This is a genomic window from Virgibacillus sp. LDC1 (assembly GCF_025792345.1).
GTDB classification, from domain to species: domain Bacteria; phylum Bacillota; class Bacilli; order Paenibacillales; family Paenibacillaceae; genus Paenibacillus_AQ; species Paenibacillus_AQ lautus.
The window spans coordinates 692,059-807,401 of record NZ_JAOXLZ010000001.1 but is presented as its reverse complement, the minus strand read 5'-3'; the positions used below and the strand labels follow the sequence as shown (position 1 = coordinate 807,401).

118 protein-coding genes (2 of these 118 only partly in view) are annotated in these 115,343 nt (G+C 49.7%); 14 read left to right on the top strand and 104 right to left on the bottom strand.

Annotation, left to right across the window (positions count from 1 at the left end):
* The 3 genes from OHJ21_RS03825 to OHJ21_RS03815 all read left to right on the top strand — a co-directional run.
* Positions 1-185 carry the final stretch of a class I SAM-dependent methyltransferase gene (locus OHJ21_RS03825; RefSeq protein WP_100536387.1) on the top strand. 679 nt of this gene lie to the left of the window's left edge, so only the last 185 of its 864 coding nucleotides appear in the window; the start codon falls outside the window, past its left edge; its stop codon occupies positions 183-185.
* A gap of 4 nt (positions 186-189) precedes the next feature.
* Positions 190-924: an RluA family pseudouridine synthase gene (locus OHJ21_RS03820; protein WP_100536386.1), complete on the top strand. Its 735-nt coding sequence runs from the start codon at positions 190-192 to the stop codon at positions 922-924.
* A 379-nt stretch (positions 925-1,303) separates the two neighbouring features.
* A complete protein-coding gene (locus tag OHJ21_RS03815; protein ID WP_486019316.1) occupies positions 1,304-2,665 on the top strand; it encodes a lytic polysaccharide monooxygenase in 1,362 nt (453 codons plus the stop codon).
* Between the two features lie 144 nt (positions 2,666-2,809).
* Here OHJ21_RS03815 and OHJ21_RS03810 read toward each other — a convergent pair whose 3' ends face one another.
* The 20 genes from OHJ21_RS03810 to leuC all read right to left on the bottom strand — a co-directional run bounded on the left by OHJ21_RS03810 (position 2,810) and on the right by leuC (position 31,813).
* Positions 2,810-3,241: a MarR family transcriptional regulator gene (locus OHJ21_RS03810; RefSeq protein ID WP_100536384.1), complete on the bottom strand. Its 432-nt coding sequence runs from the start codon at positions 3,239-3,241 to the stop codon at positions 2,810-2,812.
* A 422-nt stretch (positions 3,242-3,663) separates the two neighbouring features.
* Entirely contained in the window at positions 3,664-6,123 is a 2,460-nt protein-coding gene (gyrA, locus tag OHJ21_RS03805) for a DNA gyrase subunit A (protein WP_394056779.1), read from the bottom strand.
* 11 nt (positions 6,124-6,134) lie between these two features.
* Positions 6,135-8,114 carry a DNA topoisomerase IV subunit B gene (gene parE / locus OHJ21_RS03800; protein WP_100536382.1) on the bottom strand — a complete coding sequence of 660 codons (1,980 nt, stop codon included), beginning with the start codon at positions 8,112-8,114 and terminating at the stop codon, positions 6,135-6,137.
* Between the two features lie 115 nt (positions 8,115-8,229).
* Positions 8,230-9,219 (bottom strand): ABC transporter permease, encoded by a 990-nt coding sequence (locus OHJ21_RS03795; RefSeq protein WP_098743120.1) that lies wholly within the window; start codon positions 9,217-9,219, stop codon positions 8,230-8,232.
* Positions 9,212-10,180, bottom strand: a complete 969-nt coding sequence (locus OHJ21_RS03790) for an ABC transporter ATP-binding protein (RefSeq protein ID WP_100539316.1) — start codon at positions 10,178-10,180, stop codon at positions 9,212-9,214. Before OHJ21_RS03790 ends, OHJ21_RS03795 begins: the two co-directional genes overlap by 8 nt.
* A 36-nt stretch (positions 10,181-10,216) precedes the next feature.
* A complete protein-coding gene (locus OHJ21_RS03785) occupies positions 10,217-11,071 on the bottom strand; it encodes a GDSL-type esterase/lipase family protein (RefSeq protein WP_486019315.1) in 855 nt (284 codons plus the stop codon).
* Positions 11,072-11,220: 149 nt separating this feature from the next.
* Entirely contained in the window at positions 11,221-11,982 is a 762-nt protein-coding gene (locus OHJ21_RS03780) for a CAP domain-containing protein (protein ID WP_100536380.1), read from the bottom strand.
* Positions 11,983-12,331: 349 nt separating this feature from the next.
* Positions 12,332-12,793 (bottom strand): GNAT family N-acetyltransferase, encoded by a 462-nt coding sequence (locus OHJ21_RS03775; RefSeq protein ID WP_071218337.1) that lies wholly within the window; start codon positions 12,791-12,793, stop codon positions 12,332-12,334.
* Between the two features lie 141 nt (positions 12,794-12,934).
* A complete protein-coding gene (locus OHJ21_RS03770; RefSeq protein WP_486019314.1) occupies positions 12,935-14,800 on the bottom strand; it encodes an ABC transporter ATP-binding protein in 1,866 nt (621 codons plus the stop codon).
* Entirely contained in the window at positions 14,797-16,575 is a 1,779-nt protein-coding gene (locus tag OHJ21_RS03765; protein WP_100536378.1) for an ABC transporter ATP-binding protein, read from the bottom strand. Before OHJ21_RS03765 ends, OHJ21_RS03770 begins: the two co-directional genes overlap by 4 nt.
* Before the next feature lie 528 nt (positions 16,576-17,103).
* Entirely contained in the window at positions 17,104-20,751 is a 3,648-nt protein-coding gene (locus OHJ21_RS03760) for a dynamin family protein (RefSeq protein ID WP_486019313.1), read from the bottom strand.
* A gap of 298 nt (positions 20,752-21,049) precedes the next feature.
* Positions 21,050-21,331: a hypothetical protein gene (locus tag OHJ21_RS03755; RefSeq protein WP_006209564.1), complete on the bottom strand. Its 282-nt coding sequence runs from the start codon at positions 21,329-21,331 to the stop codon at positions 21,050-21,052.
* Between the two features lie 251 nt (positions 21,332-21,582).
* The gene (gene nth, locus OHJ21_RS03750; protein ID WP_076321029.1) at positions 21,583-22,254 is read right to left on the bottom strand and encodes an endonuclease III; all 672 of its coding nucleotides are present in this window, start codon (positions 22,252-22,254) and stop codon (positions 21,583-21,585) included.
* 85 nt (positions 22,255-22,339) lie between these two features.
* Positions 22,340-25,069 (bottom strand): S-layer homology domain-containing protein, encoded by a 2,730-nt coding sequence (locus OHJ21_RS03745; protein WP_100536375.1) that lies wholly within the window; start codon positions 25,067-25,069, stop codon positions 22,340-22,342.
* 78 nt (positions 25,070-25,147) lie between these two features.
* Positions 25,148-25,747, bottom strand: coding sequence for a GerMN domain-containing protein (locus OHJ21_RS03740; protein ID WP_486019312.1), 600 nt, complete (start codon positions 25,745-25,747; stop codon positions 25,148-25,150).
* 38 nt (positions 25,748-25,785) lie between these two features.
* The gene (locus OHJ21_RS03735) at positions 25,786-27,165 is read right to left on the bottom strand and encodes an N-acetylmuramoyl-L-alanine amidase family protein (protein ID WP_100536373.1); all 1,380 of its coding nucleotides are present in this window, start codon (positions 27,163-27,165) and stop codon (positions 25,786-25,788) included.
* Between the two features lie 201 nt (positions 27,166-27,366).
* Positions 27,367-28,053 carry a GerMN domain-containing protein gene (locus OHJ21_RS03730; protein ID WP_100536372.1) on the bottom strand — a complete coding sequence of 229 codons (687 nt, stop codon included), beginning with the start codon at positions 28,051-28,053 and terminating at the stop codon, positions 27,367-27,369.
* Between the two features lie 40 nt (positions 28,054-28,093).
* Positions 28,094-29,530, bottom strand: a complete 1,437-nt coding sequence (locus tag OHJ21_RS03725) for an N-acetylmuramoyl-L-alanine amidase family protein (RefSeq protein WP_326112104.1) — start codon at positions 29,528-29,530, stop codon at positions 28,094-28,096.
* A 235-nt stretch (positions 29,531-29,765) separates the two neighbouring features.
* On the bottom strand, positions 29,766-30,368 hold the full coding sequence (gene leuD, locus OHJ21_RS03720) for a 3-isopropylmalate dehydratase small subunit (RefSeq protein WP_100536371.1): 603 nt from the start codon (positions 30,366-30,368) through the stop codon (positions 29,766-29,768).
* A 20-nt stretch (positions 30,369-30,388) separates the two neighbouring features.
* The gene (gene leuC, locus OHJ21_RS03715) at positions 30,389-31,813 is read right to left on the bottom strand and encodes a 3-isopropylmalate dehydratase large subunit (protein WP_164817497.1); all 1,425 of its coding nucleotides are present in this window, start codon (positions 31,811-31,813) and stop codon (positions 30,389-30,391) included.
* Positions 31,814-31,998: 185 nt separating this feature from the next.
* On the opposite strand from leuC, the gene OHJ21_RS03710 reads away from it, so the two are divergent.
* Positions 31,999-32,931: a LysR family transcriptional regulator gene (locus tag OHJ21_RS03710; protein WP_486019311.1), complete on the top strand. Its 933-nt coding sequence runs from the start codon at positions 31,999-32,001 to the stop codon at positions 32,929-32,931.
* Between the two features lie 113 nt (positions 32,932-33,044).
* Here the strand turns inward: OHJ21_RS03710 and OHJ21_RS03705 are convergent, their stop codons facing one another.
* The 3 genes from OHJ21_RS03705 to OHJ21_RS03695 form a co-directional block, all read right to left on the bottom strand.
* Positions 33,045-33,230, bottom strand: a complete 186-nt coding sequence (locus tag OHJ21_RS03705) for a hypothetical protein (protein WP_100539313.1) — start codon at positions 33,228-33,230, stop codon at positions 33,045-33,047.
* A 94-nt stretch (positions 33,231-33,324) separates the two neighbouring features.
* Positions 33,325-34,137: a carbon-nitrogen family hydrolase gene (locus OHJ21_RS03700; protein WP_100536369.1), complete on the bottom strand. Its 813-nt coding sequence runs from the start codon at positions 34,135-34,137 to the stop codon at positions 33,325-33,327.
* Between the two features lie 14 nt (positions 34,138-34,151).
* The gene (locus OHJ21_RS03695; protein ID WP_279300440.1) at positions 34,152-34,277 is read right to left on the bottom strand and encodes a hypothetical protein; all 126 of its coding nucleotides are present in this window, start codon (positions 34,275-34,277) and stop codon (positions 34,152-34,154) included.
* Positions 34,278-34,390: 113 nt separating this feature from the next.
* Here OHJ21_RS03695 and OHJ21_RS03690 point away from each other — a divergent pair, with 113 nt between their 5' ends.
* From OHJ21_RS03690 to OHJ21_RS03655, 8 genes are all read left to right on the top strand, one after another.
* The gene (locus tag OHJ21_RS03690; RefSeq protein ID WP_486019310.1) at positions 34,391-35,581 is read left to right on the top strand and encodes an aminotransferase class I/II-fold pyridoxal phosphate-dependent enzyme; all 1,191 of its coding nucleotides are present in this window, start codon (positions 34,391-34,393) and stop codon (positions 35,579-35,581) included.
* Between the two features lie 369 nt (positions 35,582-35,950).
* Positions 35,951-37,054 (top strand): glutamate 5-kinase, encoded by a 1,104-nt coding sequence (proB, locus tag OHJ21_RS03685; protein WP_486019309.1) that lies wholly within the window; start codon positions 35,951-35,953, stop codon positions 37,052-37,054.
* Positions 37,055-37,113: 59 nt separating this feature from the next.
* Complete coding sequence (locus tag OHJ21_RS03680) at positions 37,114-38,361, top strand: glutamate-5-semialdehyde dehydrogenase (RefSeq protein WP_486019308.1); 1,248 nt, start codon at positions 37,114-37,116, stop codon at positions 38,359-38,361.
* A 36-nt stretch (positions 38,362-38,397) separates the two neighbouring features.
* A complete protein-coding gene (gene proC, locus OHJ21_RS03675; protein ID WP_100536366.1) occupies positions 38,398-39,267 on the top strand; it encodes a pyrroline-5-carboxylate reductase in 870 nt (289 codons plus the stop codon).
* Positions 39,264-40,478, top strand: coding sequence for a 2,3-diketo-5-methylthiopentyl-1-phosphate enolase (locus OHJ21_RS03670; protein WP_100536365.1), 1,215 nt, complete (start codon positions 39,264-39,266; stop codon positions 40,476-40,478). Before proC ends, OHJ21_RS03670 begins: the two co-directional genes overlap by 4 nt.
* Entirely contained in the window at positions 40,475-41,155 is a 681-nt protein-coding gene (locus tag OHJ21_RS03665) for a 2-hydroxy-3-keto-5-methylthiopentenyl-1-phosphate phosphatase (protein WP_486019307.1), read from the top strand. The genes OHJ21_RS03670 and OHJ21_RS03665 overlap by 4 nt, the downstream gene beginning before the upstream one ends.
* Positions 41,156-41,812 (top strand): methylthioribulose 1-phosphate dehydratase, encoded by a 657-nt coding sequence (locus OHJ21_RS03660; protein WP_100536363.1) that lies wholly within the window; start codon positions 41,156-41,158, stop codon positions 41,810-41,812.
* 105 nt (positions 41,813-41,917) lie between these two features.
* Complete coding sequence (locus OHJ21_RS03655) at positions 41,918-42,211, top strand: SdpI family protein (RefSeq protein WP_100536362.1); 294 nt, start codon at positions 41,918-41,920, stop codon at positions 42,209-42,211.
* A gap of 40 nt (positions 42,212-42,251) precedes the next feature.
* On the opposite strand, the gene OHJ21_RS03650 is transcribed toward OHJ21_RS03655, so the two are convergent.
* The 32 genes from OHJ21_RS03650 to OHJ21_RS03495 form a co-directional block, all read right to left on the bottom strand.
* The gene (locus OHJ21_RS03650; protein ID WP_164817498.1) at positions 42,252-42,392 is read right to left on the bottom strand and encodes a hypothetical protein; all 141 of its coding nucleotides are present in this window, start codon (positions 42,390-42,392) and stop codon (positions 42,252-42,254) included.
* Positions 42,393-42,497: 105 nt separating this feature from the next.
* The gene (locus OHJ21_RS03645) at positions 42,498-43,199 is read right to left on the bottom strand and encodes a hypothetical protein (protein ID WP_133120296.1); all 702 of its coding nucleotides are present in this window, start codon (positions 43,197-43,199) and stop codon (positions 42,498-42,500) included.
* Positions 43,180-44,295 carry a hypothetical protein gene (locus OHJ21_RS03640; RefSeq protein ID WP_486019306.1) on the bottom strand — a complete coding sequence of 372 codons (1,116 nt, stop codon included), beginning with the start codon at positions 44,293-44,295 and terminating at the stop codon, positions 43,180-43,182. The genes OHJ21_RS03645 and OHJ21_RS03640 overlap by 20 nt, the downstream gene beginning before the upstream one ends.
* Positions 44,296-44,318: 23 nt before the next feature.
* On the bottom strand, positions 44,319-44,777 hold the full coding sequence (locus tag OHJ21_RS03635; protein ID WP_486019305.1) for a hypothetical protein: 459 nt from the start codon (positions 44,775-44,777) through the stop codon (positions 44,319-44,321).
* Positions 44,774-45,451, bottom strand: a complete 678-nt coding sequence (locus OHJ21_RS03630; protein WP_326112132.1) for an RNA polymerase sigma factor — start codon at positions 45,449-45,451, stop codon at positions 44,774-44,776. Before OHJ21_RS03630 ends, OHJ21_RS03635 begins: the two co-directional genes overlap by 4 nt.
* 46 nt (positions 45,452-45,497) lie before the next feature.
* The gene (locus tag OHJ21_RS03625; protein ID WP_394056815.1) at positions 45,498-46,337 is read right to left on the bottom strand and encodes a CPBP family intramembrane glutamic endopeptidase; all 840 of its coding nucleotides are present in this window, start codon (positions 46,335-46,337) and stop codon (positions 45,498-45,500) included.
* A gap of 48 nt (positions 46,338-46,385) precedes the next feature.
* Positions 46,386-47,420, bottom strand: a complete 1,035-nt coding sequence (locus OHJ21_RS03620) for a phosphotransferase enzyme family protein (RefSeq protein WP_486019304.1) — start codon at positions 47,418-47,420, stop codon at positions 46,386-46,388.
* Positions 47,421-47,564: 144 nt separating this feature from the next.
* Positions 47,565-47,834, bottom strand: a complete 270-nt coding sequence (locus tag OHJ21_RS03615) for a CD3324 family protein (protein WP_100536357.1) — start codon at positions 47,832-47,834, stop codon at positions 47,565-47,567.
* A gap of 282 nt (positions 47,835-48,116) precedes the next feature.
* The gene (locus OHJ21_RS03610; RefSeq protein WP_486019303.1) at positions 48,117-48,773 is read right to left on the bottom strand and encodes an HAD family hydrolase; all 657 of its coding nucleotides are present in this window, start codon (positions 48,771-48,773) and stop codon (positions 48,117-48,119) included.
* Complete coding sequence (locus OHJ21_RS03605; RefSeq protein WP_243390618.1) at positions 48,773-49,486, bottom strand: HAD family hydrolase; 714 nt, start codon at positions 49,484-49,486, stop codon at positions 48,773-48,775. The genes OHJ21_RS03610 and OHJ21_RS03605 overlap by 1 nt, the downstream gene beginning before the upstream one ends.
* Positions 49,487-49,672: 186 nt before the next feature.
* Positions 49,673-50,422, bottom strand: coding sequence for a DnaD domain-containing protein (locus tag OHJ21_RS03600; protein ID WP_326112140.1), 750 nt, complete (start codon positions 50,420-50,422; stop codon positions 49,673-49,675).
* 18 nt (positions 50,423-50,440) lie between these two features.
* Entirely contained in the window at positions 50,441-51,736 is a 1,296-nt protein-coding gene (gene asnS / locus OHJ21_RS03595; protein ID WP_076321005.1) for an asparagine--tRNA ligase, read from the bottom strand.
* Positions 51,737-51,766: 30 nt separating this feature from the next.
* Positions 51,767-52,975, bottom strand: a complete 1,209-nt coding sequence (locus OHJ21_RS03590) for an acetate/propionate family kinase (protein WP_100536354.1) — start codon at positions 52,973-52,975, stop codon at positions 51,767-51,769.
* Entirely contained in the window at positions 52,972-53,844 is an 873-nt protein-coding gene (locus OHJ21_RS03585) for a 3-hydroxyacyl-CoA dehydrogenase family protein (protein ID WP_100536353.1), read from the bottom strand. The genes OHJ21_RS03590 and OHJ21_RS03585 overlap by 4 nt, the downstream gene beginning before the upstream one ends.
* A gap of 134 nt (positions 53,845-53,978) precedes the next feature.
* Positions 53,979-55,481: an AAA family ATPase gene (locus OHJ21_RS03580; protein WP_100536352.1), complete on the bottom strand. Its 1,503-nt coding sequence runs from the start codon at positions 55,479-55,481 to the stop codon at positions 53,979-53,981.
* Positions 55,474-56,007 carry a hypothetical protein gene (locus OHJ21_RS03575; protein WP_100536351.1) on the bottom strand — a complete coding sequence of 178 codons (534 nt, stop codon included), beginning with the start codon at positions 56,005-56,007 and terminating at the stop codon, positions 55,474-55,476. Before OHJ21_RS03575 ends, OHJ21_RS03580 begins: the two co-directional genes overlap by 8 nt.
* A gap of 268 nt (positions 56,008-56,275) precedes the next feature.
* Entirely contained in the window at positions 56,276-56,794 is a 519-nt protein-coding gene (locus tag OHJ21_RS03570) for a cell wall elongation regulator TseB-like domain-containing protein (RefSeq protein WP_326112145.1), read from the bottom strand.
* A 31-nt stretch (positions 56,795-56,825) separates the two neighbouring features.
* Complete coding sequence (locus OHJ21_RS03565) at positions 56,826-58,127, bottom strand: amidohydrolase (RefSeq protein ID WP_486019302.1); 1,302 nt, start codon at positions 58,125-58,127, stop codon at positions 56,826-56,828.
* The gene (locus tag OHJ21_RS03560; RefSeq protein WP_100536348.1) at positions 58,102-58,767 is read right to left on the bottom strand and encodes a redox-sensing transcriptional repressor Rex; all 666 of its coding nucleotides are present in this window, start codon (positions 58,765-58,767) and stop codon (positions 58,102-58,104) included. The genes OHJ21_RS03565 and OHJ21_RS03560 overlap by 26 nt, the downstream gene beginning before the upstream one ends.
* A gap of 62 nt (positions 58,768-58,829) precedes the next feature.
* On the bottom strand, positions 58,830-61,706 hold the full coding sequence (gene dinG, locus OHJ21_RS03555; RefSeq protein ID WP_394057453.1) for an ATP-dependent DNA helicase DinG: 2,877 nt from the start codon (positions 61,704-61,706) through the stop codon (positions 58,830-58,832).
* Positions 61,707-61,877: 171 nt separating this feature from the next.
* Positions 61,878-62,483, bottom strand: coding sequence for a hypothetical protein (locus OHJ21_RS03550; RefSeq protein WP_246059775.1), 606 nt, complete (start codon positions 62,481-62,483; stop codon positions 61,878-61,880).
* A gap of 145 nt (positions 62,484-62,628) precedes the next feature.
* Complete coding sequence (gene panD, locus OHJ21_RS03545) at positions 62,629-63,012, bottom strand: aspartate 1-decarboxylase (protein WP_100536345.1); 384 nt, start codon at positions 63,010-63,012, stop codon at positions 62,629-62,631.
* Complete coding sequence (gene panC, locus OHJ21_RS03540) at positions 63,005-63,895, bottom strand: pantoate--beta-alanine ligase (RefSeq protein ID WP_326112148.1); 891 nt, start codon at positions 63,893-63,895, stop codon at positions 63,005-63,007. The genes panD and panC overlap by 8 nt, the downstream gene beginning before the upstream one ends.
* On the bottom strand, positions 63,892-64,776 hold the full coding sequence (gene panB, locus OHJ21_RS03535) for a 3-methyl-2-oxobutanoate hydroxymethyltransferase (RefSeq protein WP_326117896.1): 885 nt from the start codon (positions 64,774-64,776) through the stop codon (positions 63,892-63,894). The genes panC and panB overlap by 4 nt, the downstream gene beginning before the upstream one ends.
* 292 nt (positions 64,777-65,068) lie before the next feature.
* Positions 65,069-66,058, bottom strand: a complete 990-nt coding sequence (locus tag OHJ21_RS03530) for a biotin--[acetyl-CoA-carboxylase] ligase (protein ID WP_100536342.1) — start codon at positions 66,056-66,058, stop codon at positions 65,069-65,071.
* Positions 66,045-67,343, bottom strand: a complete 1,299-nt coding sequence (locus OHJ21_RS03525) for a CCA tRNA nucleotidyltransferase (protein ID WP_486019301.1) — start codon at positions 67,341-67,343, stop codon at positions 66,045-66,047. The genes OHJ21_RS03530 and OHJ21_RS03525 overlap by 14 nt, the downstream gene beginning before the upstream one ends.
* Before the next feature lie 43 nt (positions 67,344-67,386).
* A complete protein-coding gene (gene bshA, locus OHJ21_RS03520) occupies positions 67,387-68,550 on the bottom strand; it encodes an N-acetyl-alpha-D-glucosaminyl L-malate synthase BshA (protein ID WP_100536340.1) in 1,164 nt (387 codons plus the stop codon).
* A gap of 31 nt (positions 68,551-68,581) precedes the next feature.
* Positions 68,582-69,289 carry a bacillithiol biosynthesis deacetylase BshB1 gene (gene bshB1 / locus OHJ21_RS03515; protein ID WP_100536339.1) on the bottom strand — a complete coding sequence of 236 codons (708 nt, stop codon included), beginning with the start codon at positions 69,287-69,289 and terminating at the stop codon, positions 68,582-68,584.
* Positions 69,289-69,708 carry a methylglyoxal synthase gene (mgsA, locus tag OHJ21_RS03510; protein WP_071218384.1) on the bottom strand — a complete coding sequence of 140 codons (420 nt, stop codon included), beginning with the start codon at positions 69,706-69,708 and terminating at the stop codon, positions 69,289-69,291. Before mgsA ends, bshB1 begins: the two co-directional genes overlap by 1 nt.
* An 18-nt stretch (positions 69,709-69,726) precedes the next feature.
* Positions 69,727-70,530, bottom strand: coding sequence for a 4-hydroxy-tetrahydrodipicolinate reductase (gene dapB / locus OHJ21_RS03505; RefSeq protein ID WP_100536338.1), 804 nt, complete (start codon positions 70,528-70,530; stop codon positions 69,727-69,729).
* Positions 70,531-70,548: 18 nt separating this feature from the next.
* The gene (locus tag OHJ21_RS03500; protein WP_100536337.1) at positions 70,549-71,088 is read right to left on the bottom strand and encodes a tetratricopeptide repeat protein; all 540 of its coding nucleotides are present in this window, start codon (positions 71,086-71,088) and stop codon (positions 70,549-70,551) included.
* A 48-nt stretch (positions 71,089-71,136) separates the two neighbouring features.
* Entirely contained in the window at positions 71,137-71,466 is a 330-nt protein-coding gene (locus OHJ21_RS03495; protein WP_071218387.1) for a nucleotide pyrophosphohydrolase, read from the bottom strand.
* 227 nt (positions 71,467-71,693) lie between these two features.
* On the opposite strand from OHJ21_RS03495, the gene OHJ21_RS03490 reads away from it, so the two are divergent.
* Positions 71,694-72,563 (top strand): YitT family protein, encoded by an 870-nt coding sequence (locus OHJ21_RS03490; protein WP_100536336.1) that lies wholly within the window; start codon positions 71,694-71,696, stop codon positions 72,561-72,563.
* A gap of 45 nt (positions 72,564-72,608) precedes the next feature.
* Here the strand turns inward: OHJ21_RS03490 and OHJ21_RS03485 are convergent, their stop codons facing one another.
* The 8 genes from OHJ21_RS03485 to OHJ21_RS03450 all read right to left on the bottom strand — a co-directional run bounded on the left by OHJ21_RS03485 (position 72,609) and on the right by OHJ21_RS03450 (position 78,597).
* On the bottom strand, positions 72,609-73,466 hold the full coding sequence (locus tag OHJ21_RS03485; RefSeq protein WP_100536335.1) for a sporulation protein YpjB: 858 nt from the start codon (positions 73,464-73,466) through the stop codon (positions 72,609-72,611).
* Between the two features lie 66 nt (positions 73,467-73,532).
* Positions 73,533-74,165: a DUF1405 domain-containing protein gene (locus OHJ21_RS03480; protein WP_326117891.1), complete on the bottom strand. Its 633-nt coding sequence runs from the start codon at positions 74,163-74,165 to the stop codon at positions 73,533-73,535.
* A 140-nt stretch (positions 74,166-74,305) separates the two neighbouring features.
* Complete coding sequence (locus OHJ21_RS03475) at positions 74,306-75,193, bottom strand: menaquinol-cytochrome c reductase cytochrome b/c subunit (RefSeq protein ID WP_127594131.1); 888 nt, start codon at positions 75,191-75,193, stop codon at positions 74,306-74,308.
* A gap of 21 nt (positions 75,194-75,214) precedes the next feature.
* Positions 75,215-75,886 (bottom strand): menaquinol-cytochrome c reductase cytochrome b subunit, encoded by a 672-nt coding sequence (gene qcrB, locus OHJ21_RS03470; RefSeq protein ID WP_006209500.1) that lies wholly within the window; start codon positions 75,884-75,886, stop codon positions 75,215-75,217.
* Positions 75,887-75,901: 15 nt separating this feature from the next.
* Positions 75,902-76,447, bottom strand: a complete 546-nt coding sequence (locus OHJ21_RS03465; RefSeq protein ID WP_015734548.1) for a Rieske (2Fe-2S) protein — start codon at positions 76,445-76,447, stop codon at positions 75,902-75,904.
* A gap of 181 nt (positions 76,448-76,628) precedes the next feature.
* Positions 76,629-77,054: a DUF2487 family protein gene (locus OHJ21_RS03460; RefSeq protein WP_486019300.1), complete on the bottom strand. Its 426-nt coding sequence runs from the start codon at positions 77,052-77,054 to the stop codon at positions 76,629-76,631.
* Between the two features lie 103 nt (positions 77,055-77,157).
* A complete protein-coding gene (locus tag OHJ21_RS03455) occupies positions 77,158-77,337 on the bottom strand; it encodes an IDEAL domain-containing protein (protein ID WP_006209497.1) in 180 nt (59 codons plus the stop codon).
* Positions 77,338-77,445: 108 nt separating this feature from the next.
* Positions 77,446-78,597: a hypothetical protein gene (locus tag OHJ21_RS03450; RefSeq protein WP_326117889.1), complete on the bottom strand. Its 1,152-nt coding sequence runs from the start codon at positions 78,595-78,597 to the stop codon at positions 77,446-77,448.
* A gap of 364 nt (positions 78,598-78,961) precedes the next feature.
* Between OHJ21_RS03450 and OHJ21_RS03445 the strand changes: the two genes are divergently transcribed.
* The gene (locus tag OHJ21_RS03445) at positions 78,962-79,720 is read left to right on the top strand and encodes a methyltransferase domain-containing protein (RefSeq protein WP_486019299.1); all 759 of its coding nucleotides are present in this window, start codon (positions 78,962-78,964) and stop codon (positions 79,718-79,720) included.
* Between the two features lie 69 nt (positions 79,721-79,789).
* Here the strand turns inward: OHJ21_RS03445 and OHJ21_RS03440 are convergent, their stop codons facing one another.
* The 41 genes from OHJ21_RS03440 to ypeB form a co-directional block, all read right to left on the bottom strand.
* Positions 79,790-80,377 carry a histidine phosphatase family protein gene (locus OHJ21_RS03440; protein ID WP_100536329.1) on the bottom strand — a complete coding sequence of 196 codons (588 nt, stop codon included), beginning with the start codon at positions 80,375-80,377 and terminating at the stop codon, positions 79,790-79,792.
* Between the two features lie 28 nt (positions 80,378-80,405).
* Positions 80,406-81,008: an anti-sigma factor family protein gene (locus OHJ21_RS03435; RefSeq protein WP_100536328.1), complete on the bottom strand. Its 603-nt coding sequence runs from the start codon at positions 81,006-81,008 to the stop codon at positions 80,406-80,408.
* Complete coding sequence (locus OHJ21_RS03430) at positions 81,005-81,598, bottom strand: RNA polymerase sigma factor (RefSeq protein WP_015734542.1); 594 nt, start codon at positions 81,596-81,598, stop codon at positions 81,005-81,007. The genes OHJ21_RS03435 and OHJ21_RS03430 overlap by 4 nt, the downstream gene beginning before the upstream one ends.
* Positions 81,599-82,008: 410 nt before the next feature.
* Positions 82,009-83,097, bottom strand: coding sequence for a prephenate dehydrogenase (locus OHJ21_RS03425; protein ID WP_326097558.1), 1,089 nt, complete (start codon positions 83,095-83,097; stop codon positions 82,009-82,011).
* A 53-nt stretch (positions 83,098-83,150) separates the two neighbouring features.
* Positions 83,151-84,248 (bottom strand): histidinol-phosphate transaminase, encoded by a 1,098-nt coding sequence (gene hisC / locus OHJ21_RS03420; RefSeq protein ID WP_100536326.1) that lies wholly within the window; start codon positions 84,246-84,248, stop codon positions 83,151-83,153.
* A 40-nt stretch (positions 84,249-84,288) separates the two neighbouring features.
* Positions 84,289-85,095 carry a tryptophan synthase subunit alpha gene (gene trpA / locus OHJ21_RS03415; protein ID WP_100536325.1) on the bottom strand — a complete coding sequence of 269 codons (807 nt, stop codon included), beginning with the start codon at positions 85,093-85,095 and terminating at the stop codon, positions 84,289-84,291.
* Entirely contained in the window at positions 85,092-86,288 is a 1,197-nt protein-coding gene (gene trpB, locus OHJ21_RS03410; protein WP_100536324.1) for a tryptophan synthase subunit beta, read from the bottom strand. Before trpB ends, trpA begins: the two co-directional genes overlap by 4 nt.
* On the bottom strand, positions 86,285-86,959 hold the full coding sequence (locus OHJ21_RS03405; RefSeq protein WP_100536323.1) for a phosphoribosylanthranilate isomerase: 675 nt from the start codon (positions 86,957-86,959) through the stop codon (positions 86,285-86,287). Before OHJ21_RS03405 ends, trpB begins: the two co-directional genes overlap by 4 nt.
* Positions 86,960-86,971: 12 nt before the next feature.
* The gene (gene trpC / locus OHJ21_RS03400; protein WP_100536322.1) at positions 86,972-87,781 is read right to left on the bottom strand and encodes an indole-3-glycerol phosphate synthase TrpC; all 810 of its coding nucleotides are present in this window, start codon (positions 87,779-87,781) and stop codon (positions 86,972-86,974) included.
* Positions 87,771-88,811: an anthranilate phosphoribosyltransferase gene (gene trpD, locus OHJ21_RS03395; protein WP_100536321.1), complete on the bottom strand. Its 1,041-nt coding sequence runs from the start codon at positions 88,809-88,811 to the stop codon at positions 87,771-87,773. The genes trpC and trpD overlap by 11 nt, the downstream gene beginning before the upstream one ends.
* Positions 88,812-88,830: 19 nt before the next feature.
* Positions 88,831-90,384 carry an anthranilate synthase component I gene (trpE, locus tag OHJ21_RS03390; protein WP_326112167.1) on the bottom strand — a complete coding sequence of 518 codons (1,554 nt, stop codon included), beginning with the start codon at positions 90,382-90,384 and terminating at the stop codon, positions 88,831-88,833.
* A 358-nt stretch (positions 90,385-90,742) separates the two neighbouring features.
* Positions 90,743-91,117: a chorismate mutase gene (gene aroH, locus OHJ21_RS03385; RefSeq protein ID WP_009595253.1), complete on the bottom strand. Its 375-nt coding sequence runs from the start codon at positions 91,115-91,117 to the stop codon at positions 90,743-90,745.
* Positions 91,118-91,120: 3 nt separating this feature from the next.
* The gene (aroB, locus tag OHJ21_RS03380; protein WP_486019298.1) at positions 91,121-92,215 is read right to left on the bottom strand and encodes a 3-dehydroquinate synthase; all 1,095 of its coding nucleotides are present in this window, start codon (positions 92,213-92,215) and stop codon (positions 91,121-91,123) included.
* A gap of 1 nt (position 92,216) precedes the next feature.
* On the bottom strand, positions 92,217-93,386 hold the full coding sequence (aroC, locus tag OHJ21_RS03375) for a chorismate synthase (protein WP_486019297.1): 1,170 nt from the start codon (positions 93,384-93,386) through the stop codon (positions 92,217-92,219).
* Between the two features lie 168 nt (positions 93,387-93,554).
* Positions 93,555-94,358 (bottom strand): CheR family methyltransferase, encoded by an 804-nt coding sequence (locus tag OHJ21_RS03370; RefSeq protein ID WP_100536317.1) that lies wholly within the window; start codon positions 94,356-94,358, stop codon positions 93,555-93,557.
* A gap of 40 nt (positions 94,359-94,398) precedes the next feature.
* Positions 94,399-94,842, bottom strand: a complete 444-nt coding sequence (ndk, locus tag OHJ21_RS03365) for a nucleoside-diphosphate kinase (protein WP_098743022.1) — start codon at positions 94,840-94,842, stop codon at positions 94,399-94,401.
* Between the two features lie 111 nt (positions 94,843-94,953).
* Positions 94,954-95,928 (bottom strand): polyprenyl synthetase family protein, encoded by a 975-nt coding sequence (locus tag OHJ21_RS03360; RefSeq protein ID WP_100539309.1) that lies wholly within the window; start codon positions 95,926-95,928, stop codon positions 94,954-94,956.
* A 188-nt stretch (positions 95,929-96,116) separates the two neighbouring features.
* Positions 96,117-96,719 (bottom strand): UbiX family flavin prenyltransferase, encoded by a 603-nt coding sequence (locus OHJ21_RS03355; RefSeq protein ID WP_326097476.1) that lies wholly within the window; start codon positions 96,717-96,719, stop codon positions 96,117-96,119.
* A complete protein-coding gene (locus OHJ21_RS03350) occupies positions 96,719-97,591 on the bottom strand; it encodes a UbiA-like polyprenyltransferase (protein ID WP_100536315.1) in 873 nt (290 codons plus the stop codon). The genes OHJ21_RS03355 and OHJ21_RS03350 overlap by 1 nt, the downstream gene beginning before the upstream one ends.
* Positions 97,584-98,315, bottom strand: coding sequence for a demethylmenaquinone methyltransferase (locus OHJ21_RS03345; RefSeq protein ID WP_165789699.1), 732 nt, complete (start codon positions 98,313-98,315; stop codon positions 97,584-97,586). The genes OHJ21_RS03350 and OHJ21_RS03345 overlap by 8 nt, the downstream gene beginning before the upstream one ends.
* Before the next feature lie 36 nt (positions 98,316-98,351).
* A complete protein-coding gene (locus OHJ21_RS03340; RefSeq protein WP_486019296.1) occupies positions 98,352-99,212 on the bottom strand; it encodes a heptaprenyl diphosphate synthase component 1 in 861 nt (286 codons plus the stop codon).
* 112 nt (positions 99,213-99,324) lie between these two features.
* Positions 99,325-99,867 (bottom strand): hypothetical protein, encoded by a 543-nt coding sequence (locus OHJ21_RS03335; protein ID WP_326112172.1) that lies wholly within the window; start codon positions 99,865-99,867, stop codon positions 99,325-99,327.
* Between the two features lie 113 nt (positions 99,868-99,980).
* A complete protein-coding gene (locus OHJ21_RS03330; protein ID WP_486019295.1) occupies positions 99,981-100,943 on the bottom strand; it encodes a 1,4-dihydroxy-2-naphthoate polyprenyltransferase in 963 nt (320 codons plus the stop codon).
* A gap of 128 nt (positions 100,944-101,071) precedes the next feature.
* Positions 101,072-101,644 (bottom strand): DoxX family membrane protein, encoded by a 573-nt coding sequence (locus OHJ21_RS03325; RefSeq protein WP_100536310.1) that lies wholly within the window; start codon positions 101,642-101,644, stop codon positions 101,072-101,074.
* Positions 101,645-101,818: 174 nt separating this feature from the next.
* Positions 101,819-102,043 carry a trp RNA-binding attenuation protein MtrB gene (mtrB, locus tag OHJ21_RS03320; protein ID WP_071223937.1) on the bottom strand — a complete coding sequence of 75 codons (225 nt, stop codon included), beginning with the start codon at positions 102,041-102,043 and terminating at the stop codon, positions 101,819-101,821.
* An 84-nt stretch (positions 102,044-102,127) separates the two neighbouring features.
* Entirely contained in the window at positions 102,128-102,400 is a 273-nt protein-coding gene (locus tag OHJ21_RS03315; RefSeq protein ID WP_006209463.1) for an HU family DNA-binding protein, read from the bottom strand.
* Positions 102,401-102,659: 259 nt separating this feature from the next.
* Positions 102,660-104,138: a stage IV sporulation protein A gene (gene spoIVA / locus OHJ21_RS03310; protein WP_071223935.1), complete on the bottom strand. Its 1,479-nt coding sequence runs from the start codon at positions 104,136-104,138 to the stop codon at positions 102,660-102,662.
* A gap of 606 nt (positions 104,139-104,744) precedes the next feature.
* The gene (locus OHJ21_RS03305) at positions 104,745-105,497 is read right to left on the bottom strand and encodes a hypothetical protein (protein WP_100536309.1); all 753 of its coding nucleotides are present in this window, start codon (positions 105,495-105,497) and stop codon (positions 104,745-104,747) included.
* 24 nt (positions 105,498-105,521) lie between these two features.
* A complete protein-coding gene (locus OHJ21_RS03300) occupies positions 105,522-105,881 on the bottom strand; it encodes a 2Fe-2S iron-sulfur cluster-binding protein (RefSeq protein ID WP_100536308.1) in 360 nt (119 codons plus the stop codon).
* Positions 105,882-105,942: 61 nt separating this feature from the next.
* On the bottom strand, positions 105,943-106,533 hold the full coding sequence (locus OHJ21_RS03295) for a hypothetical protein (RefSeq protein ID WP_486019294.1): 591 nt from the start codon (positions 106,531-106,533) through the stop codon (positions 105,943-105,945).
* A 42-nt stretch (positions 106,534-106,575) separates the two neighbouring features.
* Positions 106,576-106,755 carry a DUF2768 family protein gene (locus tag OHJ21_RS03290; protein ID WP_071223929.1) on the bottom strand — a complete coding sequence of 60 codons (180 nt, stop codon included), beginning with the start codon at positions 106,753-106,755 and terminating at the stop codon, positions 106,576-106,578.
* Positions 106,756-106,897: 142 nt separating this feature from the next.
* Positions 106,898-107,173: a stage VI sporulation protein F gene (locus OHJ21_RS03285; RefSeq protein ID WP_006209456.1), complete on the bottom strand. Its 276-nt coding sequence runs from the start codon at positions 107,171-107,173 to the stop codon at positions 106,898-106,900.
* A 63-nt stretch (positions 107,174-107,236) separates the two neighbouring features.
* Positions 107,237-108,277: an NAD(P)H-dependent glycerol-3-phosphate dehydrogenase gene (locus OHJ21_RS03280; protein WP_326112180.1), complete on the bottom strand. Its 1,041-nt coding sequence runs from the start codon at positions 108,275-108,277 to the stop codon at positions 107,237-107,239.
* On the bottom strand, positions 108,270-108,896 hold the full coding sequence (gene plsY / locus OHJ21_RS03275; protein WP_100536305.1) for a glycerol-3-phosphate 1-O-acyltransferase PlsY: 627 nt from the start codon (positions 108,894-108,896) through the stop codon (positions 108,270-108,272). Before plsY ends, OHJ21_RS03280 begins: the two co-directional genes overlap by 8 nt.
* Positions 108,897-108,907: 11 nt before the next feature.
* Entirely contained in the window at positions 108,908-110,230 is a 1,323-nt protein-coding gene (gene der / locus OHJ21_RS03270; protein WP_071223925.1) for a ribosome biogenesis GTPase Der, read from the bottom strand.
* Between the two features lie 211 nt (positions 110,231-110,441).
* Positions 110,442-111,659 carry a 30S ribosomal protein S1 gene (gene rpsA, locus OHJ21_RS03265; protein WP_486019293.1) on the bottom strand — a complete coding sequence of 406 codons (1,218 nt, stop codon included), beginning with the start codon at positions 111,657-111,659 and terminating at the stop codon, positions 110,442-110,444.
* Between the two features lie 120 nt (positions 111,660-111,779).
* On the bottom strand, positions 111,780-112,370 hold the full coding sequence (locus OHJ21_RS03260) for a lysophospholipid acyltransferase family protein (RefSeq protein ID WP_127594155.1): 591 nt from the start codon (positions 112,368-112,370) through the stop codon (positions 111,780-111,782).
* A 21-nt stretch (positions 112,371-112,391) separates the two neighbouring features.
* A complete protein-coding gene (gene cmk, locus OHJ21_RS03255) occupies positions 112,392-113,072 on the bottom strand; it encodes a (d)CMP kinase (RefSeq protein ID WP_100536302.1) in 681 nt (226 codons plus the stop codon).
* Between the two features lie 176 nt (positions 113,073-113,248).
* On the bottom strand, positions 113,249-113,536 hold the full coding sequence (locus tag OHJ21_RS03250) for a DUF5359 family protein (protein WP_100536301.1): 288 nt from the start codon (positions 113,534-113,536) through the stop codon (positions 113,249-113,251).
* 64 nt (positions 113,537-113,600) lie between these two features.
* Positions 113,601-114,263, bottom strand: coding sequence for a flagellar brake protein (locus tag OHJ21_RS03245; RefSeq protein WP_100536300.1), 663 nt, complete (start codon positions 114,261-114,263; stop codon positions 113,601-113,603).
* Positions 114,264-114,462: 199 nt separating this feature from the next.
* Positions 114,463-115,343: the 3' portion of a germination protein YpeB gene (ypeB, locus tag OHJ21_RS03240; protein WP_100536299.1), read on the bottom strand. It continues 469 nt past the right edge of the window; 881 of the gene's 1,350 nt are visible here — the last part of the coding sequence; its start codon lies beyond the right edge, outside the window — the gene reads right to left on this strand; its stop codon occupies positions 114,463-114,465.

The window sequence follows — 115,343 nt, the reverse complement described above, 5'->3', positions numbered from 1 at the left end:
ATCCGCTGTTCATGCTGATTAACTCCTATACAACCGGCATCTCTCCTACTGTTCTGAATAACATGCTGACCATGACCATGAAGCCGAAATACGGCGGCACCATCAGTGCGGGAGAAATCGGATTGCCGATTACCCGCTCCGGCATGAACCTGCCATGCGGCATCCTGGGTCGATGGGAGTCCTGATTCGATGAGCAAGCGGGAACCTGCAGCATATCCGGTTGTGCCGATTCTTTTCGAGGATAATCATGTGTTAGGTGTAACCAAGCCGGTAAACATCCCCTCCCAGGAGGATGCTACCGGCGATCCCGACATGCTGACCATTCTGAAACAGGACATCAAGGAGCGCTACAATAAACCGGGCAATGTATTTTTGGGATTGGTGCACCGTCTGGACCGTCCGGTTGGTGGAGCGATGGTCTTTGCCAAGACCTCCAAAGCCGCTTCCCGATTATCGGAAGCCGTCCGCAGTCGCAGCTTCCGCAAGCAGTATGTAGCGGTCGTTCACGGGATTCCTTCGAAAACTTCGGGTCGGCTCGTGAATATGCTGTATAAGGATGTAAAAACCAATACTGTCCATGTCACCTCTAAAGGTGCGGACGGGGCCAAGGAGGCCATTCTGGATTACACCGTGCTCCAAACGGCGGAAGGCTTCAGCCTCGTCCTGATCGAGCTGCACACGGGCAGGCCGCACCAAATCCGCGTACAGCTCAGCCATGCGGGACATCCGCTGTTCGGAGATCAGAAGTATGGAAGCAAGGTGAACAAAGCCGGCCAGCAGATTGCCTTATGGTCCGTATTGGTCGGATTTCCGCACCCCGTTACCAAAGAGGAGATCTCCATTCGTTCCATGCCGCCCTCAGTCTATCCCTGGAGCCTCTTCTCCATGGACAAGCTGGAGTCCACACTACGATCCTATCAATAGAACTCAAAAAAACGAAATCCAATCTTGGATTTCGTTTTTTATATGCCTCTTTCACAGTGGCAAATATTGTAATATTTTATCCCTCTTCGATAATATATTATCCCTTTACTTTTATCAAAGAATGCCGAAAAATAGTAACTAGATTAATTTAACATTTTTTAGATGATTTGTACAATCATGGTATAAACTCTAGTTTTGAGTTTATATAAACCAACGGCTGCCAAGGAGGAGGATGATCAAAGCTGTTCATGAATGGTAACACTGTCGGCTCGGTTGTTCATGATGTTTAACGAAGCAAGGAAACTCACAGTTCAGGGAGGTTTGATCAGCAACAAGTGTCCGCTGAATTTCAAATTAAATATTCAAGGAGGAATTTGTTATGGACCAAGTTCGATGTCAAACAAATCACCGCTTGCATTTGAAACCGCTGTGGATTTTTTTAGGAAGCACACTGTTGTTCTTCACCATCATGATCATCACAGCAAGCAGCGTCTCCGCTCATGGTTATGTCGAATCACCAGCCAGTCGTGGTTATAAGTGTAAGCTCGGAGAGAACACCAACTGCGGCAGAATCATATATGAACCGCATTCCCTGGAGGGAAAAGGAAACTTCCCGATCGGTGGACCGGCGGATGGTCAGATTGCTGGTGCTGGAATTTTTCACGAGCTCAATGAACAATCACCTACCCGCTGGAGTAAAGTGAACATGAACGGCGGACCGAATACGTTTAAGTGGGTGCTGACCGCTGCTCACGCCACATCCGATTGGAAATATTATATTACGAAAAAAGGCTGGGATTCCAGCAAACCCCTCGCACGCGCAGATCTCGAATTGTTCTGCTCCTTCAATGACGGTGGTAAACAACCGCCGAACACCGTAACCCACACTTGTAACGTACCTACCGACCGTACCGGCTACTATCTGATCCTCGCCGTATGGGAAATCGCCGATACAGGCAACGCCTTCTATAACGTAATCGACGTGAACCTGAATAACGGCAGCGGGAATCAAGACACGCAAGCTCCAACCGTACCGGGTAACTTGAGATCCACAGGCGTCACCAGCAGCAGCATAACGCTCTCATGGAACGCTTCCACGGATAACGTAGGAGTAACCGGCTATGAAATCTATCAAGGGTCCAATCTCGTAACCACCGTATCCGGATCAACCTTAAGCCACACTGTAACCGGTCTGCAAGCGGCAACCTCCTATACCTTTACGGTAAAAGCACGTGATGGAGCAGGCAACGTTTCACCAGCGAGCAGTCCGTTAACTATTGCCACATCGAATCCCGTCCCGGACACTCAAGCCCCGACGGCTCCTGCCAATTTACGATCTGTAGGTTCTACATCGACCAGCGTATCACTAGCCTGGAACAATGCCACGGATAACGTCGGGGTCACCGGTTATGAAGTATATCGGGGCACAACGCTGGTGACCACGGTATCCGGCAGCACGCTTTCCTATACGGTCAGCGGGTTGACGCCAAACACATCTTATAACTTCACCGTGAAAGCTCGTGATGCGGCTGGCAACGTCTCTCCTGCAAGCAATCAGCTGCAGGTCACCACGACGGACGGCTCCACACCGGAAACTCCGGCCTGGGCACCTAACACTTCATACCAGCAGGGAGCTTTAGTCACATATGGAGGCAACACCTATGAGTGCCGCCAAGCCCACACGTCCCTGCCTGGTTGGGAACCCTCCAACGTCCCGGCTTTATGGTTGCTTAAGTCATAATTTCATGACGTCTTGTAAAAAGTTCGAAATCATGGATTGACCATGATGTTTCATGCGTATGAAGATATGTAACAGCCCCTAGGGTGAGCTGCCGTATGCAGCCGCCCTGGGGGCTCTCTACGTTTACAACGTTTGCTTCAGAACTTAGACCTCAACCAGAGCTTCCTTTGGAGCTGTATTAATCTTTCCTAACAGATAGACAAGCAGCTGTTGATTATGCGAGGATATGCGGTTCAAAATCTGGGAAAGGTACTCATCCCTAACCTGTAATCCGCGTGTATACTCCTCACGTCCTTTATAGGATATCGTTACCCAGACGATCCGTCTGTCATTTGCGTCACGTTCCCGTTTGATCAGTCCATTCTTCTCCATCCGGTCCAATAGCATGGTTACGGCTGCCGGACTTGTGGCCAGGTAAGGAATGAAATCGGAAGGTTTCATTCGCTTCTGTTCAGCCAGCACCTCCAGCACCATCAGTTGCGATTCCGTCAATGTCGGTGCTAATCCGGCTTCCATATGGAGCTTATAATCCTTGGCCAGCTTGGACCACACCTTGGCGAATTCGGCAGTATGCATGTTTTATCCCGTCCCTTCAATTATGTCTGTCATGATCAAACCTCGGATACCATCCGTGGATGTTGCACTGTACTTCGTTGAATGGATTTCGTTTGAATCCAAGTCATGATTCCATAATAGTTTATAGGATTAACTTTTCGCGGGCGAGCTCCCAATATCCTTCTTTTTTCGTTAAAAAATATAATTTCCAATCAAGCGACAAAACCCGTCAACCCTTATATGACGGCGTTTTTCAAGGTTCACCTTGCTTCGACATAGCCGGACATATGTCAAATAGTATAAACAAAAGCTCTAATGTTGTGCAAACGCAAAATATAGCAAAAGCACCTCGACAAATATCATCGAAGGTGCTTTTTCGTCCATCTATCTCACCTGTACTTCGAACATTTCTTGCTAAACAAAGGAAGTACCTACATCCTTGTTTAACTTTCTTTGCCTAACTCTGCATGCGGAATACTTACCAAATCAACAATCTGTCCTTGCTTGCCAACATCCGCAAGCAGTTTGCCTATCGATTTACGTTCCGCGATCGGTACTTTCTCCGTATGAATCGGATAAGCTTGCCCGTCTTCGCTGTACGCCATAATCTGCAGCGGTTCACGGCAATAGAAAGCACCGACAATGGCGCTGCCGTTCGGCTTCACCCGCTTGCCTTCCTTAAACTCAAACGTAGCTATTCCTTTTCCGCCGCGGCTTTGCGTCTGGTAATCCAACAGCAAGCTGCGCTTACCATAACCAAGATCCGTGATGGTCAAAATTTCACCCTCATCGTTCTCCACCCATAACGCTGCAACGACTTCATCCCCGTCACGGAGTTGGATTCCCCGGACTCCGCCGGAAACGCGTCCCATGGCGTTGACTTCCTGCTCATTAAACCGGATGCTCATCCCTTCTTTCGAGATCAGCACAATATCTTTATTGCTATCACTTACGACGACCTGGATAATACTGTCTTCCGGAGCAACCTTGGCGGCCGCAACGGCGCCAGTTCGCTTGGTTACATACTCCTTGAGCTCTGTACGCTTCACTTGACCTTTGCGGCTGACGAACACAAGTGATTTGCCCTCTTCTTCAAAATTCGAAACCGGAATGACCGATACGATGTGATCCTCTTTCGGCACCTGAATCACGTTAACGATAGCCGTACCGGCATCTTTCCATTTGTATTCCGGAATTTGGTGAACCGGCAATAAGAAATACTGTCCACGGCTCGTGAATATGAGCAGATTCTCCAGCGTATTGACTTCAAACAGACGGGTGATGTAATCCCCTTCCTTAACGCCGGAGCTTTCCAGCTCACCGCCGCTTCGGGTGAAGGATAACATGCTGGTACGCTTGATGTAGCCTTCATTAGACAGCGTTACGAGCACGTCCTCTGCGTTAACCAGCACTTCAAGATTCACCTTGATCTCTTCCACTTCTTCCTGAATGACAGAACGCCGGTCGATACCGTACTTCTCGCGAATTTCAAGCAGCTCTTTGCGAATGACGGCAATCAGCTTCTTATCGCTGTCCAGTATCGCACGCAAGCCCTCGATTTTCTTCGTTAACTCGTCCAGCTCTTTTTGCAGGGAATGAATTTCAAGGTTCGTAAGGCGGTATAATTGCAATGTCAATATGGAATCGGCTTGTCTCTCCGTGAAACCGAACATCCATTGCAGATTGTTCTGGGCATCCTGACGATTCTTGGACGCTTTGATCGCCGAAATAACCTCGTCCAGGATATTTAAAGCCTTAACCAGGCCTTCCAATACATGCGCCCGATCCTCTGCTTTCTCCAGCTCATACTGCGTCCGGTGCGTGACGACTTCACGCTGATGCCCGATATAAGCGGATAACATGTCTTTAAGCCCCAGCTGTTGAGGGGTTTTATTCACAATCGCAACCATATTGAAGTTGTACGTAATTTGCAGATCGGTTTTCTTGAACAAATAAGCAAGAATCCCGTTTGCGTCGGCATCCTTCTTCAGCTCAACGACGATGCGAAGTCCTTCCCGTCCGCTCTCATCGCGAACCTCGGCGATGCCTTCGACTTTTTTCTCGAGCCGTATGTTCTCCATGGCGGTAACAAGCCGGGACTTAACGACCTGGTAAGGGATTTCCGTGATGACAATCTGCTGCTTGCCGCCGCGAAGCGATTCAATGTCCGTCTTCGACCGTAGATATACGCGGCCTTTGCCTGTACGATAGGCATCCAAAATGCCTTCGCCGCCCATGATGATTCCGCTGGTAGGGAAATCCGGACCTTTGATAAAGGTCATAATCTCGGCCAGCTCAATCTCCGGCTTCTGCATGACGGCAATACAAGCATCAATCACTTCCCGTAGATTGTGAGGCGGAATTTCAGTGGCGAAGCCTGCGGAAATTCCGCTAGCTCCGTTCACAAGCAGGTTGGGGTACCGTGAGGGCAGCACAACCGGTTCCTTGGCCGTGTTATCAAAATTATCCTTAAACAGCACGGTCCGCTTCTCGATATCCCGAAGCAATTCCATGGCAATCGGCGATAGCCTTGCCTCAGTATAACGCATCGCTGCTGCGGGATCATCATCCTGTGAACCCCAGTTTCCGTGGCCGTCCACGAGCACATGTCCCATCTTCCATGGCTGGGCCATCCGAACCATACCTTCATAAATCGATGAGTCCCCGTGCGGATGGTAGTTACCCATAACATCCCCGACAGTTTTGGCTGATTTCCGGTATGGTTTATCCGGTGTGTTACCCGAATCGTACATGGCATACAGAATCCGGCGCTGAACGGGCTTCAGGCCGTCACGGACGTCCGGGATCGCCCGGTCCTGAATAATATACTTGGAATACCGGCCAAATCGATCACCTACGACCTCTTCCAGAAAAGCCGGCAAAAATTGCTCCGATAAACTCATTCCTTCACCTTCTATTCCTCAAACTCCGCGAAGTTGACATTTTCTACGATCCACCGCTTGCGGGGATCTACTTTATCTCCCATCAGCGTAGACACGCGACGCTCCGCCTTGGCAGCATCATCGATTTGTACCTGCAGCAATGTCCGTGTTTCCGGGTTCATCGTTGTTTCCCATAATTGCTCCGGGTTCATCTCGCCAAGACCTTTGTAGCGTTGCAGCTCAAAGTTCTTGAATTCCTTCAAATAATTAGCCAGCTGCTCATCCGTCCAGGCATACCGTATGGTTTCCAGCTTCCCGGATTTGCTGGCGATTTTATACAGTGGAGGCTGTGCAAGATAGACGCGGCCTTCATCAATTAACGGTTTCATGTATCTGTAGAAGAACGTAAGCAGCAGCACCTGAATGTGAGCGCCATCCGTGTCCGCATCCGTCATGATAATGATTTTCGAATAATTGCTGTCCCCGGCGGTGAACTCCGTACCGATTCCTGCTCCGATGGCAGATACAATCGCTCGGTATTCATCATTCTTCAGGATGTCGGCCAGCTTCGACTTTTCCGGATTCATCGGTTTCCCTTTAAGAGGCAGTATAGCCTGGATTTTCGAATCCCGTCCCTGCTTCGCAGAGCCTCCGGCGGAGTCTCCTTCGACAATAAACAATTCGGTTCTCGAAAAATCCTTGGACTGCGCCGGCGTCAGCTTGCCGCCTAGATTGGAGCTCTCGCTGCGTTTCTTGCCGCTGCGCATTTCATCCCTTGCTTTACGGGCCGCTTCACGGGCTTTGGAAGCCTGGATGGCCTTCTTCAAGAGCGTTTGCGCGATCTGTGGATTCTCCTCGAGGAAGATTTGCATCTTCTCGGTGACAATGCTGTCAACCGCACTGCGTGCAGAGGCGCTCCCCAGCTGGTCCTTGGTCTGGCCGACAAATTCGACCTCAGCCATCTTGACGCTGATCACGGTCATCATGCCTTCCCGGAGATCATTCCCCTCCAGGTTCTTGTCCTTTTCCTTCAAGAGATTGTTCTTACGGGCATAATCATTCATGACACGGGTATACGCTGTCTTAAAGCCCGTCTCATGCGTACCGCCCCCGCGCGTCGGGATGGAGTTAACGAAAGAAGCCAGCGTTTCCGTGTATCCCGCATTATACTGAAGGGCGATTTCGACTTCGATATCATCCTTCTCCGCATAAAAATGGATCACATCATGCAGCACGTCCTTGCCTTCATTCAGGAACTGCACAAACTGGCTTGCGCCGCCTTCGTAGAAAAACTCTTCACCGTTGCCGCTGCGCTCGTCTTTCAGAACAATCCGGAGTCCGGAGTTCAGGAAGGCAATTTCCTGTAAGCGCTCTGCAAGCGTGTCGTAGTTGAGATGCGTTCCCGCGGTAAACACGCGCGCATCCGGTTTAAACGTAATCTTCGTGCCTGTTTTGTTCGTATTACCAAGCACCTCAAGGCCCGTTACCGGTTCCCCGACATGCTCTTTTCCTTTTTTGTCCTGCCAATATTCAAAACGTTGGCGGTGAATTTTACCATCGCGGTAAATTTCCACCTCCAGCCACTCGGAGAGCGCATTGGTTACCGAGGCTCCGACGCCATGAAGACCGCCGGACTTCTTATATCCGGAACCACCGAATTTACCGCCGGCATGCAAAATCGTAAATACAACCTGCGGGGTGGGGATGCCTGTCTTGTGCATTCCGGTTGGAATACCGCGTCCGTTATCGTATACCGTCGCGGACCCGTCTTTATGCAATGTAATTTCAATTCTCGAGCAGTACTTGGCCAAATGCTCGTCTACGGCGTTGTCCACTATTTCCCATACCAGATGATGCAAGCCTGACGAGCTTGTGCTCCCTATGTACATGCCTGGCCGTTTGCGAACCGCAACGAGGCCTTCGAGCACTTGAATGTCGTCAGCATCGTATCCTGAACGGTTGTTACCGCCGTTCTTCGATGACTCTGCAAACATATCGATCTGTTCGACCATTCATGCTCCTCCTTCAAATTCACGTATCTCGTGTATTTCTATTTCTACATTTCAATATTTTAGAAGAACGCTGTTCCCTAAAAAATGCAAACAAATGTTTCATGCTTTGTCCATTTTAATTCAAGATATCCCTTCTCGTAAAGACACTGAATGAAACAATAACCGCACAAATTGCCCAGAGGGCCAATACGGCAAGGGAAAAATTCAAAGTCATCCCCTCAATTGGCGGTAAATTGCCGGCTAAATAGTTGGTCAAATTCAGGTTTACCATAAACAAATATTTCGCGCTGCTCCATGCCGATGCCATATTCGTCAGAATATTTCCGGCAATCAATGCGGCCATCATAATCACAATGCTCGCCGCCGTACTTCGAACCAGCACGGACACCATAAAGGCCAGCATACCGACACATACGCCGACAAACCACACCAAGCCGCCCTGCATCAGCAAGTACTTCCACTGTGGAACAGCATGAACGCCGGACATATCCACATCAGACCCAACAATTTGAAATCCCGTGAATACTGGTATGTCAAACCCCTTGTATCCGAAAGCAAGACCGGAGATCAGATAGGCAATGACAAAGGTGGAAACTACGATAAGAGACGTAAACATGATCAGGGCGATCAGTTTGCTCAGCAGCACCTTCCATCGCTTCACAGGCCTTGTCAGCAGCATCTTGATGGTACCGGTCGTCCGTTCGCCGGAGACGATATCCGAAGCAATGGCCATAATGAGCAGCGGGATAAACAGGGATATCGCATTATTCAAAAACTCCCGTGTGAACGTAACCCCGTTTGGTTGATTAGGATTCACATCATGCTGCAAATAATACTGCATTTGCTGAATAAAGATTTGCCTATATCGTTTCCATTCATCCGGTACTCTATCACTACTAAGCGAATTCTCATTATCCGTGATTCGCTGCTGAAGCTCAAGCCGCCAGTCACTATTGAACTTCTCCCGGCTCCGTTCAGCCGATTTCATCTGGGCATAGGTAAACATGGGAACCAGAACAAGAAGAACCAGCAGGACAACATAGAACCGCTTTCGTTTGATAATTTTGATGCACTCGTTCTTGATCAGGGGCAACAGGTTACTCAATGCTCTCACCCTCCGTCATCTGCAGGAACAGCTGCTCCAGCGTAGGATTGATCCGATGAACCTCCCGGACCTGTACACCAGCGGCCACCAGCCGTTCCACAGCTCTAGACGTGTAAGTCGTGCTCATACGGGTCACAACAGCGTCCGGAGACATGCCTGCAAGCAAATTATCATCGAGCACCTCCTCGGGGCGGTCGACGATTTGGCAATAATCCAGCTTTTGCAATATTCGTTTCCCTTGCACGGCGGGATTCAGATCCCAGATCACATGATCACTGCTGCCGGCAATCAATTCATCGACCTCACCAACCGCAAGCACTCTTCCGCTGCTGATGATCGCCACGCGATCGCATAGCAGCTGAATTTCGCTCAGCAGATGGCTGGAGACAAAAACAGCCAATCCTTCTTCGGCTAATCGATGGATGAACTGCCGCATCTCTTTGATCCCTTTCGGATCAAGACCGTTGGTCGGCTCATCCAGAATGAGCAGCCTCGGTCTGCCGAGCAGGGCCTGGGCTATTCCAAGCCGCTGCCGCATTCCCAGTGAATATGTACTCACCTTGTCATGAATTCTTCGATCCAGTCTTACCGTATCCACAACTTCCTGAATTCGCTGCTGGTTAATGCCGGGCTGCATTCGTGCAAAATGCTCAAGATTTTCCCATCCCGTCATATACGAATACATTTCCGGATTCTCCACGATGGACCCAATATAACGCAGCGCCTGCTCCTGCTGGCGGTTCACATCATAACCGCAGACCTCAATCCTGCCGGAGGACGGTTTAATCAGGTCCACAAGCATGCGGATTGTGGTCGTCTTTCCTGCCCCGTTCGGCCCCAAGAACCCGAAAATTTCCCCTGCGCGCACGTCGAACGACACATCATGTATAATCCATTTTCGACCGATTTTCTTTTTTACATGCTGGACAGATAGTACGATTTCTTGAGCTTGATCATTCATCAAATTCCAACTCCCCATATGACATCCTCATCATGCCTACAGCATACCCTCTACAATTCGATCCGCTATAGCCTGATATCCTGCCCCGTTCGGATGAAAATGGTCCGAGGACAGATACTCGCCCAGCTTATGCTGAAACAGATCGAACGTGGGGACCAATGTCATATTGGGATCCCGGTTCACGATCTCCATAACCGCATGATTCCATGCAGAGACCACGATATTGCCGGGTATGAGCAAGTCTTCCAAATCGGAAAAAGGATGATACAGACCGATATAAACGATTCTCGCATCCGGATTAATGTCACGAATCTTCTCCAGAATCGCCTGCAGGCGTTCAGATGCTTGCGGCAATGCACCCATCAGCTTAGCAGGTTCGAGCTCTAACTCATCGGAATCCGCCGCCCCTTCCATCAGCCCGCTGCCTTGAAAGATATCATTGCCTCCTATCGATAGCATAATGACATTGGCTTGCTTCAAGGCATACTGTATTCCTTTGTCGTCCAGCTTGGGAAGGAGTCCTTCGGTCGTCATTCCGTTTATGGCCAGATTCGCCAGCAGGCTCGCTGTTCGGCCATCGCCATTTAATTGATCCACGCTTCGACGGACAAAACCGTTCCCGGTATTGTCCCCCGTTCCCTTGGCCAGTGAATCTCCAATCGCAGTTACATTTAAATCATTGGGCAAAATCGGATGTGACGGAGCACTCTCCGGCTCTTCCGGCGCTGTCTCTTCTTCGGACGCCTCGGATCCACCACCACCAGTCAGCAAGGGCTGTCCTTGCGGATCATTAATATCCTTAAATGCATACACAAAGCCAAGAATAAGCACAATCGTTACAATAACCGACACGGAGGCAGTAATTCGCCATATCCATGCAGATGATTTCATGACATTCCCCCTACAAAATTCCTCATGTACATTACCTTAAGACTTCTATTAAAAATTTGCAAATCAAAACACGCAAAAAAGACTGCCCCGAACGCAGTCTTTCGATGCGCGACCGGGGCAGCCCTGTTCATATGAAACAAGATAAGTGCTTATTCACTGATGAATTCTTGAACCCAATATCCGTTGTAGTATCCAACACCGATCATGGTGAAGTTCGGAGACAGGATATTTTCACGATGACCTTGACTATTCATCCAGGAGTTCATAACTTCTTGTGGTGTACGTTGCCCTTTAGCAATATTCTCACCGGCATAGCCGTAAGAAATACCGTAGGCTTTCATCATATCGAATGGAGAACCATGCGTTGGCGAAGTGTGGCTGAAATAATTGTTATTGCTCATGTCCTTCGCTTTATCGAGTGCCACGGTTGTCAGCTTAGCATGGACCGTAAGCGGCTTCAGGCCTGCATTCGCACGTTCTTTGTTCACCAACTTTACAACCTCGGAAGCAAAGTTCGATTGTTCCGTTGTACCCGCAGACTCGGAAGGCTGAGACGGTGTTGTAGATGGAGCGCTGGTCTCAGGCTTGCTTGTTTCCGGTTTGCTGGTTTCTGGTTGAGTCGTTTCTGGTTTGCTGGTTTCTGGTTTGCTGGTTTCCGGCTTGCTTGCTTGCGGAGTTTCAGCAGGCTGGTTCGCCTGAGGTTTTTCCGTTTGCGGCTTCTGAACGACCACCCATTTAAACTGTGATTCCAAGCCTTGGCTCTCCAGGAATTTCTGGATCTTTTGTTGCCAGTTTACATAATTATTGCTTTCAGCAGGTGCAGCAGACGCCGTCGTTGGCAGCATGATGCCGACAGCCAGCACAGCAGCAATGCTGCCGCCTGCGATTTTCTTTATCCAATGGTTGTTCATGAATGCTCATCTCCTATGCTCATAGTTGTGGAGTTTGCTTGACCGCCCTTCTAAGATGAATTTCTAGGGTGCCGGACGATCAAACAATGGTTACATTTTTGTAATCTCGTACGAACACATTGTAACACATTTGATACCTTCGGCAATCCTACAATTGTTGGAAAAGCGTCCTTGAATTCCTACCTATATACCGGAAACCAAGTCGTCTATAGTCCCAGACATGATGTAGGGATCGATGCTTATTCAAGCGAAGAACTCTTCTTATATCGGTGGTCTTCCCATCGAGTTTTAGGGAGAAACAAGAAAAAACCCACCCCAAAATTGGGATGGGTTTATGAAAAGACGAAGACTACAGCTTTTTACTAAACTGGTATCCAGCCTTTTCAAATCCAATATGCTCATAAAATGCATGTGCGGGAGCAAGTTCTTCCCGGTTGCCGCTTGTGAGAAACAAGAGGTGGCTACCATGCTGTCTTCCCCATGTCTCTGCACCGCGAATCAATCTTTTGCCAATTCCTTGGCCGCGGTAGCTTGAGGTTACAATAACCGAAGTAATTTGAGTGACCGGTTCGGTCATAGTGAAGGATTTGACTTGACGAAGCATGATCATACCAACAACAACACCATCAACCTCAGCAATCAGATTGCCGTATAAAGGATTGTCGTTCATGGCTTCCATCCGTTCACGCATCACATTAAGCGTGGTCGGATAATTCAGTTCGCGCATCAAGGATGTGACAGCTTCCAAATCATTCTTCTCAAAGTTTCGAATCAGCAGTGCAGGCGCAGATAATACGCTTTCGATGCTCATTATACCCTCATGCTTCCCTTCTTCTATGAATTCTGAGTAAACTCTACTTCTATTTTGTAAGTTTACGAAGAAGATTGCAAGTATCAAGCGACATTTTTTTTACATTTGTGTCGGTTTTGTTAAACCTTTGTTAAGCCGTTTTTACAAAAATCGGTATTGTGCTTCAATCAACCCTTGGTACGTACCCTGCTTCTGCATAAGCTGGCTGTGATTTCCTTCTTCGATTATCTTGCCATGATCAAGCACAACGATATGATCGGCGTGGCGGATCGTTGACAAACGGTGCGCCACGATGAAGGAGGTTCGACCCTGAAGCAGCACTTTAAGAGCTTCCTGAATTTTTAATTCCGTCTCGGTATCGATACTCGCCGTTGCTTCATCCAGAATCAGAATCCGCGGATCGGCAAGGAGCGCCCTGGCAAAGGACAGCAGCTGCCGCTGACCCATGGACAGCATATTCCCGCGTTCTTCAACCTCGGTATCGTAGCCGCCCGGCATTTGGACGATAAAATCATGTGCGCCTACCGCCTTCGCTACATCCTCTATCTCCTCATTGGTTGCATCCAGACGGCCAAACCGGATATTATCCCGAATTGTACCGGAGAATATAAAGGTATCCTGCAGCACGATGCCAATCTGATTTCGAAGACTTTCAACCGTTACCGATTGGATATCGTATCCGTCGATGGTTAATTTACCTTCGGTAATATCATAGAATCGGCTGAGCAGATTAATGATGGTACTCTTGCCTGATCCGGTATGACCGACAAGCGCAATCGACTGGCCTGCCTTCACGTCCAGATTGATCCCTTTGAGAGCCTGGCGTCCTTTTTCGTATTCAAACACCACATTCTCCAGCTTGATATCCCCTTTAATCGTCGGCAATTTCTTCGCCCCAGGCTGATCATCAATGCTCGGCTTCTCGTCAATAAACTCAAAAATACGTTCAGAGGAAGCCATGGCGACAAGCAATTGGTTATACATTTGGCCAAGCCGATTGATCGGCTCCCAGAAGTTCCCTACATATTGGGTGAAGGCAATGAGCAGACCGATGGTGAGCTCGCCTTGTTGGATCAACACGGCACCAAGCCAGAACAAGATCAATGAACCGAAGCCACCGGTAATTTCGATAAGAGGTCCAAATCCTTGGTTCATGGCAGACGCCTTATCCCAGGACTTTTTGCTGTCCATGTTCATGTTGTCAAAGAATTTCATATTCTCTTCTTCTTGCGTGTAAGCTTGGGTCACGCGGATCCCTTGAATCGATTCATTCAAGTGGGAGTTAATCCGCGAGTTCCGAATCCGTACATCCTGCCATGCACGCCGGATGCGTACACGGAGTTTGGTCGAGATGAAGAACATGATCGGTACCGTGACAATAACAGCAAGACCAAGCTTCCAGTTTATTAAGAGAAGGATGACCACAATACCTACTAGCTGCACGCAGTCGATGATCAGATTGACAACCCCGTTAGTAAACAAATCTTGCAGGGAGTTAACATCATTCGTAACGCGGACCAGCACGGATCCAGCCGGACGCTTGTCGAAGAAATTAAAGGACAAGCGCTGAATATGCTGGAACAGATCCGCTCGAAGGTCATATATCACTCGCTGACCGATGATATTCGTAAACTTGATACGAAATATTCCGGCAACCCATTGAATGATATACATCGCCAGGACGGCTATCGTAATCTGATACAGCAAGGTCAGGCTGGGATTCCCACTCTTCGGTTCGATGGCCTGGTCAATGGCCAAACTGGTCAAGAACGGTATGGCAAGCTTCGTAATGGTACCGATGACCATCATAAGTCCGATTAGCGGGAGAATCTGTTTGGCATAAGGTTTCATATACGAAATCAGCCGTGTCAGCTGCATCCAGTTAAACGGTTTCTCAATCGCATCGTCGTCCTTGTATACAAAACGTTCATTGGGTTCTTCCGAGGACTTCCGCGGCCTCGGAATCTTTTGCTTTTGATGCGGTTCAGTATTTACATTGGCGTTCATGCTTGCACCTGCCCTTGCGTGCCTCCTGCTTGAGCTTGCTTCGCAATAAGGTCCGCATATTGTATTTTGTACACATCCTGATAAGGTCCTGGCACTGCAATCAAATCATTATGCTTGCCGCGCTGCACGACTCTTCCCTCATCCAGAACGAGAATTTCATCCGCATGACGTAAAGAGGAAATCCGGTGAGCGATGATAAACGTCGTTCTACCGTTCATGACTTCCTGGAAGCCGGATTGAATTTCATGCTCGGTTTCCATATCCACTGCACTGGTGGCATCATCCAGGATCAGAATTTTCGGATCCTTCAACAGAGCCCGGGCAATCGCGATCCGCTGCTTCTGTCCGCCGGACAGTCCCATTCCCCGTTCGCCAACGATGGTATCATAGCCATCCTTCATCTCCATGATGAATTCATGAGCCTTGGCCAGCTTGGCTACCCGGATGATCTCTTCCATACTGACGTTCTTCATCCCGTAAGAAATGTTATTTCGTATACTGGATGAGAACAGGAAGGTCTCTTGGAATACCGTGGCGATCTGGCTGCGTAAACTCCGCACCTTAATGTCATTAATGTTGACTCCGTCTAATTTAATACTGCCTTGGTTGACATTGTAAGCATGCATCAAGAGCTGTATTATAGTGGACTTACCAGAGCCCGTTCCGCCAAGCAAACCGATAACAGAGCCGGGACGCGCATCCAAATTAATATCTTTAACTGCGGCCATCTTATTGCCGTAAGCAAAGGTGACGTTGTCAAATACAACGTGTCCTTTCACTTCGCTTGGCACCAAATCTACAGCACGTTCGCGGTCTTCCACATCAATTGGCTGATTTAGCAGCTCCAACACACGTTCACCGGAAGCCTTGGACTGCGTATAGTTGTTAATATGGAAACCAATTCCCCAGAGAGGGCCGATTATGTACCAGATCAAGGTAAAGAATGCTGCTAACTCCCCAACCGTCATTGAACCTTTGATAACCATGGCACCGCCGACTGCAAGGAGAATGACGACACTGATATTCGCGAATAGTTCCATCATCGGGAAGTAGCGTGCCCACAGTGAAGAGGCAAAAATTTGGTTGGTTTTGTAGCGCTCATTCCGTTCGGAGAACTTCTCCACTTCGTGAGGCTCACGCGCAAAAGATTTTACGGTTCGAACACCCGTAATATTCTCCTGAACCGCGGTTGTCAGCGAGCTCAGCGCAAGACGCATTTCCTGGAAAGCCGGATGGATCTTGGATTCGAACTTCAGAGCTGCCACAACCAAGAATGGCATCGCTACCAAAGTAACCAGCGTTAATTGCCAGCTGATGGTGAACATCATGATGGAACCAAAGGTTATCATCAGTACTAAATTGAGAAGTTGGGCAAAACCGAAGCCGATAAACATCCGGATTGCTTCCAAATCCCCGGTAAGCCGCGACATCAAATCCCCTGTCCGTGCCGTGTCATAATAGCGGAACGATAGAAATTGCAATTTTTCATAGCAGGCGTTTCGTAACGAGTATGCCAGGTAGTTGCCTAGCCTCCCCCCAAAAAAACCGTGCAGAAACTGCATTGAAGCTTTCAGAATTACCACACCCAGCACAGTGAGTGCGAGCTGCGGCACGATGCCGTAATTCTCCAGCTTGATTGCATCGTCAATCAGCACTTTCAACAGCTGCGGATAGACAAGTCCTAAAGCGGTTGCAATCGCCAGACACAGAATGGAAAGAAAAAGATAACTTCGTTTCTCCCAAAAGAAGCCCTGCAGTTGCCTGAGAACATTCATGTTTATCCTCCTTTGGATTATTTTCGTTCAGGTTATGTAGCATTTATGAAGTTTATCATCGACCTGAACCCGCGGCAAAGAGGGAAAACCGTCATAAATGAGCCAAAAGGACCTAAAGGGGGCAAATAGTATAACTTATCTTTGTTTCATAATGAAATCATCGAAAATTCTCATTAATACTAGGGGATATAATCACATTGTCAGTCCCTTCAACCATCAGGCTTCATCCACGATTTCCGACTTTTTTGAACATGCTTGAAAAAGGGTAATATCCTAAGCCGTTTTCATCCTAGTGCGAACGCTGTAGCGGATTAAAATACGTCATACCATCCTATTAACCTTCATCAGCCCACGGTGAACATAGGAAAAAAGACGCCCCGCCATGTGGCAAATGGGACGCCTTTTGATTGAGAAGTATAGGTTTGGAGTTTAAGCTGCATATCATCGTTATGCGTTTGGGAGCTTCTGACACCAACAATAACTATGCTATTACGTTGGGTACTGCTCTTGATCGCATAAGAACCGTCATTACTGTGCTCCCTGAATCATAACTTCCAGCTCATCCGCCAGCTTACTCCACATCAACGGGGATTGGCCGTCCTGCAGCGAACCGAGAATGGCAGCCATGGATTCCTTCAGCTGTTCCTCCAACACCGAGACATGATGGTGCAATGAACGCTCGCTCATCCGAACATAGTGGTCCGTCAGCTGTTCTTCCCGAATGCTCACCACACTCGCCACGGCTTCCTTCACCTTCGGCTCAGCCGCTTCACGAAGCTTGGAGCTTCCGCTTCCCTCAAAGAAATGCTTCGGGTTCTTAAAGGACGACCAGAAGGACAACCAATCCCCCTGGATTTGCAGATCCGTTTCTTCCAGCTCCGGCGGTGACCAGTCCTTATCTGCCCGTATGGAAAGGGACAAACCCTCGGCCATACCGTTGATATCCGCTGCTGCTTTAAGCGCTGCGTCTTCAGCTAATTTGCGGCCGGCCATCTCTAATCGAAGCGTTGTCGCCCATAACTCCTGATCTAGCTCCATGGACATCGTCCGCATCAAATCACGTCCGCAAGCCGCAAAGGCCGATTTCAGGTGACCTGCATCCTCCCGGAGCACGGAAGGATTAAACGACTCCTGAAAGAAACGGTTCATGGCATAATCCAGCCGCTGCCGTACATGAAACAGCAGCTCGCTGCTTTCCTGCGCGATGTCGCGGGACATGTTAAACTCCGTTAAAGCCTCAAGGCGAGATAAGGCTTGTTGATGAACCTCTTCCAGCTCCACGATTTTACGCTCACGCGTGGTCTCATCCTGGGCTGCCATTTCGGCCCATGCCCTGATCCGGTCCCTAACCGAAGCCAGTTCATCATAAGCAGCGCGCTGTGAAAGCCTTGGCAGCTCTTCAACCGCAAATCGACTAAGCGCTCCTTCGAATACCGGAAACCCCGATTCCTTCAATTTTGCTTCATCCCCATCCAGCTTACTATCCAGCGCAGCCAGACTGGAAACGGGGAAGATATGCGGGCTGCCTACCCCGCTGGATGTCAGATTGGTACGAACATGCTTCACGACCTCATCCAGTTCCTCTTCGGATTGTGCAAGGTCTGCGGCATTGACGATAAAAAACATTTTATCCAGGGCAAAACTGTCTTTAACCCTGCCCAGTTGGGACAGGAATTGCCGATCCGCTTTGGAGAAGGCATGGTTGTAATACGTTACGTAAACGATGGCGTCCGCATTCTTAATATAATTGAACGTGACGCCCGTATGCCGGGCATGCAGGGAATCCGCTCCCGGCGTATCCACCAGCACAATCCCCTGCTCTGTCATCGGACAGCTGTAATATAGATCAATTCCGTCGACAAAACAGGATTTGGTTTCGTCCGCCACATAGCCCCGATATTCCGCCAGCTCTACCGTTTCCGTCGTACCAAGTTTGGATTCCATCACATCCCAACCGGCGGCGGCGGCCTTCAGAAACCCGTAATGCGGCAAGCCTGCCGGGTGAATACCGGCTGGATTCAATCCTTCTGCCGCGCTCCGCCAATTGCCCGGATTCGGTTCCTGGAGACCCAGCACGCTGAAGGAGTACTTCAGATCGTCCCACCACATCTCGCGGCTCTTCATCCGCACGGCTGCGGTCCCATGGGATTTCCCTTCAACCGGTGCCAGAATCCGGTTCACCGCCGCCGTTGTCGGGTGCGGTGACACCGGTAGGACCGACTCGCCTAGCAGTGCATTGGCGAAGGAGGACTTCCCGGCGCTGAACGCACCGAACAGCGCCAAAGTGAACGAGCCGCCCGCAAGCGCATCCGCGCGGGCGGTCAAATCCCGCGCGGCCGAGACAAGCGCGGGATGCGGCGCCAGCAGCGCTGCTGCTGCGCGCAGCTCGGATGCCGCGGCATCCAGCCGCTGGCGCCGCTGCGGTGCCGCCGCCTGCGCAGCGGCGGGGCGGGGCGCCGTGCGCCCTAGCCCCGGCTGCGCCGCCGGGGCGCCGCCCTGGGCAGCCCCTTGCGCGGGCTGCCCTTCCGGCTCCCTCACCTCCGGCAGGAGGCCGGGGGTGAGGGAGGTGCGCGGCGGGAGCAGCTGCGCCAGCTCAGCCGCGCGGGCGGCTTCCGCCTGCTGCAGGGCTGCGTAGCTGGCGGAAGCCGCAGATTGCGCCAGGAGCTCGGCGCCCTGGCGCTCCAGCTCCTCCAAACGGACGGCCGCAGCGTCCGTCAATACCGCCTTCAGCCGGTCGGCAAGCACCAACGCGGCCCGGCGGTAGCTGCCCTTGATTTCCTCGGCCAGCTCCCGGTTATAGTTCAATACATATTCGCCGGACACCGTCGCTTCCGGATTCACGGTCCGCGTGATCATATCCTCCCGCACGCCGGGAAGCTCAGCGTCCATCAAACTCTCCCATTCCGTATTCCACTCCGTATGCTGTTCCACGCTTTTGCGGAACAGCGAACGCAGATGCCAGTCGATCTGCGCTGTCGTCTGTTCCTCCAATCGATGATGGAAAGCCTCCAGACGGCGCCGACGCTCCTCCTCCGTTTTGCCGCCTGTGAACAGAAACCCGACTTTAAAACCGCTCTTCCGGCTTTCCAGAAAGGCCAAACTTAAATCCCGAACATCCGCCGGCGTCAGATTGGCATTTGCCAGAAGGGTATCCGCTTCTTTGCGAAGTTCCGTGCGGACGGATTCCGGCAGCAGCTGCGCGGATCTTTTTTGATCCTCCAGCTCCTGCAGCCGCGCTTTCATCGCCGCAGCGGCCTCCTCGCCGCCCATTTCCTCCAGCAGCCGCTCCTTCTCTTCCTGATGGCTGCGGGTATAGGCTTCCACATGCTGATCGGCAGCATGACGAATGGAGCAGGATACGCTGTAGCGCAGCAACGGTTCCTTATGGGATATGAGTTCGCCCATCAAAGACTTCAGCGTCCCCCATTGATTATAGGGATGGTCCTGAACTTTAAGCGAAGTGCACAGCAATCCTTTATACGTGATCTTCCACTGGGCGAACGCCTTCTTCACGTCGTTCAGATAAGAAGTCAGCGTCAATTCGTCATCACGATGCTTGTCGATCTGATTGACGATCAGGTACAGCGGCTTCCCCCAATCCGACAAACTCTTGGCAAACATCAAATTGCTCTCCGACTGCACATGATTATAATCCATGACGTAAAAAACGATGTCAGCCATATGCAGGGCGGAATGCGTGGCAAGCCGGTGCCCGTCATCGGTTGAATCGACCCCGGGCGTATCCATCAAGACGCCGTCTTCGCCAAGCAGCGGCACATCATCCCACACCTCAATCGCGGAATACTCCCGGCCCTCCTTGCAGTATTCGGCAAGCTCGTCAATCGTTACCGTTAAAGGCTCGCCAGGCTCCGCAGCAGATCGGTGAATCAACGCCCGTGGCTCACCGCTTCGGATTGTAACCACATTCGCACTTGTCGGTACCGGACCCGAGGGCAGCACCTTTTTGCCGCAAAGCGCATTAATCATGCTCGACTTCCCTGCGGAAAAATGTCCGCAGAAGGCAAGCGTCAGTTCGCCGCCTGTACCCTTGCGTATTAAATCCTCAGTCAAAGCGGAGGAAGACTCGTCATTCCATTCCAAGAAACGGTCCCGAACTCTCGTGAGTTCCGTAACACTGTATCCGATTTCATGCTCAGCCATCAACTTCAATGTCATTTCTCGCTCCTGTCCATTGATCTCTCTCAATTTCTGACACAATCTATTCACATCGTTTTATTTTATCACCGCTTGCGCCGTAAAGGAATCATTGCATTTTATTTTCGACCGTTGCCTTGATATGACAGTCCTTGATCTATGCAAAATGGCAGGCCAAGGAAGTGATCTTCCTTGCCTGCCATGGATCCAAAGCTTCATGAAGCTGGAACATACAGGAGGAATGAGGTGAGAATTCACACTCGATTACCCTGTAAGAACCAGGTTTATCTCATTTTTTAAAACATCAAATTTAAAGAACTTAAGATACAACGGTGTTTTCTTCTGCCGGTATCAAAATTTCGAACACATTTCCATGCTGCAGAATGGTTAAACCGCGTGATTTATCACGCATAACAACCACTTCGGGCTTTTGTGACATGCGCTCCAAATAATGCTCGGGAGCATCCCCGGAATGACTGAACGTCACGCCTTCGACTTCCTGCTCTTCATTTTCACTCAGTTGGCTTTGGCTCTCCACCACATGTTCAAAAATATCTGAGAACAATTCAAAATTGTCGGTGTAAACAGAGATGCATTTCATGTGTAATCCCATCCTCTTTTAAATTTAGCTCATGCCGATCCAGGATACGTCCTCTTACACCTTGCGAAAAGCGACTTTTGATCACTGTTGTTTCCAGATTTCCATTCTCCCATGCGGCTAAAGATAGAAATCCGGAGACAAAGGCAAGCCCAGCGCTTGCTTGCAATTATGTCCATTTCGCTAGCTATTCATTAGAGTGCCGTATTCCCAATGAATCTGATGAACCTCTTTTTTGTCTATTCTTGCTGGTATTACAGTTGTTCCTTATTCTTCCTGACTGCTAAGGTTTTCATACGTTTCTTTCCTTCACGGCAAACATCGAGCAAGGGGCATACCGGGCATTGCGGATTTTGAGCCTTACAGTGATACCGTCCGAAAAAAATGATTCGATGATGGGTCAGCGTCCATTCTTCACGCGGTACCCGCTTCATCAGCTTTTTCTCCACTTCCAGCACGGAATCTTTCCAGGCGGCCAGTCCAAGTCGCTTGGAAACCCGCTCCACATGCGTGTCAACCGCGATGGCAGGCACACCAAAGGCATTAGAAACCACGACATTGGCGGTCTTGCGTCCAACCCCAGGTAATTTAACCAGCTCATCATGAGCTTCCGGCACCTCACCGCCATACTGCTCGATCAGAATCCTGCACAAATTCTGAATATGTTTGGCCTTGTTCCGGTATAATCCGATCCGTCTGATATCCTGCTCAAGTTCCTCGATCGGTACCGATACATAATCCAAAGGCGTTTTGTATTTCTGAAACAGATCCTTTGTCACTTTATTAACCGTTTCATCCGTGCACTGGGCGGACAGCAGCACGGCGATGGTCAGCTCAAACGCATTGCTGTGATTCAGTTCGCAATGTGCATCCGGAAACATGCTCTCCATCGTGTCCAAAATATGCCGTACCGTTGCCGCATTCATATGATTTCCCTCCCGCAAAAAAAAATCTTGATGCGGAAATCCCCGCATCAAGACGGTGTTTCTCGAGCAATCCCAGGTCGATAATTTACTGTTTTACGATCTCAACAACGACACCGTTGTTTAAGTACAGTACAATATTATCATTTTCCTTAAGGGATTGCACGGACAAAGTAGTGTCACCTTGATGAACAAATACTTTATCGGATAATGTATACCGGTAATTATCATTAATCGATTTACGCTTAACTTGAATTTCCGTATTGCTCGCCTGCCAGAATGCGCGTTCAACCTTCTCCAGAACCTGGACAATGGTTACGCCTTGAATATCCTTTCGAATCTCCACGCGATCTCCCGGAGTCAATGTGGTTAAGTTCGAAGCCGTTGAACCATTCTTCACGACTTTAACTCCACCGCTTACTCCTATCGTCTGGCTATTGCCCGCATGATCCTTCACGGTCAGTGCATTTGCGGATGCATCAACGCTAGTCACTTCGCCAAGCGTTAATTTAACTTCAGCGATCGCGACAGCCATCACACCTTGCAGCGTAATGTTAACGAGTGTCCCGGGACGCAGGTCCGCAAGCAGAATCGCTTGTCCGCTATCACCGGTCAATGTTGCTTTGTCGGTATAAATATCGCTTGTGGAGCCGTTCGCTTTCACTCGAATCCGGTTTTTCGCAGGTTCAGTAAAAACCACCTCGAATTGCGCGGAAGTTTTGAGCTTCAAGCTCTGCAAGTAATCTTGATTGGTTGACAGCTGGGCTGACACTTCGTCACCGACCCGTACATCGGCCAGCGACGCGCTCGATTTGCCGAAGATTTCCACAATCAAAGTGCTGTTGTATGGAATTTCCTCCACTTTTCCAGTGGCGTCCACAATCGATATCACTTTCTTGGATGTGTTAATGCTGCTGATTTTACCTTCAACTTTATACACCACTTCCAATGAAAGTGCACGGGTACCAATCAGCGACACGCTTACTTTACGTCCTGCGCCTAGCAGTGGTTCTACCTTATCCAGCGTCGTTCCATTGCTTGATTCCAGCTTCGTCTTATCATCCAGGATGATGACCCGAGGCTGGTTGTTGGCATCCTTAACGGTCAGCCAGTGCGTCTTCGAATCGTAGTTTACAATGGTGACGCCGTCGAGCTGCTCCATTTGACGACCCGTTACTTCGATCTTCGTGATTTTTTCTTCCCCGTTGATGGTCAATGTCACTTGATCGCCGGATACCGCGTCAGCGAGCAAATCGGACAGAACAGGTTTCACCACACCGCTCATAATGATTTCCGGCTTCTCAGCCAAAAACTTTGTTTCGAGCTGTGTGCTTCCACTGCGTTTGTAGGTGATGGTCTTTCCGTTTTCTTCAACGGAGTACAGCATCGCCTGCACGGTACGATCAACGCTTTGCGTGACTTCCAACGACTGAAGGATGCTGTTTTTTACCGTAAAATTGACGGTATAGCCGTTCTTCAACTCGGCCGGAGCCATTATCTGGTTCTGATAGCGAATGACGGTGGCATCATCCCATGTGTACGTATCCTCATAACCGGTGCTATCTTTAAGGGTTACTCTTTTGTTTACCGTATCCACGTTCTGGACGACGCCCGCCCCCGTCTTGTTAACCAAGCCGCTCTTTACGCGGATGGACACAATTTTCTTCTGCGGACTGTACGTTTCGCGCTCAATCGTAAGCAGACTGCCGGCAGCCAGTGTCTTCGGATCGATCTTGGTCCCGTTCTGATCCAGGAACACCGTGCTTGGCTCGTAACTCAGCTCTTCAAAGGTGCTGCCTGTATCCAGCCAAATGACGTTGTTCGGCGACAAGCGTGCGTACGTGCGGTCAAACCGCTCCACTTGCTGGGTTGGATCGGTAATTTCCACGTAAGCAGCCGTTCCGTTATTCACAACGACTACCGCTTGGGTGTATGGATTAATCTCCGAGAATTGCAATCTCTTCTCCGAATCGGATGTGAAATACGCTGTGGAATTATCCAGCTTAAATGAATTCAGCTTGCCATCGGCATACAAATCCAGTTTTCCATTCTCAATTGAAGCAATAGAGCCTTTGTATTGGTTCTCATAATTTGTGGTGATGTAGGCTTGAGCCCGGCTAAGGAACGTTGCAAGCTGGGCACGGGTAACGGCCCCTTGCGGATCGAACTTGTTGCCGTTCACACCTTTTGCAAGTCCCAGCTCAACCGCAACATTGACATAGCCCAGACGATCCGGGGATATCTTGGCGTTATCCGCAAAGCCTGTCGCTTTATTTTTGGCTGCATTGGCCTCCGCGGTTCGTCCAATGGAACGGACAAGCACTTCGGTTATCCATTCCCGGGATGCTTTCTGCGCGCCCCAAATAACTTTCTCATCCGTATATCCGGATTCTTTTTGCTTGTCGAGCAGGTTTTGCTGAAAAGCCAGTTCAACATATTTCGTAAAATAATCATTCACTTTAACATTTGTCGGTAATGTCGCAGCGCCGCTGCTTAATTGATCCTGCATGCTTAAGAACCGGATCGCCATCGTTACAGCTTCCTGCTGCGTTACGGGATCGTTCGGACGAAACTTTCCGTTATTCCCGGTCACGATCCCCTGTGCTGCTAACTGATAAATGTACTTTTCTCCCCAATATCCGGCATTAACATCACTGAATGCGTTAATGGGCGTTTGGGCTGCATTTGCCGTTGTCGCATTTGCCGCTTCTTCATCTGCCGAGACGATCGAAGCCCCGCCTCCGAATGCTATAAGTCCGGCCATGACGGCGGAGACCACTTTTTTGGAATGAACATGTTTGCTGTGTCTAAGTACCATTTTCTTTCCCCTCTCAATAACTACTGCTTCATCATATACTAATATTCGACAGCAGATCGTGATCTCCTTCAACCATCATTACCGAGTCATTGGATTTTCCAAATCGACATGACCCATTAACGATTCGGTCTGCTGACCATCCACCAGAATTTGAAGTGATTTCACCTCGTCAAACTGGAAAAAAGTTTTTTTGATCGCATCGACGGCAAACGACTCCCCGCCTGCACCCAGGTTGGCTTCGTCCGGAACCGTCACATCGAGCGTCAATGCCCCGTTATCAAATGTCAGTGAATTCAGCCCGATTTTGTCCCACAGAGGAATCATTTCGGCATGATTACTCTTCTGCAATGCTTGATAAGCCGCTTCGTATTTTTCTTGATCTTCCTTATACGAAATTTCTGCCGTGCTTTCTACCAGCTCCATCAAATCAGGATCCGTGTAGTAGGCTTTGATGCTCTCTGTTTTCGCTTCCGGCGTCGTCACTTCGCTGCCATTCCCGGTAGACGATCCACCTGATCCATTCGACGTTCCGCTATTACTCTGTCCTGTCTGATCATCAGGCTTAGGCGTTACTTGCTCCGGCGTATTGTCCGGAGCTGCTCCGGGTTTCTGTCCACAACCGGCGCCAATCAGCATTACGGCTGCCAATAGACCAGTCGACCATATTTTTTTATTCAAAAGTAGCCACCTCCTGCAATCACGATCACTGTCGTATCTTAATCAACCTTTAAATAATTTTTGATGCCTCTGACAATAGCCTCGGCTACTCGATCCTGTGTTGCCGGATCAAACAGCTTGCTCTCATCGGTCTTGTTACTCAGGAACCCGACTTCCAGCAGGGCGCCAGGCATTTTCGTCTCGCGAATGACATGGAAATTGCCATATCTCACTCCGCGGTCCTTTAAACCCATGGCCTTAACGATCTCTTTATGGAGTGCATTCGCCAGGGCTTTGTCAGATTCATTGTAGTAATACGTTTCGGTTCCGCTTGCAGTGGAAGGGCCGCTATTAGCATGTATCGATATGAAAACATCAGCCTTCAGATCATTCGCAATCTTCGCGCGATCCTTCAGCTCGAGGAAAGTATCGTTACTGCGAGTCAAAACGACTTCGATATTTTGTTCTTTGGCCAACAGTTTCTCAACTTTCAGAGCCATTGCGAGGTTGAAATCTTTCTCCCTCTTCTTCGTTACACCAATTGCTCCAGGGTCGTGATCTCCATGACCCGCATCAATGACCACGAGTTTCTTTCCGCCTGTACCAGGTGTCGGGTTAGAACCCGTATTCAAATCCACAATGAACAAGCCCGATCCGTTCTCAAGGCCTGAAATGGTGTAATTCTTGGCGTAGTTGAGATCAATGACAATTCGCACGGTCATTGGGTTGCTGTTGTAAAGGGAGTAACGGACGGCTTTGACATCCGGGTAACCCGTTACCGCCATCTGACCGCTTTTCGTCACGTCATCAAAGCTGGCATTGCTGCTGAATGTATCCGAGAAATTCGTGTTCACCATATCAATGACGATACGGTCCGGACTGCTAAGTTTGGATACATTCGGCTTCGTATTGCCCGTAACGGCTACCATCAGCCTGTTTTCGCTGAAACTGATACCGTCCACGGTCGACGTAGCTACGCCAGGTTCTTCACCAGGGTTATTCCCCTCGTAAGACGAGGTCAGATAGACTGCCTTCTGCGCGTTATCCCATCTTACTTGAAGGCCCATCTGCTCACTTACAAAACGGATGGGAACCAGTGTTGTTCCGCCACGAAGAACAGGTGCTTTGGTCATTTGAACGCGCTGACCGTTGATGTCAGCTTGCTGACTTCCAATCACCATTGTTACAGTCTGCGAGCCGTCTTGGACAGTTACCGTCTTGGTTGCCTTGTTCCAGTACACGTCAAATCCCAAATTCTCGGAAATGACACGGATCGGAACCATGACTGTACCGTTATTATTCTCGACCTTCACGCCAGATGACAGATTGATTTGTTGGCCATCCAGGTAAATCTTTGCGCTGTACGAACTCGCATCCGCCATTTTAGGAAACGCAATCATGATGACAACCAGAAACATTAAAAAACCGAACTTCTTCATCCTTCACCCCTACCATCCTATTATTTTGCCATAGATTGGCGTTTCTGCACTCGGCCTGTCCGACATTACCTGACAACCTATAGACGCAAAGTCACAATGAAAGTTGCGAAAATGTTCCCTTTTTACCAAAAAAACACCTATTTCAAAAACCGAAATAGGTGTTTGGTCCTTCATATGAAATTCAACATTGGTTCTTTTGCTCTATTTTCGAGTCATAGGATGCTCAAGCTCAACATGTCCCATTAAACTTTCGATCTGATTACCGTCTACTAGCAATTCCAGAGACTGCACTTCATCGAACTGGAAGAAGGTTTTCTGTAACGCATCAATCGCAAACATTTCCCCTCCGGCTCCAAGGTTGGCTTCGGCTGGTTTAGTGATATCCAGCGTCAGAGCTCCTTTATCAAACTTGAGAGACTTCAGCGTAATCTTATCCGACCATAGTGGACTTAGTTCGGCATCACTGCTTGTTTGAAGTCCTTCAAAAGCCTTTTTATATTTATCCTCTTCACCCGAGTATGTAATCTCTTTGCTTGCCTCTTTCAGATCCATGATTTCGGGGTCCGTATAATAGAGTTTAATATTAGCCTTCTTCGCTTGATCCTCCGTAGCATTCACATCCTTTGTATCCACAGGGGTTCCAGCACTTTCACCGGTTGTGTTCTGCGGTGGTGTACTTGCTCCCTCGCCTGCGTTTACTGGTGTTGCGTCATCTTGCTTATGATCATCAGCCGCCGTTTCTTCCGGATGATCCTGAGGCGTTTGCACTTCTCCTGTTGCGGTCTCCGGATTTGTCTCGGCAGGGGCTGCAGTCGGCTTCTGTCCACAGCCGGCACTAAATGCAAGCAGCAGCGCCAGCAATCCTGTCATCCAATATTTTTTGTTCATGACTTTCGTCCCCCTCTAAGTTCATCAAATCTTGTACACGTTATTGTACTTTAAGATATTCTTTAATACCCGCTACAATACCTTGTGCAACACGATTTTGGAAATCGTCTTCAAACAACTGGGCTTCGTCACCCTGGTTGCTCAAAAAACCAATCTCGAGCAGGACAGCCGGCATCGTCGTTTCTCTCGTAACATGAAGGCTGCTATATTTAACTCCCCGATCCATGAGTTCAGTTGCCTTGACGAGATGTTTATGTATTACATTCGCCAAAGGTTTGCTGGCATCTCTCGTGTAGTAAGTCTCTGTACCGTGCGGACTACTGGAAGTGCTGCTGTTTCCGTGAATCGATACAAAAATATCAGCCTTTAAAGAGTTGGCAACTTTCACGCGATTACTTAGACCCAGTGTTGAATCATCGCTCCGCGTCATAACAACGTTGATATTCTTTTCTTTTCTCAGCAAGGCTTCCACTTTTAATGCAATATCAAGATTAAGAACCTTCTCTTGGTTGCCGTTAGCGCTGATCGCACCCGGCTGGCTGCCGCCGTGACCGGCGTCAATAACAACCGTCTTCTTGCCATTGCCGGTAACTGGCGGTACCGGCGGAACGAGGATTTCGCCCTCTGCGTTCAGATCCACGATGATGATGCCCGATTCCTGGGTCACCGCATAATTCTTAGGTCCGGTCAAATCCAATACGATACGCACGGTTGGCGGGTTGTCGCTGAACACGGCATATCTAATATTCGTAACGTCAGAGTAATCCGTAACTTCCATATTGCCGCCGTTTTGAGCATTCAGGACATGTCCGCTTAAAAACGAAGCAGAGTACACGGTGTCCGGAAGATCGATAACAATCCGATCAGGCCCCGTCATGCTGAACACTTTCGGCGTCACGGCGCCTTCCGTTGCAATCATAAGACGGTTATCGCTAAAGCTAAGCCCCGTCAACGAAGTCTTGTTTCCAGATTCCGCAGGCGGAGGCGTTTGATTCCCTGGATTGGTTCCGGCACCTGGATCAATCTCGACTTCGGTGGCAGGCGGGGCCGTGCTGGAGAGGAACACAGCCTTCGATTGGTTGTCCCATTTCACGTCAAGACCCATCTGTTCGCTAACAAAACGGAGCGGCACAAGCGTGGTCGGTCCATTCAAGACAGGCGCCAAATTCAGATCTACCTGGGCCCCGTTCAATTCTGCCTGCTGGCTGCCGACCACCATGCGGACCGTCTTCTCGCTATTTTCAACCGTTACGGTTTGGCTTGCCTTCTCCCAGCCTACCTTGAAACCGAGATTCTCGGATACTACGCGGATCGGAATCATCACGTTGCCTTTCATGTTGGCTACCTGGACGCCAGAAGACAAATTCAATGGTTCCCCGTCAAGAAAAATGCTCGCACTTGAAGAACTGGCTTCACCACTTTTCGGAAACGCCAGCAAGAAGACTATCAACATCATTACAAACCCTAACTTCTTCATGAATCCACCTCGATCATCCCATGATTGAATTTGAAAAGCAAATCTAGCAAAAACTAAAAATATGTAAATCAGCACATTCCCGACTACATGCTGCCGGACAAATACTGACATAAAACAAGGGTCCCTCTTGGCTGCCGCTGCATATTAATTCCATAATACCAAAAAAAACTTCCATTTCCTACACAGGAAATGGAAGTTTAATAATCTTGTAACCTTTTGCTGCGTGATTGCGAGATTAAGCGAACAGACGCTCCCCATGCTTCTTCTCGTAAGCATCGATCGCACTTTCATGCTGCAGCGTCAAACCGATGTCATCCAGTCCTTGAAGCAGGAATTGACGACGGTGCTCGTCAAGATCAAAGTCAATACGGAGTCCTTGATCATCTGTAATCGTTTTGCTCTCCAGATCGACGTTCAGCTTATAGCCTTCTTGGGCTTCCGTCCGCTGGAACAACTCTTCCACCTGCTCCTCCGACAATTTGATCGGCAGAATCCCGTTCTTAAAGCAGTTATTGTAGAAAATATCAGCGAACGATGGAGCGATGACCACCCGGAATCCGTAGTCCAGAATCGCCCAAGGCGCATGCTCACGGGAAGAACCACAGCCAAAGTTGGCACGGGAAATCAGGATGGTTGAGCCCTGGTATCGGGGCTGATTCAGCGAGAAGCTGTCGATATTGCCGCCCTCTTCATCAAACCGCCATTCGTAAAACAGAAACTGTCCAAAACCTGTACGTTCAATCCGTTTCAAGAACTGCTTCGGAATTATTGCGTCCGTATCTACATTCACCCGGTCCACAGGTGCGACGATACCGTGTAATTTCGTAAATGCTTGCATAAACTTCTCCTCCGTCCTTCTTAGCTCACAACTTCTTCGGCTGCAAAGTTCCAGTCACGTACATCCACGAAGCGTCCTTTTACCGCAGCTGCCGCTGCCATTGCCGGCGATACGAGGTGCGTTCTGCCGCCGCGGCCTTGGCGTCCTTCGAAGTTACGGTTGGACGTGGATGCGCAGCGCTGTCCCGGCTTCAATACATCCGGGTTCATCGCGAGACACATGCTGCAGCCTGCTTCACGCCATTCGAAACCCGCTTCAACAAAAATTTTGTCGAGCCCCTCTTGTTCAGCCTGAATCTTCACTCGGCCCGATCCGGGAACAACGATAGCTGTTACATTGCTTGACACTTTATGTCCCTTCGCTACAGCAGCCGCTGCACGCAAATCTTCAATGCGTCCATTCGTGCAAGAACCGATAAAGACATAATCGATCGGAATCTCGGATATTGGAGTCCCTGGCACAAGCGCCATATACTCCAGGGCTTTCTCCGCTGCCTTGCGCTCATTCTCGGTCTTAAAATCCGCAGGGTTAGGAACCGTCGAGGAAATGTCAGTACCCATTCCCGGGCTCGTTCCCCAGGTTACTTGTGGGATCAGAGATTCTACATCGAACTCAACCACCACGTCGAACTCGGCGCCTTCGTCTGTCACAAGCTCTTTCCAAGCTGCTACTGCAGCATCAAAAGCTTCGCCCTGCGGAACATATTGACGTCCGCGCAAGTATTCAAACGTTGTTTCATCCGGAGCGATCATGCCCGCTCTGGCTCCGCCTTCGATGGACATGTTGCACACGGTCATGCGCTCTTCCATCGACAGCTCGCGGATCGCTTCACCCGTATACTCAATAACATAGCCTGTTGCAAAATCAGTTCCGTATTTCGCGATGACGCCGAGGATCATGTCCTTAGCCGTTACGCCCGGATTGCGGCGGCCGACAAATCGCACTTCCATGGTCTTCGCTTTCGCCTGCTGCAAACATTGGGTAGCCAGTACATGCTCAACCTCGCTCGTGCCGATACCAAACGCAAGCGCGCCGAACGCACCGTGAGTGGATGTATGGCTGTCGCCGCACACAATCGTTTTGCCTGGATGTGTTAAGCCCAGTTCCGGCCCCATGACGTGCACAACGCCTTGATCAATCGTATCGAGATCATACAGGGTAACGCCAAAATCCTGACAGTTCTTGGTCAGGGTATCGATTTGCTGCTTCGAAATCGGATCCGTAATGTTAAAACGGTCTTTCGTTGGAACATTGTGATCCATCGTTGCGAAGGTCAGTTCAGGACGGCGTACTTTACGGCCGCTGAGACGCAAACCCTCAAATGCTTGCGGGGAAGTTACCTCGTGAACCAAATGCAGGTCGATGTACAAAATACCCGGTTTGCCTTCTTCTTGATGAATAACGTGGTTATCCCAAATTTTCTCGAACATTGTCTTCTTACTCATCATCATCACCCCATTGTTCTTTACGTCCATGAGAAGATAATTGCTTGTTATCTTCTTTACATATAAGGAAGATCTACAACGCATCATCTTTACGTTGATAGTAATATATCATTTCCTTCTTCATTGTTCCAAGATATAATATCTATAGATGTAATAGGATTCAGCTATAACGGAGTGATGCCTAAATGGAACTGAGACAACTGCAATATACGCTGCAAATCGCGGCGGATAAAAATTTTTCGCGTGCCGCGGAGAAGCTTCATATCGCCCAGCCTTCCTTGAGCCAGCAGCTCTCCAAGCTGGAGAAAGAGCTCGGCGTGCTGCTGTTCCAGCGGAATACGAGCAACGTTGAGCTTACCCATGCCGGGGCAAGCTTTGTCGAGCATGCCCAGAAGATCATGGACGCCGTCGAGCAGCTGAAGCAGGAGATGTCGGACATCTCCCAGCTACGGAAGGGTAAAGTCGTAGTCGGCAGCATGCCGATTACGGGTTCTCACCTGCTGCCACGGGTTTTGCCTGCCTTTAAAAAGGGATATCCGGATATTGAGATCACCCTGTTGGAAGACTCCTCCATGAACCTGGAGAAGCTGACGGCCAGCGGCAAGGCCGATCTCAGCCTCCTAGCGCTGCCGCTGTCCGAGCCGTCACTGTCCTGGATTCCGATCGGTGAGGAAATGATCGATTTGGCCGTTCCTCCGCTGCACCCGCTTGCGCTGCGGGCAGCCTCTGATCCCGTCCGGCCCATCACGATCGACGAAATTCGGAACGAAGCGTTTGTTGTCCTCAAAAAAGGACAGGGCTTCCGGAAGCTTACTTTTGACATATGTCGGGAGGCCGGCTTTGAACCGAACGTTGTATTCGAGAGCAACAATATCGAAACGCTCCAATCTCTGGTCGCTACCGGAATGGGCATAACGCTGGTGCCTCGTTTTATCGCCCGTGCAAAACGCAGCGAGTTTATACCGGTCTACTTGCCGCTTGCTGATCCGGTTCCGAGCCGCACACTGGTTGTGGCTTTCCGTAATGGCCGGTATTTGTCCAAAGCGGCGGATGCGTTCATCGATACGTTCAAGCAGGTTATGGATAAACTCGTTGTGGAGAGTGTTCAGGATTCATGAGTGCTGCCCCATAAATAAAAAAAGAAGCTCAGCTAAGGTCAATTTGACAAGACCAAGCTGAGCTTCTTTTCAACCTGAAGTTATAACACACCCATTTCATCATAATCGGAGGTTTATTTGCGCAAATTATGCTGGTCAATCAATCGGTTCTGTTCATCCGCAGTACGGGACTGATCCTGAATCGATTCATTCTTCCCGTTGCCACCTCCGGCAACATTCTCAACAAAGTTGCGGAACTGTTGTTTTTGTACTTCTTCCTGCTCATGGTTTTGGCTGTCGAATTGGTTGTTCTCTGCCATCATTCCAAGCCTCCTCTCTGACGGATTACCCATAGTATACCCGCCACTGACCAGATGAAACTTCATTTTTCAGAGGAGTTTAACCATAAACGATTTATTGAAAATACAAATTCGGACGACGGTCTTCAAAAACCGGAATACGTCCTCTGACTTCATCCGTAAGATCACAATCCAGCGTACCTGTCAGGATCATTTCCTGCTCATCCCCTTCGGCAATGACCTCCCCCCACGGATCGATGATCATGGAGTGGCCGAAAAAGTCCGTATCTCCGCTAGTTCCTACACGATTACACGCAATGACATACATTTGATTCTCGATCGCTCTGGCCATGAGCAGCGTTCTCCAATGATGCCGCCGCGGATGCGGCCACTCCGCGGGCACAAACAGCACTTGGGCGCCGCTGAGCGCGAGGGTGCGGGACAATTCTGGGAACCGTATATCATAACAGATCGAAGCGCCCGCTTTCAATTGTTCCAGCTCGAAGGTTACGGTATGCTGTCCGGCTTGCAGAAACTTCTCTTCATCCATCAGGCGGAACAGGTGAATTTTGGAATATTTGGCGATCTGCTCCCCGCTCCGGTTAAACACATACATGCTGTTATAAATCCGATCTTCGATTCGTTCGGCTACAGATCCGCCAACGACTTGGATGCGGTGTTTTCGCGCAAACTCGCTCAGCATCCGAGAGGTTTCCTGTCCCATGGGATCGGCAAGCTCTTGAATCCGGTCAAGCGCATACCCCGTATTCCACATTTCCGGCAGTACGATGACGTCCGGCTTCATATCAGCCGCTGCGGCCTGCTCCATCATACCGAGCATTTTATTCATATTGGCATTCACGTTTCCTATTTCAATATCGGCTTGGATAAGTGCGATATTCAATTGAGCCTTTGCTTCACCAGTCATCTTGCAGCCTCCTGTTATTGGGTTGAATTCAGCATCAGCGCCGCTGTGATCATGAAATCCATGTTCGGGCTCTTATTCAGGAATTCATCCATTCTCTTGATGTCATCATCATAGCCTCCTCCGCCCTGCTGCTGCAACACCCAAGCACCATTTCCCTCTATACACCCCTGATAAATCGTGTTAAATTAATCCTAATTGTTTTCAAAATCAGCTGCATTCGAGTGTAATTAGATAACGGAGTGATGAAACTGCAATGAACAAATTAAACGAATTCCAAATAGAGCCGGCCGAGATGATGTCCCAGCTGCCCACACAATTTTTCGCGACCTTGGTCTCCAAGGTAAACCGCCAAGTGGCACAGGGACATGATGTGATCAATCTCGGGCAGGGAAATCCCGATCAGCCCACGCCGCCTCATATCGTATCCAGCTTGAAGGAAGCGGCCGACAATCCGCAGTTTCACAAATATTCGCCTTTTACCGGCTTTTCCTTTCTTAAAGAAGCCATTGCGCATCGATATAAGGAAGACTACAACGTTGATCTGGATCCGGAGACGGAGGTATCCATTCTGTTTGGAGGAAAAACAGGGCTCGTACAGCTGCCGCAAGTGCTTCTGAACCCGGGTGATGTATGTCTTGTCCCGGACCCCGGTTATCCGGATTACTGGTCAGGTGTTGCACTGGCCCGTGCCCAAATGAAGTTCATGCCGTTAACCGCAGCTAACCGGTTTCTTCCCGACTATGGTGCGATCACACCTGCAGACAGAGAAAAAGCGAAGCTGATGTTCTTGAATTACCCGAATAATCCGACATCCGCCGTCGCTCCCCTGTCCTTCTACGAGGATACGGTGGCATTCGCCGCCGAACACGGGATTGTGGTGGCCAGTGATTTTGCTTATGGAGCGATCGGATTTGACGGAGACCGTCCGGTCAGCTTTTTGCAGGCAGAAGGCGCCAAAGAGGTTGGCGTAGAATTCTACACCCTCTCCAAAACCTACAATATGGCCGGATGGCGCGTTGGTTTTGCCTTGGGGAACCAAAAAATCATCTCGCTGATCAATATGCTGCAGGACCATATCTACGTCAGCCTGTTCGGCGGCATTCAGGCTGCAGCGGCCACAGCGCTCACTTCGCCGCAAGACTGCGTTGAGGAGCTGGTGGCACGCTACCAATCGAGAAGGGACGCCTTCTATGGCGCCCTGTCCGAAATCGGCTGGCAAGCCCAGAAACCTGCAGGCTCCTTCTTTAGCTGGCTGCCCGTACCGAAGGGCTTTACCTCGGTATCCTTTGCCGACCTGCTGCTTGAGGAGGCCAAGGTAGCGGTTGCTCCTGGTATCGGCTTTGGCGATCACGGCGAAGGATATGTCCGCGTCGGCCTGTTAAGCAGCGAAGAACGAATGCGGGAAGCCGCCTACCGAATCGGCAAGCTGAACCTGTTCGGTTAATCTAATTCCTTTTGAAAAAACAAAAACGATGTGCTATTCTTGCAGTAACAATTGAATGCCATTTTCAAAAACGCAAAGACGGGACCAGTACGAAAGCATATGGCACGATGACCAGAGAGCAAATTCCATGGGCTGAAAGAATTTGCCGTGACCCCCTTTCCGAATCCTACCCCCGAGCGGCCTGGCTTGCCAGGACAGTGCCTTCTGTTACAGGGCTAAAGCCGGATGAGCTGCGCTCATCAACAAAGGTGGTACCGCGGAAGTCAAACTTTCGTCCTTTTTCATACAGGACGAAAGTTTTTTTGTTTTCTGAGAAAAGGATTCATTACAGCTATACCTACTAATCATAAATACAAGGAAGTGATCACGATGCTATCACGCATCGTCGTAAAAATCGGAAGCAGCTCCCTTACGACAGATGAAGGCGGACTTAATCTTGATTCCGTCGCCTTCTTTGCCGGAGAACTTGCCGCGCTCCGCAAGGCCGGTCATGAGGTTTTGCTCGTGACATCCGGCGCTGTCGCAGCAGGCTTTCGGGAGATCGGCTACGAGACGAGACCCAAATTACTGCATGAAAAGCAAGCATCCGCCGCACTGGGGCAGGCGCTGCTGATGCGTGCTTACCAGAATGCGCTCGCCTCCCATCAATTGAAGGCTGCGCAAATTCTGTTGACAAGAACGGACTTTGCGAATCGCAAACGCATGAACAATGCCAACATGACGATTACGGAGCTTCTGAAGCAAGGCGTTATTCCGATTATTAATGAGAACGATACCGTTTCGATTGACGAACTGAAATTTGGTGATAACGATACGTTATCCGCGCTGGTCGCCAATTTGGTCCGCGCCCAGCAACTAATCATCCTGACCGATACGGATGGTTTGTACACGGCAGATCCACGCAAGTCGCCGGATGCAACAAAATATGAGGAAATTGATGAAATTACCGATGAGATTTACAGCATGGCAGGAGGCGCTGGCTCCAGCGTAGGTACAGGCGGCATGCGATCAAAAATCGACGCTGCCAAAATCGCCACCCGCGGCGGTGTCCCCGTCTTCATCGGCAAAGCCAACGAGACCGGGGATTTGCTTCAGGCGCTTAAGCGTGCAGGCAAAGGAACATATTTTGCTACCCACCTATCCTCCCTGCCTATGAAAAAACAATGGCTCGGCTTTATGTCCTCGCCGCTAGGCCGGATCGTTGTCGATCCGGGCGCCGAGAAAGCGCTGATTCACGGAGGCCACAGCCTCCTTCCCGTTGGCATAAAACGGATCGAAGGCAGCTTCCATGCAGGGGACGTGGTGGAGGTCGTTAATATGAACAACGAAAGGCTTGGCAGAGGCATCGTCAATTACGATGAGGACCAGCTGCAGGCCGTGCTCGGTTTGCCGAGCAGTCAAGTCATCGGCATCATCGGAGAAATCCATCGACTCGAGGTTATTCACCGCGATGAATGGATCACATTAAAATAATCCGGATTGCCATAAACCAATAAGGGATTTCCTGATAACTCAAACAAGGAGGAATTATCATGAGTGAGGTACGCAATAAAGCCCAGCTCGCCAAACAGGCTGCATTTCGTCTTGGGAGGCTGAGCACGGAGGAGAAAAACCAGGCTTTGCTGATCATGGCAGACGCCCTGATCCAACGGACGGCAGATATTATGGAAGCGAACGCGGAGGATCTTCGCCGCGGGAAGGAACTCGGCACCTCAGCCTCCCTGCTGGACCGGCTGGCACTGAATGAGGCCAGAATCGAGGGCATTGCCGAAGGATTGCGCCAAATCGTTAAGCTGCCGGATCCGATCGGCGACACCTTGGAAACGATCGACCGCCCCAACGGGCTGAACATCGTCAAGAAACGCGTTCCTCTTGGCGTGATCGGCATCATTTATGAAGCTCGTCCCAACGTGACCGTTGATGCAGCCGGGCTGTGCTTGAAGACAGGCAACGCGGTCGTACTGCGCGGCGGTTCATCCGCCCTCTCCTCCAACCGCAAAATCATCGAGGTGCTTCACGAAGCTATGGAACGCACCGCACTGCCTAAGGATGCGCTACAGCTTATCGAGGACCCGAACCGTTCCTCCGTGGATGAAATGCTGAAGCTCAACGGACTGTTGGATGTCATCATCCCGCGCGGCGGCAGCTCGCTGATCCAGAACGTCGTGATGAACGCCACGGTACCGGTGATCGAAACCGGAGCCGGAATATGCCATACCTATCTGGATGCATCGGCAGCGCCGGACATGGCGGTTGCCATCAGCCTCAATGCCAAGGTGCAGCGCCCTTCGGTCTGCAATTCCATGGAGACCCTGCTCGTCCATGCTGATTATGCCAAATCGCATCTGGCTGCGCTGGCCGAAGCATTCCGTGAGCGCAATGTTGAGCTGCGCGGATGCCAGCGTACCCTGGATTACGTTCCATGGGCTGTAAAAGCTACGTCTGAGGATTACGCGACCGAGTATAACGACTATATTTTGAACCTTAAAATCGTGGATCACCTGGATGAGGCCATTGAGCATATTTCGATTTATGGCACAAAGCATTCGGAATGTATCGTTACCGAAAATAAGGATCATGCAGGGCGCTTCTTGCAGGAAGTAGACGCGGCGGCTGTCTATCATAATGCTTCGACCCGCTTCACCGACGGCTTTGAATTTGGCTTCGGCGCCGAAATCGGGATCAGCACCCAGAAGCTGCATGCCCGGGGACCTATGGGGTTACCCGCGCTTACTTCCTCCAAATATGTTATTATCGGTAGTGGTCAAATACGCGAATAAATCATTCATCTAAAGCCCATGAAGGAGGAAATAACGATGTGCCAATCCCCGCAGAACCGACCTTTAATAGATAAAGCAATCACCTTCTACGGCGCCGGCTCGATGGCCGAAGCGATCGTACGAGGATTAGTGAGCCGTTCTGTCGTGCTTCCGGAGAATATTACGATGCTCAACCGAAGCAACGTTCAGCGCCTTCAGGAACTGAGTGAGCGGTACGGTGTCCAGATCAATAACGACGAAGCCGCTAAAATCGAAATTCTGAAAACTTCGCCGGTGATCGTGCTTGCCATGAAACCGAAGGATGCTGCTAAAGTATTGAAAGAACTGGGTCCGAAGCTCTCAAGCGACCAATTGATTATCTCCGTGATCGCCGGATTATCGATTTATACGACACAGACGCTGCTTGGAACCCATCAACCCATTGCACGCACGATGCCGAATACATCCGCCTCCATCGGACTGGGTTCCACAGGAATCGCTTTCTCGAAGGAAATCAGCGAAGAACAGCGCCGGCTGGTCATGACCTTGTTCGAAGCTGTTGGCAATGTAACCGTCATTGAAGAAGAGAAGATGGATATCCTGACCGGCATCTCCGGCAGTGGCCCCGCTTACTTCTATTACATGATGGAAGCCATGACTGCCGCAGGGATCCGCGGCGGCCTGACGCCGGAGCAAAGCCGCGAGTTGACGCTCCAAACCATTCTGGGCGCGGCCCGGATGGTGCAGCAGACCGGAGAACAGCCTTCATCGCTTCGCGCGAAGATTACATCGCCGAACGGTTCCACGCAAGCGGCCCTCGAAACGCTAGACAAAGGCGATTTCTTCGAAACCGTCATTGCCGCCGTAAACCGCTGCGCTGAGCGCTCCAAAGAAATGGGCGCCATGCTGAAGGAGCAGATCTCATGAGCCGCTGTATTGCAACGTACCGAATTTATGACGACCAGGCGGATTTTCGTAAGAAAGCGACTTCCATTGCCGTTGGCATGACGGTCGGCAGCTGGACCGAGCTGCCGCAAGCCAAGCGTGAAGCGATGCAGAAACATCTCGGCGAAGTCGTTGACATTCAGGTTCACGAGGGCTGGGAGCCCGGCAGTCGTTATGCGGATGTCAGCATTGCTTATCCGGACATTAATTTCAGCCGGGATATTCCCGCTCTGCTGGTGACGGTGTTCGGCAAGATTTCCATGGACGGACGCATCAAGCTGACTTCCCTGGATTTGTCTCCCGACTTCCTGAGTGCATTTCCAGGACCGAAATATGGCATCGACGGAGTCCGCAATCTTCTCGGCGTCCATGATCGTCCGCTGCTGATGAGCATATTCAAATCGGTTATCGGCCTGAATGCGGACGAGCTTAGAGCCCAATTTATCCGTCAGGCGCTGGGTGGCGTAGATCTCATCAAAGATGATGAAATCCTGTTCGAGAATGACCTCACCCCGATTGAAAAACGGGTAAGCATGTGCATCCAGGCTGCTGCCGATGTGGAACAACAAACAGGTAAAAAGCTGCTCTATGCCGCTAATCTAACCGGACGGACGTCGCAGCTGCGTGAGCAAGCGCTGCGTGCGATTGATGCCGGCGCCAACGCCCTGCTCTTTAATGTGCTGTCCTACGGGTATGACGTTTTGCATGAGCTAAGCAGCGATCCGGATATCACCGTTCCTATCGCGGCTCACCCTGCACTTGCCGGCGCCATTTATCCTTCTCCATACTATGGGATAACGGCTCCGGTGCTGCTCGGCCAGCTGATGCGGATCGCCGGTGCGGATCTGGTGCTCTTCCCTTCGCCTTACGGATCTGTAACGATGCCGAGAGAAGAGAATCTGGCCATTCGCGACGAACTGCATAGCGCTAAACTTGGTGTGAAACGAAGCATGCCGGTACCGTCCGCAGGAATTCATCCGGGACTCGTTCCCCGCATCATCCGGGACTTTGGCACCGATGTGGTCGTTAACGCAGGCGGCGGGATCCACGGTCATCCGATGGGTACCGAAGCGGGCGGCAAAGCCTTTGTGCAAGCGATTGAGGCGACGATGAAATCCGTTCCGCTCGCACACTTTGCCGAAGAGCACGAAGAGTTGAAAGCCGCACTGGACATCTGGGGAGGAGAAGTATGACATCTGGAGTAAAACAACCGATCATTTTTTGTGATTTCGACGGAACCATCACGAACAACGATAATATTGTCGCCATCATGAAGCACTTCAAACCGGAAGGCTTCGAGTCGATCATGCAGGATACGCTTGACCGCACCATTTCCATACGGGAGGGCGTTGGCCGCATGTTTGCCCTCTTCCCTTCCTCGATGCGAGAAGAGATTACCGATTTTGTTCTTAACCATGCAGGAATCCGTGAAGGCTTCAGTGCATTCCTTGACTATTTAAAATCGGAACGGATTGAGTTTTATGTCACAAGCGGCGGTATCGATTTCTTTGTCGATCCCCTGCTGAAACCCTTCGGCATTCCGGCAGACCATATCTTCTGCAACGGTTCGAATTTTGAAGGAGATCACATCGAGATTACTTGGCCTCATCCTTGCAAGGAATCCTGCCATAACGACTGCGGTATGTGCAAGGTCACGGTGATGGACCGTTTTCCGGCCGATCAATATTACCGAATTCTGATCGGTGACAGCCTTACCGATTTCGAAGGCGCCAAGCAAGCCGACCTGGTTTATTCCCGTTCTTCGCTCACCGAGCAGTGCAAGAAGCTTGGCGTGTTTCATGTACCCTTCGAGACATTTACCGATATCCAGAACGATATGAAAGACAAGTTTAAACAGGAGGTGCTGTAAGTGGCATTTTCAGATATCCGGCTTGAACAGAAACAGGCTGCCCTGCAGGATCTTAGAGGGATCAAGGAACTGTTCGCTTCTAGAAACTGGTTCCCTGGCACCAGCGGCAATCTATCTGTCCGTGTTGGCGAGTTCAACCCGGAGCAGTTTTATTTTGCGGTGACAGCCAGTGGAAAAGATAAGTCGGTACATACGCCCGAAGATTATCTTTTTGTGGATCAGAACGGCTTACCTTGTGAAGCAACCGGCTTAAAGCCTAGTGCGGAAACCTTGATTCACTGCGAAATTTATCGCAAAACCGGCTGCGGCGCCATTTTCCATGTGCACACCATCGATAACAATCTGATCAGCGACTGGTATGGTGAACAAGGCTATGTCCCTGCCCAAGGAATCGAGCTGATCAAAGCCTTTAACATTTGGGAAGAGGACGCGGCGATTCGCATTCCGATCCTGCCGAACTATGCGGACATCCCGCGGATTGCGGAACTCGTTCCGGATGCGCTCGATCCGGCGGTACCCGGCATTTTGCTGCGCAACCACGGCATCTATGCGTGGGGCAAGAATGCTTTCGAAGCGAAGAAACATCTGGAGGCTTTTGAATTTATATTCGAATACTCTTACCGTCGTCTACTCCTGAATGCAGCCGGATCCAAGTAAAGTAAAGCCATATTTGCATGTACAGGGCTTAAACAGCCGGATGCACCTACATCCAACGTTTTCGGGGTGCATCCGGCGTTATATTTCCGTTAGGAGTGTATAGGGATGCTCGAAAGTTTAGCCATTGGCATCGTGTTTATTTTGTATGGTTTGGTCCTCTTTTTGATTCCGCCTAAAAGTTCCAAGAGCATTTATGCTTATAAAACGACGTCATCTCTCAAAAATGAACGGAACTTTAAAGCTGCGAATGCCTATGTCAGTTTGCTGCTGATGATCTTCGGGGTCGTCCTGCTGCTTATCGCCAGGCTTACCGGCCATTTCATGACAACCGGTATTGCGACCGTGATCGTCTTTATCCTGATTTATATTCTCGTTGAACGAAAACTAAAAAACCTGTAAAACGATTCCGATCGTTTACAGGTTTTTTTCTTTATATAAATTATAGCCGATTCTGCTCATGCTCCGTCAAAGAGATCGAAGGCGCCGGTACCTGATCCGGTGACGAATAGGCATTGAAGATAAACAAACAAGTCACAACAAATAGTGCGATATACAACAGGTAATACAGATTCTTGGCCACGATATCTCCCTCCATATCTCGTTCATATCATTTCATTGATTAGATCGCGATCCTCTTAATCCAATGGATGTTATTAACACCCATATGTACGACAGACAGCCTAGCCTAACTGCTGCGATCTCTAATGATCACTTTGACTGCAGAAGGCACGGACAGCGTCACATCAAGTTGTGAGAACGATCCTCGAAAAGCATAGCGCGGGGGATCATTCAGCTGGACATATAGAATGTTTCCCGACTGTTTAACCTGAATCATCGACGGCAGCTCGGTCGTACTCCACATTTTGATGTCTTCCATACGCAGGCTGCCGAAGATCAGCATTTCATCCGAGCTGGAAGCATCCTGATGGATATTGTGGTTGTAACTGCCCTGGACAATGACTTTTTTAACCCCGTCCGGGATCGTTATTTTCTGATCCGGTAACGGAATCGTTTGCTGCACGGACATCGTCTCACGGCGAATCTGATCCAGTAAACCTGTCGCGTTCAGCGCTCCCATGCCGATACAGCAGAAGGTCAGAAAACCGATGAGAAGAATGCTGAAAAGATCATACTTGACCGAACCGCCTCTCCGAAAAATCAGTGTATAGCACACAATCTCGGCGCCTAACAGAACCCATACGATCGGCCACCATCTTGCGGCGGAGCTGTACACCTCTGCGCCTTTCCAGGCGGAGGACAAGACAAGCAAACCGAGCACGAGCAAGGATAGTCCCATGGAGAGTGTACCCACTCTCCATGGCCGTGCAGACTTCGATGGAGGGCTTCCCAGACCATGAATGGACATCTCATTCGTTGTCGGTATCATAATATGAACGCTCTCCCCTTAATGTATCCTTTTTCGAGCCGGTCATCAGCTTGATTCCTCCTCCGATGAGAAGAACAGCGATAATCGCGGTTTTCAAATAGGAACGAATGCGGTAATCCAGCTGTAAATGAGGGAAAAGCGTATCAATATAAGGCATCACAACACTGGTGAATACGAAATAAATACCGAGTACGATCAGTCCAAGCCCGAGCCAGCGCTGCTGATTCCCAAGTCCCGAGATGATCGGTCGATCGCGCAGCGGCTCCCTGCCGTAACGGCTTACTTGCTGCAGGCCGTCAAAGAATGCATAGAACCAGATCAGCGGAATCAAGAACAGGAACAGCGACAGCTTGAGTACATCCAACACATAAATGCTGCCAAGAAATAGGACCATGAGCTGCAGTCCGCGTTTTTGCAATCCCAAATACATTTGACCCGCTCCAGGAAACGCCGATAACAAGGTAGCAAACACTTTACTTCGGCGTCCGCTCTCCCTTCCGCTCTCTAACTCATCAAACAGCGTGCGATCGATAAGTAATTCCCCAGCTTGCTTGCGGTTAACCAGCTGAACCACATCAAACATGCAGTAAAGCCAAATGATAGGCAGCATGCCCAGAAACAGCAGGAATACCGATTCGTGAGTCAAGCCCGTTAAGAACAGCAGAATCGTCCCCAGCCCGAAGAATGCGATCAGGAATGACAACCCCCGCTGCATCAATCCCAGTTGAAAATGACCCAAACCGGGAATGAAGGACAGCAGTATGGTATAAAAGCGTTCAGACTCATCACTCTTTTCCTGGCGAATCTCCATCGGCCGTCCATACTCATCGTGGATAATCATTACAGGCGTATATCGGATCAAAGCAACTAGCAGGTCGAGCATGCTGATCCCCCAGATCATGAAGGCTCCGAGAATTCCCAGCCCAAAGACCGCATCGGAATGGGACATAATCCCGAGCACAAATCCGCCGAAGAGGCTTCCGAAGAACAAGAGCGGATATAGCAGGGCGCGTCCCTTTCTCCCCCAATAATAATGGCCGAGGCCGGGAAGGATATTTAATATAAAGGCAAACCCTTTACTTTTTTGCGGTTGCACTAGGCATCTTCCTTTCATTTTTCTTATCTGGATAATAGCTGGTCAAGCCAGCCCGTTGTTTTTTCCACCCATTGTTCACTGTAAGAAGGTGTTTCGGATAATGGAGCATCACCGTTCATTTCTCCAGGAAGAAGTCGGTCAAATGCCCCGGTGAAGAGGAACAGCATGGTAATGGAGGCGGCAATGGTGTAATGAACGATCGCGCGTTCGTACCATCGCTTCGGACGTTCCTGAATCCGCAGCGGTGCTTTATGGGTGTATGGCTTAATTTGTTCGTGTTCCACCACCTGCTGCGTAAATGTTTCCGGGTCTGACAAGCCAGGGAGTTCGGAATCAAGCTCCGCCAGTATCTGCATATATAACTCCAGCACGGAGTCATCCGATAACATGAGCTCTTCATAAGAAGATCGTTCTTCTGGCGAGCCTTCTCCTCTAACATATCGTTCTGTCCGCATTGTAAGCTCGTTGCCCTTAACGTTCATTTCCATTCCTCCTCCTTCCACGATTTCCGAATCCATTGTCTGGCCCGGTATAATTTCGATTCAACCGTCTTGACCGTGACATCCAGCTCGGCTGCGATTTGCTCGTAATTTTTCTCTTCCAAATAAAAAGCCGTTATAATGGCGCGGTGGTTGTCCGGCAATTGTTTGATTTTCTCGCGAAGTTCCTCTCTTCTCTCCTTATGTATGAGCAGAGAAACCACGTCCTCGTCCCGGGAAGGGAGTTTATCCAGCACTTCAGCATGTTCGCCGGGCAGCTGCTCCGGCGGTTTACGGGAAAGCTTCCTCTTCATATCAATCGCTTTATTTAGCGTGATGCGTGTAATCCAGGTTTTGAACCCTTCAGATCGGTACTGGGGGAGAGCTTTGTATACTTGAATAAACACTTCCTGCGACGCATCTTCCGCTTCCTTGGCATCCCGCAGGACCGAGTATGCCGTATGGAACACGTGCTGGCTGTAATGGCTCACCAGTTCCCGAAAGGCTTCCTGATCACCTTGCAGGATGCGCGTGATTAACGTTTCAGCATCAATAACTCTCCCCTCCTTCCCAAATACATAGACGTCAGCTTCGAAAGCTGCCCCTGCACTTTTTTCAAAAAAATTTGGATCATCTAAAAACAAGACCAGAACAGCTTGTCCGCATAGTCTGCCCATACCGGTCAAAACAAAAAAGAACGTCCATCGACGCCCTTTCAGGATGTTACAGGATCATGCCGCTAAGTACAAAAAGAACATTCATCACAAAATGCATGACCATCACGGGAACCAAACCTTTCGAACGAATAGCCACGCCGCCCATCATGATACCAAAGATTGAAAACAGCAGACAAACCGGCCATGAAAAACCTAGGTGGTAATGGTATAAACCAAAGGTAGCTCCAGCGATGATGAGCCCTTTCAGCTCCCCAAATCTACCTACAATATGACTAAGTATGTATCCCCGCCACAACAGCTCCTCAAGGACGGCATTGATCAGCGCGAAGGAAAGTGCATAACCGATTAGAACGAGAAATTGCGGCTGTCCCCAGTCCATAAAAAAAGAAAATATGCCACAAACGACAACCAGGAAAATAAGCATGAAACGCCAGATCGGATCCTTAATTGGTCCTTTGAATATCCATGGAAAATAGATCGTTTTCCCCCATGAACCTGTGGCGAGGTATAAAGGCTTTTCTTTCGTTAATGCGGCCGCGAGCGCAAACGGAAGTACAAATAGAATCAGGCTTAACCTCGATAGGATGATGGCCCAGGCATCATGCCCCGCGAATCCATTTTTGATGATTTCACCGAAAGCATGATAGAGCGTATAGCCTATCACCATGATAAGCGCGACTATGGCCGTGTCTCTGATTTGAATCGATATCTTGCGTAAGCTTCTTAGCTTGCACAAACGATATATCAACAGGATCAGCCCGATTCCCCACGCCATGGATAAAAGGATTGAGGTCCATTGAACCCATACGATGGTAGCGATCATGATGATCAAGCAGGTGATAAATTCACCTGGGCGGTTCGTTACTTGCAAGCTTTTCTCTCCCATTCTGTAACGCGTATGATGATATCATGATACCCTTCTATCCTGACCGGATCAACTAGAGATTGGGACATCGTCTTTTTCTAACGGCTTCACCACAGTTAGCAGAAACGGGCGTCCGTGCAAATATTCACGGATATAGGCTAGTGCATAGATTTGCTCACTCTTCAGACTTTCTGTCTCTCTTGGATTAGAGGCATGGTGGCTATAATTCTCCATCATGATCATGATGAAAAAACACTCCAGAGACTGAATATAATCCGAGTCCAACTTCCGCACACTTTCATATCCTTGGAGCACTTTAAATCGCTGCTTCGGATCAAGTGACAACATAACCGCGGCCAGATCGTAAAGATAAAAACCGTAACCGCATCTACCGAAATCAATCGGATGTGGAATTCCCCCTTCAAATACAACATTCCCCAGATGTAAATCGGCATGAATGAGGCCATAGTTGCAATCATCCGCGTTCATAAGCTCAAGCTGGGATAGAACCTTTTCAGCTGCGAGTTGATACAGTGACCATGAGCCTTCCGATAAAAAAGTTCCTGCATATCGTTCCAGTTTGGCTAGCGCTTCTCTATAACTGTTCATCCCCCATACGGGCCTCCGGAAATCAGAAGAACTTTCGAAGCCAAGTGCAACTTCATGCAATCTCGCAATCAAGGCACCTACCTGATAAGCCTGATCTTCTGTAAGTCTTTCATGGGCATGCACACCATCCACCCATCTCATCACGGTGACATGAGGTGATCTGAATCCATTGTCCGTAACGATTGTCAACAATCTTAAACCACTTGGTGTGGTTATACTTGTCGGCACTTTGATACCTGCGGTAATAAGGGCATCCAGGAATTGAAGCTCCAGGTCTATTTCATTACTGCGCCGTCGATGCGAATGAATTCTCAACAAGTATGTTTCATCTAAGTTTGTCTTAATTTGATATGTAATCGTGTCCGAAATACCGATAAATTCAATCTCAACCCATCTCAGGTTATATTGCTGAAGTGCCGATATCGCAACCTTCTTGGCTCTTGCGAGCAGCGCACACCGTTGTTCTTCTGTTTCAAATTGAAAAAAATCATTCATGAACTCACCTCTGCTCTATCATTTGAACGTTCTTGAATGATTATAATTGCTCAGTATCTGCACTTCCTATATAACGATTGGTTTAAAATGACTTTTATCCATAAGAAAAAGCCACATCAGAATCAGGTCCAATGTGACTTTGCATTACTTGTTTTTGGTATACACGATTTTCTTGATGGAATCGCAGGATAAACAAAATTGAGAAGAAAGCTGATCAATACTTGCGCCCGACGCAAACAACTGCCGGATTTCCAGGTTTCTTTTTTTCAAATACACCCGGCTGCCCGAGTTTTCTCCCCATTTCTTGCGTAACCCTTCAGGTTTAGGGATGTACACCATCCCGCCCTGTACATATTTTTGCACTTCCTTCAACAATTCCTCTGGAAGTATAATATCCGCGTTTATATATTTCATGGTATCTCTGCTCCTTAAAATTAAAATAAAGGTTTTAAGGATGCAAAGTCCATTAGATAAACGGCCTCTTTTATGCGAGGTAATCAGGCGGTAACTTTCTCATCGCTCCATGCAAACAACCGCCGTTGTTCATCATATAGACTTTGCATAGAGCTCATCGTCAATCTTCCCATCATGATCATGCCCCCCCCTTCAAAATAATGACATTCCGACTGGTTATGACCATTATAACCGATGTTACGCGAAAAATCGAAGTGCTCTGTCTCATCGTTCAAGCCGATTTTAAACCGCTAAGCTTGCAAACGACCGGAGCATCTCCTCCACGGTTTTGAAATAATAGGTTGGCTGGCATGCCCTCAGCTCTTCCTCCGAACCGTAACCATAACCTGCAGCAATGCTGTGTATCCCGCAGTTCCCGGCTCCAATTAGATCAAACTTCCGATCTCCAATCATGACGGCTTCCGAAGTATGAATGCGGCACGTATCCAGAACATGCTGAATGATTTCGGTTTTGGCGGACCGGGTGCCGTCCAGTTCGCTTCCGCACACCATGGAAAAATAAGCGGTTAGCTGGAAATGCTCTAGGACTGTTTCGGCAAAAACCGTAGGTTTGGAGGTAGCCACATACAACTGGCGCCCTTGGGATAACAGCAAATCCAATAACTGGCGTATGCCGACATATACCTCATTTTCATAAAGGCCGGTGTCCTTGAAATATTCACGGTAACTCAGAACGGCTTCCCAAGCCTCGGCTTCACTAAAATGATATTTCTCGGTGAAGGTCGTCTGGAGCGGGGGACCGATAAAACATTCCAGCTCGGAGAGATCACTTACGTTAATCCCATGCTGAGCGAGTGCGTACTTCACGGCTTTCGTAATGCCCTCACGCGGATCCGTCAGGGTTCCATCCAAATCAAACAGTATATGATTATATTTCATTATGTAGTCCTCCGTGTTCCATCGTTAGCCAAATCCTTGATCTCCAGAAGATCCCTGATCACATAAGCAGGTCGATGATGGTCATTTAACGGGGTATCCCGGCGATTATAATAACAAAAATCAATCCCGGATCTTACTGCTCCTTCATAGTCATCCGTAAGCGAATCCCCTATGTACAGCACCTCGTCTGGACTTAAAGCCAATTCCTGCAAAGCGAGTTCAAAGATCTGCGGGTCCGGCTTCCAGCACTTCACCTCATCCGAAATGATGAAGGAGTCAAAATAATGAAACAAGCCTCCTGCCGCAAGACGTTTGCGCTGAGCCTCACCAATGCCGTTGGATATGACCCCGAGGGCAAAGTCGCCATGCAGGTGTTCCAAAATAAGATCGGCATGGGGCTCCATATGGTTGGAACTGCAAAACAAGCCCCAGTAGGTTTCCGAGATCTCCCGGCACTGGGTAAATTCCCGCTTCAGTCCAAGGAACGTGTCCATGAAGGAATGCTCCAACACCTGCCTAATATCGTGATTGTTCTGAATCCGGTTCATCCAATAATTAAAGTTAATCGGTCCAAACGTGCTCCAGAATTCCTCCCACGTCAGTTCCTCATGCAGACGGTAGTCCTCCAGTGCCTGCTGCATACATGACCTTTCACTCTGACTATAGTCTAATAACGTGTTATCCAGATCAAAAATTATGGCCTTGTATCTCATCTTCATCTCCCCCTCCAGCCGCTGCTGCAACTATATCCATTCGCTAATTCGGAGAAATTCTCCTGCTAATTCACAGGACTGAACAGCCCATCCTCAGCCCGCTGCATTAGAAAAGTCCCATCATAGACCTGGATTACAAAAAAATTGCAAATAAAAAAGCACGCCCTTAACGGACGTGCTTCTTATCTATCTTCCAATATTTCTGAATTTCTGCGTATAGGCTTTGGCATCCTGTGCGGTACGCACCCGGTTTCGGCTCCATTCCAGCAGGATCCGGTCAATGTAGCGGAAATGCAGTTTGCCCGCAAATACCGCTTCTTTGAGAGCCAACAGGATCAACTCGTCCGGATAGCGATCCGCATCAACCCAGCCGGAGATCGTCTCCAGCTCCATGGGCGACAGCGGGCGTCCAAACTCTTTTTCAAAAATGGTGAACAAATTCCGCTCTTCCTTCTCGGGAACGGGATTCCCCGATGCAGTTGATTTGCCATTAGCAGGCCGGGCATTTAAAAGCGGAGACGCAAACTTGGTTCCATCAGGGGTCTTTTCCTCACGCTCTTCAGCCAAGCACGAAGCGAGCTTCTCATACAATCCGTTGAGATTGTAGCGCTCGTAATGAATCCCCTGTGTTTCGTCCACATACTCATCAATCCCGATCAGCCCTACCTTCATCAAACGCTGCAAGCTGGTAGCGATGAAAGCCGCGGGAGCCCCCGTCACTTCCGCAAGCTCCTCCAGCGAAGGAAACGCCTTGAACTCCACCTGCTGATAACCAATCAAATGGATGACCAGCATGGCTTCGCGGTCGCTTAAACCAAGTGACCGGTAATGCCGTAGCAAGGCATAAGGGATGATCGCCATTCCTTGGCTCATGCCGGCAGCGGCGCCGGCCGTCCACCCATTCACGCCTGTGTCCACGTTACCGTCGTGGTCCATAGACTCACCTCTCACGGCTTACGGGTACAACCGGTACAGGGTCCGTGGGAACGGAATCGTTTCACGCACATGGTCCAAGCCGCAAATCCAGGCAACGGTACGCTCAAGACCTAAACCGAAGCCGGAATGAGGCACGGTGCCGTATTTACGCAAATCCATATACCATTGATAGGTTTCCATCGATAGATCATGCTCCTTGAAGCGCTCTTCAAGCAGCTGCGGATCGTCTATCCGCTGCGATCCGCCAATAATCTCGCCATAACCTTCCGGAGCGATCATATCCGCACACAGTACGACTTCCGGACGGTTCGGATCCGGCTTCATGTAGAAAGCCTTGATTCCCGCCGGGTAATGCGTGATAAAGACCGGCTTGTCATACTTCTCGGCAATGGCCGTTTCGTGTGGCGCGCCAAAGTCCTCACCCCAAGGAATATCGAAATCTTGCGTATGCAGGAATTCAATGGCCTCATCGTAAGTAATCCGAGGGAATGGTGCCTGGATCGCCTCAAGTTTCGAGATGTCGCGACCGATCGTTTCAAGCTCCTGGCGGCAGTTCTTAACCACGGATTGCACCACATGACTAATGAACTGCTCCTGCACCCGAAGGCTCTCCTCATGGTCCGTGAAGGCCATCTCCGGCTCAATCATCCAGAACTCGATCAAGTGACGGCGGGTTTTGGACTTTTCGGCCCGGAACGTCGGCCCGAAAGAATATACCTTACCGAGCGCCATGGCGGCAGCCTCCATGTACAGCTGTCCGCTCTGGGTCAAGTAGGCATCCTCATCAAAATACTTCGTGTGGAACAGGTTGGTTGTACCCTCCGCGGAAGTTGGGGTCAAAATCGGCGGATCTACAAGCGTAAATCCGTTGGTATCAAAATAATCTTGAACCGCACGGATAATTTCAGCACGGATCACCATGATCGCACGTTGTTTCTGGGTACGAAGCCACAGATGACGATGGTCCATCAAATAATCGACACCATGCTCTTTAGGCGTAATTGGATAGTTTTCCGTAAGATGTATGATTTCAATGCCGGTAACCGTCATCTCATAACCCGATTGGCTCCGCGGCTCTTCACGTATAACACCCGTCACATACAAAGAGCTTTCCTGTGTCAGGCTTTTCGCGTCATCCCATACCTGTTCGGATACTTCGCTCTTCACAACAACACCCTGGATATATCCGGAGCCATCGCGAAGCTGCAGGAATTGAATCTTCCCACTGGAACGCTTGTTGTTGATCCAGGCGCCGATCGTGACGGTCTCACCGACATGCTGGTTGACGTTACGAATCACACTTTTGGTGGCCATGCTTAAATCTCTCCCTTATATCACTACTATTTAACGGTTGGAAGCTTGTACGATACGATGCGTATCCCGAGCGATAACCAGTTCCTCGTTGGTAGGGATCACAAGTACCTCGACCTTCGAATTCGCCGCAGAAATACGGCGTGGTTCGCCGGAACGAATGCTGTTCAGCTCCTCATCCAATTCTACTCCGAGATAGGTAAGCTGCTCAAGCACTCTTTGACGAAGAACGATCGAATTCTCGCCGACGCCCGCAGTAAATACGATGACATCCACGCCATTCATGGCAGCAGCATATGACCCGATGTATTTACGAACACGATACTCATACATTTCAAAGGCCAACGTGGAGTTCGGATCGCCTTTTTCCATGCCTTCCGTAATCTCACGCATATCACTGCTGATCCCGGAAATCGCTAATAGTCCGCTATGCTTGTTCAGCATGGAGTTCACTTCATTGACAGTCAGCTCTTCCTTGTTCATGACAAACGGTACGATTGCCGGGTCCAAATCACCACTGCGTGTACCCATCATGAGCCCTTCCAGCGGAGTCATCCCCATGGAGGTATCGATGGATTTCCCGCCTTTTACGGCTGTCAGGGAAGCACCGTTACCGATATGACAGGTAATGATCTTCAGATCCTCCAGCGGCCGGTTCAGGAATTCTGCCGCTGCCTGGCTGACATAGGCGTGGGACGTACCGTGAGCACCGTAACGACGTACTTTATACTTATTATAAAGTACTCTCGGAATAGCGTACAGGTATGATTTCTCAGGCATCGTCTGATGGAATGCCGTATCAAATACAACGACCTGCGGAACGCCCGGCATATTGGTTTCTGCCGCTTTAATCCCCATCATCGATGCGGGATTGTGAAGCGGAGCCAAATCGAACAAGCGGCGGATTTCCGCTTTGGCGTCACTGTCAACGAGCGCGGATTCTTTAAAAGACTCCCCGCCGTGCACGACACGGTGTCCAACGGCCTGAATGCTTTCGATAGAATCGATCACACCGTGTTCCTCGTTCGTGAGCATGCCAAGCACTTTGCGGATCGCCGTGGTATGCTCCAGAATTTCGCTAACTTCCGTAACATCCTGTTTTCCCGTCGGCTTATGCGTCAGAATCGAGGAGTCCATGCCGATCCGCTCAACCAAGCCTTTTGCCAGCACGGATTCATCCGTCATGTTGTACAGTTGATACTTCAGTGAAGAACTACCTGCATTAATTACGAGAATATTCATACCCGATCACCATCCTTATCGTACTTGAAAAAGCCTTCCCCGGTTTTGACGCCCAGTTGCCCTGCGCGGACCAGTTTCTTCAAGACTATCGATGGACGGTATTTCAGTTCGCCGTACTCGCGGAACATGCGCTCCAGCGCAGCGAGAATGGAATCCAAGCCGAAACGGTCGGCCATCTCAAGCGGCCCATGCTGGAAGTTATATCCGATTCTCATCGCGTCATCGATATCTTCCGCCGAAGCCACGCCTTCTTGCAGCAGATGCATCGCTTCGTTGATCATGAGAGTGATCATGCGGGTTGTAACGAAACCTGGAGACTCATACACCATGATGCCTTTTTTATCCGAAACTTCTTCAACAAAGCGTTTCGTTTCCGTAAACGTATGTTCGGAAGTTTTCAGGCCGCGGATGATTTCAACAAGATCTACCTTGGAAACAGGATGAATGAAGTGCATGCCAATAACACGCTCAGGATATTTGGTAGAGCTGGCGAGCTCCGTCAAACTAAGCGTGGATGTATTACTTGCTAATATCACATGGCTCGGACATACTTGATCGAGCTGTGTAAATACCTCTTTCTTCGCTTCCAAGTCCTCTATAATGGTCTCAATCACCATATCGCAGGTGCTAAGCTCGGCAAAATGAGTTACTTTTTGAATCCGGTTCAGTATGAGTTTCTTCTCTGCCTGGGTAATTCCCCACTTCTCCAATTGTTTATCTAGACTGGTCTCGATCATTCGGTATGAATAGTCCAGTTTCTCTGGAGTTTTCTCTACGAGCAGTACGTCAAGACCTTTGGCTGCCAGCATCTCCGCAATGCCCTGCCCCATAGTCCCGCCGCCTACGACGCCGATTTTTTTGAAGTACATGGTTTCTACTCCACCCTTTCCTTATCTCTATACTTTATTGTACCCCATTTGTCGAAAAATACATTTTCAGAGCACAAAGTATAATAATATCTTAGCACGACAAAAAAGTAAAAAAAAATAACCAGCATAACAATTTATGCTGGTAAAAGCGCGTTTTCACGAAATTGACAACGAAATTGTTCCCCAGAGAGGATTTCTTCCTTTAAAAGGATATCAAGAGAATTGTCGAATATTGGCCGTTTTTGTCCCAAGAGATTCTTAGTGCGGTTCATTAACTCTTCCAAAATCACATTATTCTCTTTCATTAACTCTTCAGTTGTTACCATGTTCATGTTAACAATGCCCAGCGACGTCAAACCCGACTTCATCATCGTCTCCACGATGTTCAGCGATTGCTCAAAGTCATTGCTTGAGCCTGTGCTTCGCCCCCCGTAAAAGATCTCTTCGGCGGCCGCACCGCCAAGCGCGATCATAATTTGCTCTTCGAGGAAGGTTTTTGTATACAGATACTGCTCCTCCTGCGGGTTATGACGTACATAACCAAGTGCTTTACCGCGCGGGCTCAGCGCAACTTGTTTCACACTGCCGGGACGCACAAGCTCTGCCATAATAGCATGTCCCAATTCATGTATGGCAACGCGCTTCTTCTCTTCCAAATTCGATTCGCGGTCGGAACGCTCACCCATCATTACCTTATCAATCGCCATGGACAAATGGCGCTGATGGATAAACTGTTCATTCTCGCGCATCGTATAAATGGCCGCTTCATTCATGACGCTCTCAAGCTGTGCACCCGAGAAGCCGTAAGCTTCCTCAGCGATTTTCTCCAAGTCAACATCTTCATGCAGCGGCTTATTACCCGCATGCAGATTCAAGATATGAGTGCGTCCCTTCTTATCCGGAAGATCTACTTGAATATGACGGTCGAATCGACCTGGACGCAGCAGTGCACTATCCAGCATTTCTTTCCGGTTTGTCGCGGCGATAACTAAAATGCGAGGCGTATCCTGTGAATAGATGCCATCCATCTCGGTTAGCAGCTGATTCAGCGTCTGGTCATACTCGCGCTGCTGGCCGCCTTCGCGTTTACCGCCAATGACATCGATCTCATCGATGAAGATGATGGCGTTTTGTTTGTTTTCTTTTGTCGCACGATTCCGGGCATCCTTGAACAAATCCCGGATGCGCCCCGCACCAACACCGACGTACATCTCGACAAATTCACTGCCGGATGCAGCAACAAAGATCGAATCCGTATAATGAGCAGCGGCTTTCGCCATCAACGTCTTCCCTGTTCCCGGAGGCCCGGTTAGGAGAATGCCCTTCAATGGACGAATGCCGAATTTCTTAATGTCTTCATGACGAATCAGAAAATCCAATGCTTCTCGCAGTTCTTGTTTAGCATTATCCTGCCCGCCGATTTCTTCGAACGTCAGCTTGGCAGGTCCGCTCTTTTTCCGCTTGCGCTCATTCCCTGCGCCTACAGCAATACCGCCTTTCATTTTAGCGATAAACAACAAGCCGCCTACAAGTCCTGCAGCGATGAGCAAGGGCACGATGTTCACGCCGACAAATACGAGGAATACCAGCAATACGGGAATAAAGCCTAACATGATTTCTTTAGCCAATTTAGGCATGATTCCACACCTCCATGTTGCCAGGCTGACGCGGCAAGATTATAAATTTACCAGACTTGCCGTCTGACAAGCTGACATAGACATTGGTGTCATCGATGGTTGCTTTTGCTTTCAAATTCGGAGACTGGGCAGCAAGCTGCTCGAGCGATGATTGAATATCGGTATACTGCTTATTATCCATTGCTTCGGCGACTGAAAGCATGGCCTTCTCCCACCATTGATCCAGTGCTTCCGAGGAATGGTCCTCCACCTGGATTTTCAATTCCCGCTTGCCAATCACAGACTTGCCTTCCTTCTTAATATGCTGAACCAAACCTTGTAAATTTGTATCTGGAGCCAAATCAAGATTCAAAGTAACGGTATTCTGTTTAATATCTATATGAGAATCCTTCACGCCGTCATATTGTGACACAACATTTGCCAGCGGATTTTGCAAAGCCATCTGCCGATACAGAAACCATCCGCCAAAGAGAACCGATGCTGAGATCACGACAGTCAGCATGATAGGTACAATGCGTAGTTTCATGAAGTTCCTCCTTCATTTCCTGTATAAAATTTTGTCTATCATTTTGTAACACAAAAATACATATAACAACGATATATTCCGATGCATGTAATTTATATGCTCGTTTTGTACAAGTACGAGTATATCACATCTTATATACTTTTTCATGCATGTCTGTGAAAATATTTAGAACAGTTTTTCCATATTTTTTCTGAATCCGCTTACAATTATGAAAGAAAAAGAGAAGCCCCTCTTAAATAGTAAGGGACGCCTCTCTTTACTTCGTTTATTATTGATTTGGAAGAATAATGTCATTACCGATCGTGTTACCGTCTTGAAAACGATAAAACCGATAGCCGCGCTGACCGTTGTGTTCATACTGCAGCTGCCAGGCATACTCGCCTTCATACATTCCAGGCAGCAATCGCTTAATTTCCACACCAGGCAATTCGTTATAAATCTGATCCCGAATCTGGGCTTCCGACATCCCTGTATTCAATAAAACGGACTGGACAGCATCGGCACCTTCAACAGGTATGTTGTCATCTGTAAATTTTACCCATACCATACGATCTTGATTGTCCTGATCCTTGCCGCTTACCACCCAATAGTTATTATCCTCGCCCCACACCGATTTATAGGTCTTTCCGGACGAAACCAATTGGCCATGCTGCTTGGCGGCAGCAATCGCCATTCTTTCTTCATTCCAAGTGTCTTTCATAACATATGAATAATAGAGCTGTAAACCAAGCAGTAACAGCAGCACGCCGGATACACTAAGCAAGATCCACTTCGTTTTTTTCTTCAAATCCGTCTTCCTCGCTCCCCTTGATTATTCCCTAGAGGGTTGTAAGACGCTCAAAGGCACGCTGCGCTTCCCGGCGGATACGTTCCTCATCGAGAGTAAGGCTCGCGCCATTCTTCACGACCTGCTTACCGTCAACCCATACATGCTCAACATCCTTCGCACTGGCGGAGTAGATAGCATGAGAAATATAATCCGTCTTCGGAAGGAAGTGCGCCTGATCCGTGTTCAGTGCGATCATATCTGCCTTCATTCCTACCGCAAGCGTACCGATATCCGCAAGGAAAGCTGACTTGGCACCATACTCTGTACCCATCCGAAGCGCTTCGGATGCAGGAATCGCGGTTGGATCCCCGCTTACTCCTTTATGGATCAGTGCCGCCAGGCGCATCTCTTCAAACATATCCAGATTATTATTGCTCGCAGGTCCATCGGTACCCAAAGACACGGTGACCCCGGCTTTCAGTAGTGCAGGCACGCGAGCGATGCCGCTGGCAAGCTTCAGATTGCTGCCTGGATTATGCGACACCATCACTTGATGCTTAGCCAGGATTTCGATTTCTTCATCGGTCAGATGGACGGCATGCGCAAGCAGCGTTGGACGGGAAAACATGCCAAGCTTCTCCAAATGGGCAACAGGGCGGAGTCCGTAATCATTTACATTCTGAGCGACTTCCGTTTCCGTTTCGGACATATGCGTATGCAAAGGCAGATTCAGATCATGGGATGCCTGAACGAATTTCTCGATGAAATCCGGCGGGCATGTGTAAGGTGCATGCGGCGAGATCATCGTCGTAATTCTTCCGTCCGCCTTGCCATGCCAGTCTTTCGCGAATGCAACCGCCTCATCCAGCTTCTGCTGCTGCACCTCAGGCGGACATAATCCGATGACACCGCGTGTCAGTACGCCGCGCATTCCTGAGTCCTGCACAACATTTGCAACCTGATCCATATGATCATACATATCCACAAACGTCGTGGTTCCGCCTTTGATCATCTCAAGCACGGAGAGTGAGGTTCCCCAGTAAACATCGTCGGCCGTGAATTTGGCTTCCATAGGCCACATTTTTTCCTGAAGCCATACCTGCAGTGCCAGATCGTCGCCATAACCGCGGAGAAGCGACATCGCCGCATGTCCGTGCGTGTTCACCAATCCAGGCAGGAAAAACAGATGGGTTCCGTCGATAATTTCTGTTCCCTCTTGGACGGTTGGCTCTTCTTCACCCAGGTAGGTTATCCGGTCATTCTCCACAACCATATATCCGCGTAGCACGGACCTTCCTTTCTCTAGTACCGCAAACGTTCCGTTTTTAACCATCCACTTCGTTGTCGTCATGTGCTGTATCCTCCTTACCGTTATCCAAATAATAGGCCAAACTTTGCAAATCCGTAGTAAAATCAGCCGTATGAATCCGGATATGGGATGGAGCTTTCAGGATGGTCGGCGCAAAATTCAGAATAGCCTCGATGCCTGCGGCGATAAGCTGATTCGCTACATTTTGCGCTTCAAAATCCGGAACGGTGATAATCCCGATACGAATGCCGTACTCATGAACCGTCTTCTCCAGTTCCTCCATCGGCTGTACAACCAAATTGTTTATTTTCATACCAACTTTGGGAGAATACGAATCGAAAACCGCCACAATCTTCATATTGTCCTTCAGAAATGCATTGTAATTTGATAATGCATGTCCAAGATTACCGGCCCCAATCAATGCGACATTGATCTTCTGGTCCAGCTTTAGAATCTGGCGAATTTTCTCGATCAGATAAGATACGTCATATCCGATCCCTTTCCGTCCAAAATCACCGAAATACGCTAGGTCCTTACGAATTTGAGCAGGATTGAGGTCCAGTTTTTGTCCCAGTTCCTGGGAGGAAACCGTGGAGACCTCCCTTTTCTGAAGCTCATTCAAATAGCGCAAGTATACAGGTAATCTGCGGACCACGGCTTCCGAAATTTTTTCCGATTTCATGCATGCTCCCCCTAATAATAGGTTAATAACTACATTTCAATGTGATCGTTCATGGTTTCACTTTATTCAGCTTGGTTCTCTACGCCTGCCTCTTCCTGCAGCCATTCCGAAATTCGGGGAACAATCCCCTCGGTCGGCATGTGCTCCATCTTTGGTCCCGGCAAGGAATATAGGAAATATTTTCCGTAATAGGATTCAATGACCCGGGTATCGTACACGATGACAATCCCCTTGTCTTGCGCTGTCCGTACCAGTCGGCCAAATCCCTGTTTGAAGCGAATGACGGCTTGCGGAACCGAAAGCTTCATGAAGGGGTTCTTCTTCTGCTGCTGCAGCAATTCGCTCTTGGCTTCAACCAAAGGGTGATTCGGCGGCTGGAACGGCAGCCGGACGATCGCAAGGCAAGTGAGCGCCTCACCGGGTATGTCAACCCCTTCCCAGAAGGAGCTGGTACCCAGCAGAACCGAGGCGCTGCTATCCTGGAATCTCCGGATTAACTTGGTACGGCTGGTTCCATCCATCCCTTGTCCCAGTACGGTAATATCGCTGGATGCCAGCGCCTCCTTCAAGGGCTCATGCACCTGACGCAGCATCCGGTACGAGGTGAACAGGACAAGCATACGTCCATGCGTAGCGATTGCCGTATCGGCCAATGATTGCACTAGTGTATTCACAAAGAGTGCATCCCCGACCGAGCCCTTCACGCTCGGAAAATCGCGCGGCACGACAAGGAGAGCCTGCTCCCTGTAATTAAACGGGGACGGCAGCAGAACCGTGTTCAGGTTGCCGCTATCTGCCGCTTCCTGTAGACCCAAATTCTCGATCATGAACTGGAACGATTTGTCCACCGACAAGGTCGCCGACGTCAGGATCACGCTTTGTTTCTTGTCAAAAAACAATTCCTTCAAGTGGGTGCTTACATCGACAGGCACCGCATAAAGTTGCAGCGATTTCCCGCGGAAATTGCCGTTAGCCTCCATCCAGTATACCGTGCCTTCATCATTCAGGGCCATGAAGGACCTCAGGTCCTCGCGGTGTGCGGCCAGGTCCTTAAACAGACCCGATAGGTCTGTTAACAGACTGTCGGCACTGTAATCGTCGAGATCTTCCTTCATTTCGGCGATCAGCTTGTCACCCTTGCGTACGACATCGCCCAGTATCACATGAATTTGATGTTCCAGCTCGGCAAGCGAATCCCAATCCTTCGGCTTCTTAAGAGGCGATAAGCGAAGCGAGAATTGACCGGCGTCTCCTGGAGATGCATCTCCGCGTTCCGGAAGCAGTCCGAACAATTGATCGCTGAGTCGATCCCAATTCTCTTTTACGGTGATCAGATCCGGATAAATCCGATCTATGATGGAAGACCACTCGACAGCCTTCTCATGGGATGAAACTTGCAGCAGCTGGCGAAGAGCCGGGAGCTGACCGCTGCGGCTGTCTTTGTACATACGGGTTAGCGTATGGACAACCGAAAAATATTTCATCTGCAAGCCAAGGTGCTTGCCGGCGACATCCTCCAAATGATGCGCTTCGTCGATGACGAGACGCTCATAACTCGGAAGCAGCTGGTGATTCGCTTTTACGTCGGTGAACAGCTTCGAATGGTTCGTAATGACAACATCCGCGATGCCCGCTTCATGCTTGGCTCTGTGATAGTAGCATTTGCGGAACCATGGGCAGGCACGGCCAAGACAGGAATCCGAATCGCTGGAGATGGTCTCCCAGAAATCCCCTCCGCGGCCGCCAAGGTTCAGCTCCTCATCATCCCCGTTCTCCGTCTGGGTCAGCCAGACCAGCATCTGCGCCGCGGTGATCACATCTTCCTTCGGTGAATGAAAATCTCTTCTATTTATTTTATGTTCAAATTTTCTCAAACACAAATAATGGCCTCTTCCCTTGAAAATAGCCGCTTTAAACGGAAAAGGAACAACCTGGGTGAGCAGGGGAATATCCCGGTCACGCAGCTGTTCTTGAAGGTTGATCGTATGCGTGCTCACCATAACCTTCTGTTCCTGCTTCACGCTTTGATAAATCGACGGCAGCAAATACCCGAGGGATTTGCCTGTTCCCGTGCCGGCCTCGATTAATAAATGTTTATTGTTATCGAGTGCCTGCATCACTTCCTGGAACATCATGTCCTGGGCATCCCTGCTCTCGTAATGAGGCAGCGTTTCCTTCAGGCGTTCACGTACATCATTCATGTATTGCTCGAAGCTTACATCGGCCAAGGGATTGGGCTCCGTCTCATCCCTGACGGGCGCAATATCGTTCCAATCGTCAACTGCCAGGGCGAATTGACGATAGTACGTATGGGTGTCTCCGGCTTGTACAGCCTGGAGTTCCCTGTCAGCACGGATGCCGTCAAAGAACCAGGCCAAGTCGCTGTCCTCGTCCGCAAACAGGTCGCTTAACCGCTGTACGGTAAGAAGAGGAAGCTCATCGATCTCCTCCAGGCATTTCAGCAGCGCATAGGCTGTGGCAAGCGCATCGCTGTCCGCCTGATGCGGACGGTCATGCTCCAGGCCGAAATGAGAGGACACCATCCCGAGCTGATAAGAAGGCAGCGAGGGAAAACATATTTTTAAGAAGTGCATCGTATCTAGAATTCGGCCGCTGAACGGTAAATAGCCGCAGCGATCGAGTGCATTTTGCAAAAAGTTAAAATCAAAAGCGACATTATGCCCAACCAATACGACATCGTCGAGCATGGGCACTAGTTCCATCATCATTTCTTCCAATGAAGGAGCATTCGCTACATCACTGTCGGAAATGCCGGTCAAACCGGTAATAAAAGGAGGGATCGGAATCCCGGGATTGACATAGGTGCCGTATACGCGGGAGATGCTTCGATCCTCTTCGATGATGGCCAGTCCAACCTGAATGATCTCATCTGCTGACTGGTTGCCCGTGGTTTCAAAATCCAATACGGCAAATTTCATTTCGATAAAATCCCTTTCCTCCAGACTAATTAACAGCATACCAGAAGTTGCGGGTTTTGAACATTCCGGGTAAAAAATCCCCGCGTTCTCCCCCTCCGCTCCATACGGCAAAAAGCGATACCAAAGTCTCAGGGATGAGCTCTGGCATCGCTTCTTGTTTGGGCTTGATTTCTACAGCAAAGAGATCAATTGGCTGCCGTACTGGAGCTCACCGCGATTCTGCTTGCAGACCTCCAAATTGATAATGGGGTCAGGAAGCGTCGGGTCGCTGTGGATCGCCAGTGCGAAATGCTCCTCGGCTTTCCCTTGTTGTCCATTCAACACCTCGATGCAACCCAGCGCATTGTAGATCATCGCCCGCATCTTCTTGTTGTCTGCCATGGGCAGGATGGACACCAACACATCGGAAGCTGGTATGGTTTGCCCCAAATAAAGATGGGACATGGCAATATACAGCTTGATCAGAAGGCTATCCGGAAATACCGTGGCGGCCGCCTCAAATTGCTGTATAGCCGGCTGGAACATCAACAACTTGTAATAACCTTGACCGCGAATGAATGCATCAAGCTGCAGTTCAGGCGCTTCGGTCGGTGGAAAAACAGGAGGCGAAGCGGCACTCTCGCGGAAGATGGCCATCTTCTCTTCAAAATGGAGCCATTCCTCGATGATGCCCTCGCTCATGCTTTTGAGCATGTTCCAGTTTTGTACCAGCGCCTGTTTTTGGGGACCTTGAGCAGAAGGGTAATGCTTCACAATTTCATCTAACATGTTGTTCATTTCAGCGAATACATGTTGAAACATAGCTGCATCCCACCCTTAGCGGAAAAATGAGATCAGTGCGTCGACCTGAACTCATTTTCTGTAGAAGACGGTCTTTTCATCCCTTTAGGGTCCCGACACATTTTGGCTCTTAGGAGTCCTCTTAGAGAACCGCGGCGTGAACTTCGCGATATTCCGTCGTAACCGGCTTATTCAATTCGTCAACGATCACGACCGTTGGGGTGTGATTGTCGTATTCCTCTTTGGACATCATGGCATAAGAAATGATAATGACGTTGTCGCCGGGCTGCACAAGCCGTGCGGCAGCCCCGTTCAAGCAGATAACGCCGCTGCCCCGTTCGCCTTTAATTACGTACGTTTCCAAACGAGCGCCATTGTTATTGTTCACGATTTGAACTTTTTCATTCTCCAGAAGATCTGCAGCCTCCATTAGATCCTCATCAATGGTAATGCTGCCCACATAGTTCAGATTGGCTTCCGTCACCGTTGCACGGTGGATTTTGGATTTCATCATTGTTCTAAACATGGGATCCCCCTACTTTTGGTTGAAGTAACGCATTGTCAATGAGACGGGTGCGGCCAAAACGTACGGCCAGCGCCATAATGACGGTTCTGTCTTCATCCGCAATGCGATATGAATCTTCCACGGGAACAAGCTCCGGGAAAGTGAGCAATTCTGCATAATCAATATCAGCGAGCGGGGATCGGGATATATACTCCCGAAGATGAGCACGGATCTCTCCTGCCGTCGCCGCTTGTCCCTGCCGGATTGCTTCCTGAGCGGTCCGCAGAGAGCCCGACAGCACAAGTGCCTGTTCCCGCTCTTCCGGCTTCAGATACACGTTGCGCGAGCTTAGAGCAAGTCCGTCAGATTCGCGGATGATCGGACAAGGCACGATGGTCACATCCATGTTCAAATCCTGTACCATCTGCTCAATCACGGCCACCTGCTGGGCATCCTTCATGCCGAAGAATGCATAGTCAGGTTTTACGATATTAAACAATTTGTTAACAACCGTGGTAACACCGTCAAAATGTCCGGGACGGGAAGCCCCGCACAACAAAGACGTAATTTCCGATACGGCGATCTTGGTTTTGGTCGGCTGAGGATACATTTCCTGAACCGAGGGAATAAAAACCACATTTACTCCTTCGGATTCCGCCAACGCCAAATCGCGTGCCTCATCCCGAGGGTAGGTCTCATAATCCTCACCCGGTCCGAATTGAATCGGATTGACAAAGATACTGACGACCACCGTACCTGCCATTTCTCGCGCCTTACGCATCAGGCTGGCGTGTCCTTCATGCAAATAACCCATCGTAGGCACAAGTCCTACCGGACCACTGCCGGATTCCCGGCGGTCCTGGAGCTCTGATCTTAAATCCGCAATGGTGCGAATCACTTTCATGATGTCGTGCCCACCTTTTCCTTTTTGCTTCCATATAAAGTTGTTGTTTCTGAACCTGCATGATTCTCAGCCTTGAAGACATGCTCCTCTGCCGGGAATGAGCGGTCCTTTACTTCCTTCACATACTGCGTGATGCCTTCACGGATGACGGAGCCGACATCGGCGTATGTTTTCACGAAGCGTTTGTCCCGATAGGGAGACGCGTATTTCAATATATCATGGAATACCAGAACTTGACCGTCGCAGTAACGACCCGCTCCAATGCCAATTGTCGGTATGCTCAGCGCCTTGGATATTTCCGTCGCTGCCTCTTCCGTAACCAGTTCCAATACAATTGCGAATGCTCCAGCCGCTTCAAGTGCCTTCGCATCATTCATGAGCCGCTGCGCGTCTTGGGCATCCTTGCCTTGTATCCGGTAGCCTCCAATCTGATTCACCGACTGAGGCGTCAGCCCGATATGGCCCAGTACCGGTACGCCGGACTGTACAATCCGTTTCACGGTGCCGGCGATTTCTTCGCCGCCCTCCATTTTCACCGCATGCGCATGGCCTTCCTGCATCAATCTCCGCACCCCGCGAAGACTTTCATCAATATCTCCGTGATAGGTCATAAACGGCATATCCGCGACGATGAAAGTGTCCTCCGCTCCACGAGCGACGGCACGGGTATGGTATACCATGTCGTCAAGCGTTACCGGAATGGTGGAATTATAGCCGAGCACGACATTGCCAAGGGAATCGCCTACCAATATCATATCAATATCCGCTTCCTCCGCCAGCTTGGCAGAAGGATAATCGTACGCGGTCAGCATGGTGATCGGTACACCCTTCTTCTTCATGTTCTTCATCTTCACGATGTTCAGTGGTTGTTTGCCTGCCATTGTGACACAGCCTCCTTTGTGTAAATAAGTTAGACACAATAAAAAAAACCTTTTAGCACATACTTGCTAAAAAGTCCGAAAGGCAAAAAAGAGTCACTCGCGATCGTCCCTTCTGTCTCGGTCCTTTCGGCTCAGAGCAGAATCCAACGTAACCGGCATAACAGTTATGAAGGTGTTCTAAAAAAAGTAATACATTTCAGTACCCATTGCTGCAGAGTGCAATTCGCTCATGGCGATACCGCCTCTTGGTCATAGTATAACAAATTTGAGACACGATTTCACCATGTTTCATTTACCTGGTATTAAAAAGAATATCACCGGAATATACGGGGATCAGCTCATCATCTTGGTTGCGAACCAGCAGCGCACCATCTCGGTTGAGTCCTGTGGCAATCCCGCTAAAACGGTCACGGGCCGTCTGAACTTGAACTTCCCTGCCCACCGTGCCGGATAAAGCTTCCCAGAGAGAGGCTATAGGTTCGAAGCCCTGCTCGTTGTACAATTCATATAAAACCTCCATCTCCGCCATGATGGCTTGGATCAGCTCTGTCCGGTTGACGGTTGCTCCGCCAGCCATGCGAATCGAAGTCGCAACGCTGCGCAGTTCCTCCGGAAAATCGGACTCTTTCAGATTGGCGCTGATTCCGATACCGGCAATGCAGTAGCGCACCCTTTCGTCTTCTGTTGCAGACTCCAGCAGGATGCCGCAAACCTTTTTGCCCTGAAAGAGAATGTCGTTTGGCCATTTGATATCGGTCTGCACACCGGCGCACTTCGTGATGGCACGGCATACCGCTACGCCTGTCAACAAGGTGAGCTGTTGGGTTAAATGCAGCGGTTGCTTCGGTCTGAGCACCAGGCTCATCCATATGCCTTTGCCTCTGGGAGAGTGGAATTTCCTTCCCATTCTCCCGCGTCCGCCCGTCTGCTCTTCCGAGATCACAAGCGTGCCCTCCGCTGCCCCTTCTTCCGCCAATTGCCGGGCATCTTCCTGAGTTGACGTCGTTTTGTCCAGCAGCTTCAGCGGTTTACCGAAGGTTTGACTGGTCATCCCCGCTGTCAGTTGTTCCACGCTCAGTTTGTCCGGTTCATCCATCATGCGGTAGCCAAGCCGCGGAACGGCCTCGAAATCATAACCCAAATGACGGAGTTTATTGATCTGCTTCCATACGGCCGTCCGGCTGATGGACAATTTACGGCTGATCTCTTCTCCGGACAAAAATTGGCCGGAATGCTCCTGGAACATTTTCAGAAGTGCATTGTCTTGATCATAATCCTTCATTATGAATTACCACCCGCTTTGCTTCTTCAATCAACGATTCCTTATCGTTGTTAATTAAACCTGCCGCCGCTTTCTCCAGCAATTGCCCGAGAAGTTCTCCAAGCCATGGTCCCCCCCGCTTGTCCAGCGACTCCAGCAGTTCGTTTCCGGTGATGGCCAAATCCTTCAAACTCCGAATTCGGAGCTCCCGGAGCCAACCGTCAAGCTGTTCGATTAAACGTAGTGCGGCAGAGGCCGCCCCCGTTTGATTCAACGCCGTCTGCAGTTGCAACCAGCCTTGAGCTGCCTCGGCTCCGTGGACAAGGACCAGCTTAATCCATTTGTGCCTGACGTTCTCGGTATCTTCCTCTTCCTGCTCTTGCAGATAGGACTCATGAAGCGCGAGCAGTTTAACGATGGCTTCCCGCTGCTTATTAGAGAATGTCCACGATCGCAGCAGCCCCTCTGCTTCCTGGGCTGAAATGCCGCAGGCAAGCAGCAGCAGCGTCCAGCGGATCGTAGAATGCTCCGGCTCGATCCCACTCATGGCTTCTATCGCCTTCGTGTCATGTCCGGTATACGGAAACGGCGCTTTCATTCGGGCGTGCAAGCCGCTGCGGACAAACATCTCCAACCCGCGCAACGGGGCCGGTCCAGTCAAAATCTTTTCAAATTCACTGCGGATGCGCTCCATTGCAATCCAGCTTAAGGTGTCTCTCTCCGAGAGAATCCCCCTCCATGTATGCTGCGCGATGGAGAAACCGAACACGGAGGCGAAACGGATGCAGCGAACCATGCGCAGGGCGTCTTCACGGAAACGGAGACGCGCATCGCCTACGCAGCGGATCACCCGCCTATCAATATCCGCTCGTCCGCCAAACGGATCCACCCAGGATCCATCAATCCCTCGGGCCATCGCATTCATCGTAAAATCGCGCCGTCTCAAATCTTCCTTCACTTCTCGGACGAAAGCAACTTCCGTTGGATGACGGTGATCCGCATAACCGCTCTCCACGCGATACGTCGTCACTTCGAAAGACTGGCCTTCCATCAGCACCGTCACGGTCCCATGCTTGATTCCTGTAGGAATGACCTTGGGGAAGACGGAACAGGTGACTTCCGGCAAGGCGGAGGTGGTAATATCCATATCACTGACCCTGCGTCCCATGTATTCATCACGGACACAGCCTCCGACCCAATACGCTTCATGTCCATGCCGAAGCAGAGTCCGGATCACGTCCGCACTCCGCTCAGCCATATCGGGATCCGCATTGCGCCATCGTATTGAATTAAACATATCTGCCATAGTTCCCCGTTCCTTTATCCGAAAAACAACGAGAGGGTCGAGCTTAGCCGCAGACCGGCTTCAGCTCGCTAACCTCCCGTCCCAATACTCGGTAATATATTTCTTCGTACTTGCCCCGTATCAATTCATTGCAGAACATCGTCTTGGAACGATGCAGGCAAGCCTTGCGCAGCCGCTCACTAAGGGCTTCGTCCTTTAATATTTCAAGCACATGCTGAGCCATCGAGTAGGTGTCTCCGATTGGAGCCAAATATCCGGTTTCGCCATGTGTAATCAATTCGGGAATCCCGCCTGCCGTGGAGCCGACAGTAGGCACTCCGCAGGCCATCGCTTCCAGAGCAACCAGGCCAAAGCTTTCCTTTTCGGAAGGAAGCAGCAGTACATCCGCCATCGAAATCACGTGCGCAATTTCATCTTGTTTGCCTAGGAAATGTACCTTGCTGCCGAGTCCCAGCTCATTGATCCGGCACTGGATTTTCGGAAGCTCAGGCCCTTCCCCGACAAGCAGCAGTTTCGCCGGTACCTGTTCCTGAACCTGAGCGAATATTTCCAACACGTCAGCTACCCGTTTTACCGGACGGAAGTTGGAAATATGCATCAAAATCTTTTCATTCGGTTCTGCATAATCTTTACGCAGCGATTCCGAATCCCGTGGATAGTACACCCGTGGATCCACAAAATTGTAGGTAAGGTCAATATCCCGGCTTATATCCAGCAGCTCCCGCGTTTCTCGGATGAGATCCTGAGAAACAGCCGTAACGGCATCACTTTCATTAATGGCGAGCCGAATCAAATCCTTCAGCGATTCATCCTGCGCAAGTACTGTGATATCGGTTCCGTGCAGCGTCGTGACGACCTTCAGCTGATCTCCGACCATCTGCTTCGCTAAGAAGGCACACACCGCGTGTGGCACCGCATAGTGCACATGCAGCACGTCAAGCTGCTGCATTTTGGCTACCTGAGCCATCTTTGTCGCTAGCGACAGATCATATGGCGGGTATCGAAACACATAGTAGTCGTTCACTTCAACTTCATGGTAAAAAATATTTTTATGGAACGTCCCTAACCGGAACGGAATGCTGTGAGCAATAAAATGAACCTGGTGACCTTGCTCGGCCAGGAGTTTTCCCAGCTCTGTCGCCACCACGCCCGACCCGCCCAATGAAGGGTAACAGGTAATGCCGATTTTTAATGGTTGTTGATTCATGTCAGGCCTCCTTTACGTACGCCTCTATATATTATGCCTGCTTGGAGCCGAATAGATGAACAACATACGGACTTTTACAAGCGAAGCCTTCTGCATAAGGAATAAGCCTGCGCGCTCCAAGCAGTGAATCCCTGGCCCGCACACGCTCTATGTACCCCTCTGTCAACGGGGTAGAGACTGCATCTTCTTCAGCCTTCTGGAACTGGGAACGGTAACTAGACAGGGCCTGCTCCTTGACGCCGTAATGATCCGTAACGTCAACGACGAGGTCCGTTCTTCCGATATCATTAATGAAATAAAAATAAAGCTCGTCCACCTTAACCGGCGGCTGCTCAGGCATGTAACGACGAAGTTTGGCATTAAATACAGCTTCCTCAACCAAACGGCTGCAAGCCACATGGTCCGGATGGCGATCCTCCCAGTAAGGGGCAAACACAATCGAGGGAGAAAACTTGCGAATCTCGGCCGTGACCCGTTCAATGTTCTCTGGCGTCGCAAATAAACCGCGGTCCGGCAGTCCCAGATTCGTACGGACCTTGAGATCCAAAATCCGGGCAGCTTGCTCCGCCTCCTGCTTGCGAATGTCGACGGTACCGTTAGACGACATCTCGGCCTGCGTCAGATCGCAGATCCCGACCGACAGTCCAGCTGCCGTATGCTTCGCAATCGTTCCTGCCATTCCGATCTCGGCATCGTCTGCGTGTGCTCCGAAGATTAAAATATCCAGTTGGCTGTTCATTAGCTATCCACACCCGGTTTGTATTTATGAACGAGTTCCCGCCATGCAAAATCGCCACGGTCCAGCGCTTTAACTAGAATCTCGGCTGTTGCCACATTGGTAGCAAGCGGAATTCCCTGCACGTCGCATAAACGAAGGAGTGCATTAATGTCCGGTTCATGAGGCTGCGCCATCAAAGGATCCCGTAAAAAAATGATCAGATCCATCTCATTGTCCGCAACGAGTGCACCAATCTGCTGATCGCCGCCAAGCGGTCCTGAAGCAAAACGGTGAATGCTGAGCTTGGTTTGCTCCATAATACGGGTCCCCGTCGTTCCCGTTGAGTAAAGATTATGATCTTCGAATACATTTTCATATGCGATAACGAAATTGACCATTTCCTCTTTTTTACGATCATGAGCGATAAATGCAATATTCATAGTAATTTCTCCCCTATGTTAGTCAATAAAATGATCAAATCCATAGACCAGTCCGGTGTAACCCATTACCTTCTCTATAGCCATCTTCACACCCGGCATATAAGCTGCACGCTCATAAGAATCATGTCGGATCTTCAAGCTTTGTCCGTAACCGCCAAATATGACCTCCTGCTGGGCAAAGACGCCCGGCAGACGAACGCTGTGAATACGGAAGCCGTTATAATACCCGCCTCTGGCGCCCTCAATGACCTCTTCTTCCTTCGGATTGCCTTGGCGGATCTCCTCGCGATTTGCAGCAATCATTTCCGCTGTTTTGATCGATGTTCCGGATGGCGCATCAAGCTTCTGGTCGCCATGGGTTTCAATGATTTCAACATGAGGCAAATATTTGGCAGCCGAAGCGGCAAACTTCATCATCAGGATCGCTCCGATGGAAAAGTTCGGTGCAATCAAACCACCGATATTCTGCTCCGTACACTGCTTGTCCAACTCTTCGATTTGCTCTGGCGTGAAGCCGGTTGTGCCCATGATCGGACGCACGCCGTGCTTAATGGCCAGAGCCGTGTTGCTATAGGCAAATTGCGGTGCTGTAAAATCAACCATGACATCCGGTTGCGTTTCGACGAGCGCCATCTCCAGATCGGAAGTCACCGTAACGCCGCAGGCAGGAAGACCCACAAGCGTTCCTGCATCAGCACCTGCATCCGATCGGCCGACAGCGGCAACCAGTTCCAGCTCCTCATCGCCCAAAACAAGCTTCACTACTTCTTTACCCATACGGCCGCCGGCACCGACGACCGCAACTGTCCATTTGTTTGCCATTTTTACATGTCCTCACTTTCAATCCGATGCTGTATCCTGCATATATGATTTCAAGCGCTGTTTGAGTTCCTCCATAATATGCTGAAGCCCACTCTCCTGCGGGTACAATGAGATGACCTCTTTTAGAGTGGAAATGGCACGCGCATGCTCATCGAGTTCGCTATAGACCAGAGCAAGCCATACGTAGGCTTGAGCGTATAAAGGGTCCATCGCTACGGCTAATTTCAGATGAGACACGGCCTGATAGAGCTCCGACTTGGTCACATCCTTGCGATTTTCCACCATTTTTCTGGCACGCTGCACCAGTTCCGCCGCCTTGATATGCTGTAAGTGAAGCGCATATTCCGGTTTGTCAGGCTGCAGCCTGACGGCCTCTTCCGCGTGAGTAATCGCCATCTCCAGTTTGTTGCTTCTGCCGTAGGTAATGGAGCATCGGTAATGCACTTCGGCATCTCCCGGATTCGCAATGATCGCTTGCTCAAACCAACGTAAGGCCTCTTCGAAATCATTTTGAAGGATGCATCGATATGCTTTTTGTATATAACTTTCAGGTTTCACGGGCTGTCCCTCCCACAGCGGGTTTGGTACAGCATATGTAGCAGCAGCCTAATCGGTGTTTATTTTCGTCCAACGATCGGCATCACGCGTCGCAAATTTATGCATGACTTTAGCGTGTGCTTCCGCGAGATCGATGCCAAGAGAATTGGCAAAACAAATCGTAATGAACAATATATCTCCAAGTTCCATTTCGATGGAATTGTCTGCTTCATCCGCTTTTTTCGGCTTCTCACCGAACTGATGATTAACCTCTCTGGCGAGTTCGCCCACCTCTTCCGACATCCGGGCCATCATGGATAAAGGACTGAAATAACCTTCCTTGAATTGTGATATGTATTGATCGACTTCCTGCTGCATTTCAGCCATTGATTTTCCCAAGACTCTAAAACTCCCTTCACTGCACAGTCTGCCTCAACTTGTAACCTCCAAGCCGAAAAGCAGCATTCTCTCATGACGAGCGATTGGTTTTAAACCTATGTTATCGTAAAGCGGATTTGAAAACAAATAATTTTTTATGGCTGGAACATGATCAGCACATACTAGGTAGGTGTGCAAGCAACCCAGACATACGGGTAATATCCACAATCGGGAATGCGAGGGGTCTTATGAAAACGTCCAAGTTGCTCCATCAGCTTCAAACGATCATTCCGATCATCGCCGGCTCCGCTATTTACGCATTCGGCCTGCTGTATTTCATCATTCCGAATGAACTCATGGAGGGGGGCGTCACCGGCATTACCGTACTGCTGAACTATGCCTTTAACATATCGCCGTCCATCTCAACCATGGCGCTTAATATCCCGCTATTCTTGGTCGGCATGAAAATCCTCGGTAAACGCCAATCGATTTACACAGGTCTTGGCATCGCCTCATTAACCCTGTTTCTGTGGCTGTTCGAAGCTTTGATCGACCGCGGCTATGTTGTGCCGTTTCAGACCGAACAGGATTATATTCTTGCTGCGCTCTACGCAGGTGTCACATTGGGGGCTGGACTCGGTATCGTGTTCCGGTTTGGCGGGACAACGGGCGGTTCAGACATCATTGCCAGAATCATCAACCGGAAATTCGGCTTCAGCATGGGCCAGATCATTCTATCGCTAGATATCTTGATTATCGGGCTTTCCTTATTCTTTATCCCGCTCGAGCGGATATTGTATACCCTCGTGGCCGTATTCATCGCTTCCAAGGTCATCGATTTCATACAGGAAGGGGCCTATGCGGCCAAAGCCTTCACCATCATCAGTGATCAGGCCCCAGATATCGCCCATCGCATATCAACCGAGATGGAGCGCGGGGTTACGCTTATCCCCGCCATCGGCGCCTACTCCAAGCAAGCCAAGCATATGGTATACTGCGTCGTATCGAGGCAGGAAATTCGCCGCCTAACGGGAATCGCCAAATCGTTGGACCCTCGGGCATTTATTATCATTAATGATGTCAATGATGTGCATGGCGAAGGATTTAAAGAGGAATAGCCCGGTTCGCACCGGGCCTCAATCGGAACAGCTATGGATTCCCGCCTACATTTTTCGAGGGAACATTGGTTTTGCGCTATTCAACTGGCCCCGGTATTTGCGGTATCCCGCAAACGTTAATGCCGCCAAAATGAAAGCACCGATGACCAGCTGCCACGTCCATGGTTCCTTGACCTCTCCCAGCGGAGCGAGGGCTGGCTCATCCTTCTTTTTGCCAAACAACGTGTTGATCATTTCCTCGCCCTGAGGAACCACTTTTTGCACCTCTGCCGTGTCTCCGGATGACACCAGACCCCCGGCATAGGATATCCAGGATTCCATCATGTTAACATCCTCAGGCTTTCGCTGTATGACAACGGAAGGACGGATGAGTTCATAATGTCCACTCAGGCTGTCATACGCTCGTCTCATGCCAGCCTGATCCTGCTGGACGGCATACTCCCCCATGACTCTCAGATCTTCACGTATGACCTTATAATATTGCAGCCATAACGCATCTCTGGCATGGATCAGGCTATCGGTTGCCATTCGGAGTTTACCTGCGGACACCATCCAGTGCTGCGGGTCCTGTGTGGCCCTTGCCGTGGCTTCCTTCATTTCCAGAATGCTCTCAGCCAACGCATGAATACCTTCTACTCCGGTCAATCCCTGAAATGACGAAGCCTCAAATAACCCGGATACCCGGCGAATATCCTCCAGCACGGCTTGTACATTGCCTTCTTCCACATGGCGGTATAACCGCTCCACTTCCTTGTTCAGCGCCTTGGCCTGTATGGACGCGGCGGGCGAAGTCTCTGACTGTCCGTTTGCCGGGGTAGCCCGCACAGGATCACCCATGCTGACGGTAACCAGCATAAGCAGTGCAGACAGGCACAGCAGGAGCTTCGGAAAGGTTCGAAACATGGGACATCCCTCCTACCGTATATGTATGGCAGAAGGGATGCTCATAGAACCGCGTTGCCTACACAGCTAACGTTGTTTGGATTTCCCATACTTCATGAAAATCCAACCGGCGAAACCGCTGAAGAGAGTCAAAAGATACGTGAACAGCTCGACCGCTGATAGGTCGTCATATAACTGACCCGGCAGCCAAGGAAATACACCGTACGTATAATCGACGGTATCATTCAGCAGTGTCCAAGCAATGGCCCCCGTGAGCGCTGTCCAGCGATAATGAAACAATCGTACGAACAATAACGCTTCCACCGCCATCGCCGTATGGGAAGCGACGAGCATCCAATCCTGCCATGCCAGCACATCCCCTTGGGCTTGTCCGGCAAATATGATGGCCACAGCCCATATCCCATACTTCACCGATGTAACAACCGCCAGCGCCTCAATAAATTGCTGAAACAAGGAGCCCCCAAGCCCCCGAGGCGGGTAAAGGAGCAGCAGCAGTGCCAAACTGAAGAATAAACTGGCCGTCGGGCTGTCCGGTACGAATATGACCTGCCATATCAAGCCATGATCCACCGTATCGACCATTTGACCACCGTACCATATGTATCCATAGATCGTTCCAAGGATGTTGCATATGAGCAGCAACCAGAGAATCGATCGCTTGCTTAGAAATTCCCGGCTCCAAACATACGAAATCGACAAACTCCGTCCTCCTGTCCTGTTCCTTATATTCTTAATTTCACGACTAATGCCGATTATACCTAAACCGCGTATATATTTCATCTGTGTACAAACATTTAAAAAGAACCTGACCGCAATGCGGTCAGGTTCTTCTATGCTTCTTACTCTGCAGCTGCTTCTGCCTTTTGGCTTGCGAGCCAATCAGCCAACTGGTCGAGTTGTTCTTCGGTTACTCCAGCCGCAAGCGCCGTGTCTTTCATAGCCGGCATGCCGCCTTGGCCATTTTCAATAATAGCCACGATCTCTTCTTTCGTGTGGGTATCCCCGACACCACGAAGCGACGGTCCGGATGCCCCTTTCAAATCTGCAGCATGACAAGAGATACAGGTAGCTGTCTTAAAGGTTTCCATCGCCGGATTATCCTTATCCACGATCGCTACAACACTGTCTTCAGCCTGCTTGCCACTAGTCGTTGGTAGACCAGCTGCATGCTTCTCTTCCGCCTCTTCTTCACGCTGAATATGCTCCGGTTTCTGTCCAGTGGCTTCCAGCTCATGCACATAGTGCGTCCATGCTGCATTCGTCAGATAGATGACTGCAAATAACGACAGAATCATAAGGGCCGAAGTAATAGGCCGCTTGTAGAATCGCCGCTCTTTCCCCGTATCAAGGAAAGGAACAAGGAGCAATGCGCCGAAGGCAACGCCCGAAACACCAATCGTACCAAGGACTACATAATCACCGGAAGCGTACGGAAGCTTCAGGTATTCATACAGGAACAGGAAGTACCAGTCCGGCATCGGGATTACTGAAGCTCCCGGATCCGCCGGATAACCGAGCGGAGCCGGCTCCGAGATGGTCAGCACAAGAAAACCGACCAGTACAACTACACCAACCATCCATTCCTTCAACAAGAAGTTAGGAATGAACGCTTCTGATTTGCCGGGATAAGCGGTGTAATCCGGCGGCGTAACCCAACCGCTGCCTTTTTTCACACGCGAATCGCCGACATAAACTACTTTCTCATCAGATTTATGACCATGTGCCATAAATATGCGCCTCCCTTCTTCTTATAGTGGACCGGAAATACCTTGTCTGCGGATCATGATAAAGTGTCCTACCAATAGAGCAAGAAGGACAGCCGGAAGGAAGAATACGTGAATAGCGAAGAAACGCGTTAACGTTTCGGCACCTACGATCGTACCGCCTTGCAGCAGTTCTTTAATGATAGGTCCAAGCCAAGGTACGGAGTTCGCAATCTCCAATGTAACTTTTGTAGCGAAGTAAGCTTTGTTATCCCATGGCAGCAGGTAACCTGTTAAACCAAGACCGAGCATAACAAAGAAAATGAGCATACCAACAACCCAGTTCATTTCACGCGGCGCTTTGTACGAGCCGGTGAAGAACACGCGCATCGTATGCAAGAACATCATCACGATTACCAAGCTTGCGCCCCAGTGATGCATGCCGCGGACAATCTGTCCGAAGGCAACCTGTGTTTGCAGGTACTCAACACTGTTGTAAGCGTTTATGATATCCGGTACATAATACATCGTCAGGAACATCCCCGACAGAATCTGGATGACTGTGATAAAAAACGTCAAGCCGCCGAAACAGTACACAAACGCGGAGAAATGATGCGCCGGGTTTACGTGTTCCGGTACCTCGTGATCTGCAACGTCTCTCCAAATCGGCGTGATATCGAGACGTTCATCAATCCAGTTGTAGACATTCTTCAACATCTGAATCTACGCCTCCTATTTAACTACGGTATTTGGCACGATGGCGCCGAGGTAAATCCAGCCGTTCTCGATTTTCGTCTCGTACTGGTCAAGCGGCTTCGGCGCAACTGCCAGGTTCTTCCCATCCGGTGTATAACGCGCACCGTGGCAAGGACAGTGGTATTCATCAGGGAAATTTTTGTTGTTATTCCATCCAACAAGGCATCCCAAATGTTTACAGATCGGTGAAAGCGCTACTATTTCACCCTGATCGTTCTTACGAATCCACGCCGTCAAAGTAGCTGTACTGTTGTACCAGCCGTCCTGCTGTTTGAGCTCGAAATGGAATTCCTGTGGATCGTTGGTAATTTTGCTCTCTTCCGCGACCTTTACAAAAGACCCTTCTTCTTTATTTTGAAGAATCGGATCAACGGCAAAGCGAAGCATTGGCAAAACTACTCCAGCAGCCATATAAGCTGTGGCACCGCCCAACGTGTATGTAAGAAATTGTCTGCGGGACATCTCTTTCTGTCGGGGTGGATTGTGCGATTCTTCATGCTCGTCATTGTGGTTGCTGCTCATTCTGTGTTCAACCCCCTTTGTCAACCGTTCTTAAGTGTCATCAATGATTAAAATCACACGACTTACTAGGACATACTAATAATATCTTAGGCACCCAAGACCGTCAAGAATTTGAACCCCAAATTTGGGTTCGCTTCCAATAGCCCTTTCATAAATTGTTGGTTTTTTGTCACATTTGAACTCAGCTTTCCTGCTGCCACATTTCACTGATTTGACCGGAAACGATAGCTGACAGGGGGATACCCTCATGGCCTTCCAACCTGCACCGGGACAGTACAAGCGTGCTTTCAGGCACATCCTCTTTACAGAGCTCAACATCCGCTGTCATGATAACAACAAATGTAAACCCGATGGATTTGACATTGTGACAAACCTCATTTAGAAGCTTTATATCTTCAGTATTTCCATATTGTACAGCAGGATATGTAACCAATCTTCCCTTAAACGGAATTTCTGCCAAATCCATAAAATCCCGCAGCCGTTCAAGCGCAGCTGTAGCCTCCCATGGCGTTTCCAACCCCGATAATCCGGTAAACGGAATCAGGCAGGTATCAAAAAAAGGTTTAAGTTCCGGCCAAGTCTGCTCGTCTACTTCACTAAATTTCATGCAAGGTACATCCTTTCTGCTCACTCATCATCATTTTGTTATCATTATACGAGTGGAAGAGCGGATAAAGCAAAAAAAAGAAGAAATGCGATAAAGCATTTCTTCAATTCAAAGTCCTCAGTTCATCCGTCAGGTTTCGGAAAGCCACTTCGTCGCCGGAAGCCAGCGCTTCGTCAATTTCTTTATACAGCTCTTCACTCCGATGCTTGCGCAATGCTTCGTCCCACACCATTTCGGCCGCCAGACCTAACATAACCTCGTAAGTAACCTTCATCTTATCCATTAGGATGCACCTCCAAACTAAATTTGCGTATACCTTATATTCTTTCCCTTTAAATGCTTTACTTCCAAAAATTTTTACGGCTGCTGCAAATGTAACCAAACAACCATGCTAGAGAATCAAATCGTTTGAATCGCTGATATGTATGCCGGCTTCCGCGGCCTTTAAGCCAAGAGCGGTCATTTTGTACGAAATTCCCATACTCTGACTCTCTCCTATTCTGAGCATCCCCAAATGCATCAGCATGCGGATAATCCGCTGCTCCAAAATGTTTTGCGGACTGTCATAATAGAAAGGACGGATTAGCCAGCCCAGCGATTCGTAAAGAGAGGCTGCGGTGACCCAATCTCTTGCGCATTGACTGATCCAGTATACAAGAGATGTGATATTGGGAATTGCGCCTTTATAAAGTCTTAACCAAAAGCGGAATATCTGTATCACGCTAACTTGATTTCCTTCCTCCATAAGTGCAGTTCCGCTTTCGGTCAGGATCAACCGGGCATTGTTTTCCCTGATCCATTTTTTAGCGTAAGCATAATCGTACAGCAGCGCAAACCGATCGGGATATTCAATGCAGGAGCGGCCATACCCGAACCGCCATGCTCCCTTGGTAATGAGCGGTTCCGTAATATGCAGCGTACTCATGAGCTGTTGCTGATTTCGCCTATACATAAATCCTTCCTGATTCAACTCGATATCATGTCTGCCGACATATTTAAGAATCAGCATGAGATCTTCTGCGGCTAGTCCCTGCTCATCCCGGTACACTTCCGGGTCATCACTCAATCGCTGCAGATTTTGATGAAGCCGTTCACGCAGCACGTCACGAAACCGCTCCTTCAAATCCGAAGGCACTTGAAACAAATACTTGGTGGAATGGGTAAAGCCGTTAAACAACCAGCCGCTTCGACGATAACGTGCGACCGCCTCACGCGGACTTTCCGGTTTGGCAGCGGCAGCTTTCTTGTTTGAAGAAGCTTGATCATCTTTCTCCTCCACTTCCGCCGCATGACGGATCGCAGCCGTCAATTCTTCCAGGCTGTAGCCTGTTCGAGTGTCAAATGCCAGGTTGTTCAGAAAACGCAAATCGCTTGGGGACAAGCTGCTGACCTGCTCCTCGAAAAACTCTCTGCGTCCGAGCTTGGACAGGATGCTCTGGATCAGTTCATGCTTTGAATTCCGCTTAGCATCACAATCATAGTGATTCGCTATATTGCTAAGCTGTCCAATATCGGCATATGTGAGCATATCCGCTAGATTCATCTTCCATCGCCTCGCCGTTTTACAACCATTATGGGAAGGTTTTGGACATTTGATACCTGATACACTTCGGTTTAACGAAATATTTTTTTATTTATTTGTATATAGAAATGACTATGCTCTCTTATTTAATGATAGAATACTTACTGATTATTGCAGAGAATTCGCTTATGATGTATTACATTTAAATAAAATGATAAACCGATTATATGAAGGTAATTATTCAATCACTACAGGAGGAGCAAAATCATGAAAACTCCAGAACATGAGATATAACTAGGTGCAAATCGAATCCGGGGGCCTCCCTTAAGAGCTTTTCAAAAAATGAAAGAACCTTTCATTATCAGAAGCTTGGAGGTTATGAGAAATGATAAAAGATGCAGAATTTATGGCCTTTATTCAAGATGCGGATCAACATTTTTCAGGATGGGACTTTTCGCGCATTACAGCTTCAGGACGCATGCAGTCCCATGCTCTACCCTGGTCTTTAGGCAGCATGGTGATTCCGTTCATGCGAGACGCCACAACGATGCTGGACATGGGGACAGGCGGAGGAGAGTTCTTATCCTCCCTCCATCCACTTCCGAAAACGGTCTATGCAACCGAAGGGTATAAGCCAAACGTACCGATTGCACAGCAAAGACTTGAGCCGCTTGGCGCAAAGGTCGTCTATTTTGAAGAGGATGCCTCGCTGCCTTTGAAGGATCATTTTTTTGATCTGATCATCAATCAGCATGAGTCTTATTCCGTAGCGGAAATCCAAAGAATTCTAAACGATCATGGCGTGTTCGTAACCCAGCAAGCCGGGGGAACCGACTGTTATGGAATCAACGAATGGTTTGGCGTTCCGTTAAATGAAGAGTTCGCTCATTGGGATCTGAAAACCGCTGTCCAAGAACTGCAGGATCACCGCTTCAACGTCACCTTCAGCCGGGAGGACTTTTCACCGCAGCGGTTTTATGACATCGGTGCGCTGGTCTATTACCTAAAAGCGATCCCCTGGCAGATTCCGGATTTTACGGTTGAACGCTACGTCGAACCCTTATATCAGATTCATCAGGTTATCCGGACTAAGGGCTACTTCGAGGTGCAGCAGCATCGGTTTATTTTAATAGCAGAAGCGTAAAACTCATCTTAGAAACAAATAAGAGCCTTCCCGCGGGAAGGCTCTTACTTCTATTCATGAAGCTCCATGTTACGACTGTTTTGTCAACAGATGTTTGGTACAGTTAAACAGCAGGGGCGACCAGTCATCGTCTTTTCTCTCCAGGACCGTAAGCGACAGATTGCCGATCCGCTCGCTCAGAACGCCGCGGCACACCAGCCTGTATAGCTGCGCTAAAAATCCACCGTGGCTGACAACCAAAATATTGGCATCCGGGTGTTTATGCCACATATCATCCAGAAAGACAAGCCCTCTGGATTGGAGCTCCAGATCCGTCTCCTGTCCCAAATCCAACAGATGCCAATCAGCACCGAACCGGGATTCACGCTCCTCCGCTGTCAAACCTTCCACCTGACCGTACTTGCGCTCGCGCAAACGGTTATCCGGTGGCATTAATGGAATGTTCAGCATGGACGAGATGATCTTAGCTGTTTCCTCAGCACGGGAGAGTCCGCTGCTAACCGCAAAGTCCCATCGGTAAGGCTCCTGCAGAAGTCTATCCCCAAGCAAACGCGCTTGACGACGACCTTCCTCATTCAGTGGAATGTCCGTTTGGCCTTGGATTTTGCCTAACGCATTCCAATCCGTTAATCCATGACGAACCAAGCCGATTTGCATGCCGCATCTCCTCCATCCTAACCATTTTTCATCTTCTGACCCGATTTAATCTCTTCAGGAAAAACATGGCGAATCCAATGCCCAACAGGGATAGTATCATCCAATATTCTGGCTGGGTCGGGCTCATATCAACCACAAAAGGATCAATAATGCCGCTGTTCGTTTTCGGAATGTTGTAATCGTCCTGAGAGTTCAGGGTTTGGGCCGTGTCAGCCACCCCCGTAGGGATGATCCCTGTCGTTACCGCTTCCGGAACCGGCTCCGGCTGGTTGCCGGTCGCTGCAAAATAAACGAAGCTGCAAACAAATAGAGCCAAAAAACCGGCAATCATGAAAGTCAGCCGCTTGCGGAACACTCGGCTTACCGCCCGGCTCTTAGATGTTTCCTCCACCAGCCATGGGAAATCGCGATAGATGCGGTCCATCACGTTGCGGTTGATCTGTTCAGCGTCCATGTCGGGGATCTCATGTTCCAGAACATGAACCATGTTCTGGCTTTCCACCCACATTTCGTACTCCGCTGCACACGAGCTGCAGGTTTGAACATGTGCGATCAGCCGTTGTCGCTGCAGATCATTGTCCGGCAAATCCCAGACCGTTTCCATCAGCTCTTGGGCTTCATCGCAAGTCATCTATTCTTCATCCCTCTCAGATCCTCAAAAACCGGCTCATAAAAATAGGGTTCGAGCTGAATTTTGACACTGCCGCGAGCTCTGAACAACAATGACTTAACCGAACTGACGCTTTGACCTAAAATATCTGCGATTTCCTGATAATCCAGTTGATCATACTCCCGAAGAATCAGCGCCGATCTCTGTTTCTCCGGTAAATTATTAATTGCTTCCCTTACCATATGTACTCGTTCACTGCGTAGTATCGCCTGTTCAGGAGCAACCTCCAGTGGAGCCACAGGCACGACCCCGCTCTCCTCCAGCGGCAATGTGCCGCTCCGATGCTTGCGCAGTTCGCTGAGCACGGTGTTGCGGGCAATGGTATAGAGCCAAGTCGAGAAGGATGCATCCACTTCCCGGAATGAGTGCAAACTCCGGAACGCCTTATAAAATGTTTCCGAACATAAATCTTCAGCCATAAGCTCCATGTGCGAACTTTTTAACATATGATAGACAAACGCTAATATTTTTCTCTGATAACGCCGCATTAATTCGGAATAAAGTTCGGTATTGCCTTGCTTAATTTCTTGGATTAGTTGGGAATCCGTCATATGATTTTTCGTTCCTCCTTCACCATCCGGTGCCTCTTCCCTGTCCTTTACATCTCCGCGGATGCAATGATCATGGATTTGTGCAAAAGTACCGTCAAACCATATATAGTTACGCCTCAAGATGTCTGACTATTCTATGTATTTGGCAATTTCCCCAAATCTTCTACACTAGCACTCTAGCATTATAGCACATATTGGAGAAAAGTTCAGGTTTGTGGCAGCAGGTTTGCCACGGATAGGAAAAAAGACAAAAAAAATCCGCCTTCAACATTGAAGGCGGTTGCACACAGTGCAATATTTTGGATAGGAGTGGAGAGAAACCATACTGTACTTTTATTATATGTATACGTTTTCATTTTGTCAACACTGAAAACGCATTTATTTCCGGTTGTTTAAAAACAACCGGAAAATTACTGGTACACCGAGTGTCCTTGCGACAACAATAGCTCTTTAGCCCGCTCCTGCTCGATTTCATTGCGGAAGGAAAGGCGCATCACGCCCGGCACATCTTCCCGACTCTCGATAATCTGCATGTTGCTAAGGTTGATGCTATTCGTCCCTAAATCCGTCGCTATGCGGCCGATGATACCCGGATGGTCAGGCACGTCCAGATACAGATCGTATTGGGATACAATCATCCCCTTCCGTCGCTCTGGGAGCACGCTGCGGAATTCCCCCGCTCTGCGGAAGGCCTCTTCAATAGCCGCCCCGTCCTTCGACTCCAGCATATCCATGAAACGCTGGATGCCTTCGTTCCAGTCTCGTAACAGCGGCAGCATGACATTTCGATTATTTAATAGAATGTCCCGCCAAACGACCGGGTCGCTGGAAGCAATACGGGTAATATCCCGAAAACCTCCTGCAGCCAGCGTACGGTACAATGGATTATCGTCATTGTAGGAGCTGATCTGGTTCACCAAAGCCACGGCGATCACATGAGGCAGATGACTGATGGCTCCAACAATTTCATCGTGCAGTCTTGGATCAACCTTGACAATATGTGCACGCGTATACGACAGAAGCTCTACAAGTACGTCCAGCTTCTCCTGTGGGACTTCATCCGGTGGAGTAAGCACATAATATGCATTCTCGAATAATACGGTGGAAGCAGCGCCTACGCCGGATCTTTCCGAGCCGGCCATCGGATGACCTCCGATAAAATAGGCATCCTTAAGCGCAAGCCGGGATGCGCATTCGGCAATACTCGCTTTGGTACTGCCTACATCCGTAATAATGCACCCGGGTTTAAGCTGCATTTCACTCAGACGTTTTATGTACATCTCCAGACTTCCTACCGGAACACACAAAAATATGATGTCCGCGTCCTGGGCAGCTTCTTCTACCGAAAGCGTAACTTTATCGACAACACCCTTGGCGATGACCTGGTCCGCATATTCTTGCGTGTGGGCATAACCGGTAACGGTTATGCCTGGTTTTCCTTTGAAATTTAAAGCTAACGAACCGCCGATCAAGCCGACGCCGAATATAGAAATTTGCATGGTCATGTTCTCTCTCACTCGTTTCAAGCTGCGATTATTGTTATGTCATTAGATTAGGCTGGTGCATTCACTTCTTGCAGCACTTGTTCCAATGCGCCGATGAAAGCCTTGTTCTGTTCTTCAGAGCCAACGGTTACGCGAATGTAGTTCGGGTATACTTCAAATCCAGGACGTACGATAATGCCTTTGCTTAGCAGGGACTTGAACACTTCGGTGCCCGGCTTTTTCACATCCACCATGATGAAGTTCCCGTTCGCAGGAAAATAGGATAACCCAAGACGATCAAACTCTCGCTGGACATAAGTGATTCCCTCGGCATTCAATTGACGGCATTTAGCTACGAACTCCTGATCTTTCAGAGCTGCCTTCGCCGCTACCTGGGCCAGACGTCCTGTATTAAACGGCTCACGCACTCGGTTAATTAAGGAGATAACCTCAGTCTGCCCCATGCCGTAGCCGATGCGAAGTGCAGCCAGGCCGTATATTTTGGAGAAGGTACGCAGGATGACCAGATTCGGATAACGCTCCATTAATTGGATGCTGGCCGGATACGAAGCGTCCGTAACATACTCATAATAAGCTTCATCGAGAACAACCATCACGTGAGCAGGAACTTCATCCAGGAAAGATACCAGCTCGCTTTCAGAAACGATGGTTCCGGTCGGATTATTCGGATTGCACACCCAAATGATTTTGGTTTTGTCCGTAACGGCTTTTGCCATGCCCGGCAGATCATGCTTCCCGTTAACCAGAGGTACCTCAATGCTTGTTGCACCTTCAATATCTGCATTCGTTTTATAAACCGAGAAGGTCTGATCGGCCATAATGGTTTCGTCTCCCGGCTCCAGGAACGCCCGAATAATGAGAGCGATGATTTCATCGGATCCGCATCCAAAAATAATCTGATTGCGTTCAATGCCAAGCTGGTCAGCAAGCTCCGCCGTTAAATCGGCTGCACTACCATCCGGATACAGGCTGAGCGCTCCCAGTTCAGCGGTAATCGCTTCGGTTGCGCGCGGCGAGCAGCCATACGGATTCTCGTTGGAGGCCAGTTTAATGACAACATCCAGGCCTAATTCTTTTTTGACTTCTTCGATTGGCTTCCCGGGTTGATATACAGGAAGATTAACAATTTGCGCTTTCGGTTTCATTTGTTATTCGCCTCACCTTTCATAACTGCTTAACACAACACTATCCTTTTAATTGTGCCACAAACTCTCTGATTTGCAAAAGTCCCTGCCGTCTTGTCTCTTCCTTCTCAAGCAGAGGAATGGTTGATTCGATCTGACGCACAATAGCACTGCCAACAACGACGCCGTCGCAGATTTTCGAGAATCTGGCAACTTGTTCGCCCGACGAAATACCAAAGCCAATCGCGATTGGCACGTTACTGTACTGCTTCACCGTTTCAAGGAATGATTCCACTCCCGTATAAAAATCGGTGCGCTCGCCTGTCACGCCAAGCGAGGATACGCAATATACAAAGCCGGTCGCTTCCGAAGCGATGCTCGCAATCCGTTCATGGGAAGTAGGTGCCACCAGCGGAATTAGGTGAACGTCCGCGGCATGAGCCCGTTTCCGAACCTCTTCGGATTCTTCCACCGGCAGATCCGGAATGATCAGTCCGCTGATATCATGCCTTACCACTTCTTCGAAGAAGACATCCAGTCCGGTCTGCAGAACCGGATTGTAATAGGTGAACAGAATGAACGGCAGCTTGCTGCCCCGTTCTCTCGCCAAGTGTGCGGTCTCCATGCAAGTGCGAATGGTCACCTTGCTCTTCAGGGCGCGCTCGGAAGCACGCTGAATGACCGGGCCATCGGCGAGTGGGTCAGAATAAGGAACGCCGAGTTCGATCATATCGGCCCCTGCAATTTCAAGCTCATCAATAATATCCAGCGTCGACTTTACGTCCGGATCCCCAACGGTCAAATAAGGAATCAGGGCCGTCTTGTTTTGCTGTTTCAACGACGCAAAGGTCTGGTCGATTCGGTTCATTCGGTTTTCCCTCCCGTGTAAGCCATGATGGACTCCACGTCCTTGTCACCGCGACCGGACAAATTAATGACGACAATATCGTCTTCGGTCCACGCGGACGCCATTTTTACTGCTTGCGCTACGGCATGCGCGGATTCCAGCGCGGGTATAATGCCTTCCGTGCGGCAAAGCAGCTGCAAGGCATTCAATGCCTCTTGGTCGGTTATAGGCACATACTGCACACGCTCAATATCTTTTAAGTAGGAATGCTCAGGCCCAACGCCGGGATAATCAAGGCCGGCAGAAATGGAATGCGCCTCCTGAACCTGTCCATACTCATCCTGAAGCAAATAACTCATCGATCCCTGAAATACGCCCTGGGTCCCCTTGGACATGGTAGCCGCATGAAAATCGGTATCTACCCCTTTGCCGGCTGCTTCGACACCGATCAAACCGACTTCCTTATCTTCCAGAAACGGGTAGAACATGCCGATCGCATTGCTTCCTCCCCCGATTGGTGCAAGAATCACGTTTGGAAGTCTTCCTTCCGTCTCCAGAATCTGTTTGCGGGTCTCGTCACCGATGATCCGCTGAAAGTTCCGCACCATCATCGGATACGGATGCGGACCTACTGCGGATCCAAGCACGTAGAAGGTATCCTCTACGTTGCTGACCCAGTAACGAAGCGCCTCGTTGCCGGCATCTTTAAGCGTTCGGCTTCCCGACGTCACCGGAATCACTTCGGCACCGAGCATTTTCATGCGGAATACATTCAACTGCTGCCGTTTGGTGTCCTCTTCGCCCATGAACACCTTGCATTCGAGACCGAGCAGAGCGGCTACGGTTGCAGTGGCAACGCCATGCTGCCCGGCACCCGTTTCGGCAATGACCTTGCCTTTGCCCATGCGCTTGGCTAACACGCCTTGAGCAATGGCGTTGTTGATTTTGTGTGCGCCTGTATGATTCAAATCCTCACGCTTCAGATAAATTTTCGCCTTGCCGAGGTGATTGCTGAGTCGTTCGGCATAATATAACGGCGTTTCCCGTCCGGAATACTGTTTAAGCAAATAAGCAATCTCCTCTTTGAAGGCAGGATCCTCCGAAAAGCGGTTATACTCTTGTTCAAGCTCTATTAAAGCGTTCATGAGTGTTTCCGGTACGAACCGGCCACCAAACACTCCGAAACGTCCATTACGGTCAGGAAGTTGTGTCATTTCCCCTTCACCCTTTCTACGAATGCAATCACTTTGTTTATATCCTTTACGCCAGGTTCGCTCTCAACGCCGCTGGATACATCCACGCCGTACGGAGCGTACTGACCTATTAAATGCGATACATTATCCGAATCCAATCCGCCGGCTACAAACAAGGGGATCCCTTGCTTTTTCGCCCACTTCTGGTAAGGCGGAATGAGCTCCCAGGCAAATGTCTTGCCAGACCCTCCGCCATACACCGGATCGTACGTGTCGATCAGCAATCCGTCGATGGCGCCCGCATACGCATCCAATGCTGACAGACGTTCCGCTTCCGGACGGTCACTCTCGATCGATACCGCCTTAAAAACGGAAACCGGGAAGCGCTCCTTCACTTCCCGGCAAAATTGCGGCGATTCCTGACCATGCAGCTGCACGACGTCAAGCGCTGCTTCTCGTAGAAGCTCTTCCAGCTCATTCACATCAGGGTTAACCAAGACGCCGACAGCGGCGGGAATCTTGTCATGATCCCATTCCCGCAATACTTGCATCAGCTGCGAAGCCTGCTGCGGCGTTACCTTACGCCGACTCTTGGCCAATACGAATCCGATATAATCCACAGGTAAGTTTATCATAGATTTTAGCACTTCAACGCTTTGAAGTCCACATATTTTTAGCGTCGTACTCATCATCCAATATCCCCTTTATTCGATGTCTGCAGCGATCGGCAAGGGTCCCATCAGATCGTTTACCGCGCGGAACACGTCCTGCTGGCGCATGAAATGCTCCCCTACCAGAACACCATGTGCCCCAACATAATGCAAGTAGGAAATATCGGCGGGGCCTGATATTCCGCTCTCGCTGATCAACGTAACTCCCTCCGGGACTTGTGCCGCGATATCGGCCGTTGTCTGCAGCGAGGTTTCAAATGTCCGCAGATTGCGGTTGTTAATCCCGATAAGCTGCGCCGTTCCCAGCCCAAGAACCGATTCCAGCTCTTGCCCATCATGGACCTCAATCAGGCAATCCAAGCCAATGGAACCAGCGATGTCTATAAAATTCGCGATCCGCTGCGGATCCAGTATGCTCGCTATCAAGAGAACCGCGTCCGCACCTAACAGGCGCGCTTCGTAAATCTGAGTCTCGTCAATAATAAAATCCTTGCGCAGCAAAGGAATGTTGACGGCTGCCCTTACCGCCTTCAAATACTCTCCGCTACCCTGAAAATAGTCCATGTCGGTCAGCACGGATAGGCAATCGGCATCGGCTGCCTCATAAGCTTTGGCGATCATAACCGGGTCAAAGTCCGGACGAATTAACCCTTTGGACGGCGAAGCCTTCTTCACCTCGGCGATTAATCCCATGCTGCGTTTACGCCCCGTGGACAACGCCTTCTCAAAACCGAGAGTCGGCGGTAAATCCGCTATTTGCCTCTCCGCCTCCGAGATGCTGAATGTATCTCGCAGCTGAGCAACCTCTCTGCGCTTCGTTTCTACTATTCGATCAAGATACATAACTCATTTCCCCCGTTCTTGAGATCAGCTGCTCCAGCTTGGACTGAGCCAGCCCTGAATCGATGGCTCCCGCTGCGCGCTGCACACCTTCGGCCAAACTATCCGCAAGCCCGGACACATAGATGCAGGCACCGGCATTGGCAAGCACGATATCCCGATAAGCACTGCGCTCACCACGCAGCACCGATCCGATGATGGCCGCGTTCTCTTTTGCATCGCCACCCAGAATATCGCTCATCGGATGAACCGACAGTCCCAGATCATGCGGATGAATATCATACGTTCGGACTTCTCCGCCGCGGAGCTCGGATACTCGAGTAGGCGCAGAGATGCTGATTTCATCCAAACCGTCATGGCTGGTTACCACCATGGCCCGCTTCAAGCCAAGCTCTTTGAGCACCTGCGCGATGGTTTCCGTTTTGTTCATATCGTAGATCCCGAGCATCTGCCGATCTGCCCCCGCCGGGTTTGTCAAAGGCCCCAGCATGTTAAATACGGTTCGAACCCCGAGCTCTTTGCGAGGAGCAGCCGCATATTTCATCGATGGATGATAGATTTGGGCAAATAGGAAACAGATGCCGATATCGTTCAGACAGGCTGTCGCTTGCTCTGCCGTCAAGTGAATATTGACGCCCAGAGCCTCCAGCACATCGGCACTGCCCGCCCGTCCCGATGCCGAGCGGTTGCCGTGTTTGGCCACTCTGACCGAAACCGAGGAGGAGATAATGGCGGATACGGTAGAAATGTTAAATTTATGAATGCCGGATCCACCGGTGCCGCATGTATCCAGCAGCTGGTTTCGCTCGGTAACGACGCGCCCGCCCGCACCACGCATCGCCTCGGCAAAGCCGGTGATCTCTTCGACCGTCTCCCCCTTCATTCTCAAGGCCGTAAGCAGCGCCCCGATTTGAGAATGGGTTGCCTGGCCTTCCATAATGGACTGCATGACCCCGCGCGCTTCCTCCCGGCTCAGATCTTGACCTTGAATCAGCTTCGTAAGGCTGGATTGCATCGTTTCCATGACGTTCATTACGTTCTCCTCCTTCGGTTTAAGGTGTGTATTGGTACAGGTAATCCTGATTAATTAAATCGTTAGCGTTCGTGCTGGACGGGAACATCGCTTCCGCGACGCGGATTGCCTTCAGCATCCCCTTGGCTTTGTTGACGGTTTCTTCATATTCCTTCTCCGGTACCGAGTCCCATACGATGCCTGCCCCCGCCTGGACGTAAGCTTTGCCATGACGAAAAATGATCGTACGGATCGTAATGCAGGAATCCATGTTGCCGCCAAAGCCCAGATAACCGATGGCCCCCGCATACGCGCCTCTGGCCTCCCGCTCCAACTCGGCAATGATCTCCATTGCCCTTAGTTTCGGAGCACCGGATACCGTTCCTGCCGGCAAGCAGGACAGAAAAGCATCGAAGAAATCCTTATCCTTGCTCAGCTGACCGGAAACGCTGGATACCATATGCATCACGTGGGAGTATTTTTCAATCTCCATGAACGTGTCGCACTTCACCGTGCCGAACTCTGACACACGGCCCAGGTCATTGCGGCCCAGATCCACCAGCATCAAATGCTCGGCGCGTTCCTTCTCGTCCTGCAGCAGATCATCAGCCAGCGCCTGGTCTTCGGCCTCATCACGGCCCCTAGGTCTGGTGCCTGCAATCGGTCTTGTTTCCAATCTTCGTCCATCTACCTTCACCAGAGCTTCCGGCGAGGTTCCTACGATAATGTCGTCGTCCATTTTGAGATAATACATATACGGCGAAGGATTCAGCGTTCTCAGCACCCGGTAGACGTGAAGCGGCGATACTTCGGTCTCAATATGAAAGCGCTGGGACAATACCACCTGAAAAATGTCACCTGCGCGAATGTATTCCTTCGCTTGATCCACGTTGGAAAGGTACTTCTCTTTTGTCATATTGGATTTAATGTCACCCATATCAACATCAGCCGGAATGCCTCTGGAGTTCACGTTCTCCCGCGGTCCCTGTTCTTGCAGCTGCTCGGCCGCCGCTTCCAGGGCACGGCATACCTCCATGTAAGTCTGACGGATGGTATCGTCCGAATCTCCAGGTTTCACGTGCACGTTGCCCACCAGCATGATCTGCTGCTTCACATGGTCGAAGACAATGACTTGATCGCAAAACATGAACCGGATATCATCCATTCCGAGATCGTCCATCGCATGTGGCGGAAGCTTCTCATAATATTGGAGCAGGTCATATCCGAAAAATCCGATAGCCCCTCCGGTAAAAGGAGGCATCTCCTTCAGCTGCGGGCTGCGGTACGTCCGCAGCAGCGCCTTTAACTCCTCGACAGGTTTTCCTTCCAGCAGGGAACGCTCTCCGTTCCTTTCAATTTCGATCTTGCCTTTTTTGCCCGTGATCATTAAGAAGGGGTCTGTTCCGATAAACGAATACCGCGCCCACTGTACGCCACCCTCAACGCTTTCAAGTAAAAATGCCCGTTTCCGCTCCGCATACCGCTGAAAAATGCGAATCGGGGTTTCCATGTCGGCTAACAGTCTGATCGCTACCGGAATCAGGTTATATTCACCTGCCATAGCCACCACTTGCTCCATTGATGGATTCGCCATGTCAATCCCTCCTTAATTGATGATATACAACAAAAAAACCTCTACCGAAGTAGAGGTTAATGTTCAGAAAAAGTCTATGAAAAAAGAGCGCGGTCAAGGAATTCAGAGCCCATTCAACGACGAACTACAGCGGCTATTGTTCCAAAGACGGATACAAGAAATAGGCTTGTAACCAGCCGTACGAACATGCTGTACTATTCATCATGAAATCAAGTTCATCCTTAATCCCGATTATGTTATTACCTAAAATGCCTCAGCTCTTCTCAACTCAACTCATCTGTAAAACCTAACTCTACTCAGCTATTCTGATATCACTATACAGGATGATGCCGTGTTACTGCAACCCTAAATTTCTACATCAAGCGTTGGAGCCTGATAAATCCGGACGCAGCCGCTTGGCTTCGTTCAAATACACATGCTTAATCTCGCTCTGGCTTTTATCCGTATTGACCTGCACCATAAACCGGATGCAGCGCGGCAGACTGCCTTGAACCGGTATTTCAACCGAACACATTAAAGGGACGAGATCCCAGCCCTCCAGCTGGCGTATCGCTTTCGCCGGAAATGTCGCATCCAGATCCTGTGTCATCGTAATCCATATGTTGCTGATATACTCCGGCTGAAGCTCGTTTCGTCTCACCATCTCTTCAAGCAGCCGCAGCGTTTCCTGTACAATCTCCTGCTCATCGTTGCGGGTGACGGTTGTCGCCCCCCGGATTCCCCGATTCATCATGAACTATCCCTCTCCCTTCAACTGTTCAACCACGGATCGAACAGCTTCTACCGGTACATCCTTAACGATGCTGACGGTGCCGATGGATTCCGGTACGATAAATACCATATTCCCCTCGGCGAACTTTTTATCGTGCTGCATAGCGTCCATAATTCGCTCAACCGAGACGTCACCCGGCAAGGTTACCGGCAGATTGACCGCCTTCAACATGCTCACTGTCTCGTCGTGCAGATCCGATGGTCTGCCGAGCTTTTCGGCAAGGCGGGCCGAACCGGCCATTCCGATTGCAATCGCCTCACCGTGCAAAAAGCGTCCGTAGCCGCCAACGGCTTCAATGGCATGACCGATGGTATGACCCAGATTAAGGATGGCACGCAAACCGCCTTCCCGCTCGTCCTGGGAAACCACGTCCGCTTTGATCGCGCAGCCGCGCTCCAGGCCATATATCAACGTATCGGGATCCAGGCTCAGCAGCTTCTGACCATTCTCCCGGCACCAATAGGCAAAATCACGGTCCAGGATCAAACCATGCTTCACCATTTCCGCAAGACCTGAGGATACCTCACGCGGAGGCAGTGACATCAGCGTATTCACATCATAAACGACCATAACGGGTTGATGGAACGCACCGATCATATTTTTGGCTAACGGATGGTTGACCGCCACTTTGCCGCCGACGCTGCTGTCATGGGCCAGAATGGTGGTCGGGATCTGAACAAACGTCACGCCGCGCATGTACGTTGCCGCGACGAATCCGGCCAGATCACCTACAACGCCTCCACCCAGCGCGAATACTGCCGAGCTGCGGTCCAGCTTGCCGTTAATAGCTGTAGTCATTACCTCTTCATAGACTTGAAGCGACTTGGAGGATTCACCGGAAGGGACAATATGGGAAATAACCGTGTATCCTTCCGATTTTAACAACTCCTCCACTTGCGACAAATAATGAGGTGCCACTTTATCATCCGTAACGATCAAATGTGGGCTCTTCCTTGTAATCCCATGCTTCGCGCTCAGCTCACCGATGGTATCCAAAATCCCAGCTCCGATATAAATCGGATATGAACGCTCTCCCAGTTCCACCTGAAGTGTTCTCATATTAGTAGTTCTCCAGCTGCTTCAGGTAGCTCTGGTAATTCGCATGAATCTCTTCCATCGAATCACCGCCAAACTTCTCAAGAAACGCCTTTGCTACCTCCCAGGTAACAACATGCTCCATGACAACGCTGGCTGCCGGAACCGCACAGGCATCCGAGCGTTCAACCTGAGCCGTGAAAGCTTCCTTCGTATCGATATCCACGCTTTGAAGCGGCTTGTACAGCGTTGGAATCGGCTTCATGACGCCGCGAACGACGATCGGCATGCCGTTGGTCATCCCGCCTTCAAATCCGCCCAGACGATTGGTTGCGCGGTGATATCCGCGCTCTTCACTGTACATAATCTCGTCATGCACCTGGGAACCGGGCAATTGGCCTGCTTCAAATCCGATTCCGACCTCCACGCCCTTAAAGGCATTAATCGACATCACGCCCTGTGCGATGCGGCCATCCAGCTTGCGGTCATATTGGACATGGCTGCCCAGTCCGACCGGCACTCCTTCGATGATGCATTCCACGATGCCGCCGATGGAGTCGCCTTCCTTTTTGATCTGGTCTATGTAGGCTTCCATTTTCTTCTCGGTCTCCTCGTCCACCACGCGAACCGAGGAGGCTTCCGTACGCTCGATCAGCTCATCCATCGAAAGATTGTGCGGGGGAGCTTCGATCTCGCCGATCCGGATGACCTGGCCAGCCACTTTAACGCCGAATTGTGCCAGGAATTGTCTCGCGATAGCACCAACCGCTACACGAACCGTGGTTTCACGGGCACTGGAGCGTTCCAGCACATTACGCAGATCCTTCAGGTTGTACTTCAAACCGCCGTTCAAGTCGGCATGCCCCGGTCTTGGGCGGTGCACCCGTCTTTTCACCTCGTCGCTACCTTCAATCGGCTCCACGTTCATAATGTTCTGCCAATGCTTCCAGTCGTTATTCTGCACGACCAAGGCGATTGGCGCACCGGTTGTATATCCGTGACGCACGCCCCCAAGGATTTGCGCGGTATCCTTCTCGATCTGCATGCGGCGCCCCCGGCCATACCCCTTCTGTCTCCGATGAAGCTGAAAGTTCAATGCTTCGAAATCAAGCTCCAAATTACTTGGAAGTCCTTCGATTATGGTTGTCAACTGAGGACCGTGTGTTTCCCCAGCAGTTAAAAAGCGTAAGCTCATGATGCTTTTCCCCCTTTAAACTTTTAAGCGTTAAACCGCTAAACTCCGTAAATATCTTCTGCTCATTATAGTATAGGTCCAACGCTTTGACAAGAATGTCGCAAGACAAGCAAAAGCGCCTCTCATCCTACGGATTGAAAAGCGCTTTTGCGTGATTGACAGCTGTCTCTATTGAATTTTACGGTAGAAAAAGGTTTCGTTGCTCTCCAGGCCATATTGTCCCGGATTAAAGATTTGTTCCGTGCTGCCCACAAACAAAAATCCGCCTGGCTTCAAGCTTGACGCAAACTTCTGGTACAGCTTATGCTTGGCCCCTTCCGTGAAATAAATCATCACGTTTCGGCAAACAATCAGATCATATCCAGTCTCAAACCGGTCCGTCAGCAGATTCTGCTTATGAAAGGTGACTTCCTTCTTCAAATGCTCACTGAAGCGATACACCGAGCCTTCTTCCTTAAAATAGCGGGCGGCTACATCCGGAGGCACATCCTTTAATGACCTCTCGACATATAGGCCTTCCTTCGCTTTATGTAATGCCCCATCATCAATATCCGTCGCCGCGATTCGCGCACGGCCCAGCATCTTCTGTTCGGACAGTATCATGGCAAGCGTATATGGCTCCTCACCCGTGGAGCAGGCGGCGCTCCATATTTTCAATACCCCGGGATTCTGCCGGGATATCTCTGGCAATATTTTGTCACGGAGAACTTCCCACCGGTTGGGATTGCGCCAAAACTCCGAGACGTTAATTGTCATCCGGTCCAAAAACTCATGAAATAATGGCTTGTCCTTCATCATGGCGTCATAGAAGGCCGAGAAGGTTTCAAACCCCTTCTTCATACGCAGCGTTGTCAGCCTTCGCTTCATCTGGGCCTCTTTATAATCAGCCAGATTGATCCCCGTGCTTCGTTCGATACTGCGAACAAAGCCGATATAATCCGGATCATCCAGCACAGGTTCATGTTCCGTCATCGTATCATCCTGTTTAATCAGATTATTCCGCGTCCTTAGCTTACAGCCAAGGGGACAGCGTCTTGTTATATTCAACTAATTCCTTCTCTTCAAAAAAATTGGCAATTTCGCGTTGGGCGCTCTCCGGTGAATCCGATCCATGAATCAGATTGTGCGGCGTATGGGCTGAAAAATCCCCCCGGATCGTCCCGGGCAGCGCATCCTTCACATTCGTTTTGCCGATCACCTGGCGGGACAAAGCAATGATGTCGTCCCCTTCCCAAACCATCGCAAACACCGGTCCGGACGTGATAAACCCAACCAGGTTCTCAAAAAAATCTTTGCCTTCATGTTCCGCATAATGGCGCTTGGCCTGCTCGTCTGAAATCTGCAGGAACTTGCCTGCAACCAGCTTGAATCCTTTATCCTCCAAACGGCCGACGATTCGGCCGATCAGCCCACGCTGTACACCATCGGGTTTAATCATTAAAAAAGTACGTTCCATTGGCCTCATCACGCTTCCCCTCATTCTAGGATATTGAACAATCATTCCATGCTCAGGTGATGTTACATGTTTGTACCCGTATTTTAACAGAAAGCAACCTCATGGTTAAGGCTAATATGACCGCTTCGTAATAAAATTTGCGATATCTCTAAGCTGTTTTTTAGTCTTGATGTCAGGCAAAGTATCCAATGCGGCCAATGCTTTACGGATATACCTATCAGCCAACGCCTCAGATCTCGATATACCATCGCTTGAGGTTACAAGCTCCACGGCGTCCGTCACATCACACTGGCCATTCATTGCATGAATCCGATCCAGCGCTTGCAGCAGCGGCTCCCTCCGTTTGCTATCTTCGAGAGCAAATATAACGGGCAGCGTAATATTCCCCTGCCTCATATCACTCCCCGGCGGCTTGCCAATCTGCTTTTCTGTCCCGCACAGATCCAGAAGATCGTCCTGAATCTGAAAGGCCATGCCGACGTTATATCCGAATCGATACAGACCGTTTGCGACCTTGCGGTCCGCATCCGCAGCCAGTGCTCCGAGCTGGCAGCTGACGGCGATCAAGAGTGACGTCTTGCGGCGAATGCGAAGAAGGTACCTTCTGACGTCCTGATCGGTATTAAAGAAATCACGAATCTGCTCCATTTCGCCGATGGACATCTCGACCATGGCCTTGGCGAGAATTTGATGAATCTCTGGCTGCTTCAGGTGGGTCGTCAACTCCAGCGCCTTGCCGTAAATATAGTCGCCGGTATACATGGCAATCCGGTTGTCCCATTTCGCCTTTACCGTTGGCTTACCGCGCCGCGTGTCCGCATCATCGATCACGTCATCGTGAACGAGTGATGCGCTGTGAATCATCTCGAGCGGCACGGCCACATGCTTCAGCTTGTCAATGTCATAGTCGCCGAACTTACCGCCCATCAGCACAAAAACAGGACGGAGTCGCTTGCCCCCTGCTCGGAGCAGATGCAAAGAAGTCTCTGTCAGCTCGGGGCTGTCGCCTTCGACACTGAGATACAGTTCCTTCTCGATAACGTCCATATCTTTTTTTAATGTTCCGAATATGTCAAATCGTTTCATCTTTTCACCCGTATGCTTAGATTCTCTTTCCATAACTCCGGCACTACCTTGCAATCTTAGCAGGCCAAGTTCATCCACGAACTTGAAATATAAGCGTACCCCTTCCTGTTGTCGTTCGCCAAAATCGTAGCACAGGTTCGTCAAGCAGAATTGCAGCAGCCGCTAACTCCCCGATACACTCCAGCCTGCTAGTCACCCCATCTTGTATACAATTGATGTTCAATGCGTAAGCTGTCCAATACCTTGCCGACCAGAAAATTCACGATATCATCAATGGTCTTCGGTCCGTAATAGAACGCAGGCATCGCGGGAATGATTTTCACGCCAAGCTTGGCCAGCGCCAGCATGTTCTCCAGGTGAATCGCATGCAGAGGCGTTTCTCTCGGGACAAGCACCAGAGGACGGCCTTCTTTCAGCATCACATCCGCGGCGCGTCCCATCAGATTGTCGGAAGAGCCGTGTGCCACCGAGGATAATGTCCCCATGGAGCATGGCATAATGATCATGCCCTCCACCAGGAAAGATCCACTGGCTATCGTAGCCCCGATGTCAGAGATCGGATGGTACATCACACTCCCCTCGTATCCGCCGAATTTCTCGGCCAGCACTTCTTCGCGGTTGCCCGCCTGAAAGCCCATTTCCTCCTTCAGGACACGCCAGCCCGCATTGGAAATGATCAAATGCACATCATAGCCCAGCGAGAGCAGGCTCTCGGTGAGGCGAACACCGTATATGCTGCCGCTGGCTCCCGTAATACCGACAACCCAGCTTTTTCTGCGCATGGATTTCATCAGATATACCGCACCACCAAATCAATCAGAGTGAATACAAACAGGATGATGCTCAGTGTGCTGTTCATCGTAAAAAAGGCGGTTTGCAAACGGCTCATATCGTTCGGCGACAAGATGTAATGCTGATAGAACAAAATTCCGCAGGCGATGATCATGCCGATCAGATACCACCAGCCAACCGGTGTGACAAAGAAAAGAACGATAAAACCGATGGCTGTTACTACGTGAAAGCCGCGGGCGAACCACAACGCTTTATGCAAACCGAACCGGGATGGAATCGAGTACAGCCTTTCTTTGGCATCAAACTTCTCATCCTGGCAAGCGTAAACAATATCAAATCCGGCTGTCCAAAACGCAAGCGCGATATAGAACACAATGGCCTTCCAGTCGATTTGACCGGTTACCGCAACCCATCCGCCAAGCGGAGCCAATGCTGTTGTAAGCCCGAGCACCAGATGACAAAGCCAAGTAAACCGTTTGGTATATGAATAAATAATAAGCATAAAAATAGCGATAGGCAGCAAACGGAAAGCAAACGGATCCAGCATGTAAGTGGCCCAGAAAAATACCGCGAAAGACAGAATAATGAATAAGATAACTTCCAGCGGTTTCAGCAGTCCTGCCGGAATGGCCCGATTTGCGGTGCGGGGGTTCTTGGCATCGATATGCTGGTCCGTGAGCCGATTCAATCCGAAGGCAGCGCTGCGTGCACCGAACATGGCAAGAAAGATCCAGCCGATATCTCCCCAGGATGGTAAACGGTCAAACACAACGGCCGATCCTAGAATCGCCCCCATAAAAGCGAAAGGTAGAGCAAACAGTGTATGCTCCACTTTAATCATTTCAAGATAAGTTCCTATTTTCTTAAACATCCAGATTCTCCTTGATCCCAATATGTAAGGCTGCTATGCCACCAGTCAAGGGATAGGCCTGAACCTGTTTAAGTCCGGTCTGACGGAAAGCTTCGGCAAGCTCCTCTCGTCCTGGGAACAAAGCCAGCGATTCCGGCAGCCACTTATACTGCTCGTAACGCTTGGCTACCAGTTTCCCCATCCGAGGCAGCACTTGTTGAAAGTAGAAATAATAAATGCCTTTGAACGGCTGCCAAGTCGGCTTGGACAGTTCCAAACATACAACCATCCCGCCAGGCTTAACCACGCGTTTCATCTCATGCAGAACCTGCATGTAATCCGGCACATTGCGAAGACCGAAACCGATCGTCGCGTAATCGAACTGATTGTCTTCGAACGGCAGGCTCATGGCATTCCCCTGAACCAGATCTATCTGTTGGTCCAGCCCCTGTTTGGCAACCTTCCCCCGGCCGACATTCAGCATCCCCTCACTGAAATCGAGTCCAACTATGTGTCCGGATTCACTTGCCTGTGCCATACTGATCGTCCAGTCGCAAGTACCGCAGCACAGATCTATGGCCGTATCGCCGCGACGCATGTTCATCTTCTTCATCGTAAACTTGCGCCAGGCTTTATGTCTTCGAAAGCTGAGAATGTCATTCATAATATCATATTTTCCCGAAATGCTTTCAAAGACGGAATGGACGTATTGCTCTTTCGGATTTTTGCCGTCATGCTTGCTCATGTCTAACTTGGTTGTTTGATTATCCACAGCATCCCCCTACCCTTCACTTACGACGGACCGGTACGTGCTTAGCCGTTTCAGGAACGGGTCCAGCATACAAGCGTACGGGCTTTCTCCTACACGGCTTGCCAGCAGCAGCTGTACGGCATGAACGGACTCGCGCAGCTTGTCCAGCAGCTTCTCCGAAACCTTGTGCTTCAGGATCAGCTTCCTCCAGTCCTTCATATCCGTCTTCTTGCCAACCAGCATTTTCCGTTCCTCGTCGCTCCCCGACTCGATCAGATGCCAGTACACGTAACCGCATCTGCCGATTTCAGGCGTAGCACAGCGTTCCATCTCCTGAACAAGCGTCTCACATTCCGTAATTTCCTTGAGCAGATTCTCCCATGTTTCTTGTACGGACTTCTCAAGCAGCGGAGTAAAAGAAAGAAACAGCTGCATATTCAGCTGTACCGTTAGCCGTAGATATTCTTCAGAAGGCAGCAGCGTTTGTTTCATTTTGCCGTATAATCTCATCTTCATCACGTTAACTTCGCTAACAGCCTTGCTAAGAAGCGAGATGACAGCAATTTCGCCCTTTAAGGCAAGGAGTTGATAAAAACGGCTGCTGAAATAATCCCCTGCGAGCACTTTTAACTGCCGGGATCGCATCATCGCCTCTCCTTGATTGCCCTCCGTAACGTCGATGCTCTCATGCGTATCGAGTCCCACCTGAACCAGTGAGGTAACCAGTGCGTACAATTCTTCATGTCCGGCAAGATTTCGGCCCGAATCCTTTAAAAATATGTATAGCAAATGAACACGGGCATCCGGAAAATTCGGAAGTTCCGTGTGGTTCTGAATCATATCATAATTTAAATATTTCTCTGCCAGTTCTGGTACGCGATACGGTTTCATTCTCAGCCTCCGTGCACTTGATGTTCTTTTGTCCAATTGAGCCCACAATCCAATCTATTATAACACATGTTCAAGGCGCGTACATGCCCTGTCATCTACTATTTTACCCCTTTCAGGGGCTGCTGAACTGCTTAAGCCAAAGATTCGTAAATGTTAGGTTAAGAGCGGCTGCAATGGATGGCGGAACATCGCCGTTCTCGAGCTGAGTCAGAGCTTCTGCATAGCGTGAGTCCCAGGCATCCTTATTCATATTCGAAGCCAGCAGCATATACCGCTTCCCTCCCCAACGATCGATGGCTACCACTCTTAGATACAGCTGCTGCACATTATCCGTTCCTTCGAACGTAAAGGACATAATGCTGGCGATATCCTCATAAACCTCGGCGGCCGTCTCCGAGGGATCGCTCAATTTGATATCCAGCGTCAGCGCGCCTGCATCATAATCTGCCCGGCTTATTTTCAAGTGAAGAGGAAGATTCATTAGGGAGTCCACTAATCCGGCATCGCTTAATTCCCGGCTGTGATAGGGTATCGCCGCTGTCACAGCGCCGACCTTATAACGGGCTTGCGATTGAAGTCCCATTAACAGTGCAAGCATGATACATGCAATCGCCGCGGGCAGGAGTACGGCTCGTACGGATTGCCAGTGCTTCATGTCCTAAACCTCCTCTATTCCTAGTTTCTTCCGCACCTCATTAGTCCATACCTCATTGTATAAAGAAAAAAAGCAGGCTATGCCTGCTTCAGGTAAAACGAGCCTTATTCGGTTTAGAAGAACGATCGAGAAGTCCACGCCACTGCCACCCCCAGCGCGGCGATCCTCGCCAGATTCATGAACACGAAATTTTGCACCGCGATCGCAAATGTTTTCTCTTTGGAAGGATGGGCGGTGAATACGGCGCTTTTTTTATAAACCGGAGCAAGCGTGACGAACACCAGAAGAACTAACACGGGGTGCACCTTCATCAGGAGAAGAGCCGCCAGGTCCAGATAAGCAAGGCAATACAGAATTCGGAACAGCTTTAGAGAAGGCCTGAATCCTATATATACGGGCAGCGTATACCGCTTGTTCTCCATATCCTCATCCATGTCGCATATGTTATTGGCCAGCATGATGTTGGCAATCCCAAGTATGGCCGGCAGCGATACCACCAGCAGCAGCAGTACCTCAGGAAGGTTCACCTGAAGGGAAAGAACGCTGCCGTGCAGGTCCAGAACCGCCAGATGGCTGTCCTCCGCGTGGATCCAAGCCGAAATAAATATAATGACAAATCCCATAAACAATCCGGAGAACAGCTCGCCCAGCGGCATCCGCGAGATCGGAATCGGTCCGAACGAATATAATATCCCTACGGCAAAAGACAATCCGCCCAGCAGCAGGATCAACCAGCCCGTAGACAGGAAAAGCGCGATCCCTGCACCAACGGCTGTCAAGAGCAGCACGATGATGACGGACACAACCGCAGGCTCCTTAAGGTTATAACGTACAATGGCATTGTGCTGCTCGTAACCGAACCCGTTCTTTTTAATCGCTTTTTTGTAATCGTAATAGTTATTGATCGCCGTTGTTGCCATATCAAACGAGAGCAACGACGCGAGCATCAGGGCAAAATGATACCCGTCGAACTGCTGAAAACGAAACAATGCATACAAAGTTCCGAACAGGAACGGAATCATGCTGGCTACCTTCGTCTGAATTTCCACCAGTTTAAAAAAAGCTCGGATTCCCATGACCATCATCCTTTATCCAATTGATCTGATTTCAGATTAAAGGATTTCATGGCCGCGGTCTGTTGGAATTGTACTTGACAAACGCGTTTGCAAAAGTGACGAATGTTACTTCTGGAGCGAGAACCAATTTATTCTGGGATGTTCTGATCCTTGCGCCTGCGACTCCAAGGCGTACCGAGCAGCGGCAGCGCCCAGCGGTCCAGACCATACCAGCCCGCCACTTTCCAGGCCATGACCAGCCATGTGGCCAATATAAACAATAATGGATTGGAGCTTACCGTGCCTGCGAATAAAAAGCTGGCATTCATTAATCCGCCGAAAAACGCGGCAATCCCCGTCAGCAGACCCAAAATCAGCCCGAGTCCGACCAAGACCTCGCCGAAGGCCACCATATACGAAAACAGCTTGGCGTTGGGAAGCACAAACCCTTCGAGAAAAGAAGCATACCATCCGGTGACGTCCTTCCCCTCTTCCGCCTTAGCCAACGCTCCCCCGACGAAGCCCTGAATGGCCGCTCCGGCTTCGCTTCCCGTCCAGGCTTCCGCCGTCAGCTTTTTCAGCCCCGACGTTAACCAGGCATAACCGAGATACAGCCTCACAAGCAGCCAAATCCAGCCGGAGCGGGTACTGCTGAACAGAAACATGGATACCGGATTTTCAGGGACTACCACATATTGTCCCTCTCTGAGTTGTTTTGCCATGATTTTTTCAAACATCCTCTCGTATTTTTATTCATTCCCGCTAGTATATACAACGTTCGCGAATCCAACAAGGGTACCTTTAACAATGGGTTAACACATAATCCATGTAAAGAAACATCAAACATAAAAAAGCCCCACCAATTTGGTGGGGCTTTGCCAAGATGGTAATCCTATTCAAATGCCGGATTCAATCTTCCCATGCTTGGTCATGACCTCAGCTTTGCCGCGTATTTTAACCGCAGACGTATGATCCGTGAATTGGGCGATGATGACCTCGCCTTTATCCAGCTTCTCGGTATGATGAAACCGGGTGTCCTGACCGCGGGTAAGGCCGATCACCTGCACGCCATGGTCCAGCGCCTTGACGATAAAATAATCCCCGTTTTGAACGTTCTCCATTGTTCAGACCTCCTCACCGTAAGCTAAAAGAAAAGGCCGTGAACGAATTCACGACCTGTGCTCTTAGGTAATATGTAGAAATCTTTATTTGATTCCGTCTTTGAGCGCTTTACCAGGTTTAAATGCAGGAATTTTGCTCGCAGGGATTTCGATTTCTTCACCTGTTTGCGGGTTGCGGCCTTTCCGTGCGGAACGCTCGCGAACCTCGAAGTTGCCAAAGCCGACCAGCTGTACTTTGTCTCCACTTTGCAACGCTTCGGAGATTGCATCGAAAACGGCATCAACCGCTTTAGTTGCATCCTTCTTGGAAAGCTCAGTAGATTCAGCTACTTGTGTAATCAGATCCGATTTATTCATTCTTTCACCTCCCTAACAAGGAATGTGCTCCACTTGCTATTCACTGTTTCCGTTTTACCGCAAATTATACGTGCAATCGGGTATTTTACCCCTATCTCGCGTTTAGAATGCATGACGCGGAACAAATTTATAGTAATACAGCCATCTCATAATTTCAAGCGTTTTGCTCTGCACTACCAAAGAAAACACGAAAAACAGCCGCTAATCGGGACTTTAGACCCGTTAGCGACTGCGTATTCAACACCTTAGCGATACTCACTTAAAGAATGATCGCGATCAAACCGCCGGAACCTTCGTTGATGATCCGACCCAAAGTTTCTTGCAATTTATATCTCGCATTGTCAGGCATCATTGCGATTTTGCCTTGAATTCCTTCACGGACGATCGAGTGCAGCGAGCGTCCGAATATATCGGATTCCCAAATCTTGATCGGATCGTTCTCGAAATCCTGCATCAGGTAGCGCACAAGCTCTTCGCTTTGCTTCTCTGTGCCGATAATCGGCGAGAACTCGGATTCCACGTCGACCCGAATCATATGGATGGAAGGCGCGGTCGCTTTCAATCTTACCCCGAAGCGGGTGCCTTGACGGATAAGCTCAGGCTCATCCAACGCCATCTCAGCCAGGGAAGGAGCAGCAATACCGTAACCTGTCGTTTTAACCATTTCAAGCGCTTCAGCGAAGCGGTCGTATTCCCGTTTGGCATGAGAGAACTCCTGCATTAGCTGCAGCAAATGATCTTTACCGCGAATCTCGACACCCACAACCTCCATCAGGATCCGGTCATACAGTTCGTCAGGTGCAAAGAGATCGATCTCGGCAACGCCCTGCCCCATATTCATGCCGCTAAGTCCGGCATGGTTGATGAAGTCATACTCCATGAACTGGCTGACCACCCGGTCCACGTCACGCAGACGGCGGATATCTTTCACGGTATCTCTGACCGAGTTCTCATAGTTGCTGCGCAGCCAGTGGTTCTCGTTAAGCACCATAACCCAGCTAGGAAGATTAACGTTCACTTCATGCACGGGGAACTCATACAATACTTCACGAAGAACACCGGTTACATCATCTTCGGTCATCGTGGCCGCACTCAGTGTCATCACCGGAATGTCGTATTTCTCTGCCAGCTCATTGCGCAGCTGAAGCGCTTCTTCACTGCGTGGACGCGTCGAGTTAATGACCACCACGAATGGCTTGCCGACTTCCTTCAGTTCCTCGATAACGCGCTCCTCAGCCTCAACATAAGAGCTCCGCGGAATTTCCGCAATGCTTCCGTCTGTCGTGACGACGACGCCAAGCGTGGAGTGCTCCTGAATAACTTTGCGCGTTCCGATTTCAGCCGCTTCCTGGAACGGAATCGGTTCTTCGAACCATGGCGTCGAGATCATTCTCGGGCCATTCTCATCCTCGTAGCCCTTAGCGCCTTCAACGGCATAACCTACACAATCCACCAATCTGACGTTGACCTCAAGACCTTCCGTAACTTTGATCTGTACCGCGTTGTTCGGCACGAATTTCGGCTCGGTTGTCATGATTGTTTTCCCTGCAGCACTTTGAGGCAGCTCATCGACAGCTCTTACTCGATCCGCCTCGTTCGTAATGTTCGGGAGAACAACCGTCTCCATAAACCGCTTGATGAAGGTTGATTTTCCCGTACGGACGGCACCGACAACACCTAAGTAAATGTCCCCTCCGGTCCGTTCGGCAATGTCCTTAAAAATGTCCACTTTTTCCAAAAGAGATCCCCTCCTCAAATTACTCCGAAGGAAAAATGCTTTAAGAGCATCCGCTTCGTGTTCCACTCATAGCCAAAGCCATTGCAACAGATGAGCAGCCTTTACAATGTCGCCAGCATCCCGCCGCCGGTATTCCATGAGTTTTGATGGAAACGGCAAAGCGGCGTAACTCGTACATGCATTTGGACTAGTAACATCATATGTACCGGGTTCAAAAATATGACGGTTGCCCCTTAAAGTCCGTCCAGTTTTTTTTAAGGATATCGAATAGGCCTAAACCAACTAGACACTGCCCTCGAATACCGTTAAAAACAACTACCGCTAAGGGCGCGGTTTGTCTTCATGCTGTGCGCCTTCAGACGTTTTCGTATGCCTCATGATGTGGGCAACCGGCTCTTGCCCGCACTACTCTTTCAGATTATGAATATGCGCGCACTTTAATAGATATTCCAAATAGATTCAACCATTTTCAAAAAATCTATCGAAGAAGGGTCTCAAGAAAAAAATACAGGTCCGCTTCATGGCTTCCGAATTCCCTATCCTCACCAGTTATCGGTAACCATGTAGGTTCAACAAAAATACCCGCCGATCACGGCGGGTATAGGTTTAGGATAGCGGCTGAGCAACGGGCTGCCCATCCTTCCATATATAAGGTACGGATTTTACGGGGACATAATAGGATTCCTTCTCCAGGAACACCCGTAAATCCTCACCTTCTTGAGGATCGGAACCGTTCTTCTGGATAGCCTGCATAATATCGAATGCATAATCGGCGTATACCGTTCCCTCTTCATCCATCATGAAGGTCATCTCCTGACCCGAGTATACACTCAGTAATGAAAGGGATTTGGCATCGGTCTTGGACAGGTCCACTGCAGTATATCCCGGGTACAGGGCTTCCCCTGCAGGAAGAGCGTTGTCATGCGCCATTTTGTACAAATTCACGGCTCTCTGAACGTCATTCACCTTCTGGGCCGTGGTCAAGTCCATAACCTTCACGGTTGGCTCGGTTTCCTCATTAATAATGAGAAAATAGCCACTGCCGCCCTTCTCAAATGCCGTATCCGGAATTTGGTCGATGTATCCCCGGTTCTTCAGCTGATCCAAATCGACCCGGTATTTCTCATACCGCGGAATTTCCGGACCTGCCGTAATCATCGGCAAGATTCCCTGTTCTTTATAAAAATCATCTACAGCCGATTGTATCCGTTTGACGCTTTCCCTATATGAAACCTTGTTCTCCTGCAATTTCTCGTCAGGATAAAGACAACCTGTCAGCAACATTGGAAACAGCACCAGGATTAAGACGGTAGACATCCGCTTCGAACGGCCTGCCGCTTGGGTCATCCAAGTGATCATACTCAACTAACATCATCCTTCGCTTTAAATAAAGTCATCGGACTCCCGGTTTCTCGCTGCTTCGAGCTGTTTGCGTATCGCAGCTTTGAGCGGGTCCTCGGGAATCATTACCTTGATATGATTCGTGATTCTCGTCTGGCAGGATAGCCGGTAGCCTTGTTCCATCATCGATGTCCCCAGCTTCCTGATTTCCTTGGGCTCCGGAGCAGAGCAATGATCTCGTTCCTCGCTCGGAACTATGATTTTGCACATCAAACAACCGGCTTTGCCTCCGCAACGGGTAGGAATACGCACGCCGGCCCGGCGGGAGGCATCCAGTACATTCGTGTTCGGACGAACCTTGACCTTCTTTTGATCCGGCAGAAATAACACCTCGTAGTCCAAAGGTAAACGCGCTCCTTTTCTTATGTACACATTCTTCCATGCTGCCGGCCCTATTCGCCAGTTATGGCTGTAGTCCGATTAACCGGTTCAACACCGTCCGATGTTCCACGCTCAAACGGTTCCGGCTTAACAGCTGCTGAAGCAGCGGCATATGTTGGTCCATGTCCCTCAGGATCGCCTCTGCAATGGCATTGTACCGATCGGGTCGATCCCGAAGCACATTAAACACCAGTTCATGGGATAACGGCATCAGTCGTACCGTGACGCCCTGTATATGACTCTCTGGTGCTGCAGGATACAGCAATGGATCGATCTCAACACAGTAGGAGGACCCGTTTGAATTCACTTCAAATCCGCCTACCAGTTCAATCGGAACTTTCTCTATTTCATAGTGGCTCAGAATCGAAGAATATATCCCCTCTTGGTCTAATCGGGGAGCATCCACGGCCATAAAAGCCAGCGACTCATGCAATGGCTGTACGCCCCCTGCATCGGTATATATATCGATATCTCTCGGCGGCTTGTCCAATGTTACATCCTGCAGAAGCAAGCTGCAGCTTCCACCCAGCAGCCAAGCAATAGGTACCTGATTCAGCTTATGAATGGCGGTAGCTAACACACTCTCCAATTCCGGCAGATCATTCAGCGTCATGCTGCACCCCTTTACCGTATCGTCCCGGATTGACTTCCTACGTTATATGATGGAGGCCAGTCCAATAATAAAACCGAAAATCATCATCATAAAGGCCACGAACGACAGCGCGCCGCGCAGAAAACCCTTGGTCTTGCTTCGCGCAAGCGTAACCACTATGACGGACAGTGCCATAATCAATAATGCGACTAAGGACAGCCACATCTTTTGCATCGGATCCATGTCAGGAAACTCTCCATTCTCTCATCAATTTCAACCTATTATATCACGAAACTGATAGCGCCTCACCCCAGGTATGTCGAAAAAAAGAACAAAAGCCGCTATCCAATCCGGAGCGTCTTTTGTTCAACATCATCATCGTATCTTATTTGTTCATCATCATTTTCATCAAGGCTTCCATATTGCTTGGATTCATGCCACTCTTCTTCACCGCGCCGACAATCTCTTGGATCGTGTCCTCACTAACAGGTATGTTCGCCATCGAAGATACCTGCTTGATCAGCTGGCGGAGCTGGGCTTCATTTTGCATTGTAGACGGCTTAACCGTGCTAGCCAGCTTATTGACAGCCCCTGAAGAAATTTTCTTGCCGCTTTTCTTGTTAATCGCATTCAGTACATCCTTGTGAAAGCTTTTGCTCATTTCCACCCCTCCTCCGACATCCTCACATCAATATATGAGTCAATCATCGGAATGGTGAATAAGCTAGGTGTGCCATTGCTCCCATGTTTCAAGCGGCATCATTTCCATCTCGGTCTTGGGATCCCGACCCATCAAGGCTTCCACGGCGATGCGGGGATTCCGGTCTTTAAACAACACGTGATACAGCTGGTCGGCAATCGGCATCTGTACGCCGTATTTCTCGGAGATGGCATGTGCGGCTTGGGTCGTGCGTATTCCTTCCACAACCATACCCATGGAACCCAGAACCTCATCTAACTTCTTACCCTGACCAAGCATCGAACCAGCCCGCCAGTTTCGGCTGTGCTGGCTGGTGGCGGTAACCACGAGGTCACCGATCCCTGCAAGCCCGGCAAACGTCATTGGATTCGCGCCCATTTCCATGCCGATTCGCAAAATTTCTGCCAAACCTCTCGTGATAAGCGCTGCCTTGGCGTTGTCACCGAAGCCCAGCCCGTCGGACATCCCGGCGCCCAAAGCGATTATATTCTTTAGAGCCCCGGCCAGCTCAACACCGATCATATCCCGATTCGTGTACACTCTGAAATACGTGTTCATGAACAAATCTTGAGCGGCTACAGCCGCCTCGGCATTCAAAGACGCCACTACGACCGTTGTAGGGCAGCGTCTGACCACTTCCTCCGCATGGCTTGGTCCTGATAATACCACCACGCGGCCTTCCTCACAGCCAAGCTCCTCGGATATGACGGTGGACATCCGCTTCAAGGATTCAGTCTCGAATCCTTTGGTCGCATGAATCACCAGCATGTCCTCGGTCCAAAACTGCTTCAGCTGCCCCGTCACTTCCCGCATCGCGGACGAAGGTGCAACGATAACTACAGCAACAGCCGATGAGACGGCCTCTTTCATATCGGTTGTAGCGCGAATATTCGGTGATAACTCCACCCCGGGTAAATAACGGTTATTGGTATGCGACTCGTTGATTTCACGAGTCTGTTCCTCCGTTCTTGTCCAGACGACAACCTCCAGGTCATTTGAAGCGAGAACACTTGCCAAAGCGGTTCCCCAACTGCCTGCCACCAGAACAGCGACTTTGTCAGACAACGCGCTTCCCTCCTTTGTCCTTTCCTTTTCCAGAACCCAGCTTGTTTTCACGCCCCTGCACAAGCTTCACGATGTTCGAGCGATGCCGCCAGAAGGCGAATATGCATATGATCAAGCTCGTCCAAAAGATTGGCCACGAATAATCAGCGATCAATAGAAAAACAGGGGTAAGCACTACAAAAATAAGGGAACCCAAAGATACATAACGGGTAAAAACAATGGATAGAATGGCAATAATGCCTGCTATAAACGCTGGTATAAAGCAAAGCGTAGCAAGCACCCCAATGGCTGTTGCAATCCCTTTGCCGCCTCGAAAGCGGAAGTAAAGAGGCCAATTATGACCGATAATGGCCGCAATACCGCACAATCCCGGCAGCCACGCATTGTCTCCCCCGAGCCATCGTCCGATCCAAACCGCAGCGATGCCCTTAATTACATCCAAAGCCAATACAAGTATGGCAGGTCCCTTTCCCAGGACGCGAAGGGTATTGGTTGCCCCGGCGTTGCCGCTGCCATGCTGACGAATATCAATCCCTTTCAGGATTTTGGCAAGCAGCACGCTGAAGCTTACCGAACCGAGTAAATAACACACAACTATCGCTACGATCTCCAAAATCAAGCTATTCTCCCCTAACTCTCATCAGACTTTCTTCGAGTAAATATCCTGATGGGTGTACCTTCAAAGTCAAACGCGGCCCGAATCTTGTTCTCAAGGTAACGCTCATATGAGAAGTGCATCAATTCCGGATCGTTGACAAATACGACCATGGTCGGCGGCTTAACCGCAACCTGTGTTGAGTAGTTAATACGCAATCTTCTTCCCTTATCCGTTGGAGGCGGATTGATGGCAATCGCATCGGATATGACATCGTTAAGGAGATGCGTCTGCACGCGCAGTGAATGCTGATCAGCCACATGCTTAACGACAGGGAGCAGCTTCTGCAAACGCTGCTTTGTTTTGGCCGACAGGAAAACAACCGGCGCATAGGTCATGAACAAGAAATGATCGCGGATCTTTTTCTCGAACTGCTGCATCGTTTTGTCATCCTTCTCGACCATATCCCATTTGTTCACGACGAACAAAGACGCTTTACCGGCCTCATAGGCATAACCGGCAATATGCTTGTCCTGCTCGATGATGCCTTCTTCCCCGTTGATCAGTACGAGAACGACATCCGCGCGCTCGATGGCACGCATGGCCCGCATAACGCTGTATTTCTCCGTGGTCTCATAGACTTTCCCACGTTTGCGCATGCCCGCCGTATCGATAAGCACATACCGCTGCCCATCCTTCTCGAACGGCGTGTCAATAGCATCGCGCGTAGTACCGGCAACGTCACTGACAATGACGCGCTCTTCTCCCAAAATGGCATTAACGAGAGAGGACTTGCCCACATTCGGTCTGCCAATCAGGGCAACTCGAATAACATCCTCGTCATATCCGTCGTCTTCCAGTTCCGGCAGGTTCTCGACCACAACATCCAGCAGGTCGCCGATCCCTGTGCCGTGACTTCCCGATATCCCGACAGGATCGCCAAATCCGAGGGAATAGAACTCATAGATATCATCCACGCGCTTCAAATTATCCACTTTGTTTACGCTGAGTATGACTGGTTTACCTGATCGGAACAGAATCTGTGCAACTTCCTCGTCCGATTGGGTAACCCCTGTCTTCGCATCGCACATAAATACGATGACATCCGCTTCTTCAATTGCAAGCTCGGCTTGCATGCGTATCGATTTCAATATCATGTCATCGCCATCGATTTCGATACCTCCGGTATCGATGACACTGAACGCTTTACCGTTCCATTCGGCACTACCGTAAATCCGGTCACGGGTAATACCCGGTTTATCTTCAACGATGGCTAATCTGTCGCCAATCAATCGGTTAAATATGGTGGATTTACCGACGTTTGGCCGTCCGACGATAGCCACTACGGGTCTTGCCATAGTCACTCCTCCTGTCAATTCTTACGATTATCATCATAGCAAAAAACGTTACAATTGGCTAACCTTTCATCTGCATTTCTATTATGCTCTACCCCATGTTACAACATCCGTAAACGTTCGTCCCCTAAAAAAACAAATGGCGAACCCAGATTTCTGGGTTCGCCGACTTCGTTATGATAGGTCAATAGACCGAACAAAACTGTTCCCGGGCTTACTTGAATTTGCTCAGCTTATCGCCGAAACGCTCTCCAAGCGTAACGCTCATGCCTTGATTGTTCAAAGAAACGTTCGGGTTGTCTTTCAGGTCGATTTTAGGACCTTTGGACGGTTTTTCAGCTCGCGGAGCTTGAGCTGGCGCTTCTTCCGTTTCTTTGATGCTCAGGCTGATACGTTGCTCGGAAGTGTTGATATCAAGCACTTTAACCTGAACTTCTTGGCCTTCTTTCAATACTTCTTGCGGTGTACCGATATGCTTGTGGGAGATTTGGGAGATATGAACCAAACCTTCAACACCTGGTGCCAGTTCAACAAATGCCCCGAACGTAACCAAACGTTTAACAACGCCTGTTACGATGTCGCCAGTGTTGAATTGCTCGCCAGCTGTTTCCCAAGGACCCGGAGCGGCTGCTTTGATACTGAGGCTGATTTTGCCCTTTTCAGGATCCACTTTCAGTACCTTCACACGCACTTGATCGCCTTCGGACAATACATCGGCAGGCTTGTCGACGTGGCTCCAAGCGATCTCGGATACGTGAACCAATCCGTCTACCCCGCCAACATCAACAAATGCTCCGAATTGCGTAAGGCGTTGTACTGTACCTTCCAGCACTTGGCCGTCTTGAAGCTCGGACATCACTTTAAGTTTGTTTGATTCGAACTCTTCTTCCAGAACATCCTTCTGGGAAAGAATTACTTTGTTGTTCTCGCGGTCCAGTTCCTTTACTTTCACGCGAAGCGTGCGGCCTTTATAGTCGCTGAAGTCTTCAACGAAATGACGCTCTACCATGGATGCAGGAATAAATCCGCGTGCACCAACATCGGCTACGAGTCCGCCTTTCACCACGTCAGCCACCGTTACTTCGAATACGTCTTGATCCGCAAAATGCTTCTCAAGCTCTTCCCATGAATTCTCAGTGTCGATCGCGCGCTTGGAAAGAACCAGGCTTTCCTTGTCGTCGTTAATGCTAACGACTTTGCATTCTACCTCTTGGCCAACCTGAACCGCATCAGATGCATTATCAAGTTGTACAGAAGACAGTTCGCGAACAGGAATTACGCCGTCATATTTATATCCAATGCTTACGTAAGCTTGGTTGTCCTCCAGTTTGACGATCGTCCCTTTCACGGTGTCCCCTTTTTTCAAGGATACGATTTGGTCCATCTGCTCTTGGTTTTCAGCAGCCTCTTGATTTCTTGTTTCTTCCGACATGTCAAATAACCTCCTCAATTCAAACCCCATTTATTTAAACTCGCATTGGCGAAGTTCAAAACATAATTGCTGTAGTATCTTTCCAATCTTCCCATGCTTTTTATGCATGGAGCGAATAAATCAGTTCACGGTTGGCTTGCCGCTTGCGCGCATTTCGTGAATTTTTGCCATGATCAATTCGGTTGCCGCATCCAGAGCTTCCGGTGACTTGTCACCTTCAAACCGGGATAGGTCCACAGGTGCACCATAGATGATCTTCACTTTGCGAAAAAGCTTGTAATCTCCAATGATGGCAGCCGGTATGACCGTCGCCCCGCTGCGGAGAGCGAAGCTTGCCGCACCCCGTTTTGCCGCGGTTGAATCAGAATTGCGCGTGCCCTCAGGAAAGATACCCATGATCTCACCGGTACGCAATATCGTGAGGGCGGTTTTGATCGAATCTTTACTTACTCCGCCGCGCTTGACCGGAAATGCTCCAAGCTGACGAACCAGCCATCCGAACACCGGAATGTTGAACAGTTCCGCTTTGGCCATGAACTTAACCTGGCGCTTGACGTGAATGCCCACAGATATCGGATCTCGAATGCTAATATGATTGCTACAGATTAGCACGCCGCCTTCTGAAGGTATGTTATGTACGCCGACAGATTCGAATCTGTAGAGAATAGCGAACAAACCGCGGACCACCGCTCTGCAAAAAACATAAATCATGCCCATTTCTCCCCATCCCACTTAAGTTTCGCAATATGAAAGAATTGCTTCCACAACCTGGTTGATATCCATATGTGTCGTATCCAGTATGATGGCATCCTCTGCGCATCGGAGCGGCGACACTTCACGTTCCTGGTCAAGCCTGTCACGTTCTGCGATATCTCTTTCCAGTTGTTCCAGCGATATGCCTTCATCACTCAACTCATTGAAGCGGCGGAGAGCACGTTCCTTGACACTGGCCGTCATGAAAATCTTCACCTCAGCATCCGGCAACACCGTCGTGCCGATGTCACGTCCATCCATGACAACGCCCTTGTCCTGTGCCATTTGCTGCTGTAAACGGACAAGCTTTATCCGCAAACCCTCGATTCGTGCATATTGGGATACCACTGCACTAACCTGATGTGAACGAATATAGGGTGTAACATCTTCCCCGTTCAGCCAGACCATTTGACCATTTTCATGCGGTTTTAATTCAATCACCATGTTTTGTGCATGTTGAAGCACTTTTTCGGGATTTTCTGGAGAAATCCCTTGGTTCAGCATGAACCAGGTGACTGCCCTGTACATGGCTCCGGTATCCACGTAGATGTACTGCAGCCTGCTGGCTACCATACGCGCTACGGTGCTTTTTCCCGCGCCTGCCGGACCGTCGATGGCAATATTAATTCTGTCGCGATAACCTGTCCCCTGCGTAACCAACGGGGCATTCCTCCTCAAACATATACCTCGAAATCGAAAGGGCTTACCATCCCTTACGGACGGAATCACCGTTTCTCTAGTGAAAATATACAAGACAGCGCGAATGAAACAATGGCACAATCTTATATTTCAAGAAAAAAGCAGGCGCCCGCCTGCGACGTGAAAATTATACCACACTAGCTAGAGTGATGCAAAAGAGAAGGGGTGTTTTCCCCCATCCAATCGTTTACATTTGGCTCGTTAACGGGAACACCCTCCATCTGCTGAATGGGCGAAATATAGGGCCGGCTGGGCTCATAATGCAATAGCAGCTGGAAAATCACCAGGGCAAGCACAAGCCAGATCAGCAGCTTAAGGAGCACTTTTCCATAGCGGTCATGCAGGGCTTGTCCCTTCTCCTCATGCTTAACTTCCAGTCTTGTTTTTTCGAGCAGCTGATCTTGATCGTTTACTATTTCTGACATGGCAGGCAGTCCCTCCGGGACAAAATTTTCGGATAGTGTGCCACAGGCCTGTCCTTTTTATGCATTAACGATTGCGAAAATCAAACTGTCTCTCAAAACAAAAACGAATCAGCTTTTGCCGTTCCATATCTGCGATCTGATTAAACTTCAGCATAACGATGCTTCGATTGGTAGGCAGCTGCTTCACCCTTACAACCTCTCCTTCAAACGGGACGTGCTCCACGGATCCGTTCTTAAACGGGATGAGTATCCAGCAAGTCAATATACTTCCTTCCGCAATCGTTTGATCCGGCTGCAGATGAAAGGATACGCCGCCGCCGCCGACATCATCGGTTTTGGCTAAAAACTGGGTGCCGTCATTGGTCATGACTGCTACCTCGAGCTCGGCTTGCACCCTGAGGAAGCTTCTTCTCTGCACCTTCGTAATTTGATCCTGCTCCGGCTTCTTGATGCGAACCAGACGGATGATATCCTCATGGTGACTCAGGACGTAGGAATTGAAGAAATTCTTGACTCCGCCTTCCGTCAAAAAGTAAGCGGACAGCTCGTCCCCGATGTACAGCTTTTTCAGCCTGCCCGTCCCTTCCTGCAGCGGAACCTCCATATACATCGATTCGTCATCCATGTCGGAAATGCGGGATTTATATACAATATTGGCTTCCTTCTCATCCCCCGTATCCAATTGGATATAGAGGACATCGTTAATCTTTGGATACAATGCGCTCACCCACTAATTCATCATAATCATTATTTCCCATTATATCATGGGATGCCACGGCCCATAGGACAAAATCTTCAAATCATGGTCGATTCATGTCCTATTCTTGGGAAACATGGAACGGTCCCGGTTGCTTCAGCTCCTTCAACCCATGCAAAAAGCCGATTCAGGAAAGCTCCTGAACCGGCTTGAATCACGCAATCTTCGATTATTTGATTCCTGCCTGCGCATCCTTTACAACCTCAACCGTCTCCTCAAGGCCGGTATCCGAATTAATGTAAATCCGATACTGAGCCCCGTTGATTCGCCCGCCAAACTCATAACACAGGACATCCTCGGAACGGTCGTTTTTGATTAAGGCTTTACGGTGATAGAGCACCTTGAACTCAGGATTCAAGACCTTTTCCGCTTCGGCAAGACTAATTTTGGGCTGCGGGATTTCTCGCTTGATCTGATGCTCATACACAAAGTCGCTGGCCTGGAATCCAATGACATCCCCATTGTCCATAGCCGAACGAACGGTGATTTTCTCAGGATAAATCAGCACACCGTCCTCTTCACGGACAAAGGAAAAGTTGGCCAGGTTGTCATATTGGTCAGCTGAAACAACCGTCATGTCGGAGTAGCCTTTTTTCGTCAGGAATTGCTGGGCTTTGTCGATTGCAGCCTGAACGGACGCTTGCTTGGCGCCAACATTCCGCTCATCCGTATAGGAAATCAGCTGGCCGCCTTTTTCGGTAAAGTCCATGCTGAGCATATGCCCATTCGGATGTTGTACCTTCGCTGTATAAGATACCCACTCGGTGCCGCTTCCGTTCTTCGTCACTTGTACTTTGGCATTATTGCCCACATCCGAGAACTTCAGTGCTTTGCGTTTTACATCCTCTTCCGATATCGGCATGCCTGCCAATTGCTTCACGGAACGGCGGTCATAAATGCTGCTTACCGATGGTCCCCAATCAAGCTCAGGGTAGGACTCCACCTTTTTGTCCACCGTCTTGAAGCCGTCAATAATGGAATTGTCTTCGACTTTATTCGTTGCCAGGGCCGTCTCTACATCCATCCAGCGCAAGCTGTTTGCGATAACCT

Bases quoted from the DNA above. Each gene is read 5' to 3' on its own strand.
- trpE (WP_326112167.1), bottom strand. From the start codon at position 90,384: ATGGCGAATCCATCAATGGAGCAAGTGGTGGCTATGGCAGGTGAATAT.
- OHJ21_RS03770 (WP_486019314.1), bottom strand. From the start codon at position 14,800: ATGAACGCCAATGTAAATACTGAACCGCATCAAAAGCAAAAGATTCCG.
- OHJ21_RS03550 (WP_246059775.1), bottom strand. From the start codon at position 62,483: ATGAACAACATGTTAGATGAAATTGTGAAGCATTACCCTTCTGCTCAA.
- aroH (WP_009595253.1), bottom strand. From the start codon at position 91,117: ATGATGAATCGGGGAATCCGGGGGGCGACAACCGTCACCCGCAACGAT.
- OHJ21_RS03440 (WP_100536329.1), bottom strand. From the start codon at position 80,377: ATGCAAATCGGCTTGGTTCGTCATGGATTAACGGATTGGAATGCGTTA.
- OHJ21_RS03705 (WP_100539313.1), bottom strand. From the start codon at position 33,230: ATGGCAGAGAACAACCAATTCGACAGCCAAAACCATGAGCAGGAAGAA.
- panC (WP_326112148.1), bottom strand. From the start codon at position 63,895: ATGAAAGTGATTCGCACCATTGCGGATTTAAGATCAGAGCTCCAGGAC.
- OHJ21_RS03775 (WP_071218337.1), bottom strand. From the start codon at position 12,793: ATGAGCATCGAAAGCGTATTATCTGCGCCTGCACTGCTGATTCGAAAC.
- trpB (WP_100536324.1), bottom strand. From the start codon at position 86,288: ATGACACAACTTCCTGACCGTAATGGACGTTTCGGAGTGTTTGGTGGC.
- OHJ21_RS03325 (WP_100536310.1), bottom strand. From the start codon at position 101,644: ATGGCAAAACAACTCAGAGAGGGACAATATGTGGTAGTCCCTGAAAAT.
- OHJ21_RS03405 (WP_100536323.1), bottom strand. From the start codon at position 86,959: ATGATGAGTACGACGCTAAAAATATGTGGACTTCAAAGCGTTGAAGTG.
- OHJ21_RS03780 (WP_100536380.1), bottom strand. From the start codon at position 11,982: ATGAACAACCATTGGATAAAGAAAATCGCAGGCGGCAGCATTGCTGCT.
- trpC (WP_100536322.1), bottom strand. From the start codon at position 87,781: ATGTATCTTGATCGAATAGTAGAAACGAAGCGCAGAGAGGTTGCTCAG.
- qcrB (WP_006209500.1), bottom strand. From the start codon at position 75,886: ATGTTGAAGAATGTCTACAACTGGATTGATGAACGTCTCGATATCACG.
- OHJ21_RS03700 (WP_100536369.1), bottom strand. From the start codon at position 34,137: ATGACTGGTGAAGCAAAGGCTCAATTGAATATCGCACTTATCCAAGCC.
- OHJ21_RS03425 (WP_326097558.1), bottom strand. From the start codon at position 83,097: ATGCAAATTTCTATATTCGGCGTCGGCTTGATCGGCGGTTCGTTAGCT.
- OHJ21_RS03760 (WP_486019313.1), bottom strand. From the start codon at position 20,751: ATGACATTGAAGTTGATGGCTGAGCATGAAATCGGATACAGTGTTACG.
- OHJ21_RS03600 (WP_326112140.1), bottom strand. From the start codon at position 50,422: ATGGACCACGACGGTAACGTGGACACAGGCGTGAATGGGTGGACGGCC.
- OHJ21_RS03445 (WP_486019299.1), top strand. From the start codon at position 78,962: ATGATAAAAGATGCAGAATTTATGGCCTTTATTCAAGATGCGGATCAA.
- OHJ21_RS03345 (WP_165789699.1), bottom strand. From the start codon at position 98,315: ATGAGCAAGCATGACGGCAAAAATCCGAAAGAGCAATACGTCCATTCC.
- OHJ21_RS03455 (WP_006209497.1), bottom strand. From the start codon at position 77,337: ATGGATAAGATGAAGGTTACTTACGAGGTTATGTTAGGTCTGGCGGCC.
- leuC (WP_164817497.1), bottom strand. From the start codon at position 31,813: ATGAGTAAGAAGACAATGTTCGAGAAAATTTGGGATAACCACGTTATT.
- OHJ21_RS03565 (WP_486019302.1), bottom strand. From the start codon at position 58,127: ATGACGACAACGAAGTGGATGGTTAAAAACGGAACGTTTGCGGTACTA.
- proC (WP_100536366.1), top strand. From the start codon at position 38,398: ATGTGCCAATCCCCGCAGAACCGACCTTTAATAGATAAAGCAATCACC.
- OHJ21_RS03635 (WP_486019305.1), bottom strand. From the start codon at position 44,777: ATGAACGTTAAGGGCAACGAGCTTACAATGCGGACAGAACGATATGTT.
- OHJ21_RS03355 (WP_326097476.1), bottom strand. From the start codon at position 96,719: ATGAAATCCATGCGCAGAAAAAGCTGGGTTGTCGGTATTACGGGAGCC.
- nth (WP_076321029.1), bottom strand. From the start codon at position 22,254: ATGAATGCGGCAACGGTACGGCATATTTTGGACACGATGGAGAGCATG.
- OHJ21_RS03475 (WP_127594131.1), bottom strand. From the start codon at position 75,193: ATGGCACATGGTCATAAATCTGATGAGAAAGTAGTTTATGTCGGCGAT.
- gyrA (WP_394056779.1), bottom strand. From the start codon at position 6,123: ATGAGTTTATCGGAGCAATTTTTGCCGGCTTTTCTGGAAGAGGTCGTA.
- OHJ21_RS03290 (WP_071223929.1), bottom strand. From the start codon at position 106,755: ATGGATCCGATGCAAAAGATGTGGCTGTCCTTAGTCGCATTATTGATT.
- OHJ21_RS03340 (WP_486019296.1), bottom strand. From the start codon at position 99,212: ATGAAACCGTATCGCGTACCAGAACTGGCAGAGAAATATTTAAATTAT.
- OHJ21_RS03330 (WP_486019295.1), bottom strand. From the start codon at position 100,943: ATGGGAATCCGAGCTTTTTTTAAACTGGTGGAAATTCAGACGAAGGTA.
- OHJ21_RS03560 (WP_100536348.1), bottom strand. From the start codon at position 58,767: ATGAAATCGGAAAAAATTTCGGAAGCCGTGGTCCGCAGATTACCTGTA.
- OHJ21_RS03615 (WP_100536357.1), bottom strand. From the start codon at position 47,834: ATGAAATATATAAACGCGGATATTATACTTCCAGAGGAATTGTTGAAG.
- trpD (WP_100536321.1), bottom strand. From the start codon at position 88,811: ATGAACGTCATGGAAACGATGCAATCCAGCCTTACGAAGCTGATTCAA.
- OHJ21_RS03575 (WP_100536351.1), bottom strand. From the start codon at position 56,007: ATGAAACTACGCATTGTACCTATCATGCTGACTGTCGTGATCTCAGCA.
- OHJ21_RS03335 (WP_326112172.1), bottom strand. From the start codon at position 99,867: ATGAAGCACTGGCAATCCGTACGAGCCGTACTCCTGCCCGCGGCGATT.
- trpA (WP_100536325.1), bottom strand. From the start codon at position 85,095: ATGAACCGAATCGACCAGACCTTTGCGTCGTTGAAACAGCAAAACAAG.
- OHJ21_RS03625 (WP_394056815.1), bottom strand. From the start codon at position 46,337: ATGGGAGAGAAAAGCTTGCAAGTAACGAACCGCCCAGGTGAATTTATC.
- OHJ21_RS03610 (WP_486019303.1), bottom strand. From the start codon at position 48,773: ATGAAATATAATCATATACTGTTTGATTTGGATGGAACCCTGACGGAT.
- hisC (WP_100536326.1), bottom strand. From the start codon at position 84,248: ATGAAACCGAAAGCGCAAATTGTTAATCTTCCTGTATATCAACCCGGG.
- OHJ21_RS03810 (WP_100536384.1), bottom strand. From the start codon at position 3,241: ATGCATACTGCCGAATTCGCCAAGGTGTGGTCCAAGCTGGCCAAGGAT.
- OHJ21_RS03430 (WP_015734542.1), bottom strand. From the start codon at position 81,598: ATGACGGATTCCCAACTAATCCAAGAAATTAAGCAAGGCAATACCGAA.
- OHJ21_RS03665 (WP_486019307.1), top strand. From the start codon at position 40,475: ATGACATCTGGAGTAAAACAACCGATCATTTTTTGTGATTTCGACGGA.
- proB (WP_486019309.1), top strand. From the start codon at position 35,951: ATGCTATCACGCATCGTCGTAAAAATCGGAAGCAGCTCCCTTACGACA.
- bshB1 (WP_100536339.1), bottom strand. From the start codon at position 69,289: ATGAACAGCCAACTGGATATTTTAATCTTCGGAGCACACGCAGACGAT.
- OHJ21_RS03725 (WP_326112104.1), bottom strand. From the start codon at position 29,530: ATGAAGAAGTTAGGGTTTGTAATGATGTTGATAGTCTTCTTGCTGGCG.
- dapB (WP_100536338.1), bottom strand. From the start codon at position 70,530: ATGGCAAACAAATGGACAGTTGCGGTCGTCGGTGCCGGCGGCCGTATG.
- mtrB (WP_071223937.1), bottom strand. From the start codon at position 102,043: ATGGAGAACGTTCAAAACGGGGATTATTTTATCGTCAAGGCGCTGGAC.
- OHJ21_RS03710 (WP_486019311.1), top strand. From the start codon at position 31,999: ATGGAACTGAGACAACTGCAATATACGCTGCAAATCGCGGCGGATAAA.
- OHJ21_RS03735 (WP_100536373.1), bottom strand. From the start codon at position 27,165: ATGAAGAAGTTCGGTTTTTTAATGTTTCTGGTTGTCATCATGATTGCG.
- rpsA (WP_486019293.1), bottom strand. From the start codon at position 111,659: ATGTCGGAAGAAACAAGAAATCAAGAGGCTGCTGAAAACCAAGAGCAG.
- OHJ21_RS03605 (WP_243390618.1), bottom strand. From the start codon at position 49,486: ATGAGATACAAGGCCATAATTTTTGATCTGGATAACACGTTATTAGAC.
- parE (WP_100536382.1), bottom strand. From the start codon at position 8,114: ATGGTCGAACAGATCGATATGTTTGCAGAGTCATCGAAGAACGGCGGT.
- OHJ21_RS03260 (WP_127594155.1), bottom strand. From the start codon at position 112,370: ATGATTTATGTTTTTTGCAGAGCGGTGGTCCGCGGTTTGTTCGCTATT.
- OHJ21_RS03670 (WP_100536365.1), top strand. From the start codon at position 39,264: ATGAGCCGCTGTATTGCAACGTACCGAATTTATGACGACCAGGCGGAT.
- OHJ21_RS03285 (WP_006209456.1), bottom strand. From the start codon at position 107,173: ATGAGCAAAAGCTTTCACAAGGATGTACTGAATGCGATTAACAAGAAA.
- mgsA (WP_071218384.1), bottom strand. From the start codon at position 69,708: ATGAATATTGCATTTATCGCTCATGATCGTAAAAAAGAGGAAATGGTC.
- aroC (WP_486019297.1), bottom strand. From the start codon at position 93,386: ATGAGCTTACGCTTTTTAACTGCTGGGGAAACACACGGTCCTCAGTTG.
- ndk (WP_098743022.1), bottom strand. From the start codon at position 94,842: ATGGAACGTACTTTTTTAATGATTAAACCCGATGGTGTACAGCGTGGG.
- OHJ21_RS03690 (WP_486019310.1), top strand. From the start codon at position 34,391: ATGAACAAATTAAACGAATTCCAAATAGAGCCGGCCGAGATGATGTCC.
- OHJ21_RS03315 (WP_006209463.1), bottom strand. From the start codon at position 102,400: ATGAATAAATCGGATCTGATTACACAAGTAGCTGAATCTACTGAGCTT.
- OHJ21_RS03295 (WP_486019294.1), bottom strand. From the start codon at position 106,533: ATGACGCTGAATGATCTGCCGGAATTGGAGAGTGTGTTAGCTACCGCC.
- OHJ21_RS03465 (WP_015734548.1), bottom strand. From the start codon at position 76,447: ATGAGCAGCAACCACAATGACGAGCATGAAGAATCGCACAATCCACCC.
- OHJ21_RS03820 (WP_100536386.1), top strand. From the start codon at position 190: ATGAGCAAGCGGGAACCTGCAGCATATCCGGTTGTGCCGATTCTTTTC.
- OHJ21_RS03450 (WP_326117889.1), bottom strand. From the start codon at position 78,597: ATGAATCTAGCGGATATGCTCACATATGCCGATATTGGACAGCTTAGC.
- OHJ21_RS03590 (WP_100536354.1), bottom strand. From the start codon at position 52,975: ATGAATATTCTCGTAATTAATGCAGGTAGTTCTTCACTGAAGTATCAA.
- OHJ21_RS03580 (WP_100536352.1), bottom strand. From the start codon at position 55,481: ATGCCTAAATTGGCTAAAGAAATCATGTTAGGCTTTATTCCCGTATTG.
- OHJ21_RS03530 (WP_100536342.1), bottom strand. From the start codon at position 66,058: ATGAAGGATTATGATCAAGACAATGCACTTCTGAAAATGTTCCAGGAG.
- OHJ21_RS03350 (WP_100536315.1), bottom strand. From the start codon at position 97,591: ATGTTTAAGAAAATAGGAACTTATCTTGAAATGATTAAAGTGGAGCAT.
- OHJ21_RS03490 (WP_100536336.1), top strand. From the start codon at position 71,694: ATGAAAACGTCCAAGTTGCTCCATCAGCTTCAAACGATCATTCCGATC.
- OHJ21_RS03790 (WP_100539316.1), bottom strand. From the start codon at position 10,180: ATGAATGATCAAGCTCAAGAAATCGTACTATCTGTCCAGCATGTAAAA.
- asnS (WP_076321005.1), bottom strand. From the start codon at position 51,736: ATGGCCACCAAAAGTGTGATTCGTAACGTCAACCAGCATGTCGGTGAG.
- OHJ21_RS03250 (WP_100536301.1), bottom strand. From the start codon at position 113,536: ATGTCAGAAATAGTAAACGATCAAGATCAGCTGCTCGAAAAAACAAGA.
- OHJ21_RS03680 (WP_486019308.1), top strand. From the start codon at position 37,114: ATGAGTGAGGTACGCAATAAAGCCCAGCTCGCCAAACAGGCTGCATTT.
- panB (WP_326117896.1), bottom strand. From the start codon at position 64,776: ATGGCAGGCAAACAACCACTGAACATCGTGAAGATGAAGAACATGAAG.
- dinG (WP_394057453.1), bottom strand. From the start codon at position 61,706: ATGAAATTTGCCGTATTGGATTTTGAAACCACGGGCAACCAGTCAGCA.
- OHJ21_RS03630 (WP_326112132.1), bottom strand. From the start codon at position 45,451: ATGGGCAGACTATGCGGACAAGCTGTTCTGGTCTTGTTTTTAGATGAT.
- OHJ21_RS03785 (WP_486019315.1), bottom strand. From the start codon at position 11,071: ATGAAATCATCTGCATGGATATGGCGAATTACTGCCTCCGTGTCGGTT.
- OHJ21_RS03755 (WP_006209564.1), bottom strand. From the start codon at position 21,331: ATGAAATGCATCTCTGTTTACACCGACAATTTTGAATTGTTCTCAGAT.
- OHJ21_RS03620 (WP_486019304.1), bottom strand. From the start codon at position 47,420: ATGAATGATTTTTTTCAATTTGAAACAGAAGAACAACGGTGTGCGCTG.
- OHJ21_RS03585 (WP_100536353.1), bottom strand. From the start codon at position 53,844: ATGTACTTCAAAAAAATCGGCGTCGTAGGCGGCGGGACTATGGGGCAG.
- OHJ21_RS03435 (WP_100536328.1), bottom strand. From the start codon at position 81,008: ATGACTTGCGATGAAGCCCAAGAGCTGATGGAAACGGTCTGGGATTTG.
- OHJ21_RS03485 (WP_100536335.1), bottom strand. From the start codon at position 73,466: ATGTTTCGAACCTTTCCGAAGCTCCTGCTGTGCCTGTCTGCACTGCTT.
- bshA (WP_100536340.1), bottom strand. From the start codon at position 68,550: ATGAATCAACAACCATTAAAAATCGGCATTACCTGTTACCCTTCATTG.
- OHJ21_RS03730 (WP_100536372.1), bottom strand. From the start codon at position 28,053: ATGAACAAAAAATATTGGATGACAGGATTGCTGGCGCTGCTGCTTGCA.
- OHJ21_RS03655 (WP_100536362.1), top strand. From the start codon at position 41,918: ATGCTCGAAAGTTTAGCCATTGGCATCGTGTTTATTTTGTATGGTTTG.
- OHJ21_RS03745 (WP_100536375.1), bottom strand. From the start codon at position 25,069: ATGGTACTTAGACACAGCAAACATGTTCATTCCAAAAAAGTGGTCTCC.
- der (WP_071223925.1), bottom strand. From the start codon at position 110,230: ATGGCAAGACCCGTAGTGGCTATCGTCGGACGGCCAAACGTCGGTAAA.
- OHJ21_RS03360 (WP_100539309.1), bottom strand. From the start codon at position 95,928: ATGAAACGATTTGACATATTCGGAACATTAAAAAAAGATATGGACGTT.
- OHJ21_RS03305 (WP_100536309.1), bottom strand. From the start codon at position 105,497: ATGATCACTTGGATGACCCAAGCGGCAGGCCGTTCGAAGCGGATGTCT.
- leuD (WP_100536371.1), bottom strand. From the start codon at position 30,368: ATGCAAGCATTTACGAAATTACACGGTATCGTCGCACCTGTGGACCGG.
- OHJ21_RS03525 (WP_486019301.1), bottom strand. From the start codon at position 67,343: ATGGCAGATATGTTTAATTCAATACGATGGCGCAATGCGGATCCCGAT.
- aroB (WP_486019298.1), bottom strand. From the start codon at position 92,215: ATGAGAACACTTCAGGTGGAACTGGGAGAGCGTTCATATCCGATTTAT.
- panD (WP_100536345.1), bottom strand. From the start codon at position 63,012: ATGTTTAGAACAATGATGAAATCCAAAATCCACCGTGCAACGGTGACG.
- OHJ21_RS03765 (WP_100536378.1), bottom strand. From the start codon at position 16,575: ATGAATGTTCTCAGGCAACTGCAGGGCTTCTTTTGGGAGAAACGAAGT.
- OHJ21_RS03370 (WP_100536317.1), bottom strand. From the start codon at position 94,358: ATGACGGAACATGAACCTGTGCTGGATGATCCGGATTATATCGGCTTT.
- OHJ21_RS03460 (WP_486019300.1), bottom strand. From the start codon at position 77,054: ATGAAATTTAGTGAAGTAGACGAGCAGACTTGGCCGGAACTTAAACCT.
- OHJ21_RS03645 (WP_133120296.1), bottom strand. From the start codon at position 43,199: ATGATACCGACAACGAATGAGATGTCCATTCATGGTCTGGGAAGCCCT.
- OHJ21_RS03815 (WP_486019316.1), top strand. From the start codon at position 1,304: ATGGACCAAGTTCGATGTCAAACAAATCACCGCTTGCATTTGAAACCG.